The organism is Pseudomonas sp. MTM4 (assembly GCF_019355055.1).
Classification (GTDB): Bacteria; Pseudomonadota; Gammaproteobacteria; order Pseudomonadales; family Pseudomonadaceae; genus Stutzerimonas.
Genome location: NZ_CP048411.1, coordinates 3,796,846 through 3,911,294, shown reverse-complemented (window position 1 = coordinate 3,911,294; position 114,449 = coordinate 3,796,846). Strand labels below are relative to the sequence as shown.

The 114,449-nt window shown below is 61.1% G+C and carries 103 protein-coding genes and 4 pseudogenes (2 of these 107 only partly in view); 65 read left to right on the top strand and 42 right to left on the bottom strand.

Annotated features, from left to right (window positions below; all coding sequences use genetic code 11):
• The 3 genes from ptsN to GYM54_RS17950 all read left to right on the top strand — a co-directional run.
• On the top strand, positions 1-174 hold the 3' end of the coding sequence (gene ptsN / locus GYM54_RS17960) for a PTS IIA-like nitrogen regulatory protein PtsN (protein ID WP_131649902.1). The gene continues 291 nt to the left of window position 1, outside the view; 174 of the gene's 465 nt are visible here — the last part of the coding sequence; the start codon falls outside the window, past its left edge; the stop codon is at positions 172-174.
• A 135-nt stretch (positions 175-309) separates the two neighbouring features.
• Positions 310-1,167 carry an RNase adapter RapZ gene (gene rapZ, locus GYM54_RS17955; RefSeq protein WP_181100245.1) on the top strand — a complete coding sequence of 286 codons (858 nt, stop codon included), beginning with the start codon at positions 310-312 and terminating at the stop codon, positions 1,165-1,167.
• 8 nt (positions 1,168-1,175) lie between these two features.
• A complete protein-coding gene (locus GYM54_RS17950) occupies positions 1,176-1,448 on the top strand; it encodes an HPr family phosphocarrier protein (RefSeq protein ID WP_181100083.1) in 273 nt (90 codons plus the stop codon).
• 128 nt (positions 1,449-1,576) lie between these two features.
• On the opposite strand, the gene pmbA is transcribed toward GYM54_RS17950, so the two are convergent.
• Positions 1,577-2,923, bottom strand: coding sequence for a metalloprotease PmbA (gene pmbA / locus GYM54_RS17945; protein WP_131649900.1), 1,347 nt, complete (start codon positions 2,921-2,923; stop codon positions 1,577-1,579).
• Positions 2,924-3,029: 106 nt separating this feature from the next.
• On the opposite strand from pmbA, the gene yjgA reads away from it, so the two are divergent.
• Positions 3,030-3,551 (top strand): ribosome biogenesis factor YjgA, encoded by a 522-nt coding sequence (yjgA, locus tag GYM54_RS17940; protein WP_197445797.1) that lies wholly within the window; start codon positions 3,030-3,032, stop codon positions 3,549-3,551.
• 60 nt (positions 3,552-3,611) lie between these two features.
• On the opposite strand, the gene tldD is transcribed toward yjgA, so the two are convergent.
• From tldD to mreB, 8 genes are all read right to left on the bottom strand, one after another.
• Entirely contained in the window at positions 3,612-5,054 is a 1,443-nt protein-coding gene (gene tldD, locus GYM54_RS17935; protein WP_197445796.1) for a metalloprotease TldD, read from the bottom strand.
• Positions 5,055-5,056: 2 nt separating this feature from the next.
• Entirely contained in the window at positions 5,057-5,902 is an 846-nt protein-coding gene (locus tag GYM54_RS17930) for a carbon-nitrogen hydrolase family protein (protein WP_197445795.1), read from the bottom strand.
• Between the two features lie 36 nt (positions 5,903-5,938).
• A complete protein-coding gene (locus tag GYM54_RS17925; RefSeq protein WP_197445794.1) occupies positions 5,939-9,739 on the bottom strand; it encodes a YhdP family protein in 3,801 nt (1,266 codons plus the stop codon).
• A 271-nt stretch (positions 9,740-10,010) separates the two neighbouring features.
• A complete protein-coding gene (gene rng / locus GYM54_RS17920; RefSeq protein WP_197445793.1) occupies positions 10,011-11,468 on the bottom strand; it encodes a ribonuclease G in 1,458 nt (485 codons plus the stop codon).
• A gap of 245 nt (positions 11,469-11,713) precedes the next feature.
• Positions 11,714-12,304, bottom strand: a complete 591-nt coding sequence (locus GYM54_RS17915) for a nucleoside triphosphate pyrophosphatase (RefSeq protein ID WP_181100078.1) — start codon at positions 12,302-12,304, stop codon at positions 11,714-11,716.
• Between the two features lie 81 nt (positions 12,305-12,385).
• The gene (gene mreD, locus GYM54_RS17910; RefSeq protein ID WP_131649893.1) at positions 12,386-12,874 is read right to left on the bottom strand and encodes a rod shape-determining protein MreD; all 489 of its coding nucleotides are present in this window, start codon (positions 12,872-12,874) and stop codon (positions 12,386-12,388) included.
• Positions 12,871-13,842 carry a rod shape-determining protein MreC gene (gene mreC / locus GYM54_RS17905; protein WP_218568020.1) on the bottom strand — a complete coding sequence of 324 codons (972 nt, stop codon included), beginning with the start codon at positions 13,840-13,842 and terminating at the stop codon, positions 12,871-12,873. The genes mreD and mreC overlap by 4 nt, the downstream gene beginning before the upstream one ends.
• A 127-nt stretch (positions 13,843-13,969) precedes the next feature.
• Complete coding sequence (gene mreB, locus GYM54_RS17900; RefSeq protein WP_131649891.1) at positions 13,970-15,007, bottom strand: rod shape-determining protein MreB; 1,038 nt, start codon at positions 15,005-15,007, stop codon at positions 13,970-13,972.
• A gap of 313 nt (positions 15,008-15,320) precedes the next feature.
• Here mreB and gatC point away from each other — a divergent pair, with 313 nt between their 5' ends.
• The 6 genes from gatC (at position 15,321) to GYM54_RS17870 (ending at position 21,312) form a co-directional block, all read left to right on the top strand.
• Positions 15,321-15,608, top strand: coding sequence for an Asp-tRNA(Asn)/Glu-tRNA(Gln) amidotransferase subunit GatC (gatC, locus tag GYM54_RS17895; protein ID WP_131649890.1), 288 nt, complete (start codon positions 15,321-15,323; stop codon positions 15,606-15,608).
• Between the two features lie 14 nt (positions 15,609-15,622).
• Positions 15,623-17,074, top strand: coding sequence for an Asp-tRNA(Asn)/Glu-tRNA(Gln) amidotransferase subunit GatA (gatA, locus tag GYM54_RS17890; protein WP_181100076.1), 1,452 nt, complete (start codon positions 15,623-15,625; stop codon positions 17,072-17,074).
• An 11-nt stretch (positions 17,075-17,085) separates the two neighbouring features.
• Positions 17,086-18,531: an Asp-tRNA(Asn)/Glu-tRNA(Gln) amidotransferase subunit GatB gene (gene gatB / locus GYM54_RS17885; RefSeq protein WP_181100075.1), complete on the top strand. Its 1,446-nt coding sequence runs from the start codon at positions 17,086-17,088 to the stop codon at positions 18,529-18,531.
• A 159-nt stretch (positions 18,532-18,690) separates the two neighbouring features.
• On the top strand, positions 18,691-19,074 hold the full coding sequence (locus GYM54_RS17880) for a septal ring lytic transglycosylase RlpA family protein (protein ID WP_181100072.1): 384 nt from the start codon (positions 18,691-18,693) through the stop codon (positions 19,072-19,074).
• Between the two features lie 32 nt (positions 19,075-19,106).
• A complete protein-coding gene (locus tag GYM54_RS17875; RefSeq protein WP_181100070.1) occupies positions 19,107-20,192 on the top strand; it encodes a calcium/sodium antiporter in 1,086 nt (361 codons plus the stop codon).
• A gap of 28 nt (positions 20,193-20,220) precedes the next feature.
• Positions 20,221-21,312, top strand: coding sequence for a calcium/sodium antiporter (locus GYM54_RS17870; protein WP_181100062.1), 1,092 nt, complete (start codon positions 20,221-20,223; stop codon positions 21,310-21,312).
• A 69-nt stretch (positions 21,313-21,381) separates the two neighbouring features.
• Here GYM54_RS17870 and GYM54_RS17865 read toward each other — a convergent pair whose 3' ends face one another.
• The 6 genes from GYM54_RS17865 to GYM54_RS17840 all read right to left on the bottom strand — a co-directional run bounded on the left by GYM54_RS17865 (position 21,382) and on the right by GYM54_RS17840 (position 26,296).
• Entirely contained in the window at positions 21,382-21,807 is a 426-nt protein-coding gene (locus GYM54_RS17865; RefSeq protein WP_131649884.1) for a polymer-forming cytoskeletal protein, read from the bottom strand.
• Positions 21,808-21,822: 15 nt separating this feature from the next.
• Positions 21,823-22,179, bottom strand: a complete 357-nt coding sequence (locus tag GYM54_RS17860) for a hypothetical protein (RefSeq protein ID WP_131649883.1) — start codon at positions 22,177-22,179, stop codon at positions 21,823-21,825.
• Positions 22,160-23,140, bottom strand: a complete 981-nt coding sequence (locus GYM54_RS17855) for a M23 family metallopeptidase (RefSeq protein ID WP_197445792.1) — start codon at positions 23,138-23,140, stop codon at positions 22,160-22,162. The genes GYM54_RS17860 and GYM54_RS17855 overlap by 20 nt, the downstream gene beginning before the upstream one ends.
• A gap of 175 nt (positions 23,141-23,315) precedes the next feature.
• Positions 23,316-24,257, bottom strand: coding sequence for an AEC family transporter (locus GYM54_RS17850; protein ID WP_197445791.1), 942 nt, complete (start codon positions 24,255-24,257; stop codon positions 23,316-23,318).
• Between the two features lie 191 nt (positions 24,258-24,448).
• The gene (locus GYM54_RS17845) at positions 24,449-25,009 is read right to left on the bottom strand and encodes a response regulator transcription factor (RefSeq protein WP_131649880.1); all 561 of its coding nucleotides are present in this window, start codon (positions 25,007-25,009) and stop codon (positions 24,449-24,451) included.
• Between the two features lie 27 nt (positions 25,010-25,036).
• Complete coding sequence (locus tag GYM54_RS17840; RefSeq protein ID WP_131649879.1) at positions 25,037-26,296, bottom strand: ATP-binding protein; 1,260 nt, start codon at positions 26,294-26,296, stop codon at positions 25,037-25,039.
• Positions 26,297-26,616: 320 nt separating this feature from the next.
• Between GYM54_RS17840 and GYM54_RS17835 the strand changes: the two genes are divergently transcribed.
• From GYM54_RS17835 to GYM54_RS17810, 6 genes are all read left to right on the top strand, one after another.
• Positions 26,617-27,309, top strand: a complete 693-nt coding sequence (locus GYM54_RS17835; RefSeq protein WP_131649878.1) for an SIMPL domain-containing protein — start codon at positions 26,617-26,619, stop codon at positions 27,307-27,309.
• A 249-nt stretch (positions 27,310-27,558) separates the two neighbouring features.
• Positions 27,559-29,787: a TonB-dependent receptor domain-containing protein gene (locus tag GYM54_RS17830; protein ID WP_181100052.1), complete on the top strand. Its 2,229-nt coding sequence runs from the start codon at positions 27,559-27,561 to the stop codon at positions 29,785-29,787.
• 162 nt (positions 29,788-29,949) lie between these two features.
• Positions 29,950-30,543 carry a PepSY-associated TM helix domain-containing protein gene (locus GYM54_RS17825; protein ID WP_181100051.1) on the top strand — a complete coding sequence of 198 codons (594 nt, stop codon included), beginning with the start codon at positions 29,950-29,952 and terminating at the stop codon, positions 30,541-30,543.
• 9 nt (positions 30,544-30,552) lie between these two features.
• A complete protein-coding gene (locus tag GYM54_RS17820) occupies positions 30,553-31,062 on the top strand; it encodes a DUF2271 domain-containing protein (RefSeq protein ID WP_131649875.1) in 510 nt (169 codons plus the stop codon).
• Between the two features lie 16 nt (positions 31,063-31,078).
• On the top strand, positions 31,079-31,954 hold the full coding sequence (locus tag GYM54_RS17815; protein WP_181100049.1) for a DUF4198 domain-containing protein: 876 nt from the start codon (positions 31,079-31,081) through the stop codon (positions 31,952-31,954).
• A 176-nt stretch (positions 31,955-32,130) separates the two neighbouring features.
• On the top strand, positions 32,131-33,693 hold the full coding sequence (locus tag GYM54_RS17810; RefSeq protein ID WP_231752240.1) for a sulfite reductase flavoprotein subunit alpha: 1,563 nt from the start codon (positions 32,131-32,133) through the stop codon (positions 33,691-33,693).
• A 174-nt stretch (positions 33,694-33,867) separates the two neighbouring features.
• On the opposite strand, the gene GYM54_RS17805 is transcribed toward GYM54_RS17810, so the two are convergent.
• Positions 33,868-36,153, bottom strand: a complete 2,286-nt coding sequence (locus GYM54_RS17805; RefSeq protein WP_219232592.1) for a TonB-dependent siderophore receptor — start codon at positions 36,151-36,153, stop codon at positions 33,868-33,870.
• A gap of 156 nt (positions 36,154-36,309) precedes the next feature.
• Here GYM54_RS17805 and GYM54_RS17800 point away from each other — a divergent pair, with 156 nt between their 5' ends.
• Complete coding sequence (locus GYM54_RS17800) at positions 36,310-36,990, top strand: Fe2+-dependent dioxygenase (protein WP_181100046.1); 681 nt, start codon at positions 36,310-36,312, stop codon at positions 36,988-36,990.
• A complete protein-coding gene (locus GYM54_RS17795) occupies positions 36,991-37,806 on the top strand; it encodes a tetratricopeptide repeat protein (protein ID WP_197445789.1) in 816 nt (271 codons plus the stop codon). It begins immediately after the preceding gene.
• Between the two features lie 230 nt (positions 37,807-38,036).
• Here the strand turns inward: GYM54_RS17795 and GYM54_RS17790 are convergent, their stop codons facing one another.
• Positions 38,037-39,200 carry a type III PLP-dependent enzyme gene (locus GYM54_RS17790; RefSeq protein ID WP_131649869.1) on the bottom strand — a complete coding sequence of 388 codons (1,164 nt, stop codon included), beginning with the start codon at positions 39,198-39,200 and terminating at the stop codon, positions 38,037-38,039.
• 438 nt (positions 39,201-39,638) lie between these two features.
• Here GYM54_RS17790 and GYM54_RS17785 point away from each other — a divergent pair, with 438 nt between their 5' ends.
• From GYM54_RS17785 to GYM54_RS17775, 3 genes are all read left to right on the top strand, one after another.
• Entirely contained in the window at positions 39,639-41,222 is a 1,584-nt protein-coding gene (locus tag GYM54_RS17785) for a peptide chain release factor 3 (protein ID WP_181100044.1), read from the top strand.
• Between the two features lie 71 nt (positions 41,223-41,293).
• On the top strand, positions 41,294-41,602 hold the full coding sequence (locus GYM54_RS17780) for a hypothetical protein (RefSeq protein WP_131649867.1): 309 nt from the start codon (positions 41,294-41,296) through the stop codon (positions 41,600-41,602).
• Positions 41,603-41,636: 34 nt separating this feature from the next.
• On the top strand, positions 41,637-42,044 hold the full coding sequence (locus tag GYM54_RS17775; RefSeq protein ID WP_197445788.1) for an endonuclease domain-containing protein: 408 nt from the start codon (positions 41,637-41,639) through the stop codon (positions 42,042-42,044).
• Positions 42,045-42,301: 257 nt separating this feature from the next.
• On the opposite strand, the gene GYM54_RS17770 is transcribed toward GYM54_RS17775, so the two are convergent.
• The 4 genes from GYM54_RS17770 to ptsP all read right to left on the bottom strand — a co-directional run bounded on the left by GYM54_RS17770 (position 42,302) and on the right by ptsP (position 50,415).
• Positions 42,302-44,707, bottom strand: coding sequence for a membrane-bound PQQ-dependent dehydrogenase, glucose/quinate/shikimate family (locus GYM54_RS17770; protein WP_197445787.1), 2,406 nt, complete (start codon positions 44,705-44,707; stop codon positions 42,302-42,304).
• A gap of 123 nt (positions 44,708-44,830) precedes the next feature.
• Entirely contained in the window at positions 44,831-46,567 is a 1,737-nt protein-coding gene (locus GYM54_RS17765; RefSeq protein WP_197445786.1) for a PTS fructose-like transporter subunit IIB, read from the bottom strand.
• 21 nt (positions 46,568-46,588) lie between these two features.
• Positions 46,589-47,527, bottom strand: a complete 939-nt coding sequence (gene pfkB / locus GYM54_RS17760) for a 1-phosphofructokinase (protein ID WP_197445785.1) — start codon at positions 47,525-47,527, stop codon at positions 46,589-46,591.
• Positions 47,527-50,415, bottom strand: coding sequence for a phosphoenolpyruvate--protein phosphotransferase (gene ptsP / locus GYM54_RS17755; protein WP_197445784.1), 2,889 nt, complete (start codon positions 50,413-50,415; stop codon positions 47,527-47,529). The genes pfkB and ptsP overlap by 1 nt, the downstream gene beginning before the upstream one ends.
• 199 nt (positions 50,416-50,614) lie before the next feature.
• On the opposite strand from ptsP, the gene cra reads away from it, so the two are divergent.
• The 6 genes from cra to GYM54_RS17725 all read left to right on the top strand — a co-directional run bounded on the left by cra (position 50,615) and on the right by GYM54_RS17725 (position 54,484).
• A complete protein-coding gene (gene cra / locus GYM54_RS17750; RefSeq protein WP_197445783.1) occupies positions 50,615-51,616 on the top strand; it encodes a catabolite repressor/activator in 1,002 nt (333 codons plus the stop codon).
• Positions 51,617-51,675: 59 nt separating this feature from the next.
• Positions 51,676-51,981, top strand: a complete 306-nt coding sequence (locus tag GYM54_RS17745; RefSeq protein WP_197445782.1) for a nucleotide pyrophosphohydrolase — start codon at positions 51,676-51,678, stop codon at positions 51,979-51,981.
• Positions 51,978-52,727 carry a methyltransferase gene (locus GYM54_RS17740; protein WP_197445781.1) on the top strand — a complete coding sequence of 250 codons (750 nt, stop codon included), beginning with the start codon at positions 51,978-51,980 and terminating at the stop codon, positions 52,725-52,727. Before GYM54_RS17745 ends, GYM54_RS17740 begins: the two co-directional genes overlap by 4 nt.
• Positions 52,728-52,747: 20 nt before the next feature.
• On the top strand, positions 52,748-53,368 hold the full coding sequence (locus tag GYM54_RS17735; protein WP_197445780.1) for a DUF4136 domain-containing protein: 621 nt from the start codon (positions 52,748-52,750) through the stop codon (positions 53,366-53,368).
• Positions 53,369-53,402: 34 nt separating this feature from the next.
• Positions 53,403-53,963 carry a DUF4136 domain-containing protein gene (locus GYM54_RS17730; RefSeq protein ID WP_197445779.1) on the top strand — a complete coding sequence of 187 codons (561 nt, stop codon included), beginning with the start codon at positions 53,403-53,405 and terminating at the stop codon, positions 53,961-53,963.
• Between the two features lie 71 nt (positions 53,964-54,034).
• Complete coding sequence (locus GYM54_RS17725; RefSeq protein ID WP_131649857.1) at positions 54,035-54,484, top strand: DMT family transporter; 450 nt, start codon at positions 54,035-54,037, stop codon at positions 54,482-54,484.
• Positions 54,485-54,499: 15 nt separating this feature from the next.
• Here GYM54_RS17725 and GYM54_RS17720 read toward each other — a convergent pair whose 3' ends face one another.
• Positions 54,500-55,435, bottom strand: coding sequence for an SdiA-regulated domain-containing protein (locus tag GYM54_RS17720; RefSeq protein ID WP_197445778.1), 936 nt, complete (start codon positions 55,433-55,435; stop codon positions 54,500-54,502).
• A gap of 211 nt (positions 55,436-55,646) precedes the next feature.
• Between GYM54_RS17720 and GYM54_RS17715 the strand changes: the two genes are divergently transcribed.
• From GYM54_RS17715 to GYM54_RS17700, 4 genes are all read left to right on the top strand, one after another.
• Entirely contained in the window at positions 55,647-55,940 is a 294-nt protein-coding gene (locus GYM54_RS17715) for a hypothetical protein (protein WP_131649855.1), read from the top strand.
• Positions 55,941-56,101: 161 nt separating this feature from the next.
• Complete coding sequence (locus tag GYM54_RS17710) at positions 56,102-57,493, top strand: MATE family efflux transporter (RefSeq protein ID WP_197445777.1); 1,392 nt, start codon at positions 56,102-56,104, stop codon at positions 57,491-57,493.
• Between the two features lie 2 nt (positions 57,494-57,495).
• Positions 57,496-57,954, top strand: a complete 459-nt coding sequence (locus GYM54_RS17705) for a DUF2214 family protein (RefSeq protein ID WP_197445776.1) — start codon at positions 57,496-57,498, stop codon at positions 57,952-57,954.
• 118 nt (positions 57,955-58,072) lie between these two features.
• Entirely contained in the window at positions 58,073-58,816 is a 744-nt protein-coding gene (locus GYM54_RS17700; protein ID WP_197445775.1) for a FadR/GntR family transcriptional regulator, read from the top strand.
• 12 nt (positions 58,817-58,828) lie between these two features.
• On the opposite strand, the gene GYM54_RS17695 is transcribed toward GYM54_RS17700, so the two are convergent.
• From GYM54_RS17695 to GYM54_RS17675, 5 genes are all read right to left on the bottom strand, one after another.
• Positions 58,829-60,571 carry a transporter gene (locus GYM54_RS17695; RefSeq protein ID WP_181100025.1) on the bottom strand — a complete coding sequence of 581 codons (1,743 nt, stop codon included), beginning with the start codon at positions 60,569-60,571 and terminating at the stop codon, positions 58,829-58,831.
• A gap of 77 nt (positions 60,572-60,648) precedes the next feature.
• Positions 60,649-62,436 (bottom strand): sodium:solute symporter family protein, encoded by a 1,788-nt coding sequence (locus tag GYM54_RS17690; protein ID WP_181100023.1) that lies wholly within the window; start codon positions 62,434-62,436, stop codon positions 60,649-60,651.
• A 96-nt stretch (positions 62,437-62,532) separates the two neighbouring features.
• The gene (locus tag GYM54_RS17685) at positions 62,533-63,264 is read right to left on the bottom strand and encodes an oligogalacturonate-specific porin KdgM family protein (RefSeq protein WP_181100021.1); all 732 of its coding nucleotides are present in this window, start codon (positions 63,262-63,264) and stop codon (positions 62,533-62,535) included.
• 378 nt (positions 63,265-63,642) lie between these two features.
• The gene (locus tag GYM54_RS17680) at positions 63,643-64,797 is read right to left on the bottom strand and encodes a mandelate racemase family protein (RefSeq protein WP_181100019.1); all 1,155 of its coding nucleotides are present in this window, start codon (positions 64,795-64,797) and stop codon (positions 63,643-63,645) included.
• Positions 64,798-65,237: 440 nt separating this feature from the next.
• Complete coding sequence (locus tag GYM54_RS17675) at positions 65,238-66,650, bottom strand: sodium:alanine symporter family protein (protein WP_181100001.1); 1,413 nt, start codon at positions 66,648-66,650, stop codon at positions 65,238-65,240.
• 324 nt (positions 66,651-66,974) lie between these two features.
• Here GYM54_RS17675 and GYM54_RS17670 point away from each other — a divergent pair, with 324 nt between their 5' ends.
• The 3 genes from GYM54_RS17670 (at position 66,975) to GYM54_RS17660 (ending at position 69,335) form a co-directional block, all read left to right on the top strand.
• A complete protein-coding gene (locus GYM54_RS17670) occupies positions 66,975-67,355 on the top strand; it encodes a hypothetical protein (protein ID WP_197445774.1) in 381 nt (126 codons plus the stop codon).
• 259 nt (positions 67,356-67,614) lie between these two features.
• The gene (locus GYM54_RS17665) at positions 67,615-68,043 is read left to right on the top strand and encodes a DUF2231 domain-containing protein (RefSeq protein ID WP_131649845.1); all 429 of its coding nucleotides are present in this window, start codon (positions 67,615-67,617) and stop codon (positions 68,041-68,043) included.
• Entirely contained in the window at positions 68,040-69,335 is a 1,296-nt protein-coding gene (locus GYM54_RS17660) for a sorbosone dehydrogenase family protein (protein ID WP_197445773.1), read from the top strand. Before GYM54_RS17665 ends, GYM54_RS17660 begins: the two co-directional genes overlap by 4 nt.
• Before the next feature lie 232 nt (positions 69,336-69,567).
• Here GYM54_RS17660 and GYM54_RS17655 read toward each other — a convergent pair whose 3' ends face one another.
• Positions 69,568-70,530, bottom strand: a complete 963-nt coding sequence (locus GYM54_RS17655) for an integron integrase (RefSeq protein ID WP_197445772.1) — start codon at positions 70,528-70,530, stop codon at positions 69,568-69,570.
• A 157-nt stretch (positions 70,531-70,687) separates the two neighbouring features.
• Here GYM54_RS17655 and GYM54_RS17650 point away from each other — a divergent pair, with 157 nt between their 5' ends.
• From GYM54_RS17650 to GYM54_RS17590, 14 genes and pseudogenes are all read left to right on the top strand, one after another.
• On the top strand, positions 70,688-71,368 hold the full coding sequence (locus GYM54_RS17650) for a hypothetical protein (protein WP_197445771.1): 681 nt from the start codon (positions 70,688-70,690) through the stop codon (positions 71,366-71,368).
• A gap of 108 nt (positions 71,369-71,476) precedes the next feature.
• Positions 71,477-72,289 carry a hypothetical protein gene (locus tag GYM54_RS17645; protein WP_197445770.1) on the top strand — a complete coding sequence of 271 codons (813 nt, stop codon included), beginning with the start codon at positions 71,477-71,479 and terminating at the stop codon, positions 72,287-72,289.
• A 97-nt stretch (positions 72,290-72,386) separates the two neighbouring features.
• Entirely contained in the window at positions 72,387-72,722 is a 336-nt protein-coding gene (locus GYM54_RS17640) for a hypothetical protein (RefSeq protein ID WP_197445769.1), read from the top strand.
• A gap of 92 nt (positions 72,723-72,814) precedes the next feature.
• A complete protein-coding gene (locus GYM54_RS17635; protein WP_197445768.1) occupies positions 72,815-73,312 on the top strand; it encodes a hypothetical protein in 498 nt (165 codons plus the stop codon).
• A 95-nt stretch (positions 73,313-73,407) separates the two neighbouring features.
• Positions 73,408-73,545: a hypothetical protein gene (locus GYM54_RS21770; protein WP_231752239.1), complete on the top strand. Its 138-nt coding sequence runs from the start codon at positions 73,408-73,410 to the stop codon at positions 73,543-73,545.
• A gap of 41 nt (positions 73,546-73,586) precedes the next feature.
• On the top strand, positions 73,587-73,949 hold the full coding sequence (locus GYM54_RS17630) for a HEPN domain-containing protein (RefSeq protein WP_231752238.1): 363 nt from the start codon (positions 73,587-73,589) through the stop codon (positions 73,947-73,949).
• A 97-nt stretch (positions 73,950-74,046) separates the two neighbouring features.
• Complete coding sequence (locus tag GYM54_RS17625) at positions 74,047-74,712, top strand: hypothetical protein (RefSeq protein ID WP_197445767.1); 666 nt, start codon at positions 74,047-74,049, stop codon at positions 74,710-74,712.
• A 74-nt stretch (positions 74,713-74,786) separates the two neighbouring features.
• On the top strand, positions 74,787-75,284 hold the full coding sequence (locus GYM54_RS17620) for a hypothetical protein (protein ID WP_197445766.1): 498 nt from the start codon (positions 74,787-74,789) through the stop codon (positions 75,282-75,284).
• An 88-nt stretch (positions 75,285-75,372) separates the two neighbouring features.
• The gene (locus GYM54_RS17615) at positions 75,373-75,867 is read left to right on the top strand and encodes a RasGEF domain-containing protein (RefSeq protein WP_197445765.1); all 495 of its coding nucleotides are present in this window, start codon (positions 75,373-75,375) and stop codon (positions 75,865-75,867) included.
• Between the two features lie 141 nt (positions 75,868-76,008).
• Complete coding sequence (locus GYM54_RS17610; RefSeq protein ID WP_197445764.1) at positions 76,009-76,950, top strand: MBL fold metallo-hydrolase; 942 nt, start codon at positions 76,009-76,011, stop codon at positions 76,948-76,950.
• 527 nt (positions 76,951-77,477) lie between these two features.
• Complete coding sequence (locus GYM54_RS17605) at positions 77,478-77,909, top strand: hypothetical protein (protein ID WP_197445763.1); 432 nt, start codon at positions 77,478-77,480, stop codon at positions 77,907-77,909.
• Between the two features lie 175 nt (positions 77,910-78,084).
• Positions 78,085-79,066, top strand: a pseudogene (locus tag GYM54_RS17600) (IS5-like element ISPst5 family transposase).
• A 663-nt stretch (positions 79,067-79,729) separates the two neighbouring features.
• Positions 79,730-79,888 (top strand): annotated as a pseudogene (locus tag GYM54_RS17595) (nucleotidyltransferase domain-containing protein); the annotation flags it as partial.
• Positions 79,889-80,051: 163 nt separating this feature from the next.
• Positions 80,052-82,280, top strand: coding sequence for an esterase-like activity of phytase family protein (locus GYM54_RS17590; protein ID WP_197445881.1), 2,229 nt, complete (start codon positions 80,052-80,054; stop codon positions 82,278-82,280).
• 104 nt (positions 82,281-82,384) lie between these two features.
• Here the strand turns inward: GYM54_RS17590 and GYM54_RS17585 are convergent, their stop codons facing one another.
• Positions 82,385-82,714, bottom strand: a complete 330-nt coding sequence (locus GYM54_RS17585) for a four-helix bundle copper-binding protein (RefSeq protein ID WP_197445882.1) — start codon at positions 82,712-82,714, stop codon at positions 82,385-82,387.
• A 182-nt stretch (positions 82,715-82,896) separates the two neighbouring features.
• On the opposite strand from GYM54_RS17585, the gene GYM54_RS17580 reads away from it, so the two are divergent.
• The 3 genes from GYM54_RS17580 (at position 82,897) to GYM54_RS17570 (ending at position 85,395) form a co-directional block, all read left to right on the top strand.
• Positions 82,897-83,487, top strand: coding sequence for a YigZ family protein (locus GYM54_RS17580; protein ID WP_197445883.1), 591 nt, complete (start codon positions 82,897-82,899; stop codon positions 83,485-83,487).
• Positions 83,488-83,643: 156 nt separating this feature from the next.
• Positions 83,644-83,940: a hypothetical protein gene (locus GYM54_RS17575; RefSeq protein ID WP_197445884.1), complete on the top strand. Its 297-nt coding sequence runs from the start codon at positions 83,644-83,646 to the stop codon at positions 83,938-83,940.
• 504 nt (positions 83,941-84,444) lie between these two features.
• The gene (locus GYM54_RS17570; protein WP_197445885.1) at positions 84,445-85,395 is read left to right on the top strand and encodes an adenosine deaminase; all 951 of its coding nucleotides are present in this window, start codon (positions 84,445-84,447) and stop codon (positions 85,393-85,395) included.
• A 30-nt stretch (positions 85,396-85,425) separates the two neighbouring features.
• On the opposite strand, the gene GYM54_RS17565 is transcribed toward GYM54_RS17570, so the two are convergent.
• Entirely contained in the window at positions 85,426-86,343 is a 918-nt protein-coding gene (locus GYM54_RS17565; RefSeq protein ID WP_197445886.1) for a LysR family transcriptional regulator, read from the bottom strand.
• A gap of 105 nt (positions 86,344-86,448) precedes the next feature.
• On the opposite strand from GYM54_RS17565, the gene GYM54_RS17560 reads away from it, so the two are divergent.
• Positions 86,449-87,462: a zinc-binding alcohol dehydrogenase family protein gene (locus GYM54_RS17560; RefSeq protein WP_197445887.1), complete on the top strand. Its 1,014-nt coding sequence runs from the start codon at positions 86,449-86,451 to the stop codon at positions 87,460-87,462.
• A 30-nt stretch (positions 87,463-87,492) separates the two neighbouring features.
• Here GYM54_RS17560 and GYM54_RS17555 read toward each other — a convergent pair whose 3' ends face one another.
• The gene (locus GYM54_RS17555) at positions 87,493-88,683 is read right to left on the bottom strand and encodes a Bcr/CflA family multidrug efflux MFS transporter (protein ID WP_197445888.1); all 1,191 of its coding nucleotides are present in this window, start codon (positions 88,681-88,683) and stop codon (positions 87,493-87,495) included.
• 202 nt (positions 88,684-88,885) lie between these two features.
• Here GYM54_RS17555 and GYM54_RS17550 point away from each other — a divergent pair, with 202 nt between their 5' ends.
• Complete coding sequence (locus GYM54_RS17550) at positions 88,886-89,518, top strand: TetR family transcriptional regulator (protein WP_181099983.1); 633 nt, start codon at positions 88,886-88,888, stop codon at positions 89,516-89,518.
• A 40-nt stretch (positions 89,519-89,558) separates the two neighbouring features.
• Here the strand turns inward: GYM54_RS17550 and GYM54_RS17545 are convergent, their stop codons facing one another.
• Positions 89,559-89,750: a heavy-metal-associated domain-containing protein gene (locus tag GYM54_RS17545; protein ID WP_131649831.1), complete on the bottom strand. Its 192-nt coding sequence runs from the start codon at positions 89,748-89,750 to the stop codon at positions 89,559-89,561.
• 157 nt (positions 89,751-89,907) lie between these two features.
• On the opposite strand from GYM54_RS17545, the gene GYM54_RS17540 reads away from it, so the two are divergent.
• Positions 89,908-92,289 carry a heavy metal translocating P-type ATPase gene (locus tag GYM54_RS17540; protein WP_181099981.1) on the top strand — a complete coding sequence of 794 codons (2,382 nt, stop codon included), beginning with the start codon at positions 89,908-89,910 and terminating at the stop codon, positions 92,287-92,289.
• A 61-nt stretch (positions 92,290-92,350) separates the two neighbouring features.
• Positions 92,351-92,761 carry a Cu(I)-responsive transcriptional regulator gene (gene cueR, locus GYM54_RS17535; protein ID WP_131649829.1) on the top strand — a complete coding sequence of 137 codons (411 nt, stop codon included), beginning with the start codon at positions 92,351-92,353 and terminating at the stop codon, positions 92,759-92,761.
• 192 nt (positions 92,762-92,953) lie between these two features.
• Here the strand turns inward: cueR and GYM54_RS17530 are convergent, their stop codons facing one another.
• On the bottom strand, positions 92,954-93,124 hold the full coding sequence (locus GYM54_RS17530; RefSeq protein ID WP_165914217.1) for a hypothetical protein: 171 nt from the start codon (positions 93,122-93,124) through the stop codon (positions 92,954-92,956).
• An 85-nt stretch (positions 93,125-93,209) separates the two neighbouring features.
• Here GYM54_RS17530 and GYM54_RS17525 point away from each other — a divergent pair, with 85 nt between their 5' ends.
• The 3 genes and pseudogenes from GYM54_RS17525 to GYM54_RS22130 all read left to right on the top strand — a co-directional run bounded on the left by GYM54_RS17525 (position 93,210) and on the right by GYM54_RS22130 (position 96,931).
• Complete coding sequence (locus GYM54_RS17525; RefSeq protein ID WP_181099979.1) at positions 93,210-94,802, top strand: malate:quinone oxidoreductase; 1,593 nt, start codon at positions 93,210-93,212, stop codon at positions 94,800-94,802.
• A 206-nt stretch (positions 94,803-95,008) separates the two neighbouring features.
• A pseudogene (locus GYM54_RS22135) lies at positions 95,009-96,025 on the top strand (methyl-accepting chemotaxis protein); the annotation flags it as partial.
• Positions 96,026-96,067: 42 nt separating this feature from the next.
• Entirely contained in the window at positions 96,068-96,931 is an 864-nt protein-coding gene (locus tag GYM54_RS22130; protein ID WP_371924064.1) for a methyl-accepting chemotaxis protein, read from the top strand.
• 45 nt (positions 96,932-96,976) lie between these two features.
• On the opposite strand, the gene bfr is transcribed toward GYM54_RS22130, so the two are convergent.
• Positions 96,977-97,444, bottom strand: coding sequence for a bacterioferritin (gene bfr / locus GYM54_RS17515; protein WP_181099975.1), 468 nt, complete (start codon positions 97,442-97,444; stop codon positions 96,977-96,979).
• A gap of 217 nt (positions 97,445-97,661) precedes the next feature.
• Here bfr and GYM54_RS17510 point away from each other — a divergent pair, with 217 nt between their 5' ends.
• Genes GYM54_RS17510 through GYM54_RS17500 form a run of 3 tightly spaced genes read left to right on the top strand, consistent with a single transcriptional unit; the run spans position 97,662 to position 103,292 of the window.
• Positions 97,662-98,750, top strand: coding sequence for an efflux RND transporter periplasmic adaptor subunit (locus GYM54_RS17510; protein WP_197445889.1), 1,089 nt, complete (start codon positions 97,662-97,664; stop codon positions 98,748-98,750).
• 4 nt (positions 98,751-98,754) lie between these two features.
• Entirely contained in the window at positions 98,755-101,811 is a 3,057-nt protein-coding gene (locus GYM54_RS17505) for an efflux RND transporter permease subunit (RefSeq protein WP_181099971.1), read from the top strand.
• Positions 101,811-103,292 (top strand): efflux transporter outer membrane subunit, encoded by a 1,482-nt coding sequence (locus tag GYM54_RS17500; RefSeq protein ID WP_181099969.1) that lies wholly within the window; start codon positions 101,811-101,813, stop codon positions 103,290-103,292. The genes GYM54_RS17505 and GYM54_RS17500 overlap by 1 nt, the downstream gene beginning before the upstream one ends.
• Before the next feature lie 427 nt (positions 103,293-103,719).
• Here GYM54_RS17500 and GYM54_RS17495 read toward each other — a convergent pair whose 3' ends face one another.
• The gene (locus tag GYM54_RS17495; RefSeq protein ID WP_181099967.1) at positions 103,720-104,610 is read right to left on the bottom strand and encodes a PA4780 family RIO1-like protein kinase; all 891 of its coding nucleotides are present in this window, start codon (positions 104,608-104,610) and stop codon (positions 103,720-103,722) included.
• A gap of 158 nt (positions 104,611-104,768) precedes the next feature.
• Between GYM54_RS17495 and ada the strand changes: the two genes are divergently transcribed.
• The 3 genes from ada to GYM54_RS17480 are packed head-to-tail and all read left to right on the top strand — an operon-like array spanning position 104,769 to position 106,917.
• On the top strand, positions 104,769-105,806 hold the full coding sequence (ada, locus tag GYM54_RS17490; protein ID WP_181099964.1) for a bifunctional DNA-binding transcriptional regulator/O6-methylguanine-DNA methyltransferase Ada: 1,038 nt from the start codon (positions 104,769-104,771) through the stop codon (positions 105,804-105,806).
• Positions 105,807-105,856: 50 nt separating this feature from the next.
• Positions 105,857-106,099: a hypothetical protein gene (locus GYM54_RS17485; protein ID WP_181099962.1), complete on the top strand. Its 243-nt coding sequence runs from the start codon at positions 105,857-105,859 to the stop codon at positions 106,097-106,099.
• Positions 106,100-106,137: 38 nt separating this feature from the next.
• The gene (locus GYM54_RS17480; RefSeq protein ID WP_181099960.1) at positions 106,138-106,917 is read left to right on the top strand and encodes a TatD family hydrolase; all 780 of its coding nucleotides are present in this window, start codon (positions 106,138-106,140) and stop codon (positions 106,915-106,917) included.
• 2 nt (positions 106,918-106,919) lie between these two features.
• On the opposite strand, the gene GYM54_RS22125 is transcribed toward GYM54_RS17480, so the two are convergent.
• The 5 genes and pseudogenes from GYM54_RS22125 to nfi form a co-directional block, all read right to left on the bottom strand.
• Positions 106,920-107,624, bottom strand: coding sequence for a methyl-accepting chemotaxis protein (locus tag GYM54_RS22125; RefSeq protein WP_371924063.1), 705 nt, complete (start codon positions 107,622-107,624; stop codon positions 106,920-106,922).
• Between the two features lie 150 nt (positions 107,625-107,774).
• Positions 107,775-107,912: pseudogene (locus tag GYM54_RS22120) on the bottom strand (HAMP domain-containing protein); the annotation flags it as partial.
• Between the two features lie 1,275 nt (positions 107,913-109,187).
• Positions 109,188-110,024 (bottom strand): regulatory signaling modulator protein AmpE, encoded by an 837-nt coding sequence (gene ampE / locus GYM54_RS17470; protein WP_181099958.1) that lies wholly within the window; start codon positions 110,022-110,024, stop codon positions 109,188-109,190.
• A gap of 22 nt (positions 110,025-110,046) precedes the next feature.
• Positions 110,047-110,598, bottom strand: a complete 552-nt coding sequence (gene ampD / locus GYM54_RS17465; protein WP_181099956.1) for a 1,6-anhydro-N-acetylmuramyl-L-alanine amidase AmpD — start codon at positions 110,596-110,598, stop codon at positions 110,047-110,049.
• 73 nt (positions 110,599-110,671) lie between these two features.
• Positions 110,672-111,400 carry a deoxyribonuclease V gene (nfi, locus tag GYM54_RS17460; protein WP_181099954.1) on the bottom strand — a complete coding sequence of 243 codons (729 nt, stop codon included), beginning with the start codon at positions 111,398-111,400 and terminating at the stop codon, positions 110,672-110,674.
• Positions 111,401-111,581: 181 nt separating this feature from the next.
• Here nfi and GYM54_RS17455 point away from each other — a divergent pair, with 181 nt between their 5' ends.
• Positions 111,582-112,574 (top strand): GlxA family transcriptional regulator, encoded by a 993-nt coding sequence (locus tag GYM54_RS17455; protein ID WP_181099952.1) that lies wholly within the window; start codon positions 111,582-111,584, stop codon positions 112,572-112,574.
• 96 nt (positions 112,575-112,670) lie between these two features.
• Here the strand turns inward: GYM54_RS17455 and zapE are convergent, their stop codons facing one another.
• Positions 112,671-113,765 (bottom strand): cell division protein ZapE, encoded by a 1,095-nt coding sequence (gene zapE, locus GYM54_RS17450; protein WP_131649813.1) that lies wholly within the window; start codon positions 113,763-113,765, stop codon positions 112,671-112,673.
• Between the two features lie 152 nt (positions 113,766-113,917).
• On the bottom strand, positions 113,918-114,449 hold the 3' end of the coding sequence (locus tag GYM54_RS17445; RefSeq protein WP_181099950.1) for a tryptophan--tRNA ligase. It continues 827 nt past the right edge of the window; 532 of the gene's 1,359 nt are visible here — the last part of the coding sequence; the start codon falls outside the window, past its right edge; it ends in the stop codon at positions 113,918-113,920.

Here is a 114,449-nt window from a genome sequence, read left to right as displayed (position 1 = left end):
GTCGATCTGTTGTTCGTCCTGCTCGTGCCGGAAGCGGCGACTGACGAACACCTCGAACTGCTTCGCCAGATTGCTAGCATGCTCGATCGCGAGGACGTTCGTGAGCGTCTGCGCCAGGCCAGAACGGGACAGGATCTGTATCAGACCGTCGTTGATATTCAGAGCGGCCACTAGCGGAAACCATCTCGCTGGCCCTGCGACGAGTGAGGAAAGAGACGTGTCCCTAACCTTGCACCAACCACCTCGACAGTACAGCGTGCAGCCAGGCTCATGCCAGCACGCTCGTATCCTGCCGGGCGTCGCGCCGCCATGCGCCTGATCATCGTCAGCGGTCGCTCCGGGTCTGGCAAGAGCACCGCGCTCGACGTGCTCGAGGACAACGGCTTCTACTGTATCGACAACCTTCCCGCCGGACTGCTGCCGGAACTGGCGGAACGGGCGTTGCTGCATACGGAGCTGATACAGCCGCAGGTCGCCGTATCCATCGATGCGCGCAACCTGCCCAGCCAGTTGAAGCGTTTTCCCGAGTTGCTCGAAGAGGCCCGTGCCCGGCATATCCAGTGCGATGTGCTGTACCTCGATGCGGCGGACGAGACACTGCTCAAGCGCTTCTCGGAAACCCGCCGGCGCCACCCGCTGACCAATCAGAATCGTTCGTTGGCCGAAGCTATCCGTGACGAGGAGCTGCTTCTGGCTCCCATCATCGACCTCGCCGATCTCAAGGTCGACACGACGCATCTGAACCTCTATCAATTGCGTGACACGCTGAAGCTTCGCCTGCTGAACAAGCCGGAACCGGGTACGGCGTTTCTCTTCGAGTCCTTTGGATTCAAGCGTGGAATGCCGGTTGATGCCGACCTCGTGTTCGATGTGCGCTGCCTGCCGAATCCGTACTGGAAGGCCGATCTGCGCGACTTTTCCGGGCTGGACCAGCCCGTCATCGACTATCTCGCCACACAAGCGGATGTCGAAGAGATGTTTCAGGACATCTTCGCCTACTTGAGCAAATGGCTTCCGCGCTTTGCCGCCAGCAATCGCGCCTATGTCACGGTCGCCATCGGCTGCACTGGCGGGCACCACCGTTCGGTCTATCTGGCCGAGCGACTCGGCCAGGCGCTGCGCGAACCTTTGAAGAATGTCCAGGTACGCCATCGCGACCTGGCTTAGGACCCCACATGCCCTCGTGCGAAATCACCATCATCAACAAGCTGGGCCTGCATGCCCGCGCAGCCGCCAAGTTCGTCGGCGTCGCCAACCGGTTTCCCTGCGACATCCGCATTGGCCGTTGTCCTGCCACCCTCGTTGATGGCAAAAGCATCATGGCGGTCATGATGCTCGCGGCCAGCAAGGGCACCAACCTGCACCTGCACACCGAGGGCGAGCAGGAGCAAGAGGCGGTCGATGCGCTGATAGCACTGATCGAAGACTATTTCGAGGAAGGGGAATAGAGCAGCTGGAAGGCTGGAAGCGAAACAGTGCCGAGCCCAGCCGCGCCTTTTCAAACTACTCGCTTCAACCTTACAGCCTCTTTTCGCCCAGCCAGCCTCCAGCTGCTATCGGCTTTCAACTTGCCGCTTTAACTCCCCGCCACCTTCATTCGCTCGATCAGCACCGATCCCGTGTGAATGCTGCTACGCGTCTCGACATCGCAGCCGACCGCGACGATCTGGCGGAACATGTCGCGCAGATTGCCGGCGATAGTAACCTCCTGTACCGGGAACTGAATCTCACCATTCTCGACCCAGAAACCGCCAGCACCGCGCGAGTAGTCGCCGGTGACCAGGTTCAAGCCCTGCCCCATCAACTCGGTGACCAGCAAACCACGTCCCATACGGCGAATCAGTGCAGCCTGATCCTCATCCCCGTGGGTGACGAAAAGGTTGTGCACGCCGCCCGCATTGGCCGTGCTGGGCATTCCCAACTTGCGTCCGGAGTAGGTGCCCATCACATAGGAAAGCAGCTTGCCATTCTCGACGAAGGGTTTGGCGTAGGTCGCCAAGCCATCGCTGTCATAGGCCGAACTGGCCAACCCGCGCAGCAGGTGCGGACGCTCGTCGAGGCTCAGCCACTCGGGAAACAGCGTCTGGCCCAGCGCATCTTCCAGATAGGAAGACTTGCGATAGATATTGCCGCCGGAAATCGCCGCGAGGAAATGCCCAAACAACCCAGTCGCCAGTTCCGAGGAGAACAGCACTGGAACGTCGCACGTCGGCACGGGGCGAGCGCCGAGACGGCGAACGGCGCGCTCAGCGGCACGACGACCGATCGACTCGGCAGAGGCCAGATCGCTGGCGACGCGGCTGACGTCATAGTGATAATCGCGCTGCATCTGCCCATCGGACTCGGCGATCATCACGCTGCTCAGGCTGTGGCGGGTGCTGCAGTAGGCGCCAATGAAGCCGTTGCTGTTGCCATAGCCGCGGCACCCTTGGTGGGTGCTCAGGCTGGTGCCGTCTGCATTTCGAATGCGCGAATCAGCCGCGAAGGCCGCCGCCTCGCAGCTCAAGGCCAACTCCACCGCCTCATCCGGCGCAATGCTCCAGGGATGGTAAAGGTCCAGGTTCGGCACATCCTTAGCCATCAGAGCAGGATCGGCGAGCCCGGCGAATTCGTCTTCCGACGCATGCCTGGCGATCGCCAGTGCCGCCGCCACGGTTTCGCGAATCGCCTCGTCGCCGCTGCCGGTGGTACTCGCCGAGCCCTTGCGCTGACCGACGTACAGCGTGATACCGAAGCCCTGATCACGATTGAATTCGACCGTTTCCACTTCTCGCTGACGAACCGTCGTCGACAGCCCCTGCTCCATCGAGACGGACACCTCGCAGGCACTGGCACCCTGGCGGCTCGCCTCTTCGATGATCTGCGCAATCCTGTCGCGCAGTCCCGGCAACACGTGCGGGCCTATCCCCTCAACTTCACTCATAAACACTCCAAGCATTGATTCGATCAAATCGCAGCCGCCAGCGCTCGGCTGAGCTGCGCAGCAAAGCTGCTGTTATCATGGCGGCATTTCCTACTGGACCAGCCCCATGTCTGATATTTCCGATCTCGACGGCTTCGAGGAAAAAAGCAAAACCCAGGTCAAGCGCGAGCTTCATGCTCTGCAGGAGCTGGGTGAACGCCTCGCCACACTCAAGCCCGACGTGCTGGATCGCCTTCCTCTCACCGATGCGCTGCGCAAGGCGCTGGCCGATGCGCCCAAGCACACGGCAAACATCGCGCGTAAACGCCACCTGCAATACATCGGCAAGCTGATGCGCGACCAGGATATCGAAGGCATCCTGGCCCTCGTCGACCAGCTCGACGCCTCCACTCGCCAGTACAACGAGCGCTTCCACGCCCTGGAACGCTGGCGCGATCGCCTGATCGCCGGCAACGATGAAACCCTCGAAGCCTTCGTCACCGAATATCCCGAAACCGACCGCCAGCAACTGCGCAGCCTGATCCGCCATGCCCAGCACGAAGCGACGCGAAACAAGCCGCCAGCGGCCAGTCGCAAGATCTTTAAGTACATCCGCGACCTCGATGAAACCAAGCGCGGTTTGAAATAAGCTGCCTTGAAGCCTGAAGCTGAAGTGATCTGGACTGGCTTTCAGCTTCGGGCCTCAGCTTCAAGCTCCCGTTCCCCCAACCGTAATCCCGTCGATCTTCAGTGTCGGCTGTCCGACACCCACCGGCACCGATTGGCCGTCCTTGCCGCAGGTGCCGACACCGCTGTCCAGTTCCAGGTCGGTACCGACCATCGACACCTTGTTCATCACGTCCGGACCGTTGCCGATCAGAGTCGCCCCCTTCACCGGCGCGGTGATCTTGCCGTCCTCGATCAGATAGGCCTCGCTGGTCGAGAACACGAATTTTCCACTGGTAATATCCACCTGCCCGCCGCCGAGACTCGCACAGTAGATGCCCTTCTTCACCGAGCGGATGATCTCTTCCGGGTCGCTTTCGCCCGCCAGCATGTAGGTGTTGGTCATCCGTGGCATCGGGAGGTGCGCGTAGGACTCACGCCGTCCATTACCCGTAGGCGCAACGCCCATCAAACGCGCGTTGAGCTTGTCCTGGATGTAGCCCTTGAGAATGCCGTTTTCGATTAGCGTTGTGCACTGAGTGGGCGTGCCTTCGTCGTCGACGCTAAGCGAGCCCCGGCGGTTGGCGAGGGTGCCGTCATCGACGATGGTGCACAGTTTGGAGGCGACCTGCTGGCCGATCCGGCCGCTGTAGGCCGAGCTGCCCTTGCGATTGAAATCGCCTTCCAGGCCATGCCCCACCGCCTCGTGCAGCAACACGCCGGACCAGCCCGGCCCAAGCACGACAGGCAGGGTGCCGGCCGGCGCCGCCACGGCCTCGAGATTCACCAGCGCCTGCCGTAGTGCTTCACGCGCATAGCCCATCGCGCGGTCTTCGCTGAGAAAGTAGTCATAGCCGGTACGTCCACCGCCGCCCTGCCCGCCGCGCTCGCGACGTCCGTTCTGCTCGACGATGACGCTGACGTTGAAGCGCACCAGCGGGCGAATGTCGGCAGCCATGCCGCCGTCCAGCCCCGTCACCAGCACATGCTCCCAAACACCGGCCAGGCTCACCGTCACCTGTTTGATGCGCGGGTCCAGCGCCCGCGTGGCGACGTCGATGCGCTTGAGCAGCTCGACCTTTTCCGCCCGGCCGAGTTCATCCAACGGATTGTCCTGAACGTATAACGGTGCAAAGGCCGCCTTCGACAGCACCTCGACACGGCCCTGCTGGCCACTGCGAGAAATCGAGCGGGCAGCTTCGGCTGCCTGGCGCAGCGCATCGGCTGTGATCGCGTTGCTGTAGGCGAAGCCGGTCTTTTCTCCGGACAATGCGCGGACGCCCACGCCCTGCTCGATGTGGAAACTGCCTTCCTTGACGATGCCATCTTCTAACACCCAGGACTCGGTCACCTGGTCCTGAAAATACAGGTCCGCAGCATCGATGCCGGGGCCGGCCAGTTCGCCAAGCAAGCCCGGCAAATCATCTAGCCCCAGCCCACCCGGTGTCAGCAGTCGCTCGGTGACGGGTAACAACAGTTCACTCATATCTACTCCAAAGTGCCCGAGGCAATACGGGGCGCGCAAAATCGGCGATGGTTCAGCACCGGCATACGCTGGCGCATCGCAGCCTGTTCGTCGGCATCCCGCTTGGCGATCAATGCCGCTTCGCCAGTGGCCTGCTCGCTCAATACGCGTCCCCAGAAATCCACGATAGACGAATGCCCGTGGGTCATTCGTCCGCCAGGGTGTTCGCCACCCTGGGCTGCGGCCAGCATATAGCATTGCGTCTCGATGGCCCGCGTGCGTATCAACATCTCCCAATGAGCCTGACCGGTCACCCCGGTAAAGGCCGAAGGGGCGCTGATCAACTCGGCGCCTGCCAGACGTAACGCCGAGTACAGCTCGGCAAAACGCAGGTCATAGCAGACGGTCATTCCCAGCCGGCCCACCGGCGTATCGACTACCACCAACCGATCACCCTCTGCATAGTCGTCCGACTCACGGTAGCGGCCCCGCGCATCGCTGACATCGACATCGAACAGATGCAGCTTGTCGTATCGCGCAACGCGCTGACCCTGGTCGTCGACGAGCAGCGAACAGGCCCTGGCTTTCGCCTGCGGCTGATCATCCGGCGGCAGCGGCAACGTGCCGGCGACTATCCATAACCTGAGGTCACGTGCGGTCTGTTTCAACCACGGCAGTATCGGGCCGGCACCCTCGGCTTCGGCCCTTCCGACTGCGGGTAGATCGGTGCGCCCCATGGCGGCGAAATTTTCCGGCAGCACCGCAAGCTTTGCTCCAGCCTCGGCAACCTGTTCCAGCAACCGTCTGGCAGTGACGAGATTCGCCTGGATGTCGGCCTGACTGGTCATCTGGATCACGGCAAAGGTCATGGAGATACTCTGGCAGTTGGCCGGGTTGAGGGAGGCTCAGTTGGGCTTTTCGAAAGGCTTGTCGAAGGTAATCTTCGGCGATTGCCACGGGCCCTCGACCCTGTACTGAACGCTGGCGAAGCGGGCAACCTTGTCGCCCAACAGCTTATCGACGACGAACAGAGCACCGCCGATGGCCGGCGCGCCGACGATCAGCGCCGCCAGCGGCAGGTTGTTGCTGACCGGGAGCGTCACCAGCAGCCTGGCGTCGATCTGATCATTGACCAGATCCAGCCGGCCATTGAGTTCGAGATTGCTTGACGGCCCGGTAACCGTCAGCGGCTTTGAGGTCGTGTAGATGCCGTCGGTCGCGAGCAGTTCAGCCTCGATCCGATCGTAGCTCAGCCCCTTGCCGAACAGATCGGAGAAATCCAGCCGTAGTCGACGTCCGATCGAGTTGAAATTGAGCAGGCCAAAGACCCGCAGCGCCTGCGCCCCGCCGTCCACTTCGCGGAGCTGCCCGTTGCGCAGTCGGGCGTCGAGCCGGCCGGACAATCGATTCATACCGAAGAATGCCGGCGACCCCGGCCAATTGCCGTCCACGTTCAGACGAAAATCCTCGCTGGTAGTCGAGGGGGCGAAGCCCCAGGCCAGCAACACATCCGCGAGGTTCTCGCCTTCTAGCCGGCCCTTGTACCAGGTTCGTGAATCGTTCCAACCGCCATTGCCGCCGATCCTCAGCCCTTTGAGGTTCAGATCGATATCTGAAAAAGCCACGCCATCGGTGGTGGGTCGCATCTTCAACGACCAGGCGCCCAGCGGCTCCTCGCCGCGCAGCACTTCGGCCACGGCGATATCTATTGCCGGCAGCGCCTTGGGGTCAACGGCGGCCAGCGGATCACGTGGCTGCTCCTGTGGCTCGTTCGGGTCGGCTGCCGGAAGCCGCAAGCGTGAAAGATCCAGCACGATGGGTTCGCCGTCGGTATTCGGCAAGCGGGCAGTCCCAGCGACCGTCTCGCTATTCAGACCCAGCAACCAACCGGTAGAAGCAGGCTGCAGCTCGATACCCAGGTTATCGATTTGCGTGCCAAAGCCTTCAAAGACACCGATGTTGAGTTGAACCGAACGCAGCATCGCAACACCGGCCTCACTCTTCGACGTATCGCCATAGGATTCCAGCAACGCCTGCCATTTCCCTAGGTTCAGCCGTGGCAGGCTGCCTCGCACATGCAAGCCCTGATCAGTGCGCAGGTTTGCCGCAGCACCGCCCAGTACCAGCTCACCGCCGCCCTCAGCCCAGTTGGTGCCCGGCGCGACGAAGGTCAACGCCGCCAGCCTGTCGTGCCTGAGCGTGTACTGTTGGCGCTCACCACCGAATGTCATCCGTAGCGTGGTGTCGCGCCGCTCCACGGCAGGCTTGCCGAACGGCGCGGGAAGCGCCAGCACCGCGCCCAGCAGCGAAGAGTCCACCTGCAAATGGCTGCCTTCGCTCCCCAGGAAAAGGTTTAGCCGGAGAGGCAGCTGTCCAGATACCGGCAAGGCTTGTTCGATTTCGCCCCACGCCAGCAGCTGCTGCACCGCCACGGTGCCTGACGCCTCGATTCGCGTGGACGGTTTGCCCGGCTCACCAGTGGCGGTCGCCTTTCCCTGCACTTGACTACCCAGCGTGCGCCCTCGGAACGCTTTAGCACTAAAGCCCCGCTCGCTGTCATAGCGAAACTCGCCCGCCAACGCTTCGAGCTGGAGCTTTGCCTGCGTAATCGACAGCGAAGCATCGGTGCTGGAAAAATCAGCAATCACCTGGGGGCGCCCGCCCCCGCCCAGCGGAATACCCAATTGCAGCGAGCCACTCAGGGGACCGTCACCGCGCCAGCCGGCGAACAGCTCGGCGGTGCCGATCGGAGCCACCTGCATCACGGTCAGCGCGTCCCGCAGATGGCCGTCCACCCGACCCTGAATATTCAACCGCGGCGGAGCGGCGTGGCCCAGCGGGATGTCTGCCGTGGCGTCACGCACACGGCTGTCGAGCATGCGCGCTTCGGCAAGCCGTACCCGCACGCCACTGTTCTCGATCAGTACCTCGCCACGCCCTTCACGCAACACCGGCCAGCCAGGCTGGAAGGCAAGTTCGGCATCCTTCACGTTGAAATACAGGCTAAGGCTGCGGGCGTTATCGTCAGCGCTTTTACCCAACGCTCCCTGATACTGGAAATAACCCTGTTCCACGATACCGCCGCGTATCGCCGTGTTCAGCCATCCGCTCAGTGCAGGGCTCAACGCGGGTGAACGGGTCGGCAAGTATTTCTGCGTGTAGCGAGCATCGCCGTCGCTGATGCCGACCCGCAGATCCATATAGTCTTCGACCGCTGGATCCCGCATCAGGCGGATCAGGAAATCGCCGGCGATGCGCCCTTCATCTCCATCGATCTGCAGATAGGGCGCGGCAAGCGTGAACGCTTGCTCGTCGAGCTTCCAGCGCAGGCTGCCGCGGGCGCGAGGGTAATCCCAGCGCTCCGGGAACAACTCAGCTAAATGCAGGCTGAAGTCGTGGTTATCGAAACGCAGCTCACCGCCGGCAAGATCACCCTCTGCCACGCCACTGACATTGCGCGCAGCCGGTATCCACTTATGCGCAGCGATGCTGACCTCATCGAGGTTGGCGGTGAAGGCCAGCCGCTCTGCACCGGGCGCGGCCGGGCGGTAGTCGAGTTGCAGATTGCGCAGCGTTCCGCTGGGAGCCAGGCCGAGCAGGTACTCGGCGGCTACTTCGGGCAGTTCGACTCCGGCATGCACCAGCGCCGCTACCGGCGCGATGGCGATGTGATCGGTCTGCAAGCGCCAGCGATTCTCGGCAATGTTCTGCTGGAGCACCACGGCGGTCTCCCGCCAGCGAGTTTCTTCGAAGGTGAACGCCAGACCATCGAGGTGCAAGCGATAGCCTTCGCTCGCGCGGTCGAGATAAGCATTTATCGCCAGATCTTGAATCTGCACCGGCTCGCGTTGCGATTGGCCGACCTGTAATGCCGGCGCGTTCATTCGGGCCACCGCGCGGGACACGCTCTGGTCACGCCAGTCCAGCCAAATCTCTCCGCCGGCCTGTAGCTGTGCGAGGTTCCAGTTGCCGGTCAGACTCGCCGGTATCCAGGCGGCCCAATCACTCTGCGGCAGGCTGACGTAGAGCTCGGCCTCACTGGCGCGCCAGTCATTCGCTGCGACGCGCGCTTGGGCACGCAGGCTCAAGGGTTGACCATCCGGTAACAGCAAGCGGCCGTCCAGGCGCAGCTTTCCGTCCTCGGTGCGCAATTCGAGATTGGCATAGGTCAGGGTCAGTGGCGCTTCGGCATGGGCCTCAAGGGTTATCTGGCTGTCCAGAAGCCGTAAACACCGAATCTTCTGCAGCTCGGCAAGCAGCTTTTGAGGGTCCATAGCGGTGTTGTCGGTGCGCTCGGGCAGACCATCGACACGCCATTTGCCTTCGGCGCTCTGCACCAGGCTCAGGTGCACGCCGGTGAACTCCACTGCGTTGAAGTGCAACTGACGAGACAGGAGGCTCGCGACCACGTCCGGCACCAGCGTCAGTCGATCCAGCCGCACCGCCGCATCGCCCGCGCCCAGAATCACATCCTGCGCCAGCAACTGCGGTGCAAAACCATCCCAGCGGCCTTCCAGCTTTCCGAGCGCCACCGGCATGTCCAGCAACTCACGCGCCTTGTCCTGAACCTCCAAACGGTACTCCGCGACCAGCGGAACCAGCTGACGACCGAGACTCACGTAGAGCGCCAGCAGCATCAGGCCGATCGCGCCCAACCAAAGGCAACGACGCAGGAAGACGAGAACCACCGCCAGCAGCCGACTCATACGGATACGCTCCGCTCATCCGAGCCCGGATGGCCAGGCTTGCGTCTAGGGTCTGTTCCCGTTTCGTCGCGGCCGCGACGGAGCCGGTTTTTGCGCGAGACAAGGCCGCGCCCGCTCCCGGCGGGCTTGCGGCATTCACTCCATCCATGGAGATCGCACGAGTCGCGCAGTTTGGTCGTTCCAAATAAGCGACGAGAAACGCCGTATCGCACAAAAACCGGCCCGTCCCTACGGGTTGCGCGGCTCGCAGCGAAACGGCAACAGACCTTATTCAGAGCAACACCACGTCGTACTGTTCCTGGGAATACATGGTCTCGACCTGGAACTTGATCGAGCGTCCGATGAAGCTCTCGAGATCGGCAACGTTTCCCGACTCCTCGTCGAGCAACCGGTCAATGACCTTCTGGTTCGCCAGCACCCGATAGCCTTCGGGCTGATAGGCGCGGGCCTCGCGAAGAATCTCGCGGAAAATCTCGTAGCAGACGGTCTCGGGGGTTTTCAACTTGCCGCGCCCCTGGCAGCACATGCACGGCTCGCACAGCACCTGTTCAAGGCTTTCGCGCGTACGCTTGCGCGTCATCTGCACCAGCCCCAGTTCGGTGATGCCGATAATGTTGGTCTTGGCGTGATCGCGTTCGAGCTGCTTTTCCAGGGTGCGCAGGACCTGGCGCCGATGTTCCTCATCTTCCATGTCGATGAAGTCGATGATGATGATCCCGCCGAGATTGCGCAGCCGCAGTTGACGGGCGATGGCGGTGGCGGACTCAAGGTTGGTCTTGAAGATGGTTTCCTCGAGGGTGCGATGGCCGACGAAGGCACCGGTATTCACATCGATGGTGGTCATCGCCTCGGCCGGATCGATGATCAGATAACCACCGGACTTGAGCATGACCTTGCGCTCAAGCGCCTTCTGGATTTCGTCCTCGACGCTGTACAAATCGAATATCGGCCGCTCGCCGGGGTAATGCTCCAGGTGCTCGCTCAGCTCGGGCATCAGCTCATCGACGAACTGGCTGACCTTCTGAAAATTCTCGCGCGAGTCGATACGGATCTTTTCGATGCGCGGATTGACCAGATCACGCAGGGTGCGCATGGCCAGCGACAGATCCTCATAAATGACCGATGGCGCGCCGGCGGTTTTCATCTGCCCGTCTATCTGCTGCCACAAGCGGCGCAGGTAGCGAATGTCCATCAAAATTTCATCGCTGCCGGCACCTTCAGCGGCGGTGCGCAGGATGAAACCTCCAGTCTCCTTGATGCCTTCAGCCGCGACGCATTCGGCCACCACCTGTTTGAGACGATCCCGCTCGGCTTCATCTTCGATGCGCAGGGAAATGCCGACATGGCTGGTTCTGGGCATATAGACCAGATAGCGCGAAGGTATCGACAGCTGCGTGGTCAAGCGCGCACCCTTGGTGCCGATCGGGTCCTTGGTGACCTGCACGACGAGCGCCTGCCCCTCATGAACCAGCGCGCTGATGGGCTCGACCGCATTGCCTTCCCGGCTGGAAATTTCCGATGCATGGATGAATGCCGCACGCTCCAGACCGATGTCGACGAAGGCCGCCTGCATGCCGGGAAGCACGCGGACCACCTTGCCTTTGTAGATATTGCCGACGATGCCGCGGCGCTGGGTGCGCTCGACATGCACCTCCTGCAGGACACCGTTCTCCACCACCGCCACCCGCGACTCCATGGGGGTGATGTTCATCAGAATTTCTTCGCTCATTGTTGTTCTCGGCCGATGGACAGGTGAACCAGCCGAAGCTGACGAGTTGGCTCGATTCTAACGGCATACGCCTTCAAGCCACAGGGCTGTAGTGGCCTGTGTGGCTAGTTCAATTAGTCAATTTCGGCGCCTGAGGCCCTGATATTGCGTTGCCGCTCCTCACCATAGCCAGCTATGACTCGTCGCAGCGCCTCGTCTCAGAACCTCAGTCGTCCGAACTTGAGGTAATCAACTAGCCGTACAGGCTAGGCGCAGCTCTTAGTCCAGTACTCGATCCCGTGCGTGCCGAGCAGTTGCGCCGTTTCGCATAACGGCAGCCCGACCACGCCCGAGTAGCTGCCCTCCAGCGCGCTGACGAAGACCGCTCCCCAGCCCTGAATGGCGTAGCTGCCCGCTTTGTCCTGCGGCTCGCCGCTGGCCCAATAGGCTTCGGCCTCCTCAGGCCGAATGGTCCGAAAGCGCACCTTGCTGGTGACCAGTCGCACCACGCAACCCGCCGGGCTAGCCAGCGCGACGGCGGTCATCACTTCATGTTCGCGTCCGGACAGCGCCAGCAGCGTTTTCAGCGCATCGGTCTTGTCCGCCGGTTTTCCGAGGATCTGCTGGTCCAGCACGACCGTGGTATCGGCGCCCAGCACACAGGCCGAGGCATCGTCGAGCAGCGCCAGACCAGCCAAGGCTTTCTCCCGGGCCAGACGCTGGACATAGACGTCCGGCGGCTCTGCTGGGCCAGGGGTTTCATCGATGGAGACAGAGAGGACGGAAAACGGAACGCCGATCTGCATCAGCAGTTCACGGCGGCGCGGTGAGGCGGAGGCGAGAAACAATGTCGGCATGCCAACTCCTTGGGTATGAGCGAAGCAGATTCGCAGATCCAGTCCATGCTCGGAAGCATCCCGGAACCGTGCACCTGCAGCTCAGTAGACGTTGAAACGCCGACGCGCCCATTGCAGGGCGACGAAGACCCAGGGCCAGAGCAAGGCACTGACCGGCACGGGTATGAGAAACAGAAGCGTCGGCGGGCGATTGCCTGTCAGCGTATTGAGCCACAGCTGCACCAGTTGCCCGATCCCCAGAATCACCATCAACACGAGACTTTGCTGTAGCAAGGGGAACATCCGCAGGCGTTGCTGCAGGCTCAGCACCAGAAAGGTGATCAAGATCAGCGGTAAACCGTTCTGCCCTAGCAAGGTTCCAGACAGCACATCGAGCATCAAGCCGAAGAAGAACGCCGCCGCCATGCCACCACGGTGCGGTAGTGCAATTGCCCAGTAAGCGATGAACATGCCGAGCCAGAGCGGACGCGCCAGCCCGAAGCTCTGCGGCATGGGCGCCACGCTGAGCAGCAGCGCCAGCGCCAGCGATAACCAGATGACCCAGCCATTATTCTGCCGTCCGCTGATCATGGCCGCTCCTCGCCATTCGGCGGTGTTTCGTTCGGCGCGACCGCGGCATCGGGTGTTTGAGCGTCGGATTCAGCCTCGGCGGGTGCGGCCGTCGCTGATTCGCCTGAATCGGCCGCCTCGCGATCCGCCGTCTCCTGCGCCTGCGCTGCGTCGGTAGCACGTTCTTCTGGCGTTCGCGAATCGCTGAAGACCAGCAGCAGATAGCGGCTGCGGTTGAGCATGGCGGTGGGAATGGCGCGGACGATCAGGAAAGGCTGGCCGGAGCCGCGCACCACTTCGGTGACCTGAGCGACCGGATAGCCGCTGGGAAAACGCTGCCCCAGCCCGGAACTGACCAACAGATCGCCTTCCTTGATATCAGCCGTCTCGGCAACGTGGCGCAACTCCAGGTAGTCCGGGCTACCGGTGCCAACCGCAATGGCCCGCAGCCCGTTACGGTTGACCTGCACCGGGATGCTGTGGGTCACGTCCGTCAGCAACAGCACCCTGGCGGCATAGGGCATCACTTCGACGACCTGCCCCATCAAGCCACTGGCGTCGAGCACCGGCTGGCCAAGGAACACGCCGTCACGCTCGCCCTTGTCGATCAGAATGCGGTGCGTGAAAGGATTGGGATCGAGTCCGATCAACTCACCGACGATCACCTTGTCATCGACCAGTGCGGCGGAGTTGAGCAACTCGCGCAACCGCACGTTCTGCTCGGTCAGCGTCGCCAGCTTCTGCAGGCGCCGCTGCATCAACAACGCCTCGGCCTTGAGCTTCTCGTTCTCGGCGACCAGGCTGGTGCTGCTGGTGAGCTGCTCCGTGGCCCGCTGCCAGGTTCGCACTGGCAGATCGGCTAGCCAGTAAAAGGGCGTCAGCACCAGCCCCATCTGGCTGCGCAAGGGTTTGAGCGTCTCGAAGCGTGCATCCACCACCATCAACACGACACAGAGCACGGAAAGCACCAGCAGGCGCACTCCGAGCAGGGGTCCTTTGGCGAATAGTGGTTTGATGGACGGGTCCTCGCAGCTGCAGGCTTCAAACTAAACGCGACAAGCCGAGAGCAGGGCCAACCCCGCTTTCGGCTTGCGCTTGGAGCTTATTGCTTGTGGTTCACTCCGTGGACAAAAGATCCATGGCGTGACGATCCATCATTTCCAGCGCCCGGCCACCGCCACGCGCTACGCAGGTCAGCGGCTCTTCGGCGACGATCACCGGCAGACCGGTCTCCTGTGCCAGTAGCTTGTCCAGATCGCGCAACAGAGCGCCACCACCGGTAAGCACCAGACCGCGCTCGGCGATATCGGAGGCCAGTTCCGGTGGCGATTGCTCCAACGCGCTTTTTACCGCCTGGACGATGGTCGCCAGGGATTCCTGCAGGGCCTCGAGCACCTCGTTGGAGTTGAGCGTGAAGCTGCGCGGCACGCCTTCAGCCAGGTTGCGACCGCGAACGTCGACTTCACGCACATCGGTGCTGGGGAAGGCGGTGCCGATTTCCTGCTTGATGCGTTCGGCAGTGGATTCGCCGATCAGGCTGCCGTAGTTGCGTCGCACGTAAGTGACGATGGATTCGTCGAAACGATCGCCGCCGACACGGACGGATTCGGCGTAGACCACGCCATTGAGAGAGATCAGCGCAATCTCGGTGGTACCGCCGCCGATATCGACGACCATCGAACCGCGCGCTTCGTCGACCGGCAGGCCGGCGCCAATGGCCGCAGCCATTGGTTCTTCGATCAGGAATACTTCACGCGCACCAGCACCGAGAGCCGATTCACGGATCGCACGGCGCTCGACCTGAGTGGATTTGCAAGGAACGCAGATCAGCACGCGTGGGCTGGGCTGCAGGAAGCTGTTCTCGTGAACTTTGTTGATGAAGTACTGCAGCATTTTTTCACAGACGCTGAAGTCCGCGATCACACCGTCTTTCATCGGGCGGATGGCGTTGATGTTGCCGGGGGTACGACCGAGCATGCGTTTGGCGTCGGTACCCACCGCGACGACGCTTTTCTGGTTGCCGTGAGAACGAATGGCAACCACTGACGGCTCGTTCAGGACGATGCCGCGATCGCGCACATAAATAAGGGTATTGGCAGTGCCCAGGTCGATCGACAAATCGCTGGAAAACATGCCACGCAGTTTCTTGAACATGGGAAAAGGGCCCTGGGGCAAACGCGTGGGGAAAAAAGTGCCGCAAACTCTAACAATGGTGCGAACGTAGGGCAAGGCGCGAGTCCGCGCTTGGCGGGCCAGACGTGAGCCAACGCGCGAAAAATGATCGACGCTGCGAAACCCCCAGACCGCCGGCAAGCCGCAGCCGCGCTACCGGCAAGCGCCGTAGACATGTAAGATTGATGGCTTTTCCGGGCTCGAATGCCCACCGCTGCGACTCGCCCCTGCTGCTCTTGCGTCGGTCTTGGCCGACGGAAGGCACGCCCGACTCGCTTCCCGCTGGAGAATCCCGATGGCGCTTGAACGCTCCGAGGTGGAAAAGATCGCTCATCTGGCCCGCCTGGGTCTGAATGAAGACGACCTGCCCCGCACCACCGAGACCCTGAACAACATCCTCGGCCTGATCGACCGCATGCAAGCCGTCGACACCAACGGCATCGAGCCGCTGGCGCACCCGCTGGAAACTAGCCAGCGCCTGCGTGCGGACGAGGTCACAGAACGCAACCAGCGCGACAGCTACCAGGCGATCGCACCGGCCGTGGAAGACGGGTTGTATCTGGTCCCGCGGGTGATCGAGTAATGAAGGACGCCGACATGCATCAACTGACCCTCGCCGAGATCGCCCGCGCCCTGGCCGACAAGCGCTTTTCCGCCGAAGAGCTGACTCGCTCGCTGCTCGAACGCATCCAGACGCTCGATCCGCAATTGAACAGTTTCATCACCGTGACCGAAGAGCAGGCCGTTGCCCAGGCTCAGGCGGCCGACGCACGCCGTGCCAATGGCGAGAATGGCGCGCTGCTGGGTGCGCCAATCGGTCACAAGGATCTTTTCTGTACCCAGGGGGTGCGTACCAGCTGCGGATCGAAGATCCTCGACAGTTTCAAGTCCCCCTATGACGCCACCGTTGTCGAGCGGCTCGCCGCAGCCGGTGCGGTCTCGCTGGGCAAGCTGAACATGGACGAATTCGCCATGGGCTCGGCCAACGAATCGAGCTTTTATGGGGCGGTGAAAAACCCTTGGGACCTGACCCGCGTGCCGGGCGGCTCCTCGGGTGGTTCCGCCGCTGCGGTGGCGGCGCGCTTGATACCCGCCGCGACTGGCAGCGACACGGGCGGTTCGATCCGCCAGCCCGCCGCGCTGACCAACCTCACCGGCATCAAGCCCACCTACGGCCGTGTGTCGCGCTGGGGCATGATCGCTTATGCCTCCAGTCTCGATCAGGGCGGCCCGCTGGCCCGCACCGCCGAGGACTGCGCGCTGATGCTCGGCGCCATGGCCGGTTTCGACTCGAAGGATTCCACCAGCGTCGACCAACCGCTGGACGATTACCTTGCCGCGCTTAGCCAGCCGCTCGCCGGCCTGCGTATCGGCCTGCCGAAGGAATACTTCGGCGAAGGCCTCGATCCCAAGATCGCCACTGCGGTGATGACGGTGGTCGAAGAACTGAAGAAGCTCGGCGCCACGGTGAAGGACATCAGCCTGCCGAACATGCAGCACGCCATTCCTTCCTATTATGTGATCGCGCCCGCCGAAGCCAGCTCCAACCTGTCGCGCTTCGATGGCGTGCGTTTCGGTTACCGCTGCGAGAATCCAGCGGACCTCACCGATCTCTACAAGCGGTCGCGCGCCGAAGGTTTCGGTGACGAGGTCAAGCGCCGAATCATGGTTGGCACCTATGCATTATCCGCCGGCTACTACGATGCCTATTACCTGAAGGCGCAGAAGATCCGTCGCCTGATCAAGAGCGACTTCGTCAGCGCCTTCAATGAAGTCGACGTGATTCTCGGCCCGACCACGCCGAACCTGGCCTGGAAGCTCGGCGAAAAGAACGCCGATCCGGTCTCGGCCTATCTGGAAGACATCTACACCATCACCGCCAACCTCGCCGGCATTCCGGGCCTGTCCATGCCGGCCGGTTTCATCGACGGTCTGCCGGTGGGCGTACAGCTTCTGGCGCCCTACTTCCAGGAAGCGCGCCTGCTCAACGTGGCGCACCAGTATCAACAGGTCAGCGACTGGCACCTGCGCGCCCCGGCCGGATTCTGAGGAGATTGAAGATGCAATGGGAAACCGTGATCGGGCTGGAAATTCACGCACAGCTCTCGACCCAATCGAAGATTTTCTCCGGCAGCGCTACCACTTTCGGCGCCGAACCCAACACTCAGGCCAGCCTGGTTGATCTGGGCATGCCCGGCACGCTGCCGGTGCTCAACGCCGAAGCCGTGCGCATGGCCTGCAAATTCGGCCTGGCGATCAATGCCGAGATTGCCGAGAAGAACGTTTTCGCGCGCAAGAACTACTTCTACCCGGACCTCCCCAAGGGCTATCAGACCAGCCAGATGGACCACCCCATCGTCGGCAAGGGCTTTCTCGACATCACCTTGGAAGACGGCACTACCAGGCGCATCGGCATCACCCGTGCGCATCTGGAAGAAGATGCCGGCAAGAGCCTGCACGAAGACTTCCACGGCATGAGCGGCATCGACCTGAACCGCGCCGGCACGCCGCTGCTGGAAATCGTATCCGAGCCGGACATTCGTTCGGCCAAGGAAGCGGTCGCTTATGTGAAAGCCATGCACTCGCTGGTGCGCTACCTGGGCATCTGCGACGGCAACATGGCCGAGGGCTCGCTGCGCTGCGACTGCAACGTCTCGGTACGGCCCAAGGGGCAGGCCGAGTTCGGTACCCGCGCAGAAATCAAGAACGTCAACTCCTTCCGCTTCATCGAAAAGGCCATCAACCACGAGGTGCAGCGCCAGATCGAACTGATCGAGGACGGCGGTAAGGTGGTTCAGGAAACTCGCCTGTACGACCCGAACAAGGACGAGACGCGCTCCATGCGCAGCAAGGAGGAAGCCAACGACTACCGTTACTTCCCCTGCCCCGACCTGCTACCGGTGGTGATCGAGCAGAGCTTTCTCGACGATATCCGTGCCAGCCTGCCGGAACTACCGGTACAGAAGCGCGAGCGCTTCCAGCGCGAATTCGGGCTGTCCGCCTATGACGCTGACGTCCTGGCTGCCAGCCGCGAGCTGGCCGATTACTTCGAGCAGGTCAATGCAACCTGCGGCGATGCCAAGCTGTCCGCCAACTGGGTGATGGGCGAGCTGTCCAGCCTGCTCAACAAGGATGGGCTGGAGATTGACCAGTCGCCGGTATCCGCCGCACAGCTGGGCGGCATGATCGTGCGCATCAAGGACGACACCATCAGCGGCAAAATCGCCAAGATGGTGTTCGAGGCGATGGCCTCCGGCGAAGGCTCGGCTGACGAGATCATCGAGAAGAAAGGCCTCAAGCAAGTCACCGACTCCGGCGCCATCGAGGCGATGCTGGACGAGGTGCTGGCGGCCAACGCCGAGCAGGTCGAGCAGTACCGCGCCAGCGACGAAGCCAGGCGCGGCAAAATGTTCGGCTTCTTCGTCGGGCAAGCGATGAAGGCATCGAAAGGCAAGGCCAACCCTGGCCAGGTGAACCAGCTGCTCAAACGCAAACTCGAGGGCTGAGTCGACGGGCGGGCCGGTGATCAGGCTCGCCTCGTTTCGCTACTGACCGCAACACACGAAACGTTGAACGGCTGCCCCGCTTGACGCTCAAAGCCTTTCGAGGCCATGAAGCAATCCGCTGGCCGGTATCTGACCGATTCCGCGCAGAAGGATTGGCTCATGCGTACCAGACCGCTGCTTGTTCCACTGCTGCTCGCCCTGATCGGCGGCTGCGCCGAAGACCAGAGCAACGACCAGAAAGTCAAAAGCACCTTCACCCAGCAGGGCAAGGCCTCCTATTACGCTCGTAGCTTTCATGGCGAGCAGACCGCTAGCGGCACGATCTTCAATCAGAACGAACTGGTCGCCGCGCACCAGACCCTGCCATTTGGCACCCAGGTGAAAGTGACCAATCTGGAGAATGGCAAAAAGGTAACGGTGCGTATCGTCGACCGAGGTCCGTTCAAGCCGGGACGCATTATCGACCTGTCGCGGGTTGCGGCCGGCAAGCTCGATCTGCTCGAAGACGGTGTAGTCAACGTAGAAATCGAAACGGTCGACTGACGGGCTTACGCGCCCGTACACATGGAGTTCGGATGAGTTTGATGATTTTCGCCTACCTGATTGGCGGATTGATATTACTGGTGCTGGGCGCCGAATCCTTGGTGCGCGGCGCCTCGCAGCTTGCGGCACGCTTCGGTATCTCGCCACTGATCATCGGTCTGACCGTCGTCGCGTTCGGCACCAGCGCACCGGAAACGGCTGTCAGCGTTCAAGCCGCCTTGAACGGCAGCGGCGACATCGCGGTTGGCAATGTGATCGGCAGCAATATCGCCAACATCCTGCTGATTCTCGGACTGTCCGCGCTGGTGGCGCCGCTGCTGGTGTCGCGCCAACTGGTACGCCTGGACGTACCGATAATGATCGGCGCTGGCATACTGACCTTCGCCCTCGCATGGGACGGCGATCTCAGTCGGCTGGACGGCGGCGTTCTGGTTGCCTTTCTGCTGCTCTATACAACCTTTCTAGTCATTGCCAGCAGGCGCGAGAAAAAGAGCGAACGGCCCGACGAGTTCGCTATCGAATACGGCCCTGCAGACCAGCCGAAACCACTCGGCTGGCTGATTCAACTGTCGATGGTACTGCTCGGGCTGATCCTGCTGGTGGCAGGGTCGAACCTGCTGATTGACGGCGCGGTGGCTCTGGCAAGGGCGCTGGGCCTGTCGGAGCTGGTGATCGGTCTCACGGTGATTGCAGTCGGCACTTCCATGCCCGAGCTGGCAACCTCGCTGCTGGCGGTGTATCGCGGAGAGCGTGATATTGCCGTCGGCAATGTAGTGGGCAGCTGCATTTTCAACCTCCTGCTGGTGCTTGGCGCCGGGGCACTGGTTTCGGCTGGCGGCTTATCCATTTCACCCAATGCACTAGCCTTCGATTTGCCCGTCATGCTCGCCGTATTTGGTGCCTGCCTACCGATCTTTTTCTCCGGTTACCGGATCAATCGCTGGGAGGGCGCCATGTTTTTCGGCTATTACTTGGCGTACACGCTCTATCTCGTGATGTTTTCCACCGGCCTGCCGTCTATCAGCCTGTTACGCCATGCAATGACTTGGTACGTATTGCCCTTGACCGCCATCACGCTTTTCGTGATCTTTCTGCGCGCTTGGAAACACCAGCGCTGAGCCAACCCTTCTTTTGGAGCAACCATTCGTGTCCCTGATGACGTTCGTCTACTTGATAGCTGGCCTGGTGCTTCTCGTTGCCGGTGCCGAAGTGCTGGTACGCGGCGCGGCCAAACTGGCAGCGCAATTCGGCATTCCCCCGTTGATCATCGGCCTGACGGTGGTTGCATTCGGCACCAGTGCACCGGAGACGGCTGTGAGCGTGCAGGCTTCGCTGAACGGCAGCGGCGACATCGCCATCGGTAACGTACTCGGCAGCAACATCGCCAACGTTCTGCTGATTCTTGGTATGACCGCGCTGGTCGCGCCGCTCATCGTTTCACGCCAGCTGATCCGCCTCGACGTACCGATCATGATTGGCGCCAGCCTGGTCACCTACGCCCTGGCCTGGGACGGCTCGCTGAGCCGCCTCGATGGCGCCCTGCTGTTTGCCGCCGTCGTCGGCTACACCCTATTTCTGATCATCAGCAGTCGGAAGGCCAATGCAGCCGCAACCGCAGATGATGAGTTCGCCAAAGAATTCGGTCTCGAAGCGCAGCCCAAACCTTATGCCGGCCTGATCAACGCTGGCCTGGTCGTTGTAGGACTCATCCTGTTGGTGGTGGGCTCCAACTTCCTGGTGGAGGGCGCCGTGTCCCTGGCCCGCGCGCTGGGCTTGTCAGAGTTGGTAATCGGCTTGACGGTGATCGCCGTCGGCACCTCGCTGCCCGAATTGGCCACCTCGATCCTGGCCGCCATCCGTGGTGAGCGCGACATCGCCGTAGGCAATATCGTCGGCAGCAATATCTTCAACCTGCTCTGCGTTCTGGGACTGGCGTCGATGGTGTCCCCCGAAGCGATCACGGTGGCTGCCAGCGCACTGGCCTTTGACTTCCCGGTAATGATTGCGGTGGCGCTGGCGTGCCTGCCGATCTTCTTCACCGGCTACGCCATCAACCGCTGGGAGGGCTTGCTGTTCCTGGCCTATTACGTGGCGTATACGGTGTATCTGGTAATGGCCAGCACTGGACGACCGTTTGCTGAAACCTTTGGTGATGCGATGATCGGCTATGCCTTACCACTGACCGCAGTGACGTTATTAGTTATCGCCAGCCGGGCCTGGAAGAAACAGCGCCAATAGCAGCCTCTGCACACCTGCTAGCGGACCGGCCTGGAAGCAAGTGGACTTCAGGCCGGGCCGCTCCTCGACTCAACCTTCGCGAGCCTGAGACCGCGGCAGTTCGAAAACCTGCGCGGTCTCTTCTTCGTCACTCATCCGGCTGAGCGTGCCGTCGACTACGGCGCCGTTTTCCATGCTCAGCTGACGGTAGCGGATATTCCCGCAGACCCGAGCGTTGGAATGCAGTTCGAGCAGGTGCTCGACCACCAGATCGCCTACGATGACGCCGTCGATCAGCGCATCGTAACTGCTGACATTACCCTCGATCCGGCCGTCGGCGCTCAATGCCAGCAGGCTGTGCGTTCCAGGCTTGTGGCAGACGTTGCCTGTCACCGTGCCGCTGATTTTCAGCCCTTCCTCGAACGCCATATCGCCGGCCAGCGAGACATTGCCGGAAATCAGACTGGAGAACTGGTCGACGGCGACTTTCGGCGCCGGCTTCTTCTTGTCGAACATTTCTATTCCTCGGTATTAACGGGCTTTCTTCTGCTGGCGGAAAAAAGCCAGGTCTGTCTGCAGTCGCTCGATTTGCTCGGACAGCTTGGCGATGCGCCCGAGCAACTGCTCCTGCGTCGCTTCGGCTTCCTGGCGGTGCAGCCGACTCTGCTCGAGCGCATCCCGGAGCGCCTGATTTTCAATGTCCAGCGCGGCGACCTGCCGCTCGTAGGCGCCATGCTCGATAACGCGCAAATAAAGCAGCGCGCCAATCACGCACAGCATCGCGAAGATCAACCAGAGCCACGAACGCGAGCTGCGACGGGCTTGTAAACGATGCTCGGAACGTAGCAGTTCGCGAGTATCTAGCGTTTTAGTCTTGAGCCTGAACATCGCTGTCCCGCTCTAGATCGCCAAGGGCGAGGAAGCGCTGAGGATCGACGAATCGCCCCTTGTGCAGCACCTCGAAATGAAGATGCGGACCAGTGGAGCGCCCGGTGGAACCCACCGCCCCGATCAGCTGCTCAGGCGTTACCACATCGCCCACGCGCACGTGCAGACGCGACAGATGTGCGTAGCGAGTCACCAGCCGATTGCCGTGATCGATTACCACCAGCTTGCCGTACGCGCCGCGATAGCCGGCAAAGCTCACCCGACCACCCGCCGCAGCGACTACGTCGGAACCGGAGCGCAACGCGAAATCCACGCCCGAATGGAAGGCTGGTTGCTTTCTGAACGGATCGATACGGTTACCGTAGGCCGATCCCAAGCGCGCTTCGCCGACAGGGCGGCGGGACGGAATCGCCATGAGCGCCGCGTTGCGTTCTGCCACACGCTGAAGCATGCCGTCCAACAACACACGCATGCAGTGCGCCGACGTCTCGGTGCGTTCCAGATCGTCGAGCGATACGCTGTCGACCCCCAATGTCAGCTCACTCGAGCATCCTCGTGGCGGTAGCAGCACGCCGCCCTGCCCTTCGCCGCCAACAGCCGGCTCCGGCGCCAGCAAGGGCAGCAGGGTTGGATCGAGGGCCGAGAGTTGCTGACTCAGAATACGCTGCTCGCCGAGCATGTCCTGCAATGCGAGCACATCGGCCTCGATGGATTTCAGCCGACCCACCACTTTTCCGACACGCGCAATGGCGAAGCGATCTTCGCTTCCGAGGGCCGGCTCATCCTGACTCGCGGCCTCACGCTGAGGCTCTATATCCCGTCCGATCCAAATGCCACCGGCAAAGGTTCCGAGATTGAGGAGCAGCAGCAACGCCAGACCTGGACCGAACAGGCGATGCTGGTTGACGACGCGATTGGCATCACGCGTTAGCGAACGGCTCGAAGGTGTGAAAAACGACATCGTCAATCCTCAGAAAACAAGGCGGCCCACCACTGATAGAAACGCCATCGACCGTCCGAGGCAATGTGACGGAAACCGGTGTTTTTTTCTGAGGCCTATTGAGCGATTACGACTATTCCGCTGAATTTCTTAAGCTGGGAAAGAGGACATTGATCACAACACGGGCAAGCGGCGTTTAAAGCCACCCCAGCCAGCCAAGCAATAACAGCCCGAGGTTGATGCTCAGCGCAGCGATCAATGTGGTGATCACAATGATGATCGCCGCCAGTTGATGATTGGCGTTGACCGCTCGCGCCATGACGAAGCTTGCCGAAGCCGTAGGACTGGCGAAGTACAGGAACAGGATGCCCAGCTCCGCGTCACGGAAGCCAACCAGCCAAGCCCCCGCTGTGGCCAGCGCAGGAAGCCAGACCATCTTCATCAGGCTTGCGCTGATGGCCATGCCGCTGCTCTCGCGCAGGACCGAAAGCGACAGTGTGCCGCCGATGCAAATGAGCGCCAGCGGCAAGGTCATCTGTGCGAAATACTGGCCGGAAGTCATCAACCAGTCCGGCAGCGGAATCTGCCAATAGGTAAATGGGATGGCCATCGTCACGCCGATGATCAGCGGATTGCGCAAGATGCTGAGCAGGATCGATCCAGCACTGGCGCGCGCGCCTGGGCTGTAGATCGCCAAAATCAGCGCCGACAAGCTGTTGTAGAGCAGTATCACCACGCCCGCAAGAACACCGCCCAGCGACAGGCCGTAATCGCCATAAAGACTGGTTGCCAGCGCCAGGCCGACGATACCGTTATTGCCGCGAAACGCGCCCTGAACGTAGACGCCACGATCGGCAGACGGACAACGCCAGAGCGCCCAGGCCCAGGCGAGAAAGAAGGTCGCGACGGTGGCGATGACGTAGTAGATCAACAGGCTCGGCTGCAACGCCGCATCCAGATCGGCCTTGATGATCGAGATGAACAGTAGGGCAGGCATGGTGGCGTTGAACACCAGCGCCGATGCCGTCTGAATGAACGCAGCGTCGATCCAGCCCAGCCGCTTGAGCGCTATACCGATGAACAACATGACGAACACCGGGGCGGTAACGCCCAGGGTCTGAACGGCAACGGAAAGCATGATGGGCTCGATGGCGAAGGGGCCGCTTATGGTAATCGCTTAAGAGCTGGAAGCTAATGGGCTGGACTGCCCCAAGCCCGTCGAGTTTTTTCTTGCAGCTTGAGGTTTACCGCCGCTTTTCATCCTAAGTCGCAAGCTGGGTACGAACCGCCAAACGACTCGCTTCCAGCTTCAAGTTCAAGGCTGCCTTTCTACCGCCTTACCGGACGTTTTTGCAGTTTGCGCTGCAAAGTCCGCCGGTGCATGCCCAGCGCGCGCGCCGTGGCGGAAATGTTGCCGTCATGTTCGGCCAGTACGCGCTGAATATGTTCCCACTGCAGGCGATCGACCGACATGGGGTTTTCCGGAACCAGCGTATCCAGATCGGCATGTTTGGAAAGCAACGCGGCCAGCACATCGTCGGCATCGGCGGGCTTGCACAGGTAATTGCAGGCGCCACGCTTGATAGCCTCGACCGCGGTGGCGATGCTCGAATAGCCGGTGAGGATGAGCACCTTCATTTCCGGGTCCAGCTCGAGCAATTTGGGCAGCAGCACCAAACCGGAATCCCCATCCATCTTCAGATCCAGCACCGCGTAGTCAGGGAGTTCCTGCTTCGCCATCTCCAGGCCTTCCTCGGCCGACCCGGCGATGCTGACGTGCAAACCACGACGGCTCATGGCCCGCGCCATGACACGGGTAAATGTGGGATCGTCGTCCACCAGCAGCAGATGAGGCTGATCTTCGCCTTCGTGCTGCAACTCTTCGGTCATGCTTGCATTCCTCGCGTTAGTGTCACGTCAGGTTCTGGCCCGCACCGAGCCATGCGGCAGGCGCAACTCTGTCAGGGTGCCACCTTCTTCGTGATTGTAGAGCTTCACCGTGCCGCCGGCGCGGGTAACGCTGGCCTGGCTCAGGAACAGGCCGAGGCCGAACCCCTTGCCTTTGGTCGTGATAAACGGCCGCCCGATCTGTTCGGCGATCGCTAGCGGTACACCGGCGCCATGATCGCGAATGGTCAGTTTGATCCACTGCGCATCCCAATCCAGGCGAATATCCAGATTATCCGGGCTGGCATCGGTGGCGTTGTTCAGCAGGTTGAGCAGCGATTGCCCTAGATCAGCCGGCGGCATCAGGCGTGGGGGCGTACCCTTGCCCAGACACTGAAAGCGGAAGGTGGCCTCCGGGTGCATCAGATGCCAGCGCTGCAGCACCGACTCAACCCATTCACGCGCCGTTTGCTCGACGACGGCCTGGCGGCGATCCGCCTCGGCGGCACGCACCAGCTGACGCAGGCTTTCCTTGCACAGCTGAACCTGCGATTGCAGCAGTGCCAGATCTTCGTTCAATTGAGGTTGCTGATAGTCCTGCCGGAGCTCCTTGAGCAGCACGCTCATGGTCGCCAATGGCGTTCCCAGCTCGTGCGCCGCCCCAGCTGCCTGCGTTGCCACGGCGAGCAATTGCTGATCGCGCATGCTTTCCTCGCGTCGCTGAGCCTGGAACTCTTCCTGGCGGCGCAGCTGCTCGGCCATGCGCGCCACGAAAAAGGTGATCAACGCTGCCGCCAGCGCAAAGCTCAGCCACATGCCGTAAACCAGCAAGGTCGTGCGATCGACCGGCGGCGCGATGACCGGGTCGTACCACACCAGCATCAAGGTATAGCCGGCAAGCGCCAGCCCCGACAGAACCACCGAATACATCCATGGCAAGGTCGCAGCAGCGATGGTGAGCGGCACCAGATAATAGGAAACGAACGGATTGGTCGAACCGCCCGAGTAATAAAGCAGCGCACTGTGGATCAACAGGTCTGCGGCCAGATGCACGGCGTATTCGAGCTCGGTCACCGGCCAGGGTCCGCGCAATCGCAGAGCGGTGCCCAGGCAGATCAGCGCCGAGACGGCCAGTGTGACGCCCAGATGAAACCACGGCAGTCCGAACAGTTGAGTGGCATAGGCGAGCCCCACCGCGCCCGCCTGCGCGGCGAGCACAAGGATGCGGATCAGAGTAAGTAGCCGTAGATTCTGGCGACTGGCTGAAAGCAGGTGAACGGATGCGTACATGGACTCTCCAACGGAGTCGCGAGTATAACCAAGGCGCCCGAAAGACAGCCCTCATGCGGCAACGCGACGCACGAAAAACTGCATCGCGCCGCTCAACGTCTAACAAGGCTGTTGAAAAACGTTGGCGAGGCAGCCAAGACAAGGCGGAGAAACGGACCGGGCTCGCGATCGAGTTACGAACTAGTAGATGAGTATTTCGACCGGACTGGCGATTTGTAACGCTGGTTTGATGCGGCCGGCCAGGCGACGCAGATAGTTTCCTAACAGCCTGTTAAAGTCTCTGCGCCGCACCACTGGTGCCATCGAAATCAGGAGCCGTCATGTTCGTATCCGTAACCCGCAGCGTCGCACTGCTGGCCTCTATCGTTTGCCTCTCGGCTGTCGCCGATGAGCAACACTACAACCAGATTTCCCTGCGAGCCGAGGCCACCAGCGAAGTGGCGCACGATCGCATGCATGTCACGCTTTACAGCGAGGCCCAGCACGAAGATCCGGCGCAGTTGGCCGCGCAAACGACCGAAGCCATGAACAAAGCCCTGCAGCGTGCGCGCCTGGCGAAAGGCATCGTCGTCAGCCAAGGCAGCCGCAGCAGCTATCCGGTCTATGAGGAAAAAGGGCAGCAGATCACCGCTTGGCGCGAGCGTGCCGAGTTGCGCCTGGAAAGTGGCGATTTCGCTGCGCTGTCCAAGCTTACCGGTGAGCTGATGCAAGACCTCAAGATGGACAGCATGCAATTCAGCGTCTCCGACGCCATCCGTAAACAGAACGAGGACGCCTTGCTGAAGGATGCCGTCGCGGCCTTCCGCGCCCGCGCACAACTGGCCACCGAAGCGCTCGGCGGCAGCGACTACAAGATCGTCAACCTCAACCTGAACAGCGGCGGTGGTTATCAACCGGTGATGCGTAACTTCGCGATGAAGAGCATGGATTCCGCTCCGACACCGGAGGTCGAGGCCGGAACCCGTCAGATCAGCATCAACGCCGACGGCGTGATCGAAGTTCAGATGCCCTGAGCCAAATATGCAGTCTCCTCTGCCAAATCAGCCGAGGAGGCTGTTGCAAACGGGACGGGTCGGTACGGCGCCCTCAATCGCAACCCTGCCAAATAATTTGATACACAGTCGCAAAGCCTGACGGCGCAAGGCGCGCAGCCTTGCAGCTTCGAGTCCGCAGCGATTTGCCGTAACGACATCATTCCAAACGGTTATCGCGAATCACTATCATGCGCGCCAAACAATGCTTCTAACAAAGGATCTTCGCGCATGCACGCCCCGTTCACTCGCTCAGCACTGGCCGTGGCCTTGCTCGGCTGCAGCTTTCATACGTTCGCCGACACCAGCCCAGTCACGCTGAGCGACACCGTGGTCAGCGCCTCGGGTTTCGAGCAGAAGATTACCGAGGCTCCGGCAAGCATCAGTGTGATCAGCAGTGAAGAACTCCGGACCAAGCGTTACAGCAACCTAGCCCAGGCGTTGGATGAGGTGGAAGGTGTAGACATCCGTCAGGGCACCGGCAAGACCGGCGGCCTGGATATCAGCATGCGCGGCATGCCCAGCGACTACACGCTGATCCTGATCGATGGGCGCCGTCAGAATACTGCTGGAAACGTTACGCCCAACGGGTTCAACGAAACCCGTACCAGCTTCATGCCGCCGCTGTCAGCTATCGAGCGCATCGAAGTGATCCGCGGCCCGATGTCCACTCTCTACGGTTCGGATGCGATGGGCGGCGTGGTCAACATCATCACTAGGAAAGTAGCTGACGAATGGGGTGCTGCGGTCACGCTGGATCATACCTTCCAGGAAGACAGCGATTATGGCGACACCAGCAGCACCAGCGTATACGCCAGCGGCCCACTCACTGAAGGACTGCTCGGCCTGGCGGTGCGCGGGAGCTTCTTTGATCGTGAAGAGTCGAACCTGACCTTCGATAACGACTCGACCGTCAGCAAGCGCGGCGCTTCTCCAGTCGAGGGCCGCAACTACAACATCGGGACCCGCCTCACCCTGACCCCTCACGATGATCACGATTTCGCTCTGGATTTCGAACGCGGCCGGCAAGTTTACGAGAACGACAACTGTCAATTGGGCACCCTCGATGGCAAGGCTTCGACCGGCAGTAACGCCGTAGCTGGCTGCGCCGCAGACGACCCGACCAACATCAGCGGCTATCAGGATCAGCTACGTTTCGAGCGTGATCAATTCGCTCTCAGCCACACCGGACGGCTGGGCTTCGGCACCTTGGACAGCAGCATCACCTACAACCAGACAGAGACCCTCGGCCGTACCATTCCCGGCACTCTCGGTGTGCCGTACGACGCGCCCTATCAAGCCATCATCGGTGGCGATGATCGGGAGCTCGAATCCACCGACCTGGTTTTTGACACCAAGCTCGTCGCGCCTCTAGGCGACAACCATATCCTCACCGTGGGCGGTCAGTACTGGGATGCCGAAGTGACCGACGGCGTCGCAGGCGAAGATTTCGCACAGAAATCCTGGGCACTGTTCGTTGAAGACGAGTGGCGGCTGCGCCACGATCTGGCGCTCACCCTTGGTGCACGTTACGAGGATCACGAAGCGTTCGGTGGCCACATCAGCCCGCGCGCCTATCTCGTCTGGAACACGACAGACAGCTGGACGATGAAAGGCGGCGTCAGCAAAGGCTACAAGACTCCGACACTCAATCAGTTGCATGACGGCATCAGCTCAATCAGTGGCCAAGGCCAGAACATCTCGTTCGGCAATCCGGATCTTGACCCTGAAGAATCGACCAACACCGAGTTCGGCGTTTACTACGCCAACCTTTCGAACTTCAACGCCAACGCGACCCTGTTCCATACGAAGTTCAAGGACAAGATCGATACCGGCCCAAGCCAGGCAAACTGTTTTTTCCCCGGCTCGCCTAATCAGCCAAGCTGCGTCAGCTATGGGCCAGGCTTCCAGCAGGAGTTCTTCTCGCAGGACATTAATATTGGCGAGGCCCGGATTCGCGGTTTCGAGCTGGCTGGCAAATGGGCGTTCGCTCCAACCTGGAGCGTGAGCGCCAACTACACCTATACCGACAGCGAGCAAACTACTGGCGCAGACAAGGGCGCGCGGTTGACCAACACACCTATGCACATGGCGTTTGCCCGCCTGAGCTGGCAAGCGACCGATCAGCTGAACCTTTGGTTCAAGGGTGAATACCGCGGTGAGCGTGCGCGCTTCAACCAGCGCTACGCAACCCTGACGAATGCTAACAAACAGGTGATCGATGCTGCGGGCGACCTCGAAGCCTACGAGGTTTTCCATCTGGGAGGCTCGTATAAAGCCACGCAAAACCTGACGCTCAATGCCACTATCTACAACCTCTTCGACAAGGACTTCACCACCGGCACCTATTACAACAATGGTGCGAGCTGGGTCTCCGACTATGCACAGATCGGTCGCGGCACCGACGGGGTCATCGAAGAAGGCCGCCGCCTCTGGCTGTCTGCCAACATCACGTTCTGAGCCAGCAGCGTGACGCTGATGAAGCCGGGGTTTACTCCGGCTTCATCGCTTTAGGATCAGCTGCCCGCTGCGAGACGCGAATGTATGCCATTGGTAAATCTTTAGCGTTTGAAAGATCAAGCGTCCTAGAATCCGCCATTCCCTCACACGACAAGGACCACCATGCACCTTTGGCTCGGCACGCTCCGCCAATGGCACTGGATCAGCTCTGCGCTGTGCCTGGTCGGTATGCTGCTGTTCGCGGTTACCGGGATCACGCTCAACCATGCCGCGCAGATTGAGGCGCAACCCAGGGTGACCGAGCGCCAGGCCGAGCTGCCTCCGGAACTGCAAAACCAGTTGCTGTCCCAGACGCCTGAAGCCGGACTTCCTGATGCGCTGCGCCAGTGGCTCGAGAGCGAGCTGAGCATTGACCTTGGCGATCGCGACGCCGAATGGTCCGACGGCGAACTCTATATCGCCCTGCCCCGCCCCGGCGGCGACGCCTGGCTGAGCCTTACGCTGGAAAACGGCGAACTGCTGTACGAATCCACCGATCGCGGCTGGATTTCCTACCTCAACGACCTTCACAAGGGCCGCAACACCGGCACTGCCTGGAGCTGGTTCATCGACATCTTCGCGGCGGCCTGTGTGGTCTTCAGCCTTACCGGACTGTTGCTACTGCAGCGTCACGCCGGTGGCCGACCGACGACCTGGCCGCTGGTCGGGGCCGGGTTGGTTATCCCGCTGCTGCTGGCGCTGCTGTTTATTCATTAAGGATCTGCCATGCGAAAAACCTTGCTGTTGCCCCTAGCCCTACTCAGTGCGCCGCTGATGGCCGCCGATCTGAAAATCGAGGTGGAAATCCCGCGTCTGCAGGTCGCCGAGTATCACCGTCCCTACGTGGCGCTGTGGCTGGAGCAGCCCGACAAGAGCCATGTCGCCAACCTCGCCGTCTGGTACGACCTGAAGCTCAAGGACAACGAAGGCGAAAAATGGCTCAAGGACATGCGCGAATGGTGGCGACGCAGCGGTCGCAGCCTGGACATGCCGGTGGATGGCGTCAGCGGCGCAACACGCGCGGTCGGCACCCATAGCCTGAGCTTTACCGACAAAAACGCACCGCTCAACACACTGCCTGCCGGCGAATACCGTCTGGTGGTGGAGGCCGCGCGTGAAGTCGGCGGGCGCGAACTGCTGCGCCTGCCATTCAGCTGGCCGCCGGAAAAGACCGAAACGCATCAGGCCCAGGGCGAAAGCGAACTGGGCACCGTCACTCTCGAACTGACTCAATGACCCAAGGAAGCCCAGCATGAAACCCATGATCAAATGGACCGCGATGGCCCTGGCCGTCTGCTTGCCACTGTCCGCCCAGGCCCATCGCGCCTGGATGTTGCCCTCGGCCACCGTGCTGTCCGGCGAAGATCCGTGGATCACCGTGGACGCCGCCGTGTCGAATGACCTGTTCTATTTCGAACATTTCCCGTTGCGCCTGCAGGGCATCGGCCAGCTCGATCAGGCACCGGCTGGCGGCCCGCCCGGCATGCGTCCACGTCCGGCTGCGCAACTGCAAGTGATCGCGCCGGATGGCTCCGCTGTACAACCGGCGAACGGCAGCATCGGCCGTTACCGCAGCACCTTCGATGTGCATCTGACCCAGAAAGGCACCTACAAGCTGGCGATCGCCAATAGCGGCCTGGTTGCGCGCTGGAAAGAAAATGGCGAAACCCGCCGCTGGATGGGCAACCCGGACATGTTCGCCAAGGAAGTCCCGGCCAAGGCCGAGGATCTGCAAGTGAGCCAGAACAGCAGCCGCATGGAAGTGTTCGCCACGTCCGGAGCACCGACCAAGACGGTGCTGGAGCCCACCGGCAAAGGCCTGGAACTGTCGCCCGTCACCCACCCCAACGACCTGTATGCGGGCGAAGCGGCAGAGTTCGTCTTCCTGCTCGATGGCAAGCCAGCCGCGGACGTAGAAATAAGCGTAATCCCCGGCGGCAATCGCTACCGCGATGACCTCGGCGAAATCAATGCCAAGACCGATGCGCAGGGCAAGGTCAGCATCACCTGGCCGGACGCCGGCATGTACTGGCTGGAAGCCGAACTGACCAGCGACAAGGGCGTCAGCAAGCCGGCCACTGAACGCCGCGCCAGCTACAGCGCCACGCTCGAAGTACTTCCGCAGTAACATGGCGATCGCCGTAGCGGCGCCGAAACCTCGCTACGGCCTGTAAACGCGCCATTTGCCGTCTCCCACAAGCTGTGACGAGACGGCTGCGCCATTCCAGCACGCACATGCAGCCGCAACGGCATCGCGCCGGACAAACCACCATGCTTACGGCCAGACTCCAGGAGACGGCTACCTTGGCTCGCACTTTCGTACTCGTGCGCTACGCCCCGTTGTCAGCGTGCCTGTTGCTCGCCGTATGGCTGTTCTGGTGGCAACCTCCGCGAATCATCTCGGCCTCGCTGGTGATAGCGGCCTATTTCGGCGTCTGCCTGCACCTCTGGCGCAATCACCGCAAGCACGCGCAACCTTTTACTCATCCCACGACCGATACCCTGATCATCGCCTATGCCAGCCAGGGCGGTCAGGCGCGTGAGCTGGCCGAACGCAGCGCAGAGCAGTTGCGCGCTGCCGGCATGGCGGTCGACGTCCGACCGCCGAACGCCCTCGACACCGCGACGCTGGCCAGGGCGCGCCGTGTCCTGTTCATTCTCAGTACCTACGGCGAGGGCGAAGCGCCGGACAATGCCGCTCGCTTTGAGCGACGCCTGCTACATGATGCGCTCGACCTTTCTTCCCTGGAATTTGCCGTACTCGCGCTCGGCGACCGGCAATACACACATTTTTGCGGTTTCGGCCAGCGGATCGATACCCGGCTGCGCGAACTTGGCGCCTTGTCGCTATTCGATCGGCTGGAGGCTGATCGCGCCGATCCAGGTGCGCTGCGGCACTGGCAGCATCAACTGGGCCACATCAGCGGCCGCAGCGACTTTACCGACTGGCAGCCCGCGCCCTACCAGCCCTGGCTATTGCACAACCGGGTGCTGCTCAACCCGGGCAGCCAAGGTGCGCCGGTGTTTCATCTGACACTTTGTCCAACTGGCGAAACATCGCAGTGGCAGGCCGGTGACATCGCCGAAGTCGGTCCACGCCACGCCACGACGGAGGTGGAGCAGCTGCTGCGGCAGCTCGGCTTCGACCCGGCGCTTCCCGTCGAGGGTGAACGTTCGCTGGCCGAGGCCCTCGCCTGTCGCCGCCTGCCGCCGGACCCAGACGAACTGCGCGGATGCGAGCTCGAAAGGCTGCTGGCGCTGCCCCGCCTGCCTCACCGTGAATATTCCATCGCCTCGATTCCAGATGAAGGTCATGTGCAGCTACTGGTACGCGAGGCCCGGCATGCCGATGGACGCCTCGGCCTTGGCTCTGGCTGGCTCTGCCAGCATGCAACACCGGGCAGCCTGATCGACCTGCGCATCCGCAGCAACCCCAGCTTTCACGGCCCGGATGCCGGCACCCCGCTGATCCTCATCGGCAACGGCACCGGCATTGCAGGCCTGCGCTCGCACCTGCGTGAACGTGTCGACACGGGCTCGCGCAACTGGTTGTTGTTCGGGGAGCGCAGCGCCGCTCACGATCAATTGCTGCACGACGAATTGCGAGAATGGCTGCAATCCGGCCACCTGCAGCGACTCGACCTGGCGTTTTCCCGCGACCAGGCAGAGAAAATCTATGTCCAGCATCTGCTGCGCGATGCCGCGGACGAGCTGCGCCAGTGGATCAATGATGGTGCAGCCCTCTACATATGCGGGAGCCTCGAAGGCATGGGCCGCGAGGTGCAGCAAATTCTGGCCGGCGTGTTGGGTGAAGCGCAGCTGCAGGTGCTTGCCGAGCAAGGTCGATATCGCCGGGATCTTTACTGACGCGCCGCTGGCCTGCAGAAGGCGCGATGTACTAGAGGGCCGGTGCGCTGCGGGGGCTCCCTCTGATCAAGGTGGCGCAAAACTGAATGCCGGAAAAACGAAACCCCGCCATCGGCGGGGTTTCGTCGTTATCACTGGCAGACCACCCAGAAATGGCCTCTGCTTCAGCTTCGGTCAGAAGTGGAAGTTGGTGCTCAGCAATGCCGTACGGCCTGCGGCCTGGTTGGCATAGTGAGCGCCGTACGCCTTGTCGTAGTAGGTCTCGTCGGTCAAGTTTTGTACGTTGATCTGGAAGTCGAGGTGCTTGTTGACCTTGTAGCTGGCCATCGCATCGTAGCGCCAGTAGGAATCGACCATCAGCGTGTTGGCGGTGTTGCCGTAAACCTCATCGACATAGAACGCCCCACCGCCGACGGCCAGCTTGTCGGTCACGTCATAGGTGGTCCAAAGGCTGAAGGCGTGGTTGGGCGTATTCGCCAGCTGGTTGCCGTTGTCCGGGTTCACCGCGCTGGTCACTGCGCCTGCGCGATTGCCTACCGCACCACCTTCCACTAGTTCGCTATCCAGATAGCTGTACCCGGCGAACACGTTCCACTTGCGGGTCAGGCGACCGGTTGCGGTCAGCTCGTAGCCGTCCACGCGGGTCTTGCCGACGTTTTCGTAAGTGAAGTTGCTGGTCAGCACACGCGCGTTGTCTTTCTCGGTCCGGAACACCGCTGCACCCAGTGAGAGTCGGTTATCGAGCAGATCCCACTTGGTACCGATCTCGTAGTTGGTGGTTTCTTCCGGCTCCATGTCGCTGCGGATGCTGCCGGAGGTGCCGTTGCCGTCGTTCAGCCCGTTTGGCTCTGCGCCTTCGCCCAAGGTTGATCCTGGTGGTGTCGCCGAGGTGGCATAGGAGACGTAGATGCTGCCGTTCTCGACCGGCTTGTAGACCAGGCCCAGCTGACCGGTGATGAACTCACTGGTGTCTTCGATCTTGGTTACGCCGGTGGCGGCGCTGGTCTTGGCGCTGGTGTCGAAGTAGTCGTAGCGCAGGCCCATGTTCAGCAGCCACTGCTGAGTCAACTCCAGGGTGTCGAACGCCCAAAGCGCACGGGTATCGGCATCGGTGTCGGTGCCGTAGTAGTTGCGCGTGATGGTGCCGGTATAGGCCTGGTTGGGGTTCGGATTCGACAGGGAAGTACAATCGCCGGAGGCAACCAGTGCGGGCGTACAGGTACCTGCGCTAGTGCCAGGCAGCGTATAACCGGAGCGGTCCACGTTCTCGCGGCCCAACTCAACACCAAAAGAGAAGTTGTTCTTGAAGCCGGCGATGACGGTTTCGCCGAACAGCTCGGTCTGGTTGACGGTGCTAGTGGTGTTGCTGACGCGCTGGTTGGCGCGGCGGAACACCTGATCGTTGAGAATGTTGCCCTTGCTGTCGTCCGGTTGGCTCCAGATGTAGTCCTGCATGGAGCTGCCATGGCGCAGGGTGTTCTTGACCGTCAGGTTGTCGCTGAGGTCATGCTCGACGGCGATGGTGGAGATATCCGCGCGACCTTTGGAGAAGTCGCGGCCCTTCAATCCATAGAAGTTGCTGCTGTCGCCACCGTCGGTGGGCTTGTCGGGATTGGCCGACGTGCGCGTGCCGGACGAACCGGTGTTCAGGCTGTAGGGAATGCCGGAATCCGGCAGATCGTCGTTTTCCATGTGGTAGTAATCGAGGAAAACACGAGTGGGCGTGCCCAGACCGAAAGCGAGCGAAGCCGCAAGGCCCCAACGGTCATTGTTCACCGCATCGCGGCCCGCCACGTTGTTTTCGTGGCTCATCAGGTTCAGCCGGCCTGCGGTGGTTTCGTTGAATTGATAGTTGCCATCGAGCGTGTAGCGCTGGGTCTGGTCCGAGCCCCAGGTAAAGCCGCCGTCCAGCGAATTGCCGAGATGCGCCTTCTTGCTGACCAGATTGATGCTGCCGCCGGCGGAGTTACGACCGCCCATAGCAGAGTCGGAACCCTTGACCACTTCCACCGCTTCAACGGCAAAAAGCTCGCGGGTCTGCGCGCCAGTGTCACGCACGCCGTCGAGGTACATGCTGCTTTGTGAGTCGAAGCCGCGAATGAACGGACGATCCCCAGTGGGATTGCCGCCCTCGCCGGCACCCATGGTGATGCCTGGCACAGTGCGCAGCGCGTCCTGCAGGTTCAACGAGTTGGTGTCTTTCAGGACTTGCTGAGGCACGACCGTGACCGAACGCGGCGTATCCCGCAGCGGTGCGGTGTATTTGGACGATTGCGCCTGCTCGACTTTGTAGTCGCCTTCAACGGCATCGCCCGTCACCGTCGTGGTGCCGAGGCTGAGCGGTTCGGTCTGGTCGGCCTGTGCCAGCTGCGCGGCGGACATGCCAGTAATGGCCACACCGACGGCGGTGGCGAGCAAACGCGGAGTGCAAGCAAGGCGATCCGAAGACATGGAAGCCATCATTATTCTCGTTGGGGAAAATCGGAAGACGCGAAATCTAGAGCAAACGATAATTGATATCAATATGTGACAGAAAAATCTTGAAATACTTATGGGGCTCCGCAACAGTACGCCGAGCTTCATCCACCGCGCCCACCAGCCCAATCGGCCCTCGACATGCTTCTGCACATCCCCGCCATCTTCGGCTCCGACGAAGTCAAACGTATCCGCAGTGCGCTGGAACAAGCCCCTTGGGCTGACGGCAAGGTCACCGCCGGCTACCAATCGGCCAAGGCCAAGCACAACCTGCAAATGCCGGAGGATTCGCCGCTGGCGAGGGAAATCTCCGAAGCCATGCTGCAGCGCCTCTGGCAGAACCCGCAGTTCATGTCCGCTGCGCTGCCGCACAAGGTGTTTCCGCCCCTGTTCAACTGCTACAGAGAAGGCGGCTCGTTCGGTTATCACATCGACAACGCCATCCGCCAGGTGAGGAACAGCCCCGAGCGTGTCCGTACCGATGTGTCCTCGACCCTCTTCTTCAGCGATCCGGATAGCTACGACGGCGGTGAACTGGTCATTCAGGACACCTACGGCACACAGCGGGTCAAGTTCGCCGCCGGCGACCTGGTGCTCTATCCCGCGACCAGCCTGCACAAGGTCGAGCCAGTCACCCGCGGGACGCGCATCGCCTCGTTCTTCTGGACCCAGAGCCTGATCCGCGATGATGGCCAGCGCACCTTGCTCTACGAGATGGATCAGGCGATTCAGCAGCTGACCCGCGATCTGCCGGACCATCCATCGCTAGTCCAGCTGACCGGCACTTACCACAACCTGCTGCGTCGCTGGGCAGACGTCTGAATGCGTGTTCTATCTCGTCGTGAGGAAGTCTCCCCGGACCAGCTGCCCAACCTGCTGGCGGGCGATCCACGAGAAGCCGCGCGGACCATACTCGCCGCGGCGGAAACGGGCCTCGCAGACGCCCAAGTGATGCTCGGCCAGATCCTGCTGGAAGGCCGTGGCATCCAACGCGACCCCGCGCTGGCAGTCCGCTGGTTTCGCATCGCACGGGCGCAAGGCAACCCGATGGCGCACAACATGCTCGGCCGCTGCCTGGAACATGGCTGGGGTTGCAATCCGGATCTTTCGACGGCAGCGCGCGAATACCTCAACGCGGCCGAACAGGGTCTCGACTGGGGCATGTACAACCTTGCCAACCTGTTCGCCACTGGCCGTGGGGTCGCGCAGGATCAGGCGCAGGCCTTAAAGCTGTATCGCCAGGCAGCGGAGCTGGGTCATGCGAAGTCGATGAATCTGCTGGGACGCTATCTGGAAGAAGGCCTGGTGGTGCCGGCCGATCCGGACGCCGCCTGGAACTGGTATCGACGCTCCGCCGAGGCAGGCGATTTCCGAGGCCAGTTCAGCTATGCAGCGGTGCTGATCAGCCAGCAGCGTTGGGACGAGGCGCGGCACTGGCTGATCCAGGCATTGGCGCTCGGTCACCTGAAGTTTCTGCGCAAGGCGCGAGACGAGTTACTGGCAGCGCGGATCGAACCGATCACCGATATCGCCTTGGCCTATGTCACCCGCTGCGCCGACATCGGTGATCAGGGTGACCGGTTGGTTGCCCGCCAGCTCGCCACGATCCGGCCTGACCCGCTCGAATCCGACGCATAACGCAAGAGCATGGGAACCTCCGTACCCCTGTGGAAGGCGCGCCCTCGCGGCGAATGGCGGCGGCACCGAGCCTGAAACGCTTCGCCCCGTGGGCGGGCTTCTTACAAAAGTAGCTTGCGCTTCGCCCCGAACGTCCACTAGAGGTGGCCTGCCAAGAAAGCGAAACCCCGCCAAGGAGGCGGGGTTTCATCAGGCTGCTGCTGCGGCTGTTACGGCATTGCTGAAGGCGCTTAGAGGTAATAAGCCTTCAGCGGCGGAAAGCCGTTGAATTCCACCGCGCTGTAGCTGGTGGTGTAGGCGCCAGTGGAGAACCAGTACAGACGGTCGCCGCTGGCGAGGTTCAGTGGCAGGCCGTACTTGTAGTGTTCGTACATGATGTCGGCGCTGTCACAGGTCGGGCCGGCGATGACCACTTCTTCCATCTCGCCCTTCTTCTCGGTCCAGATCGGAAACTTGATGGACTCGTCCATGGTTTCGATCAGGCCGCTGAACTTACCCACGTCGGTGAACACCCAGCGCTCAACGGCGGTGCGCGACTTGCGCGACACCAATACCACTTCGGAGACCAGCACGCCGGCGTTGGCAATCAGCGAACGGCCCGGCTCGAGGATGATCTCCGGCAGATCGTCGCCAAAGTCGTCCTTCAGGAAGCGGATGATCTCGTCGGCGTAGGTGGTCAGGTCGTTGGTCTTGGCGATGTAGTTCGCCGGGAAGCCGCCGCCCATGTTGATCATCTTCAGGACGATGCCGTCCTCTTCCTTCAGACGTTCGAAGATCACCTTGACCTTAGCGATGGCCGCGTCCCAGACGTCGATGTCGCGCTGTTGCGAGCCGACGTGGAAGGACACACCGTAGGGGTCCAGACCCAGTTGCTTGGCCAGGATGAGTAGGTCCAGCGCCATGTCGGTCTGGCAGCCGAACTTGCGCGACAGCGGCCAGTCGGCAGTGTTGGAACCCTCGGTGAGAATCCGCACATAGACCTTCGAACCCGGTGCGGCCTTGGCAATGTTGCGCAGGTCGGCTTCCGAGTCGGTGGCGAACATGCGCACGCCCCTGTCGTAGAAGTAGCGGATGTCCTTGGCTTTCTTGATCGTGTTGCCGTAGCTGATGCGCTCCGGACCGACGCCGGTGGCCATCACCTTGTCCAGTTCGTAGATCGAGGCGATATCGAAGTTCGAACCCTTGTCGCGCAGCAGCTCGGTGATTTCAGTGGCCGGATTGGCCTTCACGGCGTAGTAGATCTTGGCGAACGGGAAATTGCCGACCAGTTGGTCGTACGAATCGCTGATGATCTTGGTGTCGATGACAACGAACGGGGTTTCGCGCTCATCGGCGAAGGCCTTCATTTTCTGGAAGGTTTCGCGCGGATAGTAATCTTCGATCTTGATCGACATGCATGGCTCCAAATCGGGAAACGTAAAGTCGGATAAGGGGTGAGCAAGAACGCCTGATCAGTTTCCCCACTTTGGTTCGCCTACTTCCCAAGGCATGTCGCCGAGTATCACGGCCAGGTCGACGGCAACGGGTGCGGTGACCTGGTGAATCCTGATCTCTCGTCGTCAGTACTTGAGCCGGATGGATCGTTGCCAGCATGGACGTTCGGGCGCGAACTTTAGAACCACAGCTGTTCGATATCAATGAAAAATCCGTACTCGCTTCCATTTTTCCCATGTCGACGAACCTACCCTTATTCAAACCGACAAATGTGACGCAGCGATGTTCCCCCTCTGAGCCTGGCCGGCCCGGGCGCAGCGACGTGCGCCACGCTGACGGACAGCCTTTGCGTTATAATCGCCGGCTTTTTCCGACACGCTTTCTATACCGGGACCGCCATGACCTCTCAGGCCGCCGAAGTCGCGAAGCGCCGCACCTTCGCCATCATTTCCCACCCCGACGCGGGCAAGACCACCATCACCGAAAAGCTGCTGCTGATGGGCAAGGCCATCGCCGTCGCCGGTACCGTGAAGTCGCGTAAATCCGACCGCCACGCCACGTCCGACTGGATGGAAATGGAAAAGCAGCGCGGCATCTCCATCACCACCTCGGTGATGCAGTTCCCCTACCGCGAGCACATGATCAACCTGCTCGACACCCCCGGCCACGAAGACTTCTCGGAAGACACCTACCGCACCCTGACCGCGGTGGATTCGGCATTGATGGTTCTCGATGGCGGTAAGGGCGTCGAGCCGCGCACCATCGCCCTGATGGACGTCTGCCGGCTGCGCGACACGCCCATCGTCAGCTTTATCAACAAGCTCGACCGCGACATCCGCGACCCCATCGAGCTGCTCGACGAGATCGAAGCGGTCCTGAAGATCAAGGCCGCGCCCATCACCTGGCCGATCGGCTGTTATCGCGACTTTAAGGGCGTGTATCACCTCAAGGACGATTACATCATCGTCTACACGCCAGGCCACGGGCATGAGCGCACCGAGGTGAAGATCATCCAGAAACTCGACTCCGACGAGGCACGCAAGCACATCGGCGACGAGTACGACCGCTTCGTCGAACAACTGGAGCTGGTCCAAGGCGCCTGCCACGAATTCGATCAGGACGAGTTTCTCGCGGGTCAGCTGACGCCGGTGTTCTTCGGCACGGCGCTCGGCAACTTCGGTGTCGACCATGTGCTCGACGCCGTCGTCGACTGGGCCCCACGCCCGCTACCACGCGCCGCCAACGAGCGGGTGGTTGAGCCTGTCGAGGACAAGTTCACCGGCTTCGTGTTCAAGATCCAGGCGAACATGGACCCCAAGCACCGCGACCGTATCGCCTTCATGCGCATCTGCTCGGGCAAGTACGAAAAAGGCATGAAGCTGCGACACGCGCGCATCGGCAAGGACATCCGCATCGCCGACGCCCTAACCTTCTTCTCCAGCGAGCGTGAGCAGCTGGAGGAAGCCTGGGCCGGCGACATAATCGGCCTGCACAACCACGGCACCATCCAGATTGGCGACACCTTTACCGAAGGCGAAAACCTTGGTTTCACCGGTATCCCGCACTTCGCCCCGGAACTGTTCCGCCGCGTGCGCCTGAAGGACCCGCTGAAATCCAAGCAGCTACGCCAGGGCCTGCAGGAACTGGCCGAAGAAGGCGCGACCCAGGTGTTCTTCCCCGAGCGCAACAACGACATCATCCTCGGCGCCGTCGGTGTGCTGCAGTTCGACGTCGTCGCCAGCCGCTTGAAAGAGGAATACAAGGTCGAGTGCGCTTACGAGGCGATCAACGTCTGGTCCGCGCGCTGGATCGAGTGCGACAACGAGAAGAAGCTCAAGGAGTTCAGCGACAAGGCCTACGAAAACCTGGCGGTCGATGGCGGTGGTCACCTGACTTATCTGGCCCCAACGCGGGTCAACTTGAGCCTTATGGAAGAACGCTGGCCGGATGTGAAATTTAGGGCGACGCGCGAGCATCACTAACCGGGAGAAACACCACAGTCAGCATCTGGCCGATGGGATATGTTTCCGGTTCCACACATCGGAGCAACATCATGCGGAACCTTCTGCTCGCTCTTGCCCTTTCCACCTCTGCCGCTCAGGCAGGGGTGCTGATCAACAGTCCGTTCTGGGTCGTCGCGCTGACATGCGCCAATAATCAGGAATGCTATGCCGCCAGCAACGGCAGCTACACCGGCTCGCTGAATGGCGCACGACGCTTCGATGATCAGACCCAGGCGACAAAGTTCTTGAACAGCCTGACGTCCAGTCTGCGGGACAAATCTCCACGCATGGAGCAGCATACGGAGCAGCAGTGCGTGGAGCCCAGCGGGGATCGCAAGTATCCGGGGCGCCCTTGCTGACGGCTTAAGACGCCTATTTCACAAGGATCGTGAAATGCCAACCGAACGTGTTACACCCGAGCACCGCGTGTTTGCCCAGCAACTCCGCACGCAACTCACCGACTGCGAGCGCCTGCTTTGGCGGCGACTACGCAACCGCGGCCTGGCGAGCATCAAGTTCCGCAGACAACATCCGTTCCCGCCCTATGTACTGGATTTCTACTGCGCAGAGCTGCGTTTAGTGATAGAGCTCGACGGCGGTCAACACTACGACGATACCGGGCAGGAGAAGGATCGAGTGCGTACCGACTATCTGCAGCACAAAGGTCTGGACGTGCTGCGGTTCAGCAATTCGGATGTGTTGCAGAATCTCGAAGGGGTTCTGGCTGAAATACTCCGCTGGGTTGAAGCCTGCTCCCCTCACCCCAACCCTCTCCCCAAAGGGGAGAGGGAGCTGGATTGAGGCCTCCGTATCAGCGCGGTTAGCCCGACTCATGGAGTAAGCGGGGCCTCTGCTCGCGCTATGGCTATGCGAGTCGCAAAGGCCAGCTTTCTCGGAAAGATACGTTCCGCCGCCAACGAACCGAAAATCCCCACTCCGACCAGTCCCCTCTCCCCTCCGGGGAGAGGGCTAGGGTGAGGGGACGTGGCGCCGCCGTACACCTTCGGCTACACCGACAACAGCGCTCACCAGGCAGCCCAACACCTGAACATCAGCGCCTATTGCCCTTCCTCCAACGTCCAGGCAATCACCGAATCCCCGATCTTCGTCCCAAACGAGCCATGCCCACCGGCCATCTGTACCACGTACTGCTTGCCGGTTTTCTCCGAAACATAGGTCATCGGCGTCGCCTGCCCACCCGCCGGCAGCCGCCCCTTCCATAGTTCTTTACCGCTCTGCAGGTCATAGGCACGCAGGTAGTAATCCAGGGTGCCGCTCATGAAGGCGACACCGCCAGCGGTGACGATCGGTCCGCCTAGCGCTGGCGTGCCCACCGGGAAGGGGATGCCGAGCGGTGCGCTGTCGCGGCTAGTGCCGTTCTTGTGCATCCAGACTTTCTTCATGCTGCGCAGATCAACTGCAGTGACGAAGCCCCATGGCGGCGTCTGGCACGGCAGCCCGAGCACGGACATGAACGGCTCCAGCCGCACCATATAAGGTGCGCCGAGGTTCGGTTGCAGCCCGGTCTCGCCGCCACCGGTGCGTTCTTCCGGATCGACTTCGCTGCGCTTGACCATGGTCGATATGAACGCCAGATAGTTCGGCGCACCGAACAGCAGCTGCCGGCCCGGATCGACCGCCACGGACGGCCAGTTGAACGTGCCCACATTGCCCGGATAGATCAGCGAGCCTTGCTCTGAAGGCGGCGTGAAATCACCGTCGTAGCGCAGCTTGCGGAACTGAATGCGGCACATCATCTGATCCAGCGGCGTGCCACCCCACATGTCCTTTTCATACAGCGGCTCGTCCGGCGCATAGCTGAGCGCAGAAACCGGCTGAGTCGGCGCCGCATAGTCACCTTCCACCGTGCCCTGCGGTACCGGGACTTCCTCGACCGGAACGATCGGGACGCCCGTGCGGCGGTCCAGCACGAACAGATCGCCGCGCTTGGTCGGCTGAATGATGGCTGGCACCTTGCCCTGCGGCCCGTCGATATCCACCAGCGTGGGCTGGGACGGCAAATCGCGATCCCAGAGGTCGTGGTGCACCGTCTGGAATTCCCAGCGCACCTTGCCGGTCTCCAGATCGAGCGCGACGAGGGTGTCGGTAAAGCGCTCGGATTCGGCCGTACGCGGCACGGCCCACTGGTCCGGCGTCTGGTTGCCGGTGGGGATATAGACCAGCCCCAGCGCCTCGTCTGCAGTAGCGATGGTCCAGGAGTTCGGCGTGCTGCGCACGTAGGTCTCGCCCGGTGCCAGCGGATCGGTAGCATCCGGGTTACCCGGATCGAAATTCCACACCAGTCGCCCGTTGCGCACGTCGTAGGCGCGAATGACGCCGCCGGGTGAATCCACCGCGCCGTTATCGGTAATCGAGCCGCCGACGATGACCAGCTTCTCGGTCACCACCGGAGGCGATGTTGGCAGATAGACACCCAGAGCGCCTTCGCCGAGACCGAGTTTCAGGTCCACCACCCCGGCATCGCCGAAGTCCTCGCAAGGCTTGCCGTCTTCTGTATCCAGCGCGATCAACGTACCGTCATTGGTCGGCAGAAACAGCCGGCGCTCGCAGCGGGCCGCAGCTTGTCCCGGCGACGGGACACTCGTCGCGGTCTGGCCATAGGAACCGGCATCGTGAAACGCGAGGCCGCGGCAGGTCATGTGCTGGTAGTACTCGGCATCACGGTTGATGCTCGGGTCGAAGCGCCAACGCTCTTCACCGGTGTCGGCATCCAGCGCGATGGCGATGCTGTGCGGCGTGCAGATGAACAGCGTGTCGCCCACTTTCAGCGGCGTAACCTCATTGGTCAACTCGCCCGGATCGCCCTCACCTGGCAAATCGCCGGTGTGATATTCCCAGGCTTTCTCCAACCGCCCGACGTTTTCCGGAGTAATCAGGTCCGCCGTCGAATAGCGATCGCCGTTGCTGGAGCCACCGTAGGCTGGCCACTCGCTTGCCGAGCGCCCCGCCTGTCCGTCCGGTTCGAGGCCCTGCATCTGCGCGTCGCTGAACTCACCCTTGATCGAGTGATAGTCCTGCGTCAGCGCGTAGCCAGCCATCAGCGCCCCGGCCAACAAACCGAGCCCGAGCAACCCACTGGCGCCGTCACGCCAGACTAGCCGATCGCTCACGTAACGATTGACGAAGGGCAGGATCAGCCACAGCCCGAGGATGCACCAGAGATCGATTCGTGGCGCCAGCTGCCACCAATCGAACCCGACCTCGTAGATCGTCCAGACCAGGGTCGCCAGCAACAGCAATGCATACAGCCAGATAGCTGCGCGCCGTCTGGCGAACAGCAGAGCGGCGACGATGAGCAGCGCGATTCCAGCGCTCAGGTAATACCAGGACCCTCCCAGTACCGCGAGGTAGCCACCGCCGATCGTCATCAGCGCCCCCAACACCAGCACAACAATGGCCGTCAGGGTGATACGCAAGGGGCGCGGCCCGTATTCGATGCTCATCCAACGCTCTCCAGCCGATTCGTTTCAACGCAAAAGCTGGCGAAACGTTCTGACACAGAATTTCGACCAGCTTTTAGTGGATGCAGCGGGAAGGCGTTTAGTTCAGCGGTTTCGGCCCGCTGGTCAGGTTGCCTCGCCAATGGCGAGCGGCTGTGCCTCGGGCTTCTTGATCACGGCATAGATCACGCCTGTTACCAGACTGCCGGCCAGAATCGCCATCAGATACAGCAGCGCCAGGTTGATCGCGTTGGGAATCAGCAGCACGAACAGCCCGCCGTGAGGCGCGAGCAGCTTCGCACCGAACGCCATCGACAGCGCCCCGGTCAGCGCGCCACCGGCGATGCTGGCCGGAATTACCCGCAGCGGGTCTTTCGCGGCGAAGGGAATCGCGCCTTCGGAAATGAAGCAGCAACCGAGCACCAACGCGGCCTTGCCGGCTTCGCGCTCGCTCTGGGCGAACTTGCGACGGGCGAGGATGCTGGCGATGCCCATGCCGATCGGCGGGACCATGCCAGCGGCCATGGTGGCGGCCATCGGTGCATAGCTCTGCGAGGCGAGCAGGCCGACGGAGAAGGCATAGGCCGCCTTGTTCACCGGCCCGCCGAGGTCGACGCACATCATGGTGCCGAGCAGCAGCCCGAGCAGAACGGCATTGGACGTGCCCATGGTGTCGAGAAATTCGGTGAGCCCGGCGAGCAACTTCGCCACCGGCGTACCCACCACATAGATCATCACCAGGCCGGTGATCAGGCTGGCCAGCAGAGGAATGATCAGGATCGGCTTGAGCGACTCGACGCTCGGGGGCAGCGGAACCCAGCGGCTGACCGCCTTGGCTGCGTAGCCCGCGACGAAGCCGGCGATGATCCCCCCGATAAAGCCCGCGCCCAGCGTGCCGGCCAACAGTCCGCCGATCATGCCTGGCGCGAGGCCCGGACGATCGGCGATGGAATACGCGATGTAGCCGGCCAGCAAGGGCACCATTAGCTGGAAGGCCGTCTCGCCGCCAATTTTCATCAAAGCGGCGGCCAAGGTGCCCTCTTCCTTGAACGCCTCGATGCCGAAGACGAAGGACAGCGCGATCAGCAAGCCGCCGGCCACCACCATCGGCAGCATGTAGGAAACGCCCGTGAGCAGATGCTTGTAGACGCCGGTTTTTTCGCCCTTCTGCTCGCCTCCACCGGCACTGACCGCGGCGCCACCACTAAGCACCGTGGCTTCCTCCAGCGCGCGGTCCAGCGTCGCGTCGGGTTGTTTCAGCGCAACGCCCGTGCCGCAGCGAAACACTCGCTTGCCGGCGAAGCGGGCGACATCCACCTCGATATCGGCGGCGAGCAGCACCACATCGGCCTCTTCAATGGCCTTCGCGTCGAGCACGTTGCGTGCGCCCACCGAACCGCGAGTTTCCACCTGCAGGTCATAACCCTTGCGGGTCGCCGCCTGCTGCAGGGCTTCGGCAGCCATGAATGTGTGTGCCACGCCGGTCGGGCACGCGGTGATGGCCACCAGCTTGGGTTTGCCTTTCGTAGGGGCGTCCGCCGCTTCATCTTGTTGCAGTTCGCTGGCCGTCTCGGCGGCGCTGCGCAGGAAGCCTTCGGGATCGAGCAGCGCTTCGGACGGGGCCGATTGGGCCACGCGCTTGCCGATGAAGCGTTGCAGCGATAACGGCCCGGTCTTGACCACCACGACCAGGTCGGCATTGGCAATCTGCGCGGGCGTCAGGGGCGAGCCGATGGCCTTGGGATCATGGACTTCCACAGCGGTCGACCAGCCCAGACGATGAGCGGCCGCTTCGAGCAAGCGTGACGTGAGCACACTGGTGACCATTCCGTTGGGGCAGGCCGTGACGATGAGAAGATTCATTCCTTTCACCTCTTATTGGAGTTATTGGCTCAGCGGCTGAAGGCGAACGGCGGCTTCCAGCTCGGCGAGCTGCGCCGTGTCGGTGATGCCAAAGCCGACCTGCCCAACTGCCTGCGCGGCGATGGCCGTAGCGTGGGTAAGGGTGCGTTCGGCGGGCCAGTTTTCCAGCAAGCCATGGATCATGCCGGCCAGCAGCGAGTCGCCCGCGCCGACGGTGCTGACCACCTGCACCTTGGGCGGATGTGCGTGCCAGCTGGCACTGGGTGCAAACCAGCTCACGCCCTCGGCGCCCTGTGAGATGACCACGTGCTCGACGCCCTCGACCTGCAATCGCCAGGCTTCACGGGCGAGCGCCGGCGCATCGGCGGCTTGCATCCCGCGGGCCTCGGCCAACTCCTCTTCATTGGGCTTGATCAGCCAAGGCGCGGTGGCCAAGCCGGCGCGCAGGGCTGCGCCACTGGTATCCAGCGCCACCCGTGCGCTCAGTTGCTTCAGTGCTTGCAACAGCTCGACGAACCATTCCACCTGAACACCGCGCGGCAGGCTACCGGCAACCACCACCAGATCATGCATTGGCGCGAGGCGCTTTAGCCTGGCTAGCAACTCGACGCGCTCCGTCTCGGCGATCATCAACCCCGGACCATTGATGTCAGTGACTTGCCCGCCGGCTTCGGCCAGTTTGATGTTGCTGCGGGTTTCACCCGCCACCCGAACAAACTCATCGGCAAACCCGCGCGCCTTGAACAACTGCTCGAACGCCTGCGGATTGTCCGCGCCGAGAAAGCCGGTCACCGTCAGCTGGTGACCCAGATCGGCCAGCACCTGCGCCACATTGAGGCCCTTGCCGGCGGCATGCACCTGCACGCCTTCGCTGCGATTGACCTCGCCCAGGCGCAGCGACGGCAGCTGTACAGTCAAATCCAGCGCTGGATTAAGGGTAACCGTCAGGACGCGCGCCATCAGCAATGCTCTCCGACGAAAGCCCGTACTTCATGTGCGCCCGCTAACAGCAGCGCTTGCTGGGCCAATTGCTGGCAAGCGGCGAACTCCAGCTCCCGCACCCGCGCCTTGACCAGCGCGATGCTGCGGGCAGATACGCTCAGCTCGTCGACACCGAGGCCCACCAGCATCGGCACTGCCAGCGCATCGGCCGCCAATTCGCCGCATACCCCGACCCACTTGCCATGCGCGTGCGCGGCTTTGACCGTCATGTCGATCAGCCGCAGCACCGCCGGATGCAAGCCATCGGCCTGACCGGAAAGGGTCGGATGACCGCGGTCGATGGCCAGTGTGTACTGCGTGAGATCGTTGGTACCAATGCTGAAGAAGTCGACTTCTTGAGCCAACACGGGTGCGATCAGCGCCGCCGAGGGAATCTCGATCATGATGCCTACCTGCAGATCGGCCACCGGCAGTTCCACCCGCAGGCGATCAACCATGGCTTTGGCGGTGCGCCACTCATCGATGTTGCCGACCATGGGGAACATGATCCGCAACGGGCGACCGTCGGCGGAGGCCAGCAGCGCGCGCAGCTGGGTTTCGAGAATGTCTGGACGTTGCAGGCTCAGGCGAATGCCGCGTACACCGAGGAAAGGGTTTTCTTCGGCTGGCATCGGCCAGTACGGCAGTGGCTTGTCGCCACCGACGTCCAGCGTACGCACCACCAGGGGCCGCCCTTCGAGGGCTTCCAGCACGCGGCGGTACTCGGCTTCCTGGGTCGCTTGGTCCGGCGCCTGGGAGTGGTTCATGAACACTAGCTCGGTGCGCAGCAGGCCGATGCCTTCGGCCCCGAGGGTAACGGCTTCGGCAGTCTCGCCGGCCGCGCCAATGTTGGCGGCGATCTCTATCGGATGACCGTCGCGAGTGATCGCCGAGTCCATTCGTCTCTCGTTCGCCACACGCTTGCGTTCCTCGCGCTCGGCGCGCTCGCTTCTGGCTTCTTCCAGTTGCGCATCGCTCGGCGCGACCAGCAGTTCGCCGCGCTCGCCGTCGAGCAGCAATAGCGTGTTCGGCGCCAACCCCAGCACGCCGGGCCCGGCGCCGACGATGGCCGGAATGCCCAGCGCACGGGCGATGATCGCGCTGTGCGAGGTCGCGCCACCGCCAGCGGTGAGGATGCCGGCGACGCGCTGGCAGTTGAGCGTGGCAACGTCCGACGGAGCCACTTCATCCATCACCAGAATGTAGGGCTCATCCGGCGCCTGCTCTGCCTCGATACCCGTCAGGCAGGCCAGTACGCGGCGGCCGACGTCACGCAGATCCGCTGCGCGCTCGGCCAGCAGTTTGTCGTGCAGCGATTCCTGTTGCTGCGCAGCGTTTTCGATTTCTTCCACCCACGCGGCTTCGGCGCTCAGGCCTTTTTGCAGGCGTACCTGTACGTCCTCGCGCAGTGCCGGATCGCGCAGCATGGCCTGATGGGTAGTGAAGATGTCGCGAATGCTGGCGACCTGGCTTTCCTCGATCAGCACGCCAATTTCGCTGAACACGGTATCCAGCGCTGCATCCAGGCGCTGCAGCTCCACGATTGGAGAGTCGCCGTGCTTGGGGTAATCAATCACCTGTGGCTTGCGCACCAGCACCGGGCCGATGGCGATGCCGGGCGAGGCGGCAATGGCCATCACCCGCTCGCCGACACGCAAAGCCGCGTGCTCGACGGTCTTTTGATCCGGTTGCGCGGCAAGCGACGCGCCGGCGTTTTCCATCACCTGGCCCGGCGCGGGCAAGGGCTCGACCTCCTCGCCCAAGCCGTCTTCCACAGCGCGCACCAACACCGGCAGCGCATCGGCGGCAACCGAGGGCTCGGCGATGAATTCCAATACCTGACCGCGATGCGCGCCCATCGCCAAGAGTTTGCTGAGGCTCTTTACCGACACGCCGGCAGTCTCGCTACCGGCCACACGTACACGGATATCGCCGTCGAAGGCCTGGGCGATTTCGGTCAGCACCTTGGCGGGCCGCGCATGCATACCATGAGCATTGGCCAACGGCACCTGCACGCTCGGCCAGTCGGCCGGTACGTCGCCGCCGAGCGCTTCGAGCACCACGCGACTGGAGGTCGCCTGGCTCAGTTCCTGCCCGCGGCCTTCGATCAGCAGATTGCACAAGCGCTCGAGCATCGCCCGATGCGCCTCACCCAGGCTGGCGAGCACGAACAGGCCATTAAGCGGCTGCCCCTGGTGTACCAACGAATTGATGGGCGTGACGAAGGCCAGCCCGGGGCGCTGCACCGACTGTTCACTGCTTAGCCACCACAAACCGTCGCCCAACGGCAGCGCCTGGTTCAGCGCCAACCCGGCATTGAAGCCGGGCTCCACGCACAGGGCGCGCTTGAGCAGCTTGACGCCCTGCCAGGCCAGTTCGTCGAAATCATCTGCGGTAGCACCGAGGGCGACCAACTGGCCGTCCAGCGCCAACTCCTGCGGCGCGCCCTGCAGCAGATCGATGATCGCCTCGGGGCTATCCACTTTTTGCAGCGCCTCGCTGAGGTCGCCTTCGCCAAGCGCTCGGGTCAACAACTGCAGCAACCGCAGATGCTCATCCGAACGCGCGGCGATGCCGATGGCCAGATACACCCGCTGGCCATTGCCCCAGTCCACGCCACCTGGAAAGTGCAGCAGGCGCACGCCGGTGGTGAAGACCTGATCGCGGGTCTCAGGCGTGCCGTGCGGGATCGCGATGCCCTGGCCAAGAAAGGTCGAGCCCTGCGCTTCGCGCGCGCGCAGCCCGTCGAGGTAACCGGGCGCCACCAGCCCGTCCGCCACCAGCACTTCGGCCAGCAAGGCCAGCGCGGCAGGCTTGTCGGCGGCCGTCTGATGCATGTGGATATGCTGGGCATTCAACTCAAGCATGGAGAACTCCTGTGCGGGCTCACGATTGTTTCTTTACCGGCCGGTCCGGCAGGGACGCTGACATGGCCCGAATCCTGGGCTGGCGCTTATGACCGAATAGTTGCTGAAACGTTTCAGCCAAGGCTGGCACATTACGCAATATTGGGTAACTCTAGAAGCCCAAGTTCATACCACCCGTCCTTCGCCCAGGATCATCGAGTTGAAACTGACCGACATCGCCCGCCTCGCCAACGTCTCGGTGACCACCGCCAGCTACGTCCTCAACGGCAAGGCCGTACAGCGGCGGATAAGCCAGGCCACGGTGGATCGGGTGATGGCAGTGGCTGAGCAACAAGGATTCCAGCTCGATCAGCAGGCCGCCGGTTTGCGGCGCGGGCAGTCGCGCACCCTGGGCTTCATCGTTCCCGACCTGGAAAACCCCAGCTATGCGCGCCTGGCCAAACTGCTCGAACAGCGCGCCCGCCAGCTTGGTTATCAGCTGCTGATCGCCAGCTCCGATGACGAGCCGGACGCCGAGCGCCAAGTCATCCAAGTGCTGCGCTCGCGCCGCTGCGATGCGCTGATCGTTGCCAGCTGCCTGCCGGCGGATGACGCCAGCTATCGCAAGATTCAGGCGAGCGGCACACCGGTGATCGCCCTCGACCGAGCGCTGGATGCCGAGCACTTCTGCTCCGTGGTCAGCGACGACCGTGAGGCCGCGGCGCAGCTCACGCGCTCGCTAAACATTCCAGCCGATGCGCATATCGCGCTGATCAGCGCACGGCCCGGATTGCGCATCAGCCAGCAACGCGAGCAAGGCTTTCGCCAGGCGCTGGAAAGCCACGCGGGTCAGGTCAACGTGATGCAGGCCGAGCAGTTCAGCCGCGCCTGCGGTCGTGAGCAGATGCTGGCGCTGCTTGATCAAGGTCCGTTGCCCGACGCGCTGATCACCACCGCCTATGTTCTGCTCGAAGGCGTCTTCGATGCACTGAGCGAATGCGGTCTGCTATGGCCTACGCAGCTGCGGCTAGCCACCTTCGGTGACGCGCAGCTGCTGGATTTCCTGCCGATACCGGTCAACGCCATATCCCAGCAACATGAGCAGATCGCAGAACTGGCGCTGGATCAGGCGATTCGCGCCATCGAGCAGAACGACTATCGCCCCGGCGTGCTCGCCGTGGAGCGCGTGCTGCGAGTACGGCGCAGCGCGGTAACTGCATAGCCCTTGCGGGGAACGTCGCACTGGCCGAAGCTAGCGGCCTTCCAACGAGCCGCCCTCTGATGAACATCGAACAGATCACCCAACGCCTGCACGCGATCCGCGACCGCAACGACTGGCAACGCTTTCATAGCCCGAAAAACCTGGTCATGGCCGCCAGCGTGGAAATGTCCGAGCTGGTAGAAATCTTCCAGTGGCTAACCGAAGACGAGTCGCGCCAGCTGCCGGCCGACAAGCTGGAACACGCAGGCCAGGAAGTCGGCGACATCCTTATGTACCTGCTGCTGATGTGCAGCGAGCTGGGCATCGACATAGAGCAAGCGCTGCTAGCCAAGCTGGCGGATAACGAGCGGCGGTTCGCCCAATGAGCGACCGCCATTTCGACGAGCTGGCGACGCGCTTCGCCGAGAAGATCTACGGCGGCGCCAAGGGTGCGATCCGCCTCGCAGTGCTGCAGGCGGACCTCGCCGAAGTGCTGCCGCAACGCCCGCTGCGCGTGCTCGATATTGGCGCCGGCCTCGGCCATATGAGCCTCTGGCTCGCGCAGCAAGGCCATCAGGTGACCCTAGCCGAGCCTGCCGAACCGATGCTCGAAGGTGCTCGCGAGCGTTTTGCCGAAGCGGGCCAGAACGCCACCTTTATTCAGGCACCCTGGCAGGACGTAGAAAACCATGTCGAGGGCCGTTTCGATCTGGTTATCTGCCACGCGGTGCTGGAATGGCTGGCCGAACCGCAGGCGATCCTGCCGGTGCTGCATCGCCTGGCCGCCGCCGATGGCTGGCTGTCGCTGGCCTTCTACAACCGCGACGCGCTGATCTACCGCAACCTGCTCAAAGGGCATTTCAAAAAGCTGCGCAGCCAGAGCTTTGCCGGCGAGCGCCAGAGCCTGACGCCGCAACAGCCGCTCGACCCACGTGAACTGGCCACGCAACTCGCACCGCACTGGCAGGTCGAATCAACCAGTGGCGTGCGTGTATTTCATGATTACATGCCCGCCGATTTTCAGGCCCGCACCGAGCCTGCCGACCTGATCGAGATGGAACTGGCGTACCGCCGCCACCCTACTTTCGCAGGCCTCGGGCGTTACCTGCACTGGTTGTGTCGGCCCCGCTGAATGCCGGCCGGGAGGTACCGATGTCGATCCGCACTGCTTTGCCACTGCTCTGTTCCCTGCTCGGTCTAAGTCTTGCGGCCTGCCAGAGCAGCAATCCCTACACCAGCGAATCCGCTCCGATTCCCCCGGCGCCGCCCGTCGAGCAGATCCAGTCGCCGATCTATCCGGCCGCGCCGCGAGACTTTTCCAGCTACCAGAGCTGGAGCTGGCGCACCCCACCGGCCGGGACGGCCTCGCTTGCCGGCCAAGAGTTACAGGAGATGGTGGCTGGTGCTCTGGATCAGCGCGGCCTGCGCCCGGCGCCGAACAACAGTCAGGGCGATGTGCAGATCAGTGCCAGCGCCCAGATGGAAACGCGGGTGCGACAAACCTACGATGATTACGGGCCCCGCGTCGGTGTGGGTCGCTATGGTGGCGGCTATGGATACGGCAGCGGCTACGGCATCGGAACGAGCGCGCCCATCGTGCGCAACTATGAAGAAGAGGTGGTATCGGTGCGCATCGAGATGTTCGACGCGAGCTCCGGCCAATCCGTCTGGAGCAACCGTGCCGAAGCCCGTAGCGGAGGCGATCAAGGCGAGCGCAAGGATGCGGCACGTGACGCCGTGAACCGCGCGCTTGCCGACTACCCGCCGCGCTGAATTTGCGCCGGTCCCTATTGCGAGGAGAACCGAGATGATCCGTTCATTACTGATGCTTCCCCTGCTCCTGCTGTTGGCCGCCTGCCAGAGCACCCAGGTACAGCGCGATTTCGACCCGCAGCGCGACTTCTCCGCCTATCGGACCTGGAGCTGGCAGGAACCGGCGCTGCAATACCGCCCGGATGATCCGCGCATCAAGAGCGACCTCACCGAACAGCGCATTCGCAGCGCGGTCAGCGAGCAGCTCGACCAACGTGGCCTGCGCCAGGCCCAGGGCGCCAACCCCGCAGATGTGCTGATCCAGGCCTGGTTCATCGTCGACGAGCGCTCCCAGCAATACACCTCCGCATCGATGGGCGCCTGGGGTAGCCCCTGGCACGGCTTTTGGGGTGGTCCGATGTACACCGATACCCGCACCATTCATTACCAGGTCGGCACGCTGCAGATCGATTTTTACGACGCCGATGACGGCAAGCTGATCTGGCGCGGCAGCGCCGAGCAAGTTCTGCGCGATAATCCCGGCAGCCCGCAGGAACGCGCCGGGATGTTTCGCGAGACAGTCACGAAAGTCCTGTCCCAATACCCGCCGCACTGAGTGCCTGATGCCACAACCCTCGCCGAATCGGCGGGGCTGAACTCGTTTTGTCTATTAATGGAGAGGTTCGAATGCCGGTCGTTGCCTGGTGGCTTTTTGTTTTGCCGTTTATCGCCGGGGCATTCTTGCCGCTGCAGGCAGGCATCAACGGACAAGTCGCCAAACACCTGAACAGCGTCATGGGCGCGGCGCTGCTGTCTTTTGCAATCGGCACCGTAGCGCTGATCTGCGTCGTTCTGATCCAGCGAGACGTGCCTTCGCTTCAAGCGCTGAAAAGCCTCAACTGGTGGCATTGGACCACCGGCTTGATGGGCTGCGTATTGATCGCCACGGCGGCTTTCGCCGGCCCGCGCATCGGCGCGCTGCTGCTCATGGCGCTGATACTGGCCGGGCAGCTGAGCATGGCGCTGCTGCTCGATCACTTCGGTTGGGCGGGATTCCGGCAATCCTCGATCAGCATCGGGAAGATTGCCGGCCTGCTGCTGATCGTCGCTGGCGTCTGGATGATCCGCCGCGGCTGACGCGACGGACCGCCGCTACTGGCGCTCGAAGGCGTAGAACAGGTTGGGTTCGCTGACGAGATACAGCTCGCCCTTGTTATCGAAGGTCATACCCTCGGCCTGGGGCACGCTGTCTTTCAGCCCGGCAAAACCACTCCACAGCGAGCGATAGCTGACCAGCTCACCGTCGCTGTCGAGCTCCAGCATCATCTTCGCCTCGTCGCTGAGCAGCACCAGATGCCCGGTGCGCTCGTCGAAGTGCACCGAGGACAGGTCGCTGGCCATGTCCTTGTCTGCTATCCATTCTTTGCGGTCGATGATGCTCAGGTTCAACTGACCGTGCAGGCTGCTCTTGATGCCCTGGATTTCGTAGAGCTCGCGCGGCGAATGCTCCTTGACCACGAACAGCCGGTCACCGGCGCGATCATATCCAAGCCCTTCGAAACCGGTATTGTCGCCCGAGCCCAGCCCCAACGAGATCGACGCATAGTCCGCGCGCTGCAGCGCGCCGGGGCGCTCGGGCACCGGCAGGATCACCAGCGTCTGGCTGCGCTCTTCGGCAACCGCCAGCAGATTATCGCCCAGGTAGGTGATGCCCTCGACGTCGGTGAAACCCTTCAACGGATAGCGCGCAAGGAAGTTGCCATCGCGGTCCAGCGCGACCAGTTCCTCGGGGTTGTTGACCACCGCCCAGAGGTGATTGCGGCGCTCATCGAAGGTCAGTCCGGAGAGGTTGTCGTCGACCGAGGCTACCGACAGCGCATCGACACGCACCTTGTATTCAGGCAACCACAGGCTACGCGCTTCCCAGCTGTTCTCGTGCCAGGCCGACTTCAAGCCGTAGTAGAGCCGCTCATCCAGGTGAAAGGCCGTGGCGCAATAGAGCGAAGCGGCTGCCAGCATGCCTAGCGCCCAGACCCGAGGGCGCGCGCCCGGCAGCCACTGCGGTCGTACATTCGTAATGATCGGCATGTGATTTCTCGTCGGAGCAACGGCGAACAGCCTGCTCGGGAAAGATTGCAATTACGTGACACGCGCTAACAGGCAGCGGATCAACCCGGTACTGACCCATCAGCGAGCGGTGGGTTCAATCAGCCGCTGGGAACTGCCAGGCGGATTGATAGCCCAATGCCCCATGGAACGGCTGCGCTTGCAGCCGTAGATCGTACGGCAGGAGAGCAACATGCGGGTGGAAAGCTTTTTCGAATGGTTGGGACAGGCACTCGGCACGGTGATTCGCTACATCGTCGATGCACTCAGCGGGATCTTCTACCTGTTCGCCGAGGCCGGGGCCAACTTCCTCGAGGGGCTTTCGAGAACGCTGGGCATGGACCGCTCGATAATCAGCCTGATTGCGCTGGCCATCGGCCTATTGCTACTCGTCGGGGCATTCCGAGCCTTCTTCCGACGCTCGTTCATCGCCGGTGTGATTTACCTGTTTCTGGGCCTCTGGTTGTTGAGCTGGCTGATTCATTGATGGAGTAGACGCTGGAAGCTGGGAGACAAAAAAACCAGGACGCTGCTTTCATCGTCAAGCTTCTAGCGTGCCTTTCGACCCTTCATCATTTCGCCGGCAGCCCGTTCGCTGGCCGCCTTCGTCGTGCCGACGTATCATTTCGGGCTGTTCTGGAGCCCTTCATGTTGTTGACCGCCTGGCAGCACGCGCCCACCCACAAACGGGTATGGGCGCTGGCTGCGCCGATGATTCTGTCCAATATTTCCGTGCCACTGGTGGCGCTGGTCGACAGCGCCGTGATCGGCCATCTGCCGCACGCGCATCAGCTTGCTTCGGTGGCGGTGGGCGGCAGTCTGTACACCCTGCTGGTGTGGGTGATGGGCTTTCTTCGCATGGGCACCACCGGTTTCGCCGCGCAGGCCGCCGGGCGTAAAGACGGCGGCGCGCTGCGCCAGATCCTCCTGCAGGGTTTGTTACTGGCGCTGGGCTTCGCGCTGCTATTGAGCGTGGTCGCCTTGCCGCTCAAAGGCTTCGCCCTGCAACTGATGCAACCCTCGGCCGAGCTCGACGCGCTCACCCAGCAGTATTTCTACACGCGGCTGTTCGGCTTGCCCGCCGCACTGGCGAGCCTGGCACTGATCGGCTGGTTCCTCGGCGCACAGAATGCCCGCGCGCCCTTGGCGATCCTGCTGACCACCAACCTCGTCAACGTCGCGCTGGACCTGTGGTTCGTCCTCGGCCTCGGCTGGGGCGTGGCCGGCGCGGCACGCGCCTCGGTGATCGCCGAATGGTGCGGCGTGCTGGTCGGCCTGGCGCTGACGCGCGGCGCCTTGCTGCGCCATCCGGGACAGCTGGACGGCAGCATCCTGCGCCGTTGGGCCAGCTGGCGGCCACTGATGTCGGTCAACCGCGACATCTTCGTGCGCTCGCTGGCGCTTCAGCTCGTATTCTTTCTGGTCACCGTGCAAGGGACGCGGCTGGGCGACGCCACAGTGGCGGCCAATGCGCTGTTACTCAACGGCTTGATGCTCACCGCCCATGCGCTCGATGGTCTGGCGCACGCGGTCGAAGCACTCAGCGGCCACGCTATCGGCGCTCGGGACCGCACCGAGCTGCGCCGCATCCTGACCGTGGCCGGGGGATGGTCGCTGCTCGCCAGCCTCGTCTTCGGCCTGTTCTTCCTACTCGGCGGCGAGCTGTTCGTCGGCTTTCAGACCGACATCCCCGCCGTCCGCGAAACGGCGCTCGTCTACCTGCCCTACCTCGCCGCGCTGCCGCTGGTGGCCGTCTGGAGTTATCTGCTGGATGGCCTGTTCATCGGCGCGACCCGCGCGCGGGAAATGCGCAATGCGATGCTGTTCGCCGTGGCGATTTCATTACCATTGGGCTTGCTGTTGCGCGGCATGGGCAATCATGGATTGTGGTTGGCCTTTCTCGCCTTCATGCTGGTGCGTGGCATTTGCCTGGGCAGCATCGCCCGACGCCTGCAACGTCAACAACAATGGTTCACCTCGATCCACATGGCGCCTGCTGCACCCGAAACCCCCACAGCAAACACAACCAAAGGACGCTGAAAATGGCCTACGCCGTCGCCGCTTACCTGCACTTCGTGGCGATCTTCCTGCTGTTTGCCCTGCTGGTACTCGAACACCAGCTGCTTCGCCTGCCGCTGAACTTCAAGCGCGCGCGCAGCCTGTTCCGCGTCGACTTGGCGTTCGGCATCGTCGCCGGCGTGGTACTGATCACCGGCGCCGCGCGTGCCATGCATTACGGCAAGGGCCTGGATTACTACCTCAACAACAGCTTCTTTCACGCCAAGATCGGGCTGTTCGTGGTGGTCGCGCTGTTGTCGATCTACCCCACCGTGACCTTTCTCAAGTGGCGCCCCGCGCTGAAGGCCGGACAGATCCCATCGATCAGCCCAACCAAGGCACGCTGGGTCAAGCTGGTCATCCGCGTCGAGTTGCTCGCCCTGTTGCTCATTCCGCTGCTGGCGTCGCTGATGGCGAGGGGATTCGGGGTCAAGCCGATCTGATTGGCTCCCTCTGCGAAACGTTTGCGTGACGCTTCAGCGCTAACAAGCGGCATGAACGCTGAAATGTGTATCCTGCCGGCTGATGGTTCAGGTCGACCTAAAGAAAAATGAGCCGCACATGATCGAAGGGCATCCACAACAGCCGAAGCGCCGCGCCGAAATCCTGGTGGCGAGGTTGTCTCAGTACATCCGCGACGGGGTCCTGAAACGCGGCGAAAAACTTCCGCCGGAAGTCGAAATCGCCAGCAATGAAGGGTTCAGCCGCAGCGTCGTTCGTGAGGCCATCCTGCGGCTGCAGGCAGCGGGCCTTGTGGAAACGCGCCGCAGCGTAGGCACCTTCATCATCGACATGCCGCCACCCCAGGAACTGCGCCTCGGCCCGGAGAGCATCACCACGCTGGAAGAAGTGCTGCATCTGCTCGAGCTACGCATCAGCCTCGAAGTCGACACAGCCGCCATGGCCGCGCGCAATCGCACCGATGGCGAACTGGCGGACATCCAGCAAGCGCTGCAGGCGATGAAGGAGCCGGACCCCAGGAAACCCGGCATCGCCATTCACGCGGACTTCCAATTCCACCTGCGCATCGCCAGGGCGTCCGGCAACCGCTACATGTTCGACATCATGAAGCACCTGGGTACCAAACTGATCCCGCGCACGCAGATGAACTCCGCCTATGTCTCGAACGAAGACCGCCTGACCTATCTCGAGCAGGTCCACCACGAGCATGACAGCATCTTCGGCGCGATTGCCATGCAAAGCCCTGAATCGGCCCGCGCAGCCATGTATCTGCATCTGAACAACAGCCGCGAGCGGTTGCGTCGGGCGCACATGGCGAAGCTATCGCTCTACCACACCGAGTAAACGCACCGATCGCTAATCGGGCCGCGCGCCCTCGTCGTTTCCCGCCAATCGGCGCAGCGCCAGCCCAGCCGCGCCCACCGTCAGGGCAATCGCGGCGTGCAACCAAAGCCCTTGCGAGTCTTCCGCCAGCCATAACAAGGGCAGCAGCAAAATGCACAACCCGAACAACAACGCGCCGAGTTGCCGGGCCTGCAAGGGATCGGCGCAGGCCATCTCGGCTGGCTGCAGCGATAGACACATGTTGCTGAACATCGCCCGCAACTGCCGCATTCGTCCAGGATTGCGTCGGGGCCGATAGAACACCCGGGTGCAAAAGAAGTAGCCGCTGGTGAGGGTCAGATGCGCCAGCACGGTCGCGGCGAACTTGAGATCGCCCGCCTCGCGCGGACTAAGCACCTCGCCACCTAGCCATTCCGGCAGCGTCACCGGGTTGAAACCCAGATACATGCTCGCCGATACCAGGCCGCCCACCGCCACCGTGCTCCAGCCGGCCCAGTCCGGCGTGCGGCGTACCAGCACCGCAAGCATCGCGGGAATGGACATCGGCAGCAGCAACATCGAGCTGATCATCAGAACGAGGTCGAAAAAATCGAACTCGGTCTGCTGCGCCATCCACAATGCCACCAGGGTCGCCAGGAAACCATTTAGCAGCGTGAACAGGCGCCCGACCTTCATCAGCTGCGGCTCGGTGTGACCGGGACGCTGGTACACGTTGCGTATGAAGATGCCGGCGTTGCGATTGAGCGCGGCACTCATCGGCGCAATCGTCGCGGCCAGCATCGCGGCAAGCGTCAACCCGAGGGTTCCCGCCGGCATCGCCCGCTCCACGAAGTAAAGATAAGCCGCGTTGGTGGCCTGTTCGCCAAGCTGAGGATATTGGACGGCCAGATCCACATGCCAAGCCGCGGCGACCCAGGGCGGGATGAACCACAACACCGGGCCGATGACGAACAGCACCCCGGCCAGCAGCGCCGCTCTTTGCGCCTCGCATTCATTACGCGTGACGAGGAAGCGATAACAGGTGATGGCGTTGTTGGTCGAGACGGTCTGCTGCATGAGAATCACCGCCATCCAGAACCCAAGGATGCCGACCATGCTCATGTCCCGGCCCAGCCAGAAATTCACCGGAAAGTCGCTGATTATTTCGGCCGGGCCTCCACTGGCGTAGAGCGCATAGCTGCCGGTGACCAGCGTGATGGCCAGTATCAGCACCAATTGGAGCACGTTCGTGGCACTGACCGTCCAGGCCCCGCCGCTGGCCGCGATGAAGGTGATCACCACGCCCGTACCCAGCAGGACCGGCACCATGTCGAAACCGGTCATGGCGGAGATGATGTAGGCCAGACCATTGAGCCAGATTGCCGCGGTCAAGGTGGAGAGTGGCAACTGCAGCCAGGTGAACAGGCGCTCCGTCGGCCTGCCGAAGCGCTGCGCAATGACCTGCATCGAGGTTTCGACCCGCAGCTTGCGATAACGCGCAGCGAAGAATCGACTCGCGATGAAGAAACCAAGGGCATTGCCCCAGAACAGCATCAACACCGCGAAGCCGTCGGTGTAAGCCTTGCCGGCGGCTCCGGTAAAGGTCCAGGCGCTGAACTGGGTCATGAATGCCGTGGCGCCGGCCATCCACCACGGCATGGAGCCTCCGCCGTTGATGAACTGACTGCTGTCGCTGGCCATGCGACGAAACCACTGGGCCGCGCCGATGATGAACAGCACATATACCGCCAGTACCGCCTGGTCCAATGAAGTCATCGCCAGCTCTTCGCCACGTCACAACGAATAAAAAAACCAACACCGGCAAACGAGGCCGATGTTGGTCAACGCAAAGCTTAGGAAGGCCGCTCAGCCAGTGGCGTCGGCACTATCCGTTCGACCGGCTCGACTTCGGCGCTACGCTTGAGCAGGTAGCCGACCAGCAGGATGGACAAGGCACAACCGGCGAACATCAGCCGTCCCCACAATGGGTTCGGTAACAGCACCATCAGCATCAGGCCGGCCCCCATCATCAGGCTGATCTGCCCCAGCTTGCTGCGCTGCAGGCGGTCGTAGATGTCTTGCTCGTTATCAGCGATCACCGGCGTTTCGACATCGCGGAAGAAGTGGGCGGTACGCTCGCCCTCTTCGTCAGCGGCAGTTTCCGGCTTGTAGAACAGGCTGGTGGCGCAGAAGAAGCCGCCGGTGAATATCAGGTGCGCCGCGACGGTGATGGTGGTGGTCAGCTCGGACAATTCGCGACCGGTCAGGCTGACACCGAATATGTCGGCAAACCATTGCGCGGTGAATACAGTCATCACCAGCCAGGACACCAGCATGCCGAAGCAAACCGTGGCCCACGCCGCCCACTTGGGCGTGCGGCGGATGAACATGCCAAAGAACAGCGGCACCAGGATCGGCGATTGCAACAGCGTCGCGACACGCATCATCAGCTCGAACAGGCTGAGCCCCTTGAGTTGGGCGAACATCTGAGCGATCAGAATCACCAACACGCCGTTTACGATAGTCGCGACCTGACTGATGCGCAGCAGCTTGCCTTCGCTCAGCGGGTTGTTGCGGGCGACGACCGGCACCCAGAAGCTGCGAACGAAGATCCCCGCGTTACGGCACAGCGCCGAATCCATCGACGACATCGTCGCCGCGAACAAACCTGCCACCAGCAAACCGATGGTGCCGATCGGCATCAGGCGTTCGGCAAAGACCAGATACACCGCGTCACTGGCCTTGTTGCCGAGTTCGGCGTGCGCACTGAGGGCATCCGGATAAAGCACGGCGGTGGCCCAGGGCGGAATGAACCAGATCAGCGTGCCGCACACCATCAACACCAGGGCGAACAATGCGGCTTTGCGCGCATTGGCCGAGTCCTTCGCGTTCAGGAAACGATAGGAGTCCTGCATGTTGTTGATACTTTGCAGCTGCTTGACCAAAAAGAAGATGAACGAGCCAACCAGTAGCAGTCCGTAGTTCATGTCCGGCCCCATGAAGAAGTCGGACGGGAACTTGCTGACGATTTCACCCGGCCCGCCAACGGCAACCAGCGCCACGATGGCGCAAGCCACCGAGATCACCGCCACCACCAGCGTCTGGACGAAGTCACTGGCAACCACGCCCCAAGCTCCGCTGAGCAGCGAGACCAGTAATACCGAGATGCCGGTAATCCAAATGGTAGTGGTCATGTCGTAGCCGAACACGGCGCCGACGAAAATTGCTAAACCATTGAGCCAGACACCGCCGTTGAGCACGCTCAGCGGAATGATCGCCCAAGTGAAGAATTGCTCGTTGCCGCTGCCAAAACGGCGTCGAATGCCTTCGGTGGGCGTGTCGACACGCATTTGCCGGAAGCGATGGCTGAACCACCAGTAGGAAAAAATGTAAGCGAAGATATTGCCGAGAAATACAAAGGTAACGGCAAATCCATCGTTGAACGCCTTACCGGCAGCGCCGGTGAAAGTCCAGGCGGAAAACTGCGTCATAAACGCCGTGGCACCGACCATCCACCACAACATACGGCCACCGCCGCGAAAGTAATCACTGGTCGACTGATTCGCCATTTTGCGGAAGGCAATACTGATCAAGATCATCAGTATGAAATAGCCGGCCACTACCAGAATATCTATGTTCATTACGCTCTCTCGTATTGGGAGGCATCGACGTTGTACCGGGCCATATCAACAGGACGACCGGCTCGGCAACTCGGCGCTGCGCATGTCTGTTGATGGCTAGTCGAACTTGTAATGCACACCCACGCGCAAGCGCAGTTGCCTTTCATCGTCAGTCGAATTGACCTTGACGTCACCGATTTCAAAGAACGGTTGCCAGTTCTTGTCCCAACGGTATTTGAAGGCGAAATTATTTTCGTAATCGTATTTCTCGTTATCGAAGCGGATATAGTCGGTTTTCATGTAGACGAAGTTGTATTCGTACGTCCAGTTGCCGCCCGGCATGTAGGTGAGCCAGCCATCGAACCGATTGATGTGCTGATTCTGTCGCGCCCTGTCCGGTATCGTTTCGTCGACTTTGTCGCGGTCCAGCTTGCGCGCCTCGTAGCGATAGCGACCGGCGAGATTGAACTGCTCGTTCAGACGGTGATCGACACGCAGGCCGCCGCTATATGTCATGGATTCTTCGACACTGTCCAGCCGTAAGAAAGGCGTCAGCGTCCATTTCGGCGAGAGTGCGTGGCGGTAGTCGATGACCAGTTCATGGCCACTACCGACCGTGTTGTCGAACGCCACATCCTGACGCGAACCCGCAGTTTTGTATTTGAGTTCGCCATGAAAACCGAGGCCGTTTTCAAGGCGCTTGCCGATCAGCAGGCGATCTGAATGCAGACGACTATCGTCCAGATACTGATGCCGGTAATTAATATAACCGTCGGCGAATGCGACACTGCCAAACGATGAAAGCACGGCAGTCGCCGCCATGGTCATGACACAGATTTTATTTTTCATGATTTTATTCTTATTAGTTGAGATTAAAAGTTCGCGAGAATGGATGTTCCAATCTCGGCGCCCTTAACCAACTCACCTTATTTTTGCAGTTACGCTTTTTTCAGGCGAAAGAAAACCATCACCGCGCAGAGCGAATTTCAAATACAGCAAAGGTTTATTGAGGGCGTTACAACGGAATCAAGCCGTTCAGCCTGACGATCCAGGCGGGGATCGCCCGCAATAATCATTGGAGCGCCATATGCATCCCGTGGTAACGGGCGTGCAGCTTGGTAGTGCTGGCCAGGCCGTCAGGCCCGGCAACAGCGGGGGATTACTGGAACGCTTCATGGGTCAGCCTTTTTGTATTTATTCAGACTTGAAGCTGGGTCTCTCGGGATTTCAGTGGCGACTCAGCGTATTGGTCTCGATGTAAGCGAAGTTGATGTCTTCACCCAATCCAGGCCTTTGGGGCAAATGCACGAACCCTTCATCGTCCATCGGATCGACGATGCTGTTGAGATAGGCTGGTACGTCGTCGTACTCCAAGAACGGATGCAGCAAACCGCGTTCGTACCACCCGCAGTTCTTGATTGCACCCACGACGGCAAGATTGGGCGCGCCGTTTCCGTGGATTTCGCAATCGAGACCGAAGGATTCCGCCAAGTGCGCCACCTTCATGACCGGCCCGATACCGCCAACCCCCGCCACACCCGCTCGCAGGATGTCGCAAGACTTTCCACTGACCCAACCGGCACGGCTGTGGTATTTGCCGCCCAGACTTTCAGGACCAAGCACCGGAATACTGAGGTTCGCCGCGAGCCAGGCGTAAGACTCGGCCGACTCCTCCATCATCGGCTCCTCGAACCACGCAAAGCCGAGCTTCTGGATTTCCTGGCCGATATAGAGCGCATCGGTCCGGCTGTACCAGTGGTAGCCATCGAGCATCAGCGCAATATCCGGCCCAACGGCTTCACGCACCGCAGCGCAAGCCCTGACGTCCATTTTGGGGTCGGGCGCAAAGGAAATAGGCGGCATCCAAGTGTGCAATTTGATGCCCTTGTATCCACGACTGACCAGCTTTTCGGCGAACTGACCGTATTCGTCCGGAGTGGACAAACCACCCGGCGTGTCGTCCCCACACATGGTCGAACCGTACGCCCTCACGTTGTCGCGATAGCCACCCAACAGTTTGTAGACCGGCACCTCGAATCTGCGCCCAGCCCAATCCCAGAGTGCCTGCTCGACCAGCGCCAGACTGCGATCGGTCAGTTGTCCGCCGCTTCCGCGCTGCCAATGCGCGAGATCCTGCCAGATACGCTCGCGGTCTAGGACGTTCTGTCCGACAAGTACCTTGCGCACGTAGCTTTCGATGATATGTGCACGAAGCAATTCCGGCGCACCGAAGGCGTAGCCTTCACAGCCATCTTCGGTAGCGATCCGCAGCAACGCCATGCGCGCCTGGACTTCTTCACCTGGGTGGGAGTGACCGGCGCTGTCGACGGCTCGGCGTGTGGGATGGGAAAACACTTCGACACTGACACGGGTGATTTTCATAGCAGCGAGACTGTCCTGGGCATTGTTCTTCTGGTTGCACGCTCTGTATGTCGTCGTACTAATGGAGAGTATTTTCCGCTAAAAATGGTCTGTCAACACAGAGGTATGATGACCTCCTTAGCCCGACGCAACCAACACGACAGAGCATCAGCGTGTAAATGCTTGTTTTTTAATACAAATATAGCGGATAGTAGAAGGAGCAGATGCGTCTCGACCGTTAGTCAGACAACTACGACGACCATCTCATCGTACAAACGGTCGATCACAGTGCATATCGAGACACCCACATAGAGGACGCAGCGCGGTCATCAGCTGGGCAGAAGAGATCATGGGCAGGATTCCGCCCCGTTCTCACCGGGGCGCTGCCCAGCCGAAGAGGCGGAAGGAGTAGTTATCAAAACTGAATGGCGATACCCCGGCACCAATACCGGGGCGCCCCGCTATCGCCAGATGTCGTTGTGGATTTTCGCTTTCAGCTCAGGGTAATCCTTGACCCTGAACGTCGGCACCACACCTTCCTTGATCTGCGCCATGTAGTCCTTGGTCAGTTTCACCACCGTGCCGGAGAGCAGCATGATCGCGATCAGGTTGATCGTCGCCATCAGCCCCATGGATGCGTCCGCGGCGTTGAACACCGTGGCCACGGCCTCATAGGCGCCCCAGACCACCATCGCCAACGCCGCCAGGCGTAGCAGCGTCAGGCCGAGCTTGTTGCCTGCGCCGAGGAAGATCAGCGCATTCTCCGCGTAGGAATAGTTGGCGACGATCGAGGTAAACGCGAAAAACAGAATGGCGATGGCAACGAAATAGCTCCCCGCCACCCCAATATGGCTTTCCATCGCCTGCTGCGTCAGCTGCGTCCCGGTCACGCCCGAACCCGGCTCCATCACACCCGACAGCAGAATCATCACGGCTGTCGCAGTGCAGATAACAATGGTGTCGATGAACACACCCATAGCTTGAACCAGCCCCTGCGACGACGGATGATGCGGAGCTGGCGTCGCAGTCGCCGCCACGTTGGGTGCCGAGCCCATACCCGCCTCGTTGGAAAACAACCCGCGCTTGATACCGTTGAGCATTGCGGCGGTGACCGAACCGGCAGCGCCGCCCGCTGCCTCCTCCAGGCCAAAGGCGCTACGGACGATAGTCATCAGCACCCCGGGTACCTCGCTGATATTGATCACCACCACGATCAGCGCCATGAGTACATAAAGCCCCGCCATTAACGGCACCACAAGCTCGGCGAAGCGCGCAATGGAACGTAGCCCGCCGAAGATCACCAACCCGGCGAGGATGGCGATGGCGACCCCTACAGCCAGCTTCGGAAAGCCGAACGCCCCCTCCATCGCATCGGCAATCGAGTTGGCCTGGACGGCATTGAACACCAGCCCGAACGAGATGATCAGCGCAACGGAGAACACACCGCCGGCCCAGGGCGCGTTTAAACCCTTGGCGATGTAAAACGCCGGCCCGCCTCGATATTGGCCGTGGCCATCGCGTACTTTGTAAAGCTGGGCGAGCGAACTCTCGGCATAGCCAGTCGCCATGCCGACCAGCGCCACCATCCACATCCAGAAGATCGCCCCGGCACCACCGAGATAGAGCGCCACCGCCACCCCCGCCAGGTTCCCGGTGCCGACCCGCGAAGCGAGGCTGGTACACAGCGCCTGAAACGGCGATATGCCTGAAGAGTCGCTTTGCCGCGCCCCTCTGATGGCGCGCACCATCTCACCGAAATGCACGAACTGCAGGAATCCCAGGCGGATGGTGAAGAACACCCCGACCGCGAGCAGACCGTAAATAAGGATGTAACCCCAAAAGATTGAGTTGAGAAAGTCGATGATCGCGGTCATGTAGGCGCCTTATCGTAAGGAGACGGATACGGTTAACTTTAGCCGCTGAGCCGGAGCGCACCAGCTAGAGCGGGCCCGCGATCGATAACCCGATGACGATACCCCGGCAGCCATACAGCGCGCGGCAAAGACGCAAGGTCGGAACCGGCTCGGTCAAAAGGGTTCAATCGAAACCGCCAGCTCTGTCGATCAAGGCTCTGGTTCGGCTCGCCCCTAACGCCGGCAGGCGTTATACGCACCTTGGCCCAGCAAAAGTCACTGAATCAGAACCGAACCCTCGGCGTTCGAGCCCTTCTAAGCAGGCATCGACTCAAGGAGGTTCTCATGACCAAGCTACTGCTCGCCGCCTGCGGCCTCGCACTTTGTGCACCCATCGCATTCGCCCAGACGCCGGAGCCGGAGATCATCGCTAACCTGAACGGCCTGAAGATCGACGTCAGCCCCATGGGCGTGCCCACGCAAGCGGAGGGCGTCGAAGGCGAACTGCTGGGTGTACGCGCCGTAAAAGTGTTCAACCATACCGGCGAGCAAGTGACCTGCGAGTTCCACGTACCGGACGACGCGCGCTCGGACACCTCGGCGCCACCGGTTTTCACCGTTTCGCCCAACAGCCAGGCCGTGGAGCGCGTTCCGGGCGAATATTCATTGGGCGAACCGTACGCCGAGATCACCTGTCGCTCCGCAGTGCGCAGTTCCGCCCAATAACCTCGCGCAAGCAGGCTCCAAGAAGCAACCGCCGTGGCACCCGACGACAAAACGGAAGCCATTGGCGGTGCGAACCGGTGTTGTCTGCTGGCTTCGACCGTGCGCGAGATCGGGGACGAGTTGGCCTTCGGCCCAGCGGGTCGGAGTGAACTATACGCTGGCGGTACGTTCCCCTTTTATACACAGTCAGAGCGAGCCCGGCGGGCCAACGCATCCGCACCGAGTCAGGCCAGGGTCGCCCAGCGAAGAGGAGTCCGCCGTGACCGCTACCACCCAGCGCACCTACCGAAGCAGGCCAAACCCGTTACACGCGACCTTGCTTGCCGGAACCGTCCCCCTCTTTCTCGGCGCCCTGCTGAGTGACATCGCCTACTTTCGCAGCTATCAGATCCAGTGGAGCAACTTCGCCTCTTGGCTGATTGCCGGGGGCCTGGTTTTCTGCGGCCTGGCGCTTCTGTTCGCACTGGTCAATCTGATACGAGCCCATCACAAGAAGGGTCGGCCACTGGTTTACTTCCTGTTACTGCTGGCGACCTGGGTGCTGGGCTTCATCAATGCCTTGGAGCACGCCAAGGACGCCTGGGCCGCCATGCCCATCGGCCTGGTTCTCTCTGTGATCGTCACCGTGCTGGCCTGCATTGCGACCTGGATCGGCCTAACCAACCTGCGCGCCGGAGGTGCACGATGAAACATCCGAACGCACTGACCGCGTTGTCGCTGGCCGTACTGCTCGCCGGTTGTGGCATTGGCGGCGAGGATACAGCCCAAGAGTACGGCGCCACCCCGAATCTGCCCGAACCCGAGCGGGGAATCTTGCCCAGCATGAAGATCGCCGAGCCCACGCCGTGGGGCGATCAGGTGCCGACGGTGCCGCAGAACTTCACCGTCACGGCCATCGCTACCGATCTGAAGATCCCGCGCCAGACTCTTGTGCTACCCAACGGCGACATACTCGTGGCCGAAGGCCGGGGCGGCAACGCGCCGAAGCTTAAGCCCAAGGATGTGATCGCCGGCTACATCAAGGCGCAGGGCAATACCTCGGTCGAAAGCGGTAATCGTCTGACCTTGCTACGCGATGCTGATGGCGACGGCACCTATGAGCTCCAGACCGTGTTCGCCGAAGATCTCAACGCGCCGTACGGGCTGGCGTTCCACGACGGTACGCTGTACGTGGCCAACCAGGACGCGCTAGTACGCTTCGATTATCAGGAAGGCCAGACCGAAGCCAGTGGTCCGCCAACCAAGGTCGTGGACCTCCCCTCCGAGATCAACCACCACTGGACGAAGGCGCTGACCATCAGCCCCGACGGTCGTTTCCTATATGTAGGCATCGGCTCCAACAGCAATATCACCGAGCGCGGGATGGAAGCCGAAGTCGACCGCGCCCTGGTCTGGCAGATCAACGCCGAGACCGGCGCCTACAAACCCTACGCGACCGGCCTGCGCAACCCGACGGCGCTGGCGATCCAGCCGGGCTCCGGGCAACTCTGGGCGGTGGTGAACGAGCGCGACGAACTGGGCGAGGACCTGGTACCGGATTACCTCACATCCGTGCAAGAAGGCGGCTTCTACGGCTGGCCCTACAGCTACTGGGGCCAGAACGTCGATCATCGCGTACGCCCCCAAAACCCGGACAAGGTCGCCTCCACCATCGTGCCGGACTACGCCTTGGGCTCCCACGTCGCGGCGCTCGGCCTGGACTTCTCCGAAGCGTCGATGGGCGAGCAGTTCGCCGATGGCGTATTCGTTGGTGAGCACGGCAGCTGGAACCGCAAGAATCCGGTCGGCTACAAAGTCATCTTTGTGCCATTCAGCAACGGCCGCCCCTCGGGACCGCCAGTCGACTTCGTGACAGGCTTCCGCACGGAAGATGGAAAGACGCGTGGCAGACCCGTCGGTGTGACCGTCGACCCAAGCGGCGCGCTAATCGTTGCTGACGACTTGGCCAACATAGTGTGGCGGGTTACCCGCAGTCAGTGAGCCGTGCTGATCCACTCGCTGAAGGCCCTTGCTGGCGCTTTGGTTGAATATTCAACTTCGTATGGCCGAATAGATTCGGCCATACGACTATTCTTCAGGCTCTTTATTCCAGTCGAAAGAGCGCTTCCGTCACGACCATACTGAAACTGGTTAGACGATCCGAGAAGTTGCGAATCGGGCCAATACGCCTGCTATGAAACGGCTCGCCTTCATAGCCCTTCGCTTGCAGTTTTCACAACCGATCCAAAGGGCTCAACACCGCCAGGCCACCACGATTGAGCACATGGGTGTAAATCATCGTTGTCTTTACATCAGCATGACCCAGCAGCTCCTGCACGGTGCGAATGTCCTGCCCGCTTTTTAACAAATGAGTGGCAAAGCTATGCCTTAAGGTGTGAGGGGTTGCCGGTTTGGGGATACCGGAAGCTTTAACAGCACGCTTGAATGCGCGCTGGACTCGCTTCTCGTCAAGATGGTGCCGGCGCACCGCGCCACTGCGAGGATCTACCGAAGGGCTGGATGCCGGAAATACATACTGCCAAGCCCAATCCCAAGGCGCCTTGGGGTATATACACGCCAAGGCATCGGGCAGGTAGACGTCTCCCCTACCCTCGGACAGTTCCTGATCATGAATAGCCAGAGTGCGGGCGATGTGCTGTTTGAGCGGCCCGACCAGGCTTGCAGGCAGCACAGTGACGCGGTCCTTCTGGCCTTTGCCGTCACGGATGATGATCTCGCTACGAGAAAAATCGACATCCTTCACGCGGAGCCGAATGCCTTCCATCAGACGCATGCCGCCACCGTACAGGAGCCGCGCAACGAGCCCAACCGACCCATCCAGCAATCCGAGTATCTGAACCTCCTCCATCGAAAGCACCACAGGTAAGCGGGTCGGCTTTTTGGCGCGAACGATTTCGCCCAACCACGGCAAGTCTTGTTTGAGGACTTGTTTGTAAAGAAACAGCAATGCAGCGAGCGCCTGGTTCTGCGTCGAAGCCGAGACGTCACGGCGAACGGCAAGGTCGGAAAGAAAGGCTTCTACCTCTGGCGCACCCATATCAACCGGGTGCCGGTATCCGTGAAAGCGAATGTAACGCTTAACCCACTCGCAATAGACACGCTCAGTTCTGATCGAGTAGTGTTTGAGCCTGATCTGCTCACGCACCTGATCCAGTAAACGCGGTTTCCCTTCCATGGTGTATAACTCCTTTATACATCAATCATCCTTCGGAAACGCCCAGCCTAGACAAGGACAGTCTAATGACAAGGAACGTTGTACACCAAATCCATTCGGCGTCTTATACACCACTCGGTGTCTAATTATAGTTAGGCGAAATCATGAGATTGAAGTATTGAGCAAGCAAACTATAATTCCAGAAAAAATAAACAAACCAATACAGCTACTTGGCGCTTGGCTTGCAGGCCTTTTTTCAGTCGACTCTTGTTTTCTCTTCGCCGCATCACAGATGCCCACAGGATCGTTTGAGTCCTTGGCACTAGTTGGCGCTGCAATTGTAAATGTCCCTGTATTTCTTATAGCGGTGTTCCTCTTGCAAACCAGGTTTCGCCCAGAGCTACAGGAAGACTCGTATTATTCAACTTATCTATCCCAGAAAACAAACGAGCCGATTTCCGTCAGAAAAGAAGACGGCCGACTTACTGAGCTTTCCCAGAAAATTGCCAGCCTAGAATTAGCAGTCACTGAAAGACAAGCGCCGGGATCTAGTGGTGAACTTTTGAAGGGAGTACTCTTCGGTGTCAACGAATTCTTACCCAGCCGTGACGACGTCAAGTCCGTTTTAAGAAGTAAAGGCATTCTAGGAGTATCGTCATTTGGCAATCCTGATCTTCCACCACCAAAATTCGCGGCTGCTATTTCCGAGCACTTACCAAAGCAAGTTAGCAATTACATAATAGAAATCGCCAAAGAATCTGGCGCTACGCACTACGCCTTTTTTGATAACCATGAAGAAGAGACGGCAGAAGATGTCTTGTTTGGCGCTTATCACGCAGACAGCTTTGAAATCGCCTAACAACTGGTTCAAACTGTTCGCTTCGCTCACTGGGACCGGCTAAAGCCGGCCACTTAACCAAACGTTAGATCCCCCAGAAACTCAGCCAGTATGCAAAGGAATAAAAAATTGGCCTATTCAGCAACAGTCTTCAATGTACTAATTGCATCTCCCTCTGACGTAAATGAGGAGAGGGAAGCCATTGCGCAAACTCTGCATGACTGGAACTCATTAAACTCGCTAGAAACAGGGAAAGTTTTACTGCCTGTAAGGTGGGAGTCACATAGTGCGCCTGCTATGGGGGAACGGCCACAAGGAATCATAAACAACCAAGTAGTTCGCGATTGCGACATGTTAATTGGAGCGTTCTGGACGCGACTTGGCTCACCCACCGGGATTGAAGATAGCGGAACAGTTGAAGAAATTAAATTATTTCTTAAGCTGCAAAAGCCAGTAATGCTTTATTACTCAAAAAAACCCATCGACATGGATGAGGCAGACCTAGATCAGGTTCAAAAACTTAAGGAATTTAAAAAATCCATAAGGGACAAAGGAATTCAGGAGCAATACTGCAGCACTGACGAACTAAAACAGAAATTAATGCGCCAATTGACAATTGTGATGCGTGGAATATCTGTTGGTACTCACGTCAATCCAAAAGTCGTCAAGGAAGCCAAAGAAGATAATATTTCGCACCAGAAAAAACCTCAAACCCAACCACAACAAGCAGCCCAGAAATCTCAAGCAATTACACTTATTGACTACACCGAAAAGGCATTCGTTGTCATCGGGAACACAACGGAATTTAAAGAACGTTTTTCGGCTATTAACGGCAAATGGATAAAAATTAAAACAGGTGGACATGGCTGGATGTTCTCAAAAAAACGGCTATCCGAGGTTTCAGAAATACTTGGCATACAGCCTACACTTGTTGACATCTAACAAATGGTTCAAACCGTTCGCTTCGCTCACTGGGACCGGCTAGAGCCGGCCCCTTAGCTTAATCGTTAGCGCAAAGTAAACCAAGGAGACTGGATTAGTGGACTATGTAGACGGAACGCATTATCTGTGCGAGTTAATCAAGCGCCTTAGCGATGACCGAAATGCTGGAAGTTTTCAGGATGAATTTACAGTCACCGCAACCGTGCGCGGACGAACAAAGATCGATAGTGAAGTGATCGGGTGCCAACTCGTGATTCAGCACGACTCGGTGGATGTGAATATCTTCTGGGAGGATTTCGGATACAAGGGATACAGGGAGATGGGCTTATATGGAAAGGCGAACTCAAAGTATCAAGATGTCCAGGAACTGAGCGAAAGATCTTTTGAGATGAGAGATAAGCGTGGCGCATACGAACTGATGTTCGCGTGGTGAAACGCTAACAAGTGCGTCAACGCGGATTGCTTTCTCCGCTGGCGCTACAAAAGTAACCGGTTACGCAAGCGTTAGGCCACGAGGAGGCTCGCGTGGAGGCTGCATTTTGGGGGTTTGTTGGCACCATTGTTGGCGCTCTGGCCAGCATGATAACCACGATACTTTCAACTCGAAATTCGTCATGGTTGCACAAGCAAGCAGTAGAACAGGAGAGAGATGAGATAAAGCGCGCATTTCAAAGGGAAACACTTATCGAACTGCAAGATGTCCTTCATGATCTAATGCGCCTAATCACTCAAGGCCATCTAGAAGAGGCAAGAGCACATCAAGCAGACAAAGCATGGAAAGAAATTCTGCTTAGCGAAGATGTTAATAACGGCCAGCGCTTAGCGCGGCGAAGGCTCGTTATACTAATTGAGCGCATCGCCAACGATGAGCTCCGAGATAATTTGAAGTCAGTCAATAGCGAACTATGCAACTCACTATTTGCCACCAGCCGGATGGAAGCTGATAGGCATCTACAAATTGCCACAAGTAAAGTAACAAATGCAATGGAACATATCGGTCAAGTTTTGCGCTCTCAATATTAATTTGCGTGCAAGGCCTAACAGCTGGTTCAACTCGCTCACTTTGTTCGCTGGGACCGGCTAAAGCCGGCCCCTTAACCAAACGTTAGAGATCTTTCATGTCTCGTGCATACCAAAGTTTTGAATATGGCATCAAAGACGCCGAAGAATTGCTCGCGCATTTTGACGCCATCAACGCCAACCCTCCGCCGCCGAACGCTGAGGTTCTGAAGCGAGCCGGTCTGGTCATGCCTTAACCGCATGGGAAACCTACGTCGAAGATAGGCTTCTAGAGGAAATGAATAAAAAGCTTGGCGTGGTCGCCGGAAGCTATGTTGGTAATTTTGTCTTAAAGAAATTGCACACCGACCTAAAGCAATTCCACAACCCAAGTTCGGACAAAACGAAACGCATATTTCAAGAATACCTTGGCCTTGATGTAACCGAAGGATGGTCTTGGGCAAACTATGAGCCTGAGAAGGCAAGAAGCACCTTAAATAGTTGGATAGGTAAGCGCGGAGATGCCGTGCATCGATCAAAGCCCATAAATAACGGTGCTCCAGTAGCGCATCTAATCAAGCGCGACGAATTGGAAAAAGTGATTCGCTTCATCAAAGACCTTGTACGAGCCACTGACACGTATGTCGATAATAATCTCTAACATGGCGCTCAACCTCGCTCCCTTCGGTCGCTGGACTCGCCAAAGCTGCGCTTTGGCTCGCCGGTTAGCTCTACGTTAGCGCTCAACAAGGATCCCGATGGACAAGTTCCTAGAACTTTTAGCGCGTGAGTGGTCAGTGATCTCTCAAGCACCTCTCGCGTTTGCGCTTCTCGCGGTCTCGATGTTTGGACTCGCATACTTTGCGGCGCGATGGAAGTACACCGCTGTCTGCGAACAGGTGCGTGCCACAAATGAAACGCTCTTGGAGCGCTTGCACCTCAAGACCGACCAAGCAGAGCAATACAAGGAACGTGCGCTTAAGTACGACAAGAAGGTCTGGTCGGTAGTGGAGTCGGACACGGCATCTCTGGCTCAAAAGGCGCTAACCCTTGTTGCTAGCATTCGCGAGTTCATCGAGCGGCATCAACGACACGACGAGTCGATTCGAGAGAACGAGTGGGTCGAGATGACTCGCACCGTCGATGAAGCGGACAAGCAGCGCCTATGGCACAAGTTCACAAGTGCATCCTCTCGTCTCTCAACCGAACGGAACGCGGAGTGGGAGCGCCGCTTCAAAGTCGACGCACTCATGCTAAGAGACGAACTACGAAGCCGCCTCACGAACTACGAGCCTGACCAACATGCGGACCACATGTACGAGCACCCCACGAACTACTTCGGCTTCAATGACGTCGCAACTGATCTCGAACGAATGGCCAAGTTGCTTCCAAGCTCAAACGGTGGAGGCGAGAATGAGCTCTAACCCCTCCTTCAAGCGGACGCCTGACGGCGCAGCTTAAGTCAAACGTTAGATGCACTACAAGAAGAAGACTCACAGTGACCGAAAAATCAAAATCACCATATTTAAATTCTGACAACCGACTTGAAGATGTAATTGCAGCCATTCAGGTCATGGAGAAGTATGGATACTACAAACTAGATTTTGGCGGTTGGTCTATAAGAATAAGCGGCAACAATATTAGGGCATTACACTGGAAAAATGTGTTCTTAGAGCACCCAGAATTTTTTAGATTTGATTCCAACGGAGAAAAAGTATCTTTAGCTTGGCGCAGGAACTGCCGCAGACGCTATTCTGTAGACCATCAACGGGAACTATCATTTAACGAATACAAAAAGCTACCGCAGGTAGAGCTAGATCGCATATCCAGAGTCCCGTTAACTGGGGGAGAAATATCAATTTTAATCAATACTGCTATTAACCTGCACACACGAGCTATCGATCAGAACAAAGAAAATCGTTGGCTCTCATCTCCTCTATTCAGTCTGCTTGGTGTTGCTCTAGGAGCATTCTTGGTCTGGATAGGCCAGCAGTAGTGCGTCTGACAAGTGGTTCAAACCGTTCGCTTTGCTCACTGGGACGGGCTAAAGCCGCCCCTTAACCAAACGTTAGGTGCTACTAGACATGACTGATGGTTGGCTCGGATTCTTTGGTGGTCTTCTGGCAGCACTAGTTGGCGGACTGATAGCCAGCCTTTTGCAGCGTGCTCACGAGCATCGCAAAGAAAGATCGGCTGCAATGCTCGCAACGTACCTCATGCTTCTTGAGCTGAATCAGCTCTACTTTTGGGTCGCCTCATCTGAGATCAATCATAAGGATCCTCCAGAGGAGATCCTGAAAATGTGCAGGGAGACTTCATGGCGTATCGCCGATAAGCTTCGATCGTTCGACAACGTTGAGCATCTAGATGAGATTCTCATCATATTGTTCAGCTCGTCCATACAAACGGCAAACGAGCGGGCCAGACGGCTAGAGAAGCTTCTCGACACGTACGGAAAGCTGGTCAATCCCATGTTCTCTGATGCAATGTCGCGCATTAGCAAAGACAACTTGATTGGCCAAATGCAGCGTGGAAGTCTAAAGACAAATGCACCGGGCGCTTGGCGTTACGAGCGGTAGCGCCTAACAATTAATTCAAGCCGATGCCGCTTCGCGGCACGGCTTAATGCAGGCGTTAGCCAGCAATCCGGCCAAGAGCGTCGCGGTGTATAAGGTGAAGCGATCCAACAACGGAGACGACAATGAAGCAACTTGTCAATCATGATCGTTGCGGCCATCGGCCCAGCTTTTGCTCAATCGCCGCCTGAAGCGGCTTCGACGGTCGGCGCCCCGTACGTCGAGCCTTCGGCGACAAAGCCGATCAAGCAGGAGGAAAAGATCGGCAATCTGTTCACACGGAATATGGAACAGCCGTACGTCCTGCAGCGGCTGACTGACCGCAGCTATTACGTCCAGCGCTTTTTCTACTCAACCACGTTCTATGTCGGCAACGAGGGCGTGCTACTGTTCGACGCCCCCGAAGGGCGCGGTGCGCAGATCCTGCAGGCGATCCGCGAAGTGACACCGCTTCCTGTGACGACAATCGTGTACTCGCACTTTCACGTCGACCACATCGGCGACGCCAAGTTTTGGGTCGACGAGGCACAGAAATCGGGAAGGAGTCTCAGGATCGTTGCCAGCAAGGAAACGGCCAACAAGATGGGGTTCATGAACAGCCGGCTGCCGAAGCCAACGCAGGTGCTTTCAGGCCTAACGGACGCGTTCAAGTTCGAGGACCTGACGGTGGAGATGCATCGTTTCTCGAAGCCCGCCCACACCGACGACCACTCGGTCTGGCTACTGAAGGAACAGAAGGTCGCGCACAGCCCCGACTTGCTCAATCCCGACCAGCTCCCCATGCTGGGCTTCGCGGTGTCTGACACGGTGGTGTATCACGGCGCTAACCTCAAAGAAGTCATGGCGCTCGGCTGGACGCATTTCGTCGGCGGGCACGGCAACGTCGGATACAAGGAGGACTTCGAGTTTCAGCTCGCCTTCCTGGAGGATCTGCGCCAAGCCACGCTGAAAGCTCGGCAGGAAGAAGCTTTCACCAAACACATGAAGCCGACCGAGAACAACCATGCTGCCTTCGCGCGGTCGCAGCGCGACGCGATCATCATGCGCGTGACCGAGGAGCTGCGGCCGAAGTACGGCAAGATGTAAGGCTACGATGCCTCGATGCCCTACAACGTGGAGCTCGCCATCCGGCTGGTGGGATCGTATTACTGACGGTCGCGTCCGTGAGTGCGCACAGTGCTTGATCCTTGGAAACGCCGCGGCCACGCGGCGTGGACTAACAAGCCGCTGCATCCGACGGTAAACCGCTGCGCGGTTCACCGCGGGTGAGCGGCAGCATTAGGTTATCCGATGCTGAATCGCTATCCAGATCAAGTTCGTACTCGGAAAGGCTTCGCATTAGTTGGCGCCGCTTTCTCTGTTTTGGCGCAATTATGCTCCTGTTTGACTCGGTCATTGGGGCGACCATTGGGTTTACTATTTTCAGCGTTATAGCCGTTCCGAGCATACATTCAGTTATTCAGCATTCGGGAAGTTCGAGCGAAAGCTATCTTGGTTAGCAACGTTCGGTGGCTTGTAATGAAACCTAACAAGCGGTTCAAGTCACTCGCTCTGCTCGTTGGGACGCTGCTGACGCAGCGCCACTAAACCGAACGTTAGAAGTATTTAACAACATGGATCTAGCCAACCTATCAATACCTGAGTTGCTAAAGCTTCACGCGGCAGCCATTGATGAGCTTAAAAATCGCGGCGTACTCAGAACAAAAAATAATCCAGTCGGGGATTACGCCGAATGGTTGGTTTCGTCTGCTTTGAATTTAACCCTCGCAAAAAATTCAGCAGCAGGTCACGACGCAAAATCAAGCGACGGCAAGAAAATTCAAATAAAAGATCGTTGTATAACTGCAAGCAATCGCTCAAGGCAGTTAAGCGTCATACGCAACCTAAATAAAAATGACTTTGACGAATTCATAGCTGTAATTTTCAATGAAGCATATGACCCCATCGAGGCATACTTAATACCGCACGCGGTAATCTCTGAGTACGGTCGTACAGAGCCCATGTCAACGGTCATGTCTTACACATGCGCGGGGCAATACTGCTAGATAATCGCGTCCTGAACATTAGCGCCATGTTAAATACTTCTAACAGCTGGTTCAAATCGCTCACTTCGCTCACCGAGGCGGGCAAAAACTACCCGTTGACCAAACCTTAGGGATGGTCTGAAAAAGACTTCCCGAATCTGGTGAAATACGCCGATCCCGTTGCCCGAGTTTCCCGATGAAGCAAATGACCTTCGCCGACGCCGAGTACGCCGGCAAGCGCAAGCAGACCCGCAAAGAGTTGTTCCTGATCGAGATGGATCAGGTGGTGCCGTGGAAGGGTTTGATTGCCCTGATCGAGCCGCACTACCCCAAGGGTGAAGGTGGTCGTCCGGCGTATCAGCTGATGGCGATGCTGCGCGTACATTTGATGCAGAACTGGTTCGGCTACAGCGATCCAGCGATGGAGGAGGCGCTGTACGAGACCACAATCTTGCGCCAGTTTGCCGGGCTGAACCTAGAGCGTATTCCCGACGAAACCACCATCCTCAATTTCCGTCGCCTGCTGGAGAAGCACGAGTTGGCGGCCGGGATTCTGGCGGTGATCAATGGTTACCTGGGCGATCGGGGCCTGTCGCTGCGCCAGGGCACCATCGTCGATGCCACGCTGATCCATGCGCCGAGTTCGACCAAGAACAAGGACGGTAAGCGTGACCCGGAAATGCACCCAGACCAAGAAGGGCAATCAGTATTACTTCGGCATGAAGGCCCACATCGGCGCGGATACCGAGTCTGGCCTGGTGCACAGCGTGGTGGGGACGGCAGCCAACGTTGCTGACGTTACCCAGGTCGACAAACTGCTGCATGGAAAGGAAAACATGGTCGGCGCCGACGCGGGTTACACCGGCGTAGAGAAACGCCCGGAACATGAAGGCCGGGAGGTGATCTGGCAGATTGCGGCCCGCCGCAGTACGTACAAGAAGCTGAGTAAGCGCAGTGCGCTGTACAAAGCCAAGCGCAAGATCGAGAAATCCAAGGCCCAGGTGCGCGCCAAAGTCGAGCACCCGTTCCGGGTGATCAAGCGCCAATTCGGCTACGTGAAGACACGCTTCCGTGGCCTGGCGAAGAACACCGCGCAGTTGGTGACACTGTTCGCGCTGTCGAACCTGTGGATGGCGCGCCGACATTTGCTGACGAATGCAGGAGAGGTGCGTTTGTAATGCGGGAAATGGCCGGCGCGAGGTGCTCGCGCCGGCTATAAATCCGGAAAGAGGGGATGATTTGATCGTTTTTTAGCCGAATCACCGTTTTGAAATCGGCAAGGGCTGGAGTCAGCCAGAAATACCTGACTACTTCAGACCATCCTTAGGACTCTCCCGAAATGCTCAAGCCATCCACGCTGAAGTTTCTGGCTGCGCTTCTTCTAGCGTATGGCTTGCTTTGGCTGCCTGCAGCATGGAGCTCCTCATACCTCAGCTCCCCGCTAGGCCTGCTGTTGGCCGTTCCGCTTTTTTCGGTTTACGCATTTCATCAACTTGGCTTTCCGGGGCTCTTGGAGCACAACGGTATGTGCGGCGGGGGCTGGTGTACCCCGACAATATTGGGCTGGGCCATTGGCGCTGCCGTTCTGATCATTGGCGCCTGGGTGATGGCTTGGGCAATCGCCTCACTGACATCCCGCTTGGCGTCAAGCTAAGCTCGGCGCTTAAGCCGAGACTAGTTTTTTGGCATGACCAACATTCGCGTCACAACCGCATTTCGCAGTGGGTCCGCCGCATTTTAGGCCTGTTATATAAGGGCGCTCTGGCACGCCCGAGCAGCAGTGCATCACTGTTGCAGACACTCGTTGAGCATTTCGTGCCGTCGACTGGCCGTTGAGTACCATGACCGACCTCAGACCCACCGCCTCGATTGATACGCAGCTATCTCAAGCTCGCGCTGTCATAGAACGCCACCTAGCTCCAAGGCTACTGGCGGTACACCTGTTCGGCTCCGCGCTGGACGGCGGCCTGAAGCCGTACAGCGACATTGATCTACTGGTTTTCATGCGCTTTGCCAGAACCACGATCTCTGGACTGCCTGGAATGTCCAAAACATAACCACTCATCCGAGCGCGACGGGCGCAACGAGCATCGGTCATCGTCCCGTAAGAAACCCGGCATAGCGTGCGTTGGCTAACCCCAATCACGGAATGCCGAGGCCCGCATGAGAACACCGAACCGCCTGACCCGCACTGCGCTGTCGACCGCGCTGACACTGGCTCTGCTGCCGTTGGCCGCTCAGGCCGGGCCTTCGCGGGCTGCGGAGTATTTCGAGCGGGTTGCGACCTTTCCGGTGTACCGCAACCTTGGCGCCGATGAAAACACGTCGAACCAGACCGTTGCCGAAATCACCGCCGTGAGCCGTGATGGCCGGACGTTGATCTACACCGACAGCCCTGGCAAGCGGATTGGTCTGGTGGACATTCGTGATCCGAAATCACCGAAGCCGGCGGGCTTCGTGCAGCTCGAAGGCGAGCCGACCTCGGTAGCGGTGCACCAGCACTACGTGCTCGTCGCGGTGAATACCTCGCTCAGCTTCACCCAGCCCGACGGCGTGCTGGCTGTGTTCGACATTCGCAATCCAGCGCAGCCCAAGCGTGTCGCAACGCTGCCGATGGGTGGACAGCCGGACTCGATCGCCGTCAGCCCAAGGGGCCGTTATGCCGCGGTGGCAATCGAGAACGAGCGTGACGAGGACCTGAACGATGGGCTGATTCCGCAATTGCCGGCCGGCTTTCTACGGATCGTCGACCTCAAGGGCCAGCCATCGCGCTGGAGCACTCGGGATGTTGACCTGACCGAGCTTGCCGATGTGGCCCCAAGTGATCCGGAGCCGGAGTACGTCACGATCAACGACCAGGATGTCGCTGCCGTCACGCTGCAGGAGAACAACCACATTGTGCTCGTCGACCTGCGTCGTGGCCGCGTGTTGCGCCACTTCAGCGCCGGCCAGGTCGATCTCCAAGGTGTGGACGTGGAAGAGAACGATCGCATCGAACCGGTCGGCGTGCTCGCTGGCAAACGCCGCGAGCCGGACGCCATCGCCTGGGTCGGGCCGTTGCTGGCGACCGCCAACGAGGGCGATTACACGGACGCGAACGGCGAGGAAGGTGGCAGCCGCAGCTTCACCTTATTCGACTACAGCGGCAGTGTCTGGCATGAAGCCGGCGCTTCGATGGAGCACGCCTTTATCCGCGCGGGCCATTACCCGGAAAGCCGCTCGGAGAACAAGGGCATCGAGCCCGAAGGCATCGCCTCGGCCAGTTTCCGCAAGCAGGACTTCCTCTTCGTCGGCAGCGAGCGCGGCAATGCGGTGGCCGTTTATGACGTGGCGCGCCCGTGGGCGCCGGTGTTGCATCAGCTTCTGCCGACAGGCATGGGTCCGGAAGGGTTGCTGCCGATCCCGTCGCGCAACCTGTTGGTGGTCAGTAGCGAGGAGGACTCCGCTGAAGACGGCTATCGCTCCACCCTTTCAATCTATCAATTCGGCACCAAGACGGCGTCGTATCCTGAGATTCGCTCGACCGATAGTGCGCTCATCCCATGGAGCGCGCTTAGCGGCCTGGTCGCGGACCGTACGCAAGACAACCGCCTCTACGCCGTGCCGGACAGCTACTACAAGGCCTCACGCATCTTCAGCATCGATACCAGCAAGGCGCCGGCGGTTATCGATGGGCAGATCGAACTGCACAAGGCAGGTGAGACGGTCGACTATGACCTGGAGGGGATCGCCCAGGCCGGTAATGGCGATTTCTGGCTGGCGTCGGAAGGCAACGGCAAGGCCACGCCGAACCTGCTGATTCGCGCCAACGCACAAGGCGATGTGCTCGAAGAACATGCTCTGCCCACGGATGTGGCGGCGCAGCAGACCAGCAACGGTTTCGAGGGCGTTGCGGTGGTCGGCGAAGGCGCTGGCACCCGCGTGTATGTGGCCTTCCAGCGCGAGTGGAAGAACGACCCGGCCGGAAAGGTGCGCATAGGCGTGTTCAATCCGAACACTGGCGAGTGGGGCTTCTATCACTACCCGCTCGACCCAGCTGTCGAGGGCGGCTGGGTCGGGTTGTCCGAACTCACCTCAATCGGCAACGGCCAGTTCCTGGTCATCGAACGCGACAACCAGCAGGGACCTGCGGCCGAGGTCAAACGCCTGTACCGCATTGATCTGGCCGGTATGCAGCCAGCCGCCGAAGGCCAGCGTTTCCCACTGGTCAACAAGCAACTGGCGCGTGACCTGCTGCCTGACCTGAAGCGCACCGGCGGCTGGGTGCTGGACAAGGTCGAAGGCGCCGCCGTCGACAGGCAGGGCCGCCTGTTCGTGGTGACCGACAACGATGGCGTGGAAGACGCCAGCGGCGAAACGCGCTTCATGCGTCTTGGCACGATCAAGCGATAGGACCAGCCGGACCGCCGACTCAGCGGCGCACGTAGCGGTATTGGTTCGGCGGCTTCATCGCTACGTGGCATTGGCCTGCGCCGCGGCGGCCAGCTCGACCACCGTCAGGCCGTCATCTTCTCGCACTCCTCGGCGCACTTGCGGCAAGCATCGGCGCATGCCCGGCAGTGGTCCGCCTGGTGCTTGGCGCATTCTTCGGCACAGGCGCGGCAGGCTTGTGCGCAGATCCGGCACATTTCCTTGGCCAAGGCGCTATCACGAGTCATCAGGACGGCGGCAAGCGCGCAGAGATCGGCGCAGTCGCGGTCCAGCGTGATGCAGCCGGCCATCATCTTTACGTCTTCCTCGCGCAGGCAGGACGCCGCGCAGTTTTCGCAGACAAGTGCGCAGTTGGAGCATGCCTGGATACATGCCTGATACTTGGAATTGAGCATCGCTGTTCTCCTCGGTAAGTCGCTGCTGGGTAGGTCGCCATCCCGACGACACCTGTATTTCGTTTGGGGAACGCGGGCGTCTTAAGTTCAGCCTGATCCACTGAGCGGTATCTGTGTGTTCAGCGCAGCACGGCCTCGGGCGCCGGTACAATGCCCGCCTACTCCACTACGCAAACACGCCGATGACGTTCACCCTCGCAGCGCCTTGTGAGTTTCAGGAAACCATTCGCAAGAGCCGCTTTCTCGCCATGGCCGCTCCGGTATCCAGCCCGGAAGAAGCCCAGGCGTTCATTCAGGCGGTCAGCGATGCCACCGCGACACACAATTGCTGGGCGTGGAAGATCGGCAGTCAGTATCGGTTCAGCGATGACGGCGAGCCCGGCGGAACGGCAGGCCGGCCCATGCTGACTGCGATCGAAGGTCAGGACTGCGATCGGGTCGTGGTGGTCGTGATCCGCTGGTTCGGTGGCATTCAGCTCGGCACCGGCGGCCTGGCCCGCGCCTATGGCGGCTCTGCCGCGAAGTGTCTGCAGGCGGGCGTGCTTGTCGAGTTGGTCAGACGCGAGCGCTACGGCTGTCATTGCCGCTTTGCCGAGCTGGCCTTGTTCAAGGCGCGCCTGGGCGAATACGACACTTTGATCGAAAGCGAAACGTTCGACGCAGAGGGTGCCGAACTGGTGCTGGCGTTACCGCCCGAGCAGTGGTCAAGGCTGCAGCAAACGCTCGCGGACATCAGCCGTGGTCGCAGCGAACTGCGCCTGCTGGACGCCTGACTGTCCGTCCCCGTGGGAACTGCAAGCAACACGGGAAGTCGCTATTACAACGGCACTGTGTTGGGTCAACCGTTCAGCTGCGCGCTTTGTCCCACCAATGTCGTGGTCGTGGAAGTGCCGAAGCACGCATTCCCGTTGCGATAGAGGAGTCAACCAATGAAAAGCAATTACAAGTGGGTCATCCCAGGCGCCGTGCTGCTCGCCTCCTTAGGCCTCGCCGGTTGCGATGTAGAAAAAACCGAAGAAGGGTCGCTGCCGGACGTAGAGGTCGAAGGCGGCAACATGCCCGAATACGATGTGGATGCGCCGGATGTAGATGTTGGTACCAAGGAAAAGACCATCACGGTGCCTGACGTCGACGTCAACATGCCCGCAGACGACGAGCCGGATATGGGTGAGCCCGTCGAGCCCAGCGTACCGGCTCCAACAACCGAGCCGACTCCACAAAACTAAACGGCTGTGTGGCGGATGTTCTAACGAACCCGTTGTCGTTTGAGCCATGCCCTTCTGTCAGGGCGTGGCGTTTTTTATTGATAAGTTTTCCACTGCTGCTGTGCATGGCTTTGTGGATAACATTGGGAAGAAGCGCGCAAGGCCAGTGGCAATGGGCGCTCGAGACGGTCGTTCATTTTTTAGCCAAACTGCGCCCACTTCAATTCAGGGCTCTGAAAGACCTTGATTTAAAAGCATTTTTAGCGTTCCAAGCGGCCCGACAAGCTATAGCATCAAAATGCTATCTCCTAGGCGATTTTTATACGCAATTTACGTGGAAAACTCTGTGGATAATCTTTGGATCGTCTATCGCCGGGCACGGCTGCGCTCGTTTGCAGCGTATTGGTCAATTCTTGCGCAGGACAGGCGATCCGCTTAGTTTTCGTCCCGTGCGCCCTGACCTTGGGGTCAGCTCTTCGCGCGTTGTGGTTAGAATGGCGCTTTCCTACCGGACGGGGTTTCCTTATGTACGACTGGCTCAACGCCTTGCCTAAAGCCGAGCTGCACCTGCACCTCGAAGGTTCTCTGGAACCCGAACTGCTGTTTCGTCTGGCCGAACGCAACAAGATCGCCCTGCCTTGGAACGACGTCGATGCGCTGCGCAGCGCTTACGCATTCGGCAACCTTCAGGAATTCCTCGACCTCTACTATGCCGGCGCGGACGTGCTGCGTACCGAGCAGGACTTCTATGATCTGACCTGGGCCTATCTGCAGAAATGCGAAGAGCAGAACGTGGTTCACACCGAGCCCTTCTTCGATCCGCAGACACATACCGATCGTGGCATTCCATTCGAGGTGGCCATGCGCGGCATCAGCGAGGCGCTGGCCGATGGCCGTGAATTGCTGGGCATCAGCAGCGGTCTGATCCTCAGTTTCTTACGTCATCTGCCTGAGGAAGCGGCTTTCAAGACGCTAGAGGAGGCGATGCCCTTCCGCGACGCTTTCTTCGCAGTCGGCCTGGACAGTTCCGAAATGGGTCATCCGCCGAGCAAGTTCGAGCGCGTGTTCGCCAAGGCGCGCGCTGAAGGCTTTCTCGCCGTCGCCCATGCCGGTGAGGAAGGCCCGCCGCAATACATCTGGGAAGCGCTGGATCTGCTGAAAGTCAGCCGCATCGACCACGGCGTTCGCGCCGCCGAAGACCCAAAGCTGATCGAACGCCTGATCGAGCAGCAGATTCCGCTCACGGTCTGCCCGCTGTCGAATACCAAACTCTGTGTGTTCGACGACATGAGCCAACACAACATCCTGCAATTACTGGAACAGGGCGTGAAGGTCACGGTGAATTCCGACGACCCGGCCTATTTCGGCGGTTACGTGACGGAGAATTTCATGGCGCTGCATGAAAGCCTGGGCATGACGGAAGAACAGGCGCGCCGGCTGGCGCAAAACAGCCTCGACGCACGGCTGGCCAAGTGATAACCAGCGGGTCGCCAAGCGCAACCCGCATCAATGCGCGAACGGTGCCTGCTGGAGCAGTAGCCGGCATCGGTCGACGAGATGTTCGCGCAACAGCCGTACCACTTCGCCCAGATGAGCGCGATGAGCACAGATCAGGTTCAGCGGCGCCGGCTCGCCCAGCAGCTCCGGCAACAGCACCAATAGACGTCCCGCCTGCACATCCTGGGCAACGTCCAGCCACGATTTATATACCAATCCCCGTCCTGCCAACGCCCAGCGCCGCACCACATCGGCATCGTCACTGATGCGATCACCACTCACGATCTGCTCCAGTTCACGTCGACCGTCGTAAAAGCACCAGCGCTCGTGAACCCGCCCCGCCAGCATGAAGCGCAGGCAGTTGTGGTCAGTGAGCTCGGCCAGCGAGCGCGGCGCCCCACGTGTGGCAAGGTAGTCAGGCGCGGCGCAGAGCACGCGGCGATTAGCGGTCGCCACGGGCAGCGCTACCAGACTGGAGTCCTCCGGCTGGCCGTAGCGCAACGCGATATCGACCGGCTGTCGAAACAGATCGGCATTGCGATCAGCCAGTAATAATCGAAGGCCCAAGCGCGGATGCACCACCTGAAATTCATCCAACCAAGGCAAGAGCACATTGCGGCCGAAGTCCGACGGAGCCGATAGCTGCAGCGTCCCACTGATGGTCGCCTTCCCTCCCGCCAGCAGTTGCTGCCCGTCGACAAGGCTCTGCAAGGCCGAGCGCGCATGAGGCAGATACAGCTCGCCTTCACCTGTCAGCCTCAGGCTACGGGTCGAACGCGCCAGCAACCGACAGCCCAGCTCCGCTTCAAGCCGCTTGAGGGCCATGCTTGCCACGGCAGGCGACAGCTCCAGCCGCCGAGCTGCGGCAGACAGGCTTCCCAGTTGGGCGGTCAGAACAAACACGTGGAGGTCATCGGCACGCAGCATTTTCAATAATCCGTTGAAAGAGCCTCTGCGGAATATGCTGTTTTTCTTCGTGGCGCGAAAGCCGAACATGACGGCATTCCGCTTTCTATCCCCGAGGAGACCACCATGAAAGCCATCGGCTACCAACAGTCGCTACCCATCGGCGATCCGCGCTCATTGCTCGATATAGAACAGCATGATCCAACGCCAGGCCCGCGCGATCTGCTGGTGGAAGTGCGCGCCATCTCGGTAAACCCCGTGGATACCAAGATTCGCATGCGCGTCCAGCCGGCAGACGGCCAGCAGCAAGTGCTCGGCTGGGACGCGGCTGGCGTGGTGCGTGCGGTAGGTAGCGAGGTCAGCCTGTTCAAGCCCGGCGATGAGGTCTTCTACGCCGGGGCGCTGGATCGGCCAGGGGCCAATAGCGAGCTGCATCTGGTTGATGAACGCATCGTTGGCCGCAAACCGGCCAGCCTCGATTTCGCTGCAGCTGCGGCGCTACCGCTGACCTCGATAACCGCATGGGAGCTGCTGTTCGAACGCTTGCAGGTCAGCGAAGGCAAGGAGGACCGGGGCCAGCGTCTGCTCATCGTCGGCGCCGCAGGCGGTGTCGGTTCCATCCTCACGCAGCTGGCGCGACAGCTGACCGGACTGCAGGTGATCGGCAGCGCCTCGCGCAGCGATACTCAGGCCTGGGCTCGCGAGCTCGGCGCCCATGAAGTGATCGATCACAGCCAGCCGCTGGCCGCAGAACTCCTGCGTCAGGGCATCAGCAACGTCACACACGTCGCCAGCCTGACCCACACCGACCTGCACTTGCCGCAGATCGTCGAGGCGTTGCAGCCACAAGGTCGTCTGGCCCTGATCGATGACCCGGCGAGCCTCGACATCAGCCTGCTCAAGCGCAAGAGCCTTTCGCTGCATTGGGAGTTCATGTACACCCGTTCGCTCTACCAGACGCCCGACATGATTGCGCAGCACCATTTGCTCAACCGCGTCGCTGAGCTGATCGACAGCGGTGTGCTTAAGACCACCCTGGGTGAGCACTACGGCGCGATAAACGCCGAAAACCTGCGCCGCGCTCATGCTTTCATCGAAAGCGGCAAGGCCAAGGGCAAGATCGTGCTCGAAGGGTTTTGAGCCAATCACGCCGCAACCCGGGCGGCGTCCTCAGGAGGATGGCGCCCGCGACGCATTCGTTTGCTGACCGGTGTACCAGGCCAGACACGCAGCCATCAGCGCGCAGACCGTAATCACCAACGCCATGGGCACCGCCGTGCCGTTGTGCAGCGCGCCGACCGCCGCCGATGCGCCAGCCGCGACCCCGAATTGCAGGCTCCCCATCAGTGCGGAGGCCAGCCCCGCCTGCTGGCCCTGGCCCGCCATCGCGCATGCGGTCGCATTCGGCAGGATGCTGCCAAGGCTTCCCAATCCGATGAACAGTGGGATCAGCAACGGCCAGAGCGACGCCGGCTGGCTCCAGGCAATCACCAGCAGCGTGGCGCCGCATGCGAAATAGAACCAGACGAAACGCCGCAACCAGAACCCCGGACCGCGAAGCCGCAACAATCGCGCATTGACCTGCGATATCACAATGAACCCTGCTGCGTTACAGCCGAACAGCCAACCGTAGTGCTCGGCGGGGATGCCGTATAGCTCGATGAATATGAACGGGGAACCGGCGATGTAGGCAAACATGCCTGCCATCGACACGCCGCCACAGAGCGCGAAGGCGATGAACTCGCGATCACGGAAGAGCCCGAGATAACGCCCCAGCGTGCCGCCGAGCGGGTGTTTCGGTGCATCGGCCGGGAGCGTTTCAGGCAACCGCAGGGCAACTGCGAGACCGCACAGTGCGCTGAAAATCGTCAGCGCGACGAAGATCGATTGCCAGCCAAACACATTCATCAGCAGCCCGCCGGCCAGCGGCGCAAGGATCGGCGCCACGCCCATCACCAGCATCAGCTGGGAGAACACCTTGGCGCCCTGAACAGGATCGCAGCTGTCGCGCACCACCGCGCGTGTCACCACGATTCCGGCACAACCGCCGAGCGCCTGGACCACGCGTGCGGCGATCAGCCAGTCCAGCGTCGGTGCGAACGAGCACGCCAACGAGGCCAGGGTAAACAGCGTCACGCCGATCAGCAGCGGCCAGCGTCGCCCGTAACGATCAGCCAGCGGCCCGTAGATCAACTGGCCGACCGCGAGGCCGATGAAATAAGCCGCCAGGGACAATTGCACATGTTCGACATCGGTAGAGAATGCTCGCGCTATGGCCGGAAACGCGGGCAGGTAGAAGTCGATGGCCAGCGGGCCAAAGGCGCTGAGGGCACCCAGAATCAGGAGAAGCGGGAGGGGCATCAAGGAAACTCGCAGAATGGGAATGCCGGTTCGCCAGCGCAGAACGGGTCGTGGCTGATTTCGAACGTTTACAGGAACGGTAAGATGCTGTTACATACAGGGACGTTTGTAAACAGCCAACGTTGCAGAGAATTGAGCAATCAACTCAGCACCATCCGCCTTCAGGACCCTAACGCAGCCTCAACGCTGCCGTAGTGCAGACATGCGAAGAACCAAAGAAGACGCCGAAAAAACCCGTATCGCCCTGCTCGCCTCGGCCGAGCGGTTGTTTCTGGACAAGGGTGTGGCGCACACCAGCCTCGATCAGATCGCTCGCGACGCTGGCGTTACTCGCGGCGCGGTGTACTGGCATTTCCAGAACAAGGCTCATCTGTTTCACGAAATGCTGAATCAGGTGCGGCTGCCGCCGGAACAAATGACCGAACGGCTCTGCAGCTGCACGCAACAGCAGCCTTTGCAGGTACTACGCGAACTCTGCATCGAGGGTCTCGGTGCGCTGGGTCGTGACGAGCAGAAACGCCGCGTGATGACCATCCTGTTGCATCGCTGCGAGTTCACCGAGGAGCTGCGCGAAGCCGAAGAGCGCCATCAGGCGTTCATCAATATGTTCATCGATCTTTGCGAAAAGCTGTTCGAGCACGCCGCCGACGCACTGTATCCGGGCATCACGCCGCGGCTTGCCGCACGCACGCTCCATGCATTGATCGTCGGCCTGTTCAGCGACTGGACGCGCGATCCTGATTTGTTCGACCCCGAGTCCGACGGCCCGGCGCTGATCGATCCGATATTCCGAGGACTGGTGCGCGATTGGGACCGTGCCCAGACAAAAAACTGAGGCGCGCCGTCCTGGAATGGCGCGCCCGCTGCCGTGACGGTTACCCGACCTGATAACCCTCCTGCTCGACGGCCTCGCGGATCGCCGATTCGCTCAGGTCACCTTCGACCTCCACCACCCCGCTCTGGCGATCGATCCGGACCCGGGCCTGTGCGTCGAGCGCCTGAATCGCGTTGGTCACGGCGCGCTCGCAATGGGCGCAGGTCATACCCTGTACGTTGAACGTCTGCATAGATAAGTCTCCTCTGTTCGTGGGCATGCTGTTCGGTGAGCATGATCAACCTTGCCATATAGGGAAGGTCAAACCTTCGCTGCGACGTCACTGGTCTTGACCTTTCCATAAGGTAAAGGTTGAAGATGCTGGCGACAGACCACTCGGGGAGCGAACCATGACCAGCTCAATCTTCACCCTGCCCATCAGCGGCATGACATGCGCCAGCTGTGCCGGGCGAGTCGAACGCGCATTGCTGAAAGTACCCGGTGTGCAAAGCGCAGCCGTGAACCTGGCCGCCGAACAGGTCCGTGTCGACGCCACCGAAGGCAACGCCGCCGAGCTGATCCGGGCCGTGGAAAAAGCCGGCTATGGCGTGCCGGTGAGCACGCTGGAACTCGCCGTGGAGGGCATGACTTGCGCCAGTTGCGTCGGTCGCGTCGAACGCGCCCTGCTCAAACTACCCGGCGTAAGCAGCGCCTCGGTAAACCTGGCCAGCGAGCGTGCCCGCGTCGAGGTGCTTGGCACGGCCGATCCAGCGGTACTGATACAGGCCGTCGAGGCCGCGGGGTACCAGGCTCGGGCCGCCAATACCGCACAGGCGAACACCGAAGATGGCAAGAGTCGCCTGTTGCGTGAACGCCTCGCCGTGATCGCCGCGCTGCTGCTGGCCGCGCCCTTAGTAGTCCCGATGCTGGGCGAGCCGTTCGGCCTGCACTGGATGCTGCCGCCGTGGATGCAGTTCCTGCTCGCCACGCCCGTGCAATTCATTCTCGGCGCTCGTTTCTATGTCGCCGGCTGGAAGGCCGTGCGCGCCGGCTCGGGCAACATGGACCTGCTCGTGGCGATCGGCACCAGCGCCGGTTATGGCCTGAGCCTCTATCAATGGTGGGCAGCGCCGGCGGGGCAGATGCCGCATCTCTACTTCGAAGCCTCGGCTGTGGTCATCGCCCTGGTGCTGCTGGGCAAATACCTGGAAAGCCGCGCCAAGCGCCAGACCAGCGCGGCCATCCGGGCATTGGAGGCGCTTCGGCCGGATCGTGCGGTACGGGTCATCGATGGCCGCGAAGAAGACGTCGCCATCACCGCGCTGCGGCTGGATGACCTGGTGCTGGTCAAGCCCGGTGAGCGCTTCCCGGTCGATGGCGAGGTGGTGGAAGGCGAAAGTCAGGCCGACGAAGCCTTGATCAGCGGTGAGAGTCTGCCCGTCGGCAAAGCCCCCGGCGCTCGCATCACCGGCGGTGCGATCAATGGCGAAGGCCGGTTGCTGGTACGCACCACGGCGCTCGGCGGCGAGACTGTCCTGGCACGCATCATCCGCCTGGTCGAAGATGCCCAGGCCGCCAAGGCACCGATCCAGAAGCTGGTGGACAAAGTCAGCCAGGTGTTCGTGCCGGCCGTGCTGATCATTGCGCTGGGCACCCTCGCCGGCTGGCTGTTGGCTGGTGCTTCGGCAGAGGTTGCGCTGATCAATGCCGTCGCCGTGCTGGTGATCGCCTGCCCTTGCGCCCTCGGATTGGCAACGCCGGCGGCGATCATGGCCGGCACGGGCGTGGCGGCGCGCCACGGTATTCTGATCAAGGACGCCGAGGCGCTGGAAGTCGCCCACGCCGTTACGGCGGTGGCCTTCGACAAGACCGGCACCCTGACGTCGGGCGAGCCGCGGATTGTCCATCTGCACGCCATCGACGGCGATGAATCCGAGCTGCTGCGACAGGCAGGTGCACTGCAACGCGGCAGCGAGCACCCGCTGGCGCGCGCGGTACTGGATCGTTTCGCGGAGCAAGCGCTGACGGTCGCGGACGTGAGCCGCAGCCAGTCGCTGACCGGTCGCGGCATCGCCGGCGAGCTTGACGGCCGTTCGCTGGCGCTGGGCAACCGCCGCATGCTCGATGACAGCGGCCTGCAGCCGGGCGATCTGGGCGCCAAGGCCGAGGCCTGGGAAGCCGAAGGACGCACCCTGTCGTGGCTGATCGAAACAGCACCGCAACCGCGCGTGCTCGGCCTGTTCGCCTTTGGTGACAGCCTCAAGGAAGGCGCCGCCGATGCCATCGCCCATCTCAATGCGCGACATATTCGCAGCCACCTGATCACTGGCGATAACCGGGGCAGCGCTCGGGTGGTGGCCGAGGCATTGCAGATCGATAGCGTCCATGCCGAGGTGCTGCCGGCGGACAAGGCCGCCACGGTGGCCGACTTGAAGAAGAACGGCGCAGTGGTCGCGATGGTGGGTGACGGCATCAACGACGCGCCGGCATTGGCCGCGGCCGATGTCGGCATCGCCATGGGCGGCGGCACCGACGTGGCGATGCACGCGGCCGGCATCACCCTGATGCGCGGCGATCCACGACTGGTGCCGGCGGCGCTGGAAATCAGCCGGCGCACCTACCGCAAAATCCAGCAAAACCTGTTCTGGGCCTTCATCTACAACCTGGTGGGCATCCCGCTGGCCGCGCTGGGCTTTCTCAGCCCGGTGGTCGCGGGTGCGGCGATGGCGTTGTCGAGCGTCAGCGTGGTCAGCAATGCTCTGCTGCTCAAACGCTGGAAGCCTGAGGAATGAGCACGTATGCCCTGGGGCTGCGACTCGGGAATCGAATAGACCTTCAAACGAGGGAAGCCACATGAACATCGGCCAAGCCGCGAAGAAAACCGGTCTGTCGGCGAAGATGATCCGCTATTACGAATCCATTGAGCTGATCTCGCCGAGCGGGCGCAGCGCCAATGGCTATCGTCATTTCGGCGAGGAAGACCTGCACCGCCTCGCCTTCATCAAGCGCTCGCGGGATCTGGGCTTCTCGCTGGAAGAAGTGGGTCGGTTGCTGACCCTATGGCAGGACCGCCAGCGAGCCAGTGCAGACGTGAAGGCGCTGGCCGGCGCGCACATCGACGAGCTGAACCAGAAGATCGCCGAACTGGTGAGCCTGCGCGATACGTTGCAACAGCTGATCGACCATTGCCATGGTGATCACCGCCCCGACTGCCCCATCCTTCAGGACCTGGCGTCCGGGTGCGGTTCGAACCCGCAACGGTGATACAGCCGCGAGGTGCGTCGCCACGTCACTGGTAAGTCCACTTGTCTGAATCATTGCAATATGTAAACCCGATGAATAAACTTCCGCCCATGCAAGGCGGTCAGCGGCTTTATTGCCACTGGCGTTTCACCGGGCTTAATTCCAGCCCTGATCACGCCGCCTTGTCTCCAGAGGCCTCTGGCCTTCCCCGCGTCACCTGAACCAATAAAAAGAAGAATAGGCTGCCTTGCCTGCAGCCTGTTCGGTAGATTCGTTCGCCACTTCCCGGCGTCCCTGACCTGATTCGGCGTCGCACTGCGCGCCCTGCCTCGCCACATCACGTGTGGCGGTCAGCTTCAGTGTCACGGCGCTCGGTATGGTCATACCAATTATCCGAGCAGACCCATGCGGCCATGCCATTGGTCAACAGGTGCGCATTCGATAATTGACTAGGGCAACGAAACCACCGATGAAAAAACTTACAGTGGCGCTCTTGTGCTTGGGCCTGGCCGCCTGCTCCAAGCCCAACGAGCCCGAGAAAACCGTTGATGTACTGCTAATTGGCGGCGGCATCATGAGCGCGACCCTAGGCACCTACCTGCACGAGCTCGAGCCCGAATGGACCATCGACGTCTACGAGCGCCTGCCCAGCGTCGCCGATGAAAGCTCCAATGCCTGGAACAATGCCGGTACCGGCCATTCCGCATTCTGCGAGCTGAACTACACCCCGCAGAAAGCCGATGGCAGCATCGACATCAGCAAGGCCGTGACCATTGCCGAGTCGTTCGAGATCTCCAAGCAGTTCTGGGCGCATCAGGTCGAGCGCGGCGTGCTTCAGGAGCCGCGCCGGTTCATCAATTCCGTCCCGCACATGAGCTTCGTCTGGGGCGAGGACAACATGGAATTCCTGCGCAAGCGTCATGCGGCGCTGCAACAAAGCCCGCTGTTCAGCGACATGGAATACTCCGAGCAGCCCGAGCAGATTGGCGAATGGGTTCCGCTGCTGATGAACGGCCGCGACGAAACCCAGCCGATCGCCGCCACGCGCATGTCGCTCGGCACCGATGTGAACTTCGGCGAAATCACCCGTCAGCTGTTCGATGCCCTGGGCAAGAATGAGCAGGTCAAGCTGCATCTGCAGCATGAAGTGCGCGACATCGTGCGCAACGACGACGGCACCTGGACCGTAGTCTCGGCCAACCTCGCCGATGGCGAAGCTCAGACCAGCGTCAAGGCCCGCTTCGTCTTCATCGGTGCCGGCGGCGGCGCGCTGAAGCTGCTGCAGATGGCTGACATTCCCGAAGCCAAAGGCTATGCCGGCTTCCCGGTGGGCGGCCAGTTCCTGATGACGCGCAACCCCGAAGTCGTTGCCCAGCACCAGGCCAAGGTCTACGGCCTGGCATCGGTCGGCTCCCCACCGATGTCCGTTCCGCATCTGGATACCCGCGTGATCGACGGCGAGAAAGTGCTGCTGTTCGGACCCTTCGCGACCTTCTCCAGCAAGTTCCTGAAGAATGGCTCGCTGATGGATCTGCCTAGCTCGGTCAGCACCGACAACGCACTGCCGATGATCCAGGCCGGCCTGGATAACCTCGACCTGAGCCAATATCTGGTCGGGCAGCTGATGCTCAGCCAGGAAGACCGCATCGAGGAGCTGAAGAATTACTTCCCCGAAGCGGATGCCAGTGACTGGGAACTGATCACCGCAGGACAACGCGTGCAGATCATCAAGGACGATGCCGAGAAAGGCGGCGTGCTGCAGTTCGGCACCGAAGTCGTCAGTTCCGCAGACGGCTCCATCGCCGCCCTGCTGGGTGCCTCGCCGGGCGCCTCCACGGCCGCGCCGATCATGCTCAACCTGCTGAAGAAGACCTTCGCTGAGCAGGTCGAATCGCCGGAATGGCAAGCGAAGCTGAAAACCATCTTCCCGTCGTACGGCCTGGCGCTGAACGACGACGCGGACCTCACCGCGCGCGTGCGCGCCTTCACCAGTCAGCAACTGCAGCTCGACGTGCCGGCCGCCCAGGCCACGGTGAAGCCGAGCGCAACTCCGGTGAACTGAGGCACTCGCTCGAACCGAGAAACCCGCTTCGGCGGGTTTCTTTTTTGTGACCCGATGCCAGCGCTTAGGCGTCGCAAACAGCTCGTCCCGCCCATTTAATTGGCGTCATATTCACGTCGCAGGGATACGCCAGCTCTTCCGATAGCGCAGCGGCTCAGTGCGACGATGACCGACAGCTTCTTTGATCCTCATTTATTGGTATCTGCATGAACAGATGGTTTGGAAACATTGGCGTCAGCCGCAAGCTCACCATCGGCTTCGGTGCCGTTCTGATCCTTACGCTTGTCCTGGCCTGGATCGGCTGGGGCAGCTTAAGCAGCGTCATCCAGCGCAGCGGCTGGATGACGCAAATCGCCCAGCTCAACAACGACCTGACGGATCTGCGCATCGCGCGCCTGCAACTCATGTTGGCCAACGGCGACGCAACCACCAGCGCACGCGTGGACCAGACGCTGGACGTCTACCTGACCCATCAGACCAAGCTGCTCAACTCCTTCAAAAACCCGGTAAACGTGGCGATGCTCAAGGAGCAGGCCGGCTACAACGAGCTGTTCCGCCGCTCGCTGGACGACATGCGCCAGGGTTATGCGCTGGCCAACGACGCCCGCCAGACGATCGATGACAATGCCTCACGGCTCGGCGAACTCACCACGCAAGTCAGCGCACGGGTCATGCAGCTGGCCGAAGACAACGTCCAGCACCTCGGGCAGTACCGCGCCATCACTGAGGTCAAGGAAGCGATCAAGCAGGCTCAGTATCTGCTGCGAATCTACATGGCCTCTTCGACCTCACAGAACGCCCAGGCCGTCTATGCGCAGCTCGATGCAGCCGTGGCCACCCTGGACCGGCACCACGGCGCCCTCCAGCTGACCAGCCGGGATGCGGCGCCGCAAATTCGCACGGTTCTTGGCCAGTACCGCACGGCAATCGAATCGCTCGAAGCCGCGACCCAGGCAATCGCCAAGGCACGCCAGGGCATGATCGACCATCAGACGGAAATCCTGCGACTGAGCAAGGCACTGTATGCCTATCAGCTGGAACGGCTGGATATCGAGGGCAGCGAAGCGGGCAATCGCCTGATTCTCAGCGCAACATTGGCTGTACTGCTCGGCATTCTGGCGGCGTGGCTGATCACCCGGCAGATCGTTCTGCCGCTGCGCACCACCCTCGCGGACGTCGAACGCATCGCCGCGGGCGACCTGACCGCCACCGCGCAGATCACCCGCCGCGACGAACTGGGCGTTCTGCAGCAGGGCATCCAGCAGATGGGCAGCACCCTGCGAGCGTTGATCGGCGGCATTCGCGACGGCGTGAGCCAGATCAGCAGCGCCGCCGAGGAGCTGTCGGCGGTGACTACCCAGACCAGCGCCGGGGTCATTAGTCAGAAAGAGGAAACCGATCAGGTCGCCACCGCCATGCATGAGATGTCGGCCACTGTCCATGAAGTCGCGCAGAACGCCGAACAGGCGGCGCGGGCTGCCACCGAGGCGGATATCGAAGCGAGCGACGGCGACCGCGTGGTTGCCGAGGTGGTCACGCAGATCGAACGCATGGCCAGCGAAGTCATCCGTTCCTCGGAAGCGATGGCGGCGCTGCAGCGCGACAGCGACAAGATCGGCAGCGTGATGGGCGTGATTCGCGCCGTGGCCGAGCAGACCAATCTGCTGGCGCTCAACGCTGCCATCGAGGCGGCGCGCGCGGGCGAAGCCGGTCGCGGTTTCGCCGTTGTAGCCGATGAAGTGCGCGGCCTGGCGCAGCGTACGCAGAAATCCACCGAGGAAATCGAACAACTGGTCACCGCCCTGCACAACGGCACCCAGCAGGTCGCGGCCATCATGCAAAGCAGCCGCAATCTCACCGATAGCAGCGTCGAACTGGCGCGTCGCGCGGGTAGCTCGCTTGCCAGCATCACCCGCACCGTGTCCAACATCCAGGCGATGAACCAGCAGATCGCCACGGCGGCGGAAGAGCAGAGCGCCGTAGCCGAGGAAATCAGCCGGAGCGTGGTGAACGTACGCGACGTCTCCGAGCAGACCGCCGCAGCCAGCGAGCAGACGGCTGCATCGAGCGTCGAACTGGCCCGTCTGGGCAGTCAGTTGCAGACGATGGTCAGTCGCTTCCGTATCTGACCGGTCGTTGCCCGAGGCCAGGCATTGCGCCTGGCCTCGCTTGCATCAACTCCCCTGCGACTGCAGATAGTTCTGCAGGCCGATGCGGTCGATCAGTCCCAGTTGCTGCTCGAGCCAATACGCATGATCTTCTTCGGTGTCCATCAACTGCAGCGCAAGAATGTCACGCGTCTGGTAGTCGCCGTGCTGCTCGGCCAGCGTGATGCCCTTGGCCAGGGCTTCGCGCACTTTGTACTCCAGATCCAGATCGCTGCGCAGCATCTCGGGCACGGTATGCCCGGCGTTTATCGCATGGGGCGTCATGTCAGGCGTGCCTTCGAGGAACAGGATGCGTTGCAACAGCGCATCGGCGTGCTGGGTTTCCTCTTCCATCTCGTGGTTGATGCGCTCGTAGAGCTTGGAGAATCCCCAGTCGGCATACATTCGCGAGTGCAGGAAATACTGATCGCGCGCGGCCAGCTCTCCACGCAGCAGTTCTTTCAGATATTCGATGATCTGTGGCTGACCTTGCATTGCGACTCTCTCCTGCGCTGATCTGAAAACCCGGGCAATGATACGCCCAATCGGCATCGGACGAACCGCTGCCCCCATTGTCGCGGGCAAAACCGCCTGACCGGCCGGTCACTACAGCATAGGTCGAACTCCCGAGCCGCAGCGGGGCTCTACTGAATCTGTCGCAGCGTTTCGCATCGTCGCCGCGACGCCTTTGCCCGCCCTATCAGGAGTACGGATGCCGCAGCCAATGCGAACACCCCGAGGCCCGCTATCACATTCCCGCATCACCGCCGCCTTGTGCGCATTGCTGTTCTTGTCCGGCTGCGCCGACGACGAGACGCCCGCTCAAGTGCCGCCGCGCGTGGCCTTCGTCGAGCCGCTGCAACGCATCGAGCACGGCCCGCAGACCCTGCGCTTTCCTGGCGTGGTCGAGAGCGTGACCACCACACAACTGGCTTTCCAGGTACCGGGGCGTGTCGAACGCATGCTCGTCGATGAAGGCGAGCGCGTGGAAAAGAGCCAGCCACTGGCCAAACTCGACCGCACGGATTATGAGCTGCAACTGCGCGAGGCCGAGGCTCGGCTGCGCCAGCTGGAAGCGGACCTGACACGCAAGCGCACGTTGCTCGCCGAAGGCATTCTCGCGCCGGCGGCGGTCGAGCCTTTGCAGGCCAATGTCGTGGCGGCGCGCGTCGCCCGTGATAGCGCGCTGCGTGACATCGACCACAGCACGCTGAATGCCCCTTTCGACGGCGTCGTCGCGCGACGCCTGGTCGAGCCGGACATGGTGGTCGCCACCGGTTCGCCCGTACTCGAACTGCAGAATAACCAGCACATCGAGGTCACGGTCGACCTGCCCGAGACCGCCGCCTTGAACGTCCCGCTGAACGCCACCTTGCAGGCCGAAGGCGAGCTGGTCATTGCCGACCTGACGCTGCCGTTGACCTACAAAGAGCACAGCACCCAGCCACGCGAAGGCTCGCGCACCTATCGTCTGACGCTGCGAGGCGACCCGCCGGCAGACTACAACCTGCTGCCGGGGATGGCCATGCGGGTTCGCCTGCAGCGCCCGCCCGCCGCGCAGGACGATGCGCCGCCACGTTTTCGCCTGCCGCTGACGGCTGTACAAGCGGCACCGAACGGCAGCCACTATCTGTGGCTAGCGGTGGACGGCCACGTCCAGCGCCGCGACCTGCAACTCGAACGCATCGAAGCGGATCATGCGGTGGTCAGCGGCGAGCTGAACGATCAGATGCTGGTGGTGGTGGCCGGTGGTAGCAAGCTGTCCGAAGACCAACCGATCAAAGCCGAACGGCGGAAGTGAGCGGATGGACTTAGCCCGTTACGCCATCTGCAAGCCGGTCAACATCTGGGTGTTGCTGCTGATCTGCCTGATTGGTGGGACCATCGCGTTCTTCGAGATGGGTCGCCTGGAAGATCCCGAATTCACCATCAAGGAAGCCATCGTCACGGTGCAATATCCCGGCGCGACCGCCATCGAGGTCGAGCAGGAAGTCACCGAGCCGTTGGAAAGCGCCATCCAGGAACTTGCGGAGATCAAGGAAATCCGCTCGCGCTCGATGATCGGCCAGGCCGAAATCCGCGTGGAAATCCAGGACCGCTACACCGGCGAGCAGCTCGATCAGATCTGGGACAAGCTGCGCAACAAGATCGACGATGCCCGGCAGGAGTTGCCACCGGGCATCGATCCGCCGCTGGTCAATGATGATTTCGGTGACGTCTACGGCATTTTCTTCGCCCTCACCGGCGACGGCCTGACCCTGGAAGAACTGCACGAAGTAGCCAAGGATCTGCGCCGCGGCCTGATCACGGCCGATGGCGTTGGCCAGGTTGAAATCGCCGGCGTGCGCGAGGAACGGATTCTGGTCGAGGTCGATCAGGCGCGCCTGGCCGCGTTGCGTCTGTCTCCGCAGGAACTGGTCGCCGCGCTCAGCGACGCCGATGCTGCGGTGGAGGCCGGCGGTGTCCGCGCCGGTGAGTTCTTCGTGCACATCCGCCCGAGCGGCGCCTTCGATTCGCTGGATGCCCTGCGCGCGTTGCCGGTCGGCCAGGGCCAGCAGAGCGTCGATCTGGGCTCCATCGCCACTTTGAAACGCGAGTACGCGGAGCGGCCTCGCCAGATCATCCGCCATAACGGTGAGCCGGCGCTGACGCTAGGAATCAGCGGCATTTCAGGCAGCAACATTGTCGAGGTAGGCGATAGCGTCGAAGCAGCGCTGCAGGCCATGCAGCACCTGGTGCCGCTGGGAGCCGAGCTGCATCCGCTCTACCAGCAGCACAGCATCGTCAACGAGTCGGTCAACAGCTTCGCGCTGAACGTGTTCCTGTCGGTGGCGATCGTCGTCGGCGTGCTGTGTCTGGCCATGGGCCTGCGCGCCGGCATGATCATCGGCGCGGTGCTGTTCCTGACGGTGCTCGGCACGTTGCTGTTGATGTGGCTGGCCGGAATCGAGCTGGAGCGCATTTCACTCGGCGCGCTGATCATCGCCATGGGCATGCTGGTGGACAACGCCGTGGTGATCTGCGATGGCATGTTGATCCAGAAGCAGCGCGGCATGAGCATCCTCGACGCGTCACGCAAGACCCTGCAACAGACGCAATGGCCGCTGCTGGGCGCGACCATCATCGGCATTCTGGCGTTCGCCGGGATCGGTCTGTCGCAAGACACCACGGGGGAATTCCTGTTCTCGCTGTTCTTCGTCATCGCCGTCTCACTGCTGCTGAGCTGGCTGCTGGCGCTGCTGGTGGTGCCGCTGTTCGGCCATTACCTGTTGGAGCGCAAAGATGACCGGCAAGCGGACGACGCGAACGGTGCCGACGAGGCCTACAGCGGACCGATCTACAACCGTTACCGTCGCATGGCCGGCGCTGTGCTGGCGCGCCCCTGGCTGACGCTGGGGGTATTGGTGGTGCTTACCGTGCTCAGCGTGCTGGGTTTCAGCCGTGTGCCGCAGAGCTTCTTCCCGCCGTCGAGCACACCGCTTTTCTACGTCAATCTGTTCCTGCCGCAGGGCACGCACATCCGCGAAACCAGCCGCACCGCCGAAGACGTCGAGGGTTACCTGGAGGGGCTCGACGGCGTCACCGATGTGTCCACTTTCGTCGGGGCGGGCGCGTCGCGCTTCATGCTGACTTACGCGCCGGAGCAGCCCAACTCCTCGCTGATGCACTTTCTGGTGCGCACCGAAGACGCCGAGGTGATTGCCGAGCTGGTTGGCGAAGTGAATCAGACATTGCCGGGCCGCTACCCTTCTGCCGATGTCGCCGCCGCGCAATTCCTGTTCGGACCCAACGCCGAAGCCAAGCTCGAAGCACGCATCAGTGGCCCCGAACTGGATGAGTTGCGCCAATTGTCCGCCGAAGGTCAGCGCATCCTTCAGGAACAGGGACAGGTCTTCAACATTCGCGACGACTGGCGCGCCCCGGTGCCGGTGCTACGCCCGCAACTGGATCTGGACCGCCTGGCCGATGCGGGGCTGACCCGTCAGCAGGTGGCGCAAGCATTGGCCGTGGCCAGCGAAGGACAGCAGGTAAGCGTTTTCCGTGATGGTGACGAGCTGATCCCGATATTGCTACGCGCAACGCCCGAGGATCGCATGGCACCAGGCGACCTGCTGCAACGGCTGATCTGGAGCCCCACAACCGGCAGCTACGTGCCGCTGGCACAGGTGGCCGATGGCATCGAGGCCACCACTGAAGAATCGATGATTCGCCGCTACGGTCGCGAGCGCACCATCGCCGTGCGCGCCGAACCGCGCGACGGAGAAAACACCAACGTAGCCTTCCAGCGGATTCGTCCGCTGATCGAGGGCATCGAATTGCCGGTCGGTTACTCGCTGGAATGGGGCGGCGACCATGAGCAGTCTTCCGACGCGCAGCAGGCTCTGGCCAGCACGTTGGCGCTGCCGTACTTGGCGATGGTGCTGGTCACGGTGCTGTTGTTCGCCAAGGTCCGCCAACCGCTGATGATCTGGCTGGTAGTGCCGATGGCGCTGTGTGGCGTCACCCTCGGCCTGCTGCTGACCGGCCAGGCATTCGGCTTCATGGCATTGCTCGGCCTGCTCAGCCTGACCGGCATGCTGATCAAAAACGCCGTGGTGCTGGTGGATGAGATCGACCGGCAAATCGCCGACGATGTGCCGCGCCTGACCGCCATCATCGAGGCATCCGCCTCGCGCTTACGGCCCGTGGTCATGGCTGCGGGCACTACGGTGTTGGGCATGGTGCCACTGCTGTTCGATCCATTTTTCGCCAACATGGCAGTGACCATCATGGGCGGGCTGGGTTTCGCCACGTTGCTCACACTGTTGGCGGTGCCGTGCCTGTACCTGCTGTTCATGCGCGTCAAACCGGAGGAAACCTGATGCCGCGCCGATTGCCTCGCACGCCCCTGATCTGCGCATTGGCATTGGCGCTCGGCGCCTGCTCCAGCGTGCCGGAGCGGCCCGAGCCCGATGTGCCGGAATCCTGGTTTCATGCGGTGCGCGAGCAACCGGCAGACGCTGAGGCGCTCGCCGACTGGTGGCGGCAATTCGAGGATCCGGCGTTGACCCAGCTGGTGCACCGGGCATTGGAAAACAACCGCGACATCCGTCTGGCGATGCTGCGCGTCGACACCGCGCGGGCGCAGTTGCGTCAGGCCCGCGCAGGGCTGTTCCCATCCTTCGATCTGCCAGGTTCGGTTAGCCGTCAATGGATCGAAAACAACAACGAGCAAGACCCCGACAGCCCCATCGGCGAGTTCGTCCCGGATGACGACGTGATCACCTTCGACAGCTGGGAACTGGCGCTACAGGCCACCTGGGAGCTGGATATCTTCGGCGCCACGCGCGCGCGGACCGACAGTGCACGGCAGCAGATTCGCTCGGCCCAGGCCCAGGCCATCGCCGCTCGGCTGGCGGTTGCCTCGAATACGGCGCAAGGCTATATGCAACTGCGCGCGCTGGAAGGCCAGCGGGCGTTGCTGGTCGAAGGCATCGAATTGGCTGCGGAACTTGAGCGTATCGCCCGCACGCTGTTCGAGGCCGGCGAGGTCACCCGTCTGGATGTCGAAGCCAGCGCTGCCGAACGGGCTTCGCTGGAGGCCGATCTCGATGAACTGGACATCAACCTGGCCGAAGCGCGACTGGCATTGGATACGCTACTCGCCGAACCACCAGGCAGCATCGCGCGACAGCTCACGACGTCGACCGAAGTGCCGCTGGCAGGCCAGCCCATTCCGCCGGGGCAACCGCTGGACCTGCTGCGCAGACGCCCGGATCTGATCGCCGAAGCCGCGCAATTGGAGGCCGCACAACTGCAGTCGCTAGCCGCTCGCCGCGACCTGTTTCCGACGCTGGCCCTGCAGGCTGCCGTAGGCCGTTCAGGGCTCGCGCTGGGGGATGCCATTTCCAGCGCTTCCAACTTTGCCCGCCTAGGCGCAACCTTTGGCCTGCCCTTCCTCGATTACCGGCGACGCGGCGCAGCCATCGAACTGGCCGATGTCGAGGGTGAAAGCACGTATCTTGGTTTTCAACAGGCCCTGGCCGAGGCGTTGGAAGAGGTAGAACGATCATTGGTACGCATCGACGGGCAGCAACGCCGCCTGAATTCGCTGCGTAACACCCTGCGCCATCGCCAGTACGCCTACGAGCTCGCGCAGAAGAGCTATCGATTGGGCGAGGCGAATCTCAACGAAGTACTCGATGCCCAACGCGGCTCGCTGCAGGCGAGGCAGCAAGCCCTGCAAGGCCGTACTGCTCTGGCGACAGCGCAGGTCGCGCTGTTCGTGGCGCTGGGTGGCGGCTGGGAGATGGATCCGAATGCGCTCGGAGCTGGGACGGACGCCGAGACGTCAGGCCAGTAGAGTTAGCCCGCCGAACGCGAGTGGGTCTGGTGGCGCCAGGCGCTCCGGCGTCTTGGACGCAAAGCGTCCCGAAGCGCCGTGCCCGCGCGGGAGCGTGGGTACGATCCAACTTTTATTTCAAATCGATTATCGAGCGGTTTGATGCGCGGGTTTCGCCCTGCTGGGCGAGTCACTTTTTCCAAACGCCGGATGGTCGGCCCCGAAAAAAGTAACCAAAAACGCTTGCCCCTGCATACGGCCCCGGCTGCGCCGGGGTTCGTTCGCTCCATCGCCGCTCACCCTTCTGAAAGGGGCGGTTGGTGTTGCCTGATGGTTCGTGCATCGGGCCAAAAAGCCAAAGCAAGGATTTTATGATCTCTCACTCGCCCAGCAGGGCGAAACCCGACCATCAAGCGACTCGACAAACAAGTCGCGACTCAACAAGCCATCACCCCCGCATCCACGGCGGCGTCGGCGGCTCGTCGCCGGGTTCATCCGTCGCATTGCGCAACGCTTCCTTACGCGCCTGTTCGGCCAAAGTAGCTTTAATCTCACGCATCACCGCATCCAAGTCAGCAGCATCCTCCGGCTCAGCAAATTCACCGGTCAGCTCGGTATCCGGCGTCAGCTTGCCGTCCTCATACAGCGCCCACATTTCCTTGGCATAACGGGTGAACTTGAGCTCCGGCGCGAACTGCCCGAAGTACGCCGACATGTTGCCGACGTCGCGCTCGAGCATCTCGAACGCATGGTTATTCCCTGCCGCGTCGACCGCCTGCGGCAGGTCAATGATGACCGGGCCGTACTCGTCGAGTAGCACGTTGAACTCGGACAGGTCGCCATGCACCAGACCGGCGCAGAGCATCTTCACCACCTCGCCGATCATGAAGGCATGAAATTCGCGGGCATCGTCGGGGTGTAGATCAACGTCGTTGAGCCGTGGTGCGGCATCGCCATCCTCGCCAGAGATCATTTCCATCAACAGGACGCCGTCGAGAAAGTCATACGGCTTGGGTACGCGTACGCCAGCATCGGCCAGACGGAACAATGCCGCCACTTCGGCGTTCTGCCAGTTCTCTTCCTTTTCCTTGCGCCCGTGCTTGGAGCCCTTGGCCATGGCTCGGGCGTCGCGGCTGCTGCGTACCTTGCGACCTTCCTGGTACTTCACCGCCTGACGAAAACTGCGGTTGTTGGCTTCTTTGTACACCTTCGCGCAACGCAGCTCTTCACCGCAGCGCACCACATATACAGCTGCTTCCTTGCCGCTCATCAGCGGCCGCAGCACTTCGTCGATCAGCCCATCCTCGACCAGCGGCTCGAGTCGTTTTGGCGTTTTCATCAGTGGCTTACAGACCCTATTCGACTATGCAGGCCTGCAGGTTACGGTAATCGTCAGCACGCTTCCATGCTCGCTAGCAAGTTTGAAAGCGCATTGCGGATTGGCATCGCAGGCGAGCAGGACGGACAATCGAACACGACTACCCAAGGAGCCGCGCAATGATCGATTTCGACCGCTGCTGGCAAGCCCTCTGCGAACGCGACGCAGACTTCGATGGCCGCTTCGTGTTCGCCGTACGCTCGACTGGCATCTTCTGCCGCCCAAGCTGCCCGGCGCGTCGCCCCCGGCGAGACGGCGTCAGTTTCTTCAGCAATTCAGCCAACGCTGAAGCCGCCGGCTATCGCGCATGCAAGCGCTGCGCGCCGCATGGCCAGAGCCCGACCGAGCAGCTGGATGCACTGGTAATCGCCGCCTGCCGTCTGCTCGATGAAAATCCCGAGCCGATGACGCTGGACCGGCTGGCCGCCCGCATCGGCCTGTCCACCTCGCACCTGGCCCGCGCATTCAAGGCCCGAACCGGCCTTACGCCCCACGCATGGGCGGCGGCACGCCGACGCGAGCGGTTGGAGGCGCAGCTTCCGGGCGCCGAATCGGTACTCGGCGCGGCGCTGGAGTCAGGCTATGGCAGCACACGCGGCGCCTATCAGAACATTGCCGCGCTCAGCCCGGCACAGCGCCGGCGCAAGGGCGCCGGCGAAGCTCTGCGTTATGCAATCAGTCCGTGCCCCCTGGGATTGTTGCTGGTCGCTGCCAGCGACAAGGGCATCTGTGCCCTGTTGTTCGGCGATGAGGAGCAGGCTCTGCTCGACGAGCTTCAATCCCGCTTCGCCGCGGCGGAATTGATATGCGACCAGGCCGGGCTCGGCGAGTGGCTGCGCTCGATCCTGGAGCAGTTGCAAGAGCCAACCCGCGCCGCGCTGTTGCCGCTGGACTTACGCGGCACGGCATTTCAGCAACGCGTCTGGCAGGCCTTGCAGGACATTCCGGCCGGCGAGACTCGCCGTTACGGCGAACTCGCCGCGAGCCTGGGCACCCATGCGCGCGCCGTCGCCCGAGCCTGCGCCAGTAATTCGATCGGGCTGCTGGTTCCGTGCCACCGCGTCGTCGGGGCCAACCAGGCGCTGACCGGTTACCGCTGGGGCATCGAGCGCAAGACCGCTCTGCTCGAATCGGAGCGAGGAGAATCGGGAGCCTGACGGCGATCTGGCGGTCGGATATTCCACGCCACCGGAAAAGAGCCGCCGCCATGACCGAACTGAAACGCTACCGTATCCATTACCTGATCAATGGCAACCCGGCGTCGCTGACGCTGGACGCCTTCGAGGAGCCCGCCATCGGGCAGGCCGAGCTGGAGATTCTTCTGCACCACGTCAGGGAACCGCGCGCAGCCACCGACGCCCCTTGGGAGATTCCGGAGCGCGCCAGCGAGCACAGCCGCATGGCCGAGCTGGGCGTCAGCGACATTCAGATCGAAGAGGAAAAGCGCTGAGCGCCTATGACCCGATGCCACGAAAGGAGACGCCCGCCGTGCGCCTGATCGACACCCACACGCACCTTGACTTCGACCCCTTCGACACCGACCGCAGCGAGGTGCTGGCCCGCTGCGCCCGTGTGGGCGTCGAGCGCGTGCTGGTGCTCGGCGTGCATCAGGCCAACTGGAAGAGGGTCTGGCAAATGGCGCTGGACGAGCCCGCCGTGTACGCCGCGCTGGGCCTGCATCCGGTCTTTCTTCAGGATCATCGACCGGAGCACATGGACGAGTTGCGCGATTGGCTGCAACGTCTGCAAGGGGAAGAAAAGCTCTGCGCCATCGGTGAGATCGGCCTGGACTATTACATCGAGGATCCGGACAAGGAGAGGCAGCAGCACATTCTCGAAGCCCAGCTGGACCTGGCGGGCGAGTTCGAGCTGCCGGTACTGCTGCACGTACGCCGCGCGCATGCAGCGATGATCGCGACGCTGAAGCAGCGCAAGCTGAAGCGCGCCGGTATCGCCCATGCTTTCAGTGGCAGCTGGGAAGAAGCCCGCGAGTACATCAAGCTCGGCTACAAGCTCGGCCTGGGCGGCGCCGGCACCTGGCCGCAAGCACACCGCATGCATCGCGTGCTGCAGCAGCTACCGCTGGACAGCATCGTGCTGGAAACCGATGCGCCCGACATCACACCCCACAGCCATGCCGGGCAGCGCAACAGCCCGGAATTCCTCCCGGACATCTGCCGCGAGCTGGCGGAACTTCGCGGCATCACCCCCGAAGAGTTGGCCGAGGCCAGCTATCGCAACAGCTGCGAGCTGTTCGGCTGGCGCTGAGCCTATACGCGGAACGCGCCAATGAGTTGCTGCAACCGACCAACCAGTGCGCTGAGCTCGCGGCTGGCTTGCTCGGTATGCCCAGCGCCTTCGGCGGTACGCTGCCCGGCTTCGTTGATCGCGACGATGTTGCGATCGATATCGTGCGCGACGGCGGTTTGCTCCTCCGCAGCCGCGGCGATCTGCTGGTTCTGATCGACGATGACGCCGACCGCACCGAGAATGTTTTCCAGCGCCTGACGAACCTGGGCCGACTGATTGACTGTCGCATCGGCCATCGAATGGCTGGCATGCATGGTCTTCACCGCAGCGCCGACACCGCCCTGAAGTCGCGCAATCATCTGCTCGATTTCTTCGGTGGACTGCTGGGTGCGTCTGGCCAGGTTGCGCACTTCGTCGGCGACCACCGCGAAACCACGTCCCTGCTCGCCGGCGCGCGCCGCTTCGATCGCGGCGTTGAGCGCCAGAAGATTGGTCTGCTCGGCGACACCTTTGATGACGTCCAGCACCTGGCTAATGGCCTTGCTGTCGCTGGCCAGCTGATTGATTACGTTGACCGACTGCTCGATCTCCGCGGCCAGTCGCTCGATGCCGCCGACCTGCGCTTCGACCAGGCTGCGCCCGCTCACCGTTTCTTCATTGACGCTCTGCGCGCTACCAACAGCGGCCTCGGCACTGGACGCAACGCCCTGCGCGGTCGCTGACATCTGATTCATCGCGGTGGCGACCTGCTCGATCTGCCCGCGCTGTTCGGACACCGTCTGATTGCTTTCGCCAGAGACGGTTTCGACGCGCGAAGCCTGACGCTCCACCTCGCCGACCGTCTGACCGACCCGTTCGATCAACTCACGGATCTTGGCCACGGTCTCGTTGAATACCTGGCCCAGCTCGCCCAGCTCATCGCGGCTTTGCACATTGAAACGCGCGGTCATGTCACCGGCGGCGACGCGGTCCATGGTTGCACCGAGGCTCTTCAACGTCGCGCGAGTGGACATGTAGAACGCGCTGTAGAGATACACCACAAGCACGAACACCAGCACCAGCGCGGCCAGCAACAGGGTCATGAGCAGGCGCTTCTGCTCCAGACGCTGTTCGAGTTGTTCGTCGAGGAAGCCCAGAATCGCGTCGTTGAGCGCGTAGGTCTTGGCCATCTCGGCGCTGATCAGGTCATAGAACGCGTCCCATGGCTGATCCAGCGCTTCAGCCATGATCACCTGGTCCTGGAATATATCGCTGCTGATCTTCAGAGAGTCGCGACTGGCGGCGGTGTGGCTGTCGAGCTGGCGCTGCGCAGAGCCGCTACTGGCCAATACGTCCTGTAGCTGAGCGCCGTATTGAGCCTGTTGCTTCTCCAGCTCCAGGAGAAGTTCGTCCAACTTGTTGCTGGCGTCGGAGTTCAGATAGCCCTGGCCAAAGGTGTAGGAGCCGACCGCTCGCCCCTCGCCGAGAATGGCGGTGATCGAGGGCGTGACCGAGGTCAGTAGCTCCGCCAGCATCCGAACATCGCGCTGGCTGTCCTGGCTCAGACCCGACTGGCTGGCGATCAGCTTGATCATCACCTGAGCCTTGCCCAACAGCGCACGCGCCATGGCGACCTTGGTTTGCAGGGATTGCTGCGCCTGCGCCTCGCGCAGGGCGGCATCGAGGTCGTCCCGGCGGGTATTGAATTCGGCCACCTGTTCAGGATTATCGCTGACCGGCGTCAGGCTTTGCATCCGCGCGGACAATCCTCGTTCGGCATCCGCCAATCGGGTCACCAGCGCCTGCACCTCGCCGGTCTGGCCAATGATGCCCTCGATTTCCACCAAGTCTTTCCAGTCTTCCATCTCGCGGCGCAGCTGCAATGCCGTACCCAGCAACTCAAGGCTCTGCAGTTCGGTGCGGGTGCCCTCGAATTCCCGATAGGAGTCGCGCACCAGGTAAAAATTGGTGAGCAGCATGGGGACGAAGAAAAGCACGCTGATCAGGCTGAACTTCATGCCGAAGCTCAGGCGATTCATCAACGCGATGGCGGGATACAAAAGACCTTTCAAAAGACGTCTCCCAATTTTTATTGTTGCCAACAGCATCGAGGCTGCAGCAGGGCTCGTCAGAGTGTGAGGAACTTATACGGGATATCGGTCACAGGTTATGTAACTTAAGGTAATGGCAGAGTGATGGCGCGACAAGCGGCAGAAGGCCCGCCAATTCCGGCCTATCCACGGCGCTTATGCAGAGCGCCGGACGACGGGCTGAGGCGGCGCGGCGCCCGATACGATTGTGCTGGGCGGCTAGAGAAAGAGCGTCCAGAGCGCGATGGCCGCATACCAGAGCATGCGGGTTCTCACCAACAGCGCGGCAAGGCCGTCCAGCCGTGAGATACCCGCCTCGCCTTCATACGGCTCGCGCAGATCCGCCGCAGCCGGACCGATGTCGGTCAGCAGCTGCGGGGCGGGCGTTTCCCAACGCAGCAGATCCTGCAGCAGGGCGCGATTCATTGCGACGAAGTTACCGACCAGTCCGAAGCTGACCAGCAGAAGCCGCACCGGCAGCCAGTCGAAGGCGTGTCGCAGCTGCCCCGCCCGCTCGCGCATGGCTTCGCTCCCGGTGTGCTCGATCGTCAGCGCAAGCAGCCGGTAGGCCAGCGCGGCCATGGGACCAAGCAGCACATACCAGAAGATCACCGCAAAGAAGCCCTGATGACTGCGCCAGAGCAGCTGCGCCTCCACGGCGCGCAACAGGCTCGGCGCATCCGGCGCGCTGAGGCCCAGATCACGCTCGGCCACCAGCGCGGCGGCGTTGACATCTCCCCGGCGCCAGGCGTCGCGGAATGCTCCGAATTCACGCTTGCCCTGCCCTCGTCCCAGGCTGTAGAGCAGCACCAGCAGATGCAGCGGCAAACTGAGCCAGCCGTAGGCCAGCGGCTTGAGTGCCATCAGTAACAAGCCGAGCACCAGCACCGGCAGCAGTACCAACAGCGAAAGACTCAGCCATGGTCTGGACGCCATGTCCGCGCGCCCTTCGACTCGCCGCAGCAGCTGCAGCCACGGGCCGTCGTGCTGCACATCACGTCGCCAATCGGTGAGTTTGTCGATGAGCAGAACCAGCAGCACCACGAGAAAAATCATTATCGAATCCTATGCGAGGCTCTCAGGCCACGATCGAGGCCGCGCGCAGGCGCAGCCAGTCGAATGCCGGGCCGGGGTCGGTCTTGCGGCCCGGTGCGATGTCGCTGTGACCGCGAACCCGCTCCGGCGTGATCGCCGGATATGCCTGCTGCAGCAGGAGGCAAAGGCGGATCAGGCTGTCGTACTGGGCCTCACTGAAGGGCACGTCATCGGTGCCTTCCAGCTCGATACCAAGGGAGAAGTCGTTGCAGCTTTCTCGTCCATCGAAGCAGGAAATTCCGGCGTGCCAGGCGCGATCCAGGCAGGAGACGAACTGGGTGATCGCACCATCACGCTCGATGAGGAAATGCGCAGAGACCTGCAAGGTGGCGATTTCTTCGAAGAAGGGATGTTCGTCGGTGGGCAGGCAATTCTGAAAGAACTGCTGGACCTTGCCGGTCCCGAAGCAACCCGGCGGCAGGCTGATGTTGTGGATGACCAGTAATGAAATCTCGTCATCCGGGCGCTTGTTGAAATTGGGCGAGGGGCAATGGCGAATGCCTCGGCACCAGCCTGTCGCATGATCCAGCTGCATCGAAGCGGAACCTGGGTTGGCTGTAGGGTCTGCAGGCTAGCGCCTGCACGCTGCCGACCGCAACCCGGCTGCGCTACCCGAGGTCGATGGTCTGCTGCCCGCCCGCACGCTTTTCATCCCTGCGCGAGGCCAGACGGTCGGCCAACCGCGTCGGCTCCGGTAGCCGATAGCGGGTGACATAGCGCATCACCAGTTGCGGGGCGGTCGCCAGGCTAACCCGGTTGCCGGGCGAAATGATCAGTGGCCGAACCTTGTCCTTGCTGCGCAGCACGCTGCCGATCACCTTGCCGTGCTTGTCCAGCAGATCGACCTGATCGCCGCGCCGCTCGCCGAGCGGCTCATGCTGGCCGGTGAGAATTTTCTTCGCCACTCCGATCGTTGGCAGCCCGGTAATGACGCCCAGATGCGCAGCGATGCCGAGGCCGCGCGGATGCGCAATGCCGTGCCCGTCGGAGAAGATCAGGTCCGGCGTCTGGCCGAGTGAATCGAGCGCCTGCAACACGGCGGGTAGCTCGCGAAAAGACAGCAGCCCCGGAATATACGGCATGCAGGTGGGAATCCGCGCCAAGGTCTGGGCCAGCGGTTCGAGGGTTTCGGCGTCGAGCAGCACCACTGCGGCGCGGGTGATCTGGCCACCCTCTTCGAAACCGACATCGACGCCTGCGATCAGCCGCAGCGGCCCGAAGTCATCCTCCAGCACGACCTTGCTGGCCAGCTCTTTCTGCATTTCCCGGGCAGCACCGGGACTGCCATCCCAGCCGCTGAATGCACCGGCGCTCGAGCGTGTTGTATTGATTGTCATGGAAGCCCTCTTTGCTGATCAGATCGGCAGAGCCGTGAGCGGTTCCGCCGACTGAGACGGATTGCGACTAGACAGTCAGTCGAAAAACAAGGACGCTCCCGCCGGACTACGGCAGTTTTACCCTGCATTGTCGCTATAAAAGTTCCTATAAAAACAACCGAAACACGTAGAAATCACACCCATGCTCACCGCCCAACCGTTGAAACGTATCAGCATTCTGGCCACCGATGGGGTGTTTGCATCCACCCTGATGCATGCCAAGGATTTTTTCCACATGGCCAGCCTGCGCTATGGCAAACAGCTGGGGATGGATTTGACGCCGGCCTTCGAGACGGTGCTGGTCAGCCCGGATGGCCGGCCGGTCACCACGTTCAGCGGTGCCAGCGTTGCGGTAGATGGCGCGCTGGATGGCGCCGATGCGGTGATATTGCCGGCGTTCTGGGGCGATTTCGATGCGCTTGGCCAGCAGTACCCGCAGGTGACGCCCTGGCTGAAGGAACGACACGAGGCCGGCAGCACCATCTGCGGCGAAGCCACCGGCGCATTCTGGATGGCTGCCGCGGGATTGCTCGACGAGCGCGAAGCCACGACTCATTGGCGCTTCGCGCGTGAGTTCGTCGAGCGATTCCCACGAGTGCTCTTTACTCAGGAGAAGCATCTGACCGACAGCGACAATCTGTACTGCGCAGGCGGCACCACTTCGGCATGCGATCTCTACATGCATCTGGTCGAACGCTTCTGCGGCTCGCATATCGCGCAGGGCATGGCCCGCGACGTGCTGTTCGAGGTGCAACGCAACTACAGCCCAGGGCGCATCGGCTTTGGCGGCCAGAAGCTCCATCTGGACACCCGCGTGCTGCAGATTCAGGAATGGCTCGAGGAGCATTTCGCGGAGAAATTCCGCTTCGAGGACGTGGCGCGCGACCACGGCATGAGCATTCGTAACTTCATGCGCCGGTTTCAAGCGGCGACCGGCGACAAACCGTTGCATTACCTGCAGCGGTTGCGCATCGAGACAGCTAAAAACCTGCTCTCCACCACCCGCAAGAGCATCAAGACCATCAGCTACGAAGTGGGTTACGACGACGCCAGCTTCTTCGCTCGGCTGTTCCGCCAGCACACCGAGCTATCGCCGAATCGGTATCGGCAGCAGTATCGGCATAAGAGCGGCTAGAAGATAAGAGCGGCTAGAAGCTGTCAGCGGGCCGGACAGAATCCGGCCAAGCTTTGCTTTTTTTGAGCCTCAAGCTACTGGCTTCAAGCTTCCTCTCTACGGTTTATGCGGTCGAGCCAGATACTCATGCGACTGCATTTCCAGCAGACGGCTGAGGGTGCGCTGGAATTCGAATTCCAGACGGCCGCCGGCATACAGGTCCTTGAGCTCGACCTCGGCCGAGAGGATCAGCTTGACGTTGCGGTCGTAGAACTCGTCGACCATGTTGATGAATCGCCGCGCCATGTCGTCCTTGGAAACGTCCATTCGCTCGATATTGGAGACCAGCACCGCGTCGAATATCTTGCCCAGCTCGATATAGTCGTTCTGGCTACGCGGTCCATCACAAAGCTCGCGAAACTCGAACCAGGCGACGCCGCCGGCCGTCTTGCGCGCGATGATCTCGCGGTTTTCGATCATCAGCGCTTCGTTTTCCTGCACCCGACACTGCTCCGGCAACAGGCTGCGAAAGCTCTTCTCCAAGCTCAGCTCCGCCTCGGCATCGAGCGGGAAGTGGTAGAGCTCGGCCTGTTCGAGCGCGCGCAGGCGATAGTCGATGCCGCTGTCGACGTTGACGATTTCGGTGTGCTTCTTCAAAAGCTCGATCGCCGGCAGGAAACGGGCCCGCTGCAGGCCGTCCTTGTACAGGCCGTCCGGAACGATGTTGGACGTGGCTACTAGACTCACACCGTTCTTGAACAATTCTTCGAGCAGGGTCGCGAGGATCATCGCGTCGGTGATATCCGACACGAAAAATTCGTCGAAGCAGATCACGCGTGACTCATCGGCGAAGCGCTTGCCGATGATGGTCAGCGGATTCTTCTCGCCCTTGAGGGTGCGCATTTCTTCGTGCACGCGCTTCATGAAGCGGTGGAAATGGGTGCGAGTCTTCTGCTCGAAGGGCAGCGCGTCGAAGAAGGTGTCGACCAGATAGGTCTTGCCGCGACCGACACCGCCCCAGAAGTACAGGCCCTTTACCGGTTCCTGCTGCTTCTTGCCGAATAGCTTGCCCAGCAGCCCGGATTTGTTGCGGTCGTCGGCGAGCAGATCGTCATACAGACGCTGCAGATGGCGCACCGCAGTTTCCTGGGCGGCATCGTGGAAGAAGTCGGGACGTTTCAGGTCTGCCTGATAGCGCTCAAGAGGTGTCATGGCGGGGTCTGGGTAGTGAAACGGGGCCGACACTTTAGCCGTGCCCTCGGTGGTTGGCAATTTACGCAGATCGTTCAAGCGCTTGGGCCTCGAGGAAAACAGGGATCGGCAGCGATGCCGTTCAAGTAATGAACGGCAGACAGCCCTAAGAACTACACGGCAAGTGTCGCCAATGCCTGGCGCAGGCGCAGCATGGCGGCTTCCAGCGCCTGCTCATCTGCGTAGCCGGGGCTGTCGGCGATGCATTCGCCATCCAGCCACAGCGTGAATTGATTGCTCTCATCGGCACGGAGTTCCAGGGCATCCACACCCTGCGCGATCAAATGTTGGCTGGTCACACCGATCGCCTTGGGATCGTTGAACGGCCGCGATAACAGCAACTCTTCGCCATCGGCTGCAAAAAATCGGAAGCGGAAGCTACCATCGCTTTCGCGGAAACTGGCGAAGCGCGCGGCCTTTCCGCCTTTTTTCTTGGCTGGCGCGGCGCTTGCTACTTCACTACGGAAATTACGCAGCCCCACCGCTTCACGCAGCTCGCCGAGGAACGGTGTAGCGAGCTTGCGCGCCTTGGCGGCACCGGCCTGCAGGATGTCCTCGAGATCGCCGGGGCGCTGCATCAGTGCGTGATAACGCTCGCGCGCCTCGCCCAGCTCGTTGTCCAGCAGTTGGAACAGACGCTGCTTG

What these genes read in the sequence shown, in the direction of transcription:
- GYM54_RS17930 (WP_197445795.1), bottom strand. Translation starts at nt 5,902, where the DNA reads ATGACCTTTGCCGTGATCCAGATGACCAGTCAGGCCGACATCCAGGCG.
- ptsP (WP_197445784.1), bottom strand. Translation starts at nt 50,415, where the DNA reads ATGCTTGAGTTGAATGCCCAGCATATCCACATGCATCAGACGGCCGCC.
- GYM54_RS17795 (WP_197445789.1), top strand. Translation starts at nt 36,991, where the DNA reads ATGCGTGTTCTATCTCGTCGTGAGGAAGTCTCCCCGGACCAGCTGCCC.
- rapZ (WP_181100245.1), top strand. Translation starts at nt 310, where the DNA reads ATGCGCCTGATCATCGTCAGCGGTCGCTCCGGGTCTGGCAAGAGCACC.
- bfr (WP_181099975.1), bottom strand. Translation starts at nt 97,444, where the DNA reads ATGCAAGGTCAGCCACAGATCATCGAATATCTGAAAGAACTGCTGCGT.
- GYM54_RS17785 (WP_181100044.1), top strand. Translation starts at nt 39,639, where the DNA reads ATGACCTCTCAGGCCGCCGAAGTCGCGAAGCGCCGCACCTTCGCCATC.
- GYM54_RS17685 (WP_181100021.1), bottom strand. Translation starts at nt 63,264, where the DNA reads ATGAAAAATAAAATCTGTGTCATGACCATGGCGGCGACTGCCGTGCTT.
- GYM54_RS17775 (WP_197445788.1), top strand. Translation starts at nt 41,637, where the DNA reads ATGCCAACCGAACGTGTTACACCCGAGCACCGCGTGTTTGCCCAGCAA.
- GYM54_RS17820 (WP_131649875.1), top strand. Translation starts at nt 30,553, where the DNA reads ATGCGAAAAACCTTGCTGTTGCCCCTAGCCCTACTCAGTGCGCCGCTG.
- GYM54_RS17875 (WP_181100070.1), top strand. Translation starts at nt 19,107, where the DNA reads ATGAGTTTGATGATTTTCGCCTACCTGATTGGCGGATTGATATTACTG.
- gatB (WP_181100075.1), top strand. Translation starts at nt 17,086, where the DNA reads ATGCAATGGGAAACCGTGATCGGGCTGGAAATTCACGCACAGCTCTCG.
- GYM54_RS17710 (WP_197445777.1), top strand. Translation starts at nt 56,102, where the DNA reads ATGTTGTTGACCGCCTGGCAGCACGCGCCCACCCACAAACGGGTATGG.
- GYM54_RS17950 (WP_181100083.1), top strand. Translation starts at nt 1,176, where the DNA reads ATGCCCTCGTGCGAAATCACCATCATCAACAAGCTGGGCCTGCATGCC.
- GYM54_RS17780 (WP_131649867.1), top strand. Translation starts at nt 41,294, where the DNA reads ATGCGGAACCTTCTGCTCGCTCTTGCCCTTTCCACCTCTGCCGCTCAG.
- GYM54_RS17815 (WP_181100049.1), top strand. Translation starts at nt 31,079, where the DNA reads ATGAAACCCATGATCAAATGGACCGCGATGGCCCTGGCCGTCTGCTTG.
- GYM54_RS17505 (WP_181099971.1), top strand. Translation starts at nt 98,755, where the DNA reads ATGGACTTAGCCCGTTACGCCATCTGCAAGCCGGTCAACATCTGGGTG.
- GYM54_RS17615 (WP_197445765.1), top strand. Translation starts at nt 75,373, where the DNA reads ATGACTGATGGTTGGCTCGGATTCTTTGGTGGTCTTCTGGCAGCACTA.
- GYM54_RS17575 (WP_197445884.1), top strand. Translation starts at nt 83,644, where the DNA reads ATGAAAAGCAATTACAAGTGGGTCATCCCAGGCGCCGTGCTGCTCGCC.
- GYM54_RS17770 (WP_197445787.1), bottom strand. Translation starts at nt 44,707, where the DNA reads ATGAGCATCGAATACGGGCCGCGCCCCTTGCGTATCACCCTGACGGCC.
- GYM54_RS17715 (WP_131649855.1), top strand. Translation starts at nt 55,647, where the DNA reads ATGCGGGTGGAAAGCTTTTTCGAATGGTTGGGACAGGCACTCGGCACG.
- GYM54_RS17675 (WP_181100001.1), bottom strand. Translation starts at nt 66,650, where the DNA reads ATGACCGCGATCATCGACTTTCTCAACTCAATCTTTTGGGGTTACATC.
- GYM54_RS17625 (WP_197445767.1), top strand. Translation starts at nt 74,047, where the DNA reads ATGGACAAGTTCCTAGAACTTTTAGCGCGTGAGTGGTCAGTGATCTCT.
- ampD (WP_181099956.1), bottom strand. Translation starts at nt 110,598, where the DNA reads ATGCAGCTGGATCATGCGACAGGCTGGTGCCGAGGCATTCGCCATTGC.
- GYM54_RS17495 (WP_181099967.1), bottom strand. Translation starts at nt 104,610, where the DNA reads ATGAAAACGCCAAAACGACTCGAGCCGCTGGTCGAGGATGGGCTGATC.
- GYM54_RS17765 (WP_197445786.1), bottom strand. Translation starts at nt 46,567, where the DNA reads ATGAATCTTCTCATCGTCACGGCCTGCCCCAACGGAATGGTCACCAGT.
- GYM54_RS17525 (WP_181099979.1), top strand. Translation starts at nt 93,210, where the DNA reads ATGAAAAAACTTACAGTGGCGCTCTTGTGCTTGGGCCTGGCCGCCTGC.
- GYM54_RS17915 (WP_181100078.1), bottom strand. Translation starts at nt 12,304, where the DNA reads ATGCCGACATTGTTTCTCGCCTCCGCCTCACCGCGCCGCCGTGAACTG.
- GYM54_RS17855 (WP_197445792.1), bottom strand. Translation starts at nt 23,140, where the DNA reads ATGTCGTTTTTCACACCTTCGAGCCGTTCGCTAACGCGTGATGCCAAT.
- GYM54_RS17925 (WP_197445794.1), bottom strand. Translation starts at nt 9,739, where the DNA reads ATGAGTCGGCTGCTGGCGGTGGTTCTCGTCTTCCTGCGTCGTTGCCTT.
- GYM54_RS17560 (WP_197445887.1), top strand. Translation starts at nt 86,449, where the DNA reads ATGAAAGCCATCGGCTACCAACAGTCGCTACCCATCGGCGATCCGCGC.
- gatC (WP_131649890.1), top strand. Translation starts at nt 15,321, where the DNA reads ATGGCGCTTGAACGCTCCGAGGTGGAAAAGATCGCTCATCTGGCCCGC.
- GYM54_RS17850 (WP_197445791.1), bottom strand. Translation starts at nt 24,257, where the DNA reads ATGCTTTCCGTTGCCGTTCAGACCCTGGGCGTTACCGCCCCGGTGTTC.
- GYM54_RS17845 (WP_131649880.1), bottom strand. Translation starts at nt 25,009, where the DNA reads ATGACCGAAGAGTTGCAGCACGAAGGCGAAGATCAGCCTCATCTGCTG.
- GYM54_RS17860 (WP_131649883.1), bottom strand. Translation starts at nt 22,179, where the DNA reads ATGTTCAGGCTCAAGACTAAAACGCTAGATACTCGCGAACTGCTACGT.
- tldD (WP_197445796.1), bottom strand. Translation starts at nt 5,054, where the DNA reads ATGAGTGAACTGTTGTTACCCGTCACCGAGCGACTGCTGACACCGGGT.
- GYM54_RS17840 (WP_131649879.1), bottom strand. Translation starts at nt 26,296, where the DNA reads ATGTACGCATCCGTTCACCTGCTTTCAGCCAGTCGCCAGAATCTACGG.
- GYM54_RS17580 (WP_197445883.1), top strand. Translation starts at nt 82,897, where the DNA reads ATGACGTTCACCCTCGCAGCGCCTTGTGAGTTTCAGGAAACCATTCGC.
- GYM54_RS17805 (WP_219232592.1), bottom strand. Translation starts at nt 36,153, where the DNA reads ATGGCTTCCATGTCTTCGGATCGCCTTGCTTGCACTCCGCGTTTGCTC.
- GYM54_RS17530 (WP_165914217.1), bottom strand. Translation starts at nt 93,124, where the DNA reads ATGACCATACCGAGCGCCGTGACACTGAAGCTGACCGCCACACGTGAT.
- GYM54_RS17740 (WP_197445781.1), top strand. Translation starts at nt 51,978, where the DNA reads ATGAGCGACCGCCATTTCGACGAGCTGGCGACGCGCTTCGCCGAGAAG.
- GYM54_RS17680 (WP_181100019.1), bottom strand. Translation starts at nt 64,797, where the DNA reads ATGAAAATCACCCGTGTCAGTGTCGAAGTGTTTTCCCATCCCACACGC.
- GYM54_RS17605 (WP_197445763.1), top strand. Translation starts at nt 77,478, where the DNA reads ATGGATCTAGCCAACCTATCAATACCTGAGTTGCTAAAGCTTCACGCG.
- GYM54_RS17730 (WP_197445779.1), top strand. Translation starts at nt 53,403, where the DNA reads ATGATCCGTTCATTACTGATGCTTCCCCTGCTCCTGCTGTTGGCCGCC.
- pmbA (WP_131649900.1), bottom strand. Translation starts at nt 2,923, where the DNA reads ATGAGTGAAGTTGAGGGGATAGGCCCGCACGTGTTGCCGGGACTGCGC.
- GYM54_RS17565 (WP_197445886.1), bottom strand. Translation starts at nt 86,343, where the DNA reads ATGCTGCGTGCCGATGACCTCCACGTGTTTGTTCTGACCGCCCAACTG.
- ampE (WP_181099958.1), bottom strand. Translation starts at nt 110,024, where the DNA reads ATGATTTTTCTCGTGGTGCTGCTGGTTCTGCTCATCGACAAACTCACC.
- GYM54_RS17545 (WP_131649831.1), bottom strand. Translation starts at nt 89,750, where the DNA reads ATGCAGACGTTCAACGTACAGGGTATGACCTGCGCCCATTGCGAGCGC.
- GYM54_RS17725 (WP_131649857.1), top strand. Translation starts at nt 54,035, where the DNA reads ATGCCGGTCGTTGCCTGGTGGCTTTTTGTTTTGCCGTTTATCGCCGGG.
- GYM54_RS22125 (WP_371924063.1), bottom strand. Translation starts at nt 107,624, where the DNA reads ATGTCAGCGACCGCGCAGGGCGTTGCGTCCAGTGCCGAGGCCGCTGTT.
- GYM54_RS17825 (WP_181100051.1), top strand. Translation starts at nt 29,950, where the DNA reads ATGCACCTTTGGCTCGGCACGCTCCGCCAATGGCACTGGATCAGCTCT.
- GYM54_RS17830 (WP_181100052.1), top strand. Translation starts at nt 27,559, where the DNA reads ATGCACGCCCCGTTCACTCGCTCAGCACTGGCCGTGGCCTTGCTCGGC.
- ada (WP_181099964.1), top strand. Translation starts at nt 104,769, where the DNA reads ATGATCGATTTCGACCGCTGCTGGCAAGCCCTCTGCGAACGCGACGCA.
- GYM54_RS17500 (WP_181099969.1), top strand. Translation starts at nt 101,811, where the DNA reads ATGCCGCGCCGATTGCCTCGCACGCCCCTGATCTGCGCATTGGCATTG.
- GYM54_RS17790 (WP_131649869.1), bottom strand. Translation starts at nt 39,200, where the DNA reads ATGTCGATCAAGATCGAAGATTACTATCCGCGCGAAACCTTCCAGAAA.
- gatA (WP_181100076.1), top strand. Translation starts at nt 15,623, where the DNA reads ATGCATCAACTGACCCTCGCCGAGATCGCCCGCGCCCTGGCCGACAAG.
- cueR (WP_131649829.1), top strand. Translation starts at nt 92,351, where the DNA reads ATGAACATCGGCCAAGCCGCGAAGAAAACCGGTCTGTCGGCGAAGATG.
- GYM54_RS17700 (WP_197445775.1), top strand. Translation starts at nt 58,073, where the DNA reads ATGATCGAAGGGCATCCACAACAGCCGAAGCGCCGCGCCGAAATCCTG.
- nfi (WP_181099954.1), bottom strand. Translation starts at nt 111,400, where the DNA reads ATGACAATCAATACAACACGCTCGAGCGCCGGTGCATTCAGCGGCTGG.
- GYM54_RS17550 (WP_181099983.1), top strand. Translation starts at nt 88,886, where the DNA reads ATGCGAAGAACCAAAGAAGACGCCGAAAAAACCCGTATCGCCCTGCTC.
- GYM54_RS21770 (WP_231752239.1), top strand. Translation starts at nt 73,408, where the DNA reads ATGTCTCGTGCATACCAAAGTTTTGAATATGGCATCAAAGACGCCGAA.
- GYM54_RS17540 (WP_181099981.1), top strand. Translation starts at nt 89,908, where the DNA reads ATGACCAGCTCAATCTTCACCCTGCCCATCAGCGGCATGACATGCGCC.
- GYM54_RS17670 (WP_197445774.1), top strand. Translation starts at nt 66,975, where the DNA reads ATGACCAAGCTACTGCTCGCCGCCTGCGGCCTCGCACTTTGTGCACCC.
- GYM54_RS17735 (WP_197445780.1), top strand. Translation starts at nt 52,748, where the DNA reads ATGTCGATCCGCACTGCTTTGCCACTGCTCTGTTCCCTGCTCGGTCTA.
- GYM54_RS17630 (WP_231752238.1), top strand. Translation starts at nt 73,587, where the DNA reads ATGAATAAAAAGCTTGGCGTGGTCGCCGGAAGCTATGTTGGTAATTTT.
- GYM54_RS17610 (WP_197445764.1), top strand. Translation starts at nt 76,009, where the DNA reads ATGATCGTTGCGGCCATCGGCCCAGCTTTTGCTCAATCGCCGCCTGAA.
- GYM54_RS17865 (WP_131649884.1), bottom strand. Translation starts at nt 21,807, where the DNA reads ATGTTCGACAAGAAGAAGCCGGCGCCGAAAGTCGCCGTCGACCAGTTC.
- GYM54_RS22130 (WP_371924064.1), top strand. Translation starts at nt 96,068, where the DNA reads ATGGGCAGCACCCTGCGAGCGTTGATCGGCGGCATTCGCGACGGCGTG.
- yjgA (WP_197445797.1), top strand. Translation starts at nt 3,030, where the DNA reads ATGTCTGATATTTCCGATCTCGACGGCTTCGAGGAAAAAAGCAAAACC.
- GYM54_RS17690 (WP_181100023.1), bottom strand. Translation starts at nt 62,436, where the DNA reads ATGAACATAGATATTCTGGTAGTGGCCGGCTATTTCATACTGATGATC.
- GYM54_RS17510 (WP_197445889.1), top strand. Translation starts at nt 97,662, where the DNA reads ATGCCGCAGCCAATGCGAACACCCCGAGGCCCGCTATCACATTCCCGC.
- GYM54_RS17555 (WP_197445888.1), bottom strand. Translation starts at nt 88,683, where the DNA reads ATGCCCCTCCCGCTTCTCCTGATTCTGGGTGCCCTCAGCGCCTTTGGC.
- GYM54_RS17570 (WP_197445885.1), top strand. Translation starts at nt 84,445, where the DNA reads ATGTACGACTGGCTCAACGCCTTGCCTAAAGCCGAGCTGCACCTGCAC.
- GYM54_RS17695 (WP_181100025.1), bottom strand. Translation starts at nt 60,571, where the DNA reads ATGACTTCATTGGACCAGGCGGTACTGGCGGTATATGTGCTGTTCATC.
- GYM54_RS17720 (WP_197445778.1), bottom strand. Translation starts at nt 55,435, where the DNA reads ATGCCGATCATTACGAATGTACGACCGCAGTGGCTGCCGGGCGCGCGC.
- GYM54_RS17485 (WP_181099962.1), top strand. Translation starts at nt 105,857, where the DNA reads ATGACCGAACTGAAACGCTACCGTATCCATTACCTGATCAATGGCAAC.
- mreB (WP_131649891.1), bottom strand. Translation starts at nt 15,007, where the DNA reads ATGTTCAAGAAACTGCGTGGCATGTTTTCCAGCGATTTGTCGATCGAC.
- GYM54_RS17745 (WP_197445782.1), top strand. Translation starts at nt 51,676, where the DNA reads ATGAACATCGAACAGATCACCCAACGCCTGCACGCGATCCGCGACCGC.
- GYM54_RS17455 (WP_181099952.1), top strand. Translation starts at nt 111,582, where the DNA reads ATGCTCACCGCCCAACCGTTGAAACGTATCAGCATTCTGGCCACCGAT.
- GYM54_RS17655 (WP_197445772.1), bottom strand. Translation starts at nt 70,530, where the DNA reads ATGGAAGGGAAACCGCGTTTACTGGATCAGGTGCGTGAGCAGATCAGG.
- GYM54_RS17660 (WP_197445773.1), top strand. Translation starts at nt 68,040, where the DNA reads ATGAAACATCCGAACGCACTGACCGCGTTGTCGCTGGCCGTACTGCTC.
- GYM54_RS17800 (WP_181100046.1), top strand. Translation starts at nt 36,310, where the DNA reads ATGCTTCTGCACATCCCCGCCATCTTCGGCTCCGACGAAGTCAAACGT.
- GYM54_RS17705 (WP_197445776.1), top strand. Translation starts at nt 57,496, where the DNA reads ATGGCCTACGCCGTCGCCGCTTACCTGCACTTCGTGGCGATCTTCCTG.
- GYM54_RS17585 (WP_197445882.1), bottom strand. Translation starts at nt 82,714, where the DNA reads ATGCTCAATTCCAAGTATCAGGCATGTATCCAGGCATGCTCCAACTGC.
- GYM54_RS17880 (WP_181100072.1), top strand. Translation starts at nt 18,691, where the DNA reads ATGCGTACCAGACCGCTGCTTGTTCCACTGCTGCTCGCCCTGATCGGC.
- zapE (WP_131649813.1), bottom strand. Translation starts at nt 113,765, where the DNA reads ATGACACCTCTTGAGCGCTATCAGGCAGACCTGAAACGTCCCGACTTC.
- mreD (WP_131649893.1), bottom strand. Translation starts at nt 12,874, where the DNA reads ATGATCAGCGGACGGCAGAATAATGGCTGGGTCATCTGGTTATCGCTG.
- GYM54_RS17590 (WP_197445881.1), top strand. Translation starts at nt 80,052, where the DNA reads ATGAGAACACCGAACCGCCTGACCCGCACTGCGCTGTCGACCGCGCTG.
- GYM54_RS17835 (WP_131649878.1), top strand. Translation starts at nt 26,617, where the DNA reads ATGTTCGTATCCGTAACCCGCAGCGTCGCACTGCTGGCCTCTATCGTT.
- pfkB (WP_197445785.1), bottom strand. Translation starts at nt 47,527, where the DNA reads ATGGCGCGCGTCCTGACGGTTACCCTTAATCCAGCGCTGGATTTGACT.
- rng (WP_197445793.1), bottom strand. Translation starts at nt 11,468, where the DNA reads ATGAGCGAAGAAATTCTGATGAACATCACCCCCATGGAGTCGCGGGTG.